Origin of the sequence: Microlunatus speluncae (assembly GCF_009299835.1) — a bacterium.
Lineage (GTDB): Bacteria > Actinomycetota > Actinomycetes > Propionibacteriales > Propionibacteriaceae > Microlunatus > Microlunatus speluncae.
In genome coordinates this window covers 112,717-227,757 of record NZ_VKCZ01000003.1, presented here as the reverse complement: position 1 = coordinate 227,757, position 115,041 = coordinate 112,717, and the positions used below count along the sequence as shown (strand labels likewise).

Below are 115,041 nucleotides of genomic sequence, written 5' to 3'. Positions count from 1 at the left end.
ATCTCCATCGATCGGTTCCACCAAGCCCACCTGGAACTCCATTCCATGTCAATACCCACATCTCACCCACCGAGTTGTCAGAACTGAGGAGCCCCCGGGCACAACTCAGTTCTGACAACTCGGGGCTTGCGCACTTCCTGGGTGTCGCTTAGTGTCTCGTTAATCGTTTAACATTCCTGTTTACCACCCGCGTTCACCAGCCAGCCAGTCGAAGGGGATCGGATGACCTCGGTGCTCGAACGGGCCACCCGGCCTGCGTCTCCCCGCTCGGCTCCGCGCCGGCTGACCCTCCGGGCCCGGCTGTATCGCGACCGGCAGATGCTGCTGCTGATGATCCCGGGCGTGGCGTTCCTGGTGCTGTTCTTCTACGTCCCGATCCTCGGCAACGTGATCGCGTTCCAGGACTATCAGCCCTATCTCGGCATCCGGCAGAGCGACTGGGTCGGGCTGCAGAACTTCGCCGACCTCTACCTCAACCCGGACTTCTGGAACGCCCTGCGCAACACCCTGGTGCTGGCCGGATTCCAGCTGGTCTTCTTCTTCCCGGTGCCGCTGCTGCTGGCCATCCTGGTCGACTCCTTGATCAGCAACCGGATCCGGCGGGCCTTCCAGAGCATCGTCTACCTGCCGCACTTCTTCTCCTGGGTGCTGGTGATCGCCCTGTTCCAGCAGTCGCTCGGCGGCGCCGGCCTGCTCAACAACCTGCTCCGCGGCTGGGGCCTGGAGCCGTGGGCGATCATGACCAACCCGGAGACCTTCCCCTGGCTGATCACGCTGCAGCTGATCTGGAAGGACGCCGGCTGGGCCATGATCATCTTCCTGGCCGCGCTGGCCAACGTCGACGTCAACCTGTACGAGGCCGCCGCCTCCGACGGAGCCGGGCGCTGGCGCCGGATGTGGCACGTCACCCTGCCCGCGCTGCGAACGGTGATCATCCTGCTGTTGATCCTGCGGATCGGCGACATCCTCACCGTCGGGTTCGAGCAGTTCATCCTGCAACGCGACTCGGTCGGGGCGGGCGCCGCGGAAGTGCTGGACACCTTCACCTACTACGCCGGGGTGATCGGCGGCGACTGGAGTGCCGGCACCGCCGCCGGACTGGCCAAGGGTGTGGTCGGCGCGCTGTTGATCTGGGCCGCCAACGCGATCGCGCACCGCTTCGGCGAGGCCGGGATCTTCCAGAAGAAGGGAAGCTTCTGATGGCCCGGCACAGCACGGAACGCCCCGTATGGAAGGAAAAGCCGTCCCCGTTCTACCAGAGCATCAAGGGGATCGTCATCGTCGGGATCAGCCTGACGATCTTGATCCCGTTGCTGGTGGTGGTCTCCACCTCGCTGGCCGATGACCGGCAGGTGATCGAGGCCGGCGGTTATGTGCTCTGGCCGACCTCGCCGACCCTGAAGTCGTACCAGATCCTGTTCGGCGGCGGCCTGGTGTTCCGGGCGATCGCGGTCAGCATCCTGGTCACTCTCGGCGGCACCGCGATCGCCCTGTTCACCACGATCACGCTGGCCTACGCGACCAGCCGGCCGGTGTTGTTCGGCCGGCCGGTACTGCTGATGGTGCTGTTCACGCTGCTGTTCGCGCCCGGCCTGATCCCGATGTATCTGATGGTCCGGCAGCTCGGCCTGCTCGACTCGCTCTGGTCGTTGATCCTGCCCGGCGCGCTGAGCGCGTTCAACTTCGTCGTGATGCGCTCGTTCTTCATGAACATCCCGGCCGAGTTGATCGAGTCGGCCCGGATCGACGGCGCCTCGGACATCACCATCCTGCGCCGGATCGTGCTGCCGCTGTCCAAGGCGGTGGTCGCGGTGGTCGGCCTGTTCTACGCCGTCGGCTTCTGGAACGCCTTCTTCAACGCGCTGCTCTACATCAACGACTCCGAGAAGTGGCCGATCCAGGTGATCTTGCGGACGTACGTCCTCCAGGGCACCTCGCTGACCGCCGATCAGCTCGGCGTGCAACAACTCCCACCGCCGCAGTCGCTGCAGATGGCGATCGTGATGGTCGCGCTGGTCCCGATCATCTGCGTCTATCCGTTCCTGCAACGGCACTTCACCAAGGGCGTCATCACCGGCGCCATCAAGGGCTGAAACCCCACGAGAGAAGGGCATTGCCATGTCAGCTGTTCCTCCCGCCGCGCTCAGCCGGCGCGGCTTCCTCGGGGTCGCCGGCGTCGCCGCGCTGACCGCGACCGCGGCCTGTGGTCCGGCCGGCGGCACCGACACCGGCGGAGCCGCCGCGTCGGCCGAGGTGAAACTGCCGACCTACCAGGAGTTCACCGGCGTCAAGCCCGACCATCCCGGCAACGAGGACGGACTGCAGCCGGTCTATCTGACGATGCCGAAGGAGTTCGTCGCCAGCACCGAGGCGGCGCCGCTGAAGGCCAAGGTCTCCGGGCTGACCGAAACCTTCAGCACGCCACCGCCGCCGATGGGATCGAACCCGTTCTGGCAGCGGCTGAACGCCAAGCTGGGCGGCGACCTGGAGTTGATCATCGGCACCGATCCGGGCTATCCGGAGAAGTTCGCCACCATCCTGGCCAGCGACGACCTGCCCGACGTCATGTGGCTGCCGCCCAACCAGGGCATCCCCAACGTCGGGCCGATGCTGGAGGCCAAGTTCGCCGACCTCACTCCGTACCTCTCCGGCGATGCGGTGCTCGACTACCCCAACCTCGCTGCGCTCAAGCCGGCCTCGTGGCGGACCGCGGTGGTGGGCGGCAAGATCTGGGGCGCGCCGATTCCCAGCACCCCGTTCGGCCAGGTCATGATCGGCAACCCGAAGGCGTGGGACCAGGTCGGCGGCTTGCAGTGCAAGACCGCCGACGAGTTCTTCGAGAAGGCCGAGGAGCTGACCCGGCCGAATGAGAAGAAGTACGCGCTGGAGCCGGCCTACATCAACATGCTGCACATGTTCGGCGAGTGGTTCGGCGCGCCCAACGGGTGGCGGGTCAACGCCGACCGGACGCTGACCGGGATCTATGAGACCGACGAATACCAGGCCGCGGTCGAGTTCGCGGCCAAGGTGTTCGCCGCCGGCTGCTTCTACCCGGACGCCAATCTGCCGGACGGCCGGCCGAAGGTGGCTCAGGGCCAGATCTCCGCGTTCGTGTCGGTCGGCCCGACCGGGATCGGCGAGCTGCGTGACTTCGATCAGACCATGCAGGGCGAGGCGCTGATCCCGTTCGGCTGGGACGGCCAGGCGAAGCCGATCTACGACATGGGCTACGGCACCGTCGGCTTCACCCCGTTCAAGAAGGCCGACGAGGGCCGGCTGCGCGAGCTGCTGTCCTTGATCAACTACCTGTCCGCGCCGTTCGGCACCGCCGAGTACGTGCAGAAGAACTTCGGCGAGGCGGAGCAGGACTTCACCCTGGACGGCAACGGGAATCCGACCCTGACCACGGCCGGGCAGACCAACGTCCCCGGGCTGGTCAGCGCCCTGTGCATCATGGCCAACCCGGAGACGGTGATCTACAACCCGGAGCACACCGAGGACTCGGAGAAGATCTACGCGGCCGAGAAGACGCTGCTGACGTACGCCATGCGCAACCCGACCTCGGGCACCTATTCCGACACCTCGTCGAAGGTGAACACCAAGATCGTCCAGCAGATCCGGGACAAGGTGGTGGACATCATCACCGGCCGGGCCACGATGGCCGACTATCCGGCGGCGCTGAAGCGGTGGCAGGAGGGCGGCGGGCACAAGATCCGGGATGAATACCAGGCGGTGCTGCCGAAGGACGTACCGGTGACAGAATGATCAGCTACGACCCGGAGGAGGACACGGTATGGCTGCGCCGACGGCACGCGCGGGTCGGGCGACGCTGCGCATGGTCGCCGAGGAGGCCGGTGTCTCCACCGCCACCGTGTCCTACGTCGTCTCCGGGCGCGCCGGCCGCGCGTCCGGAGTCTCGACCGAGACGGCGCGCCGGGTCCGGGAGGCGGCCGACCGGCTGGGCTACCGGCCCAATCCGGCGGCGCGGTCGATGCGGACCGGCAAGACCGGGGTCGTGCTGCTGTCGCTGACCATGCTGTCCGATCCCTGGTCGCAGGCCGTCGCCGAGGCGGTCAACCGGGCGCTGTCGCCGCACGGGATGACGACGCTGATCATGGCCGACAGCGACTGGCATCCGGTGCTGCTCAGTCAGCCGTGTGACGTGGCGTTCCTCGATGCCGTGCCCGACTCGCCGAAGGAGCAGGAGCGGCTCGCCGACCTGGTCGACCGCGGCCATCGGCTGGTGATCTTCAACGAGCAGCTCGATCCGGGTGGCTTCGACGTGATCAGATCGACCGCGATGCCGGCCAGCCGGCTCGCTGTTGATCATCTGCTGCAGCGGCACTCCAAGATCGGCTGTCTGACCGCGTCGACGCGGCGCGGCAAGGCCTACCGCTACCACGCCTACACTTCCGCGCTCACCGCCGCCGGTTTGCCGCTGCGCAAGGACTATGTCGAGGTCTATCCGCGGGACGCGGTCGGCGCCTACGCGGCCGCGATGCGGCTGCTCACCCTGCCGGACCGGCCGACCGCGATCTTCGCCACCACCGATTTCGCCGCGATCGGCGCGATCCATGCGGCCCAACGGTTGCGGCTGCGGGTGCCGGAGGACGTCGCCGTCGCCGGCGTCGGCAACACGCTGGAGAGCGAACAGATGGATCCGGCCCTGACCACCGTCGGGCCGACCGACTTCTTCGACCGGCTGGCGGAGATCATCCGTGCCCGGGCGGTCGGCGAGGACGCCTCGCCGGGCCGATTGCACGAGTTCCCCTGGACGTTGTTCGCCAGGGATTCCACCTGACAAGAGGAGTGGGGACAACATGTCTCTCAAGATCGGTGTCGTCGGATTCGGCCAGCGGGCCGGGCTGTGGCGGCACGCCCACCGGCCGGACGACGGCATCGAGGTGACCGTCGTCTGCGACACCAGCGAACGTGGCCGCAGCGACGCCGCGGCCACCCTGCCCGAAGCCACGGTCACCGCCGACCTCGAGGTCCTGTTGGGATCCGGGATCGACGCGGTCCTGGTGACGACCCCCGATCATCAGCATCGCGCGGTGGCCGTGCCGGCCCTGGAAGCCGGCATCGCCGTCTTCTGCGAGAAGCCGATGGCGACCACGCTGGACGACTGCGACGCCATCCTGCGCGCCGGTCACGAGAACAAGACCCGGCTCTATCTCGGCCACAACATGCGGCACATGCCGGCGATCACCCAGCTGCGCGAGCTGATCACCGACGGCCGGATCGGCGAGGTGAAGACGATCTGGTGCCGGCACTTCGTCAGCCACGGCGGCGACTACTACTTCAAGGACTGGCACGCCGACCGGCGCAACTCGACCGGATTGCTGCTGCAGAAGGGCGCCCACGATCTTGACGTGATCCACTGGCTGGCCGGCGGCTACAGCACCGCCGTGTCCGCGATGGGGGCACTCGCCGTCTACGGCGACATCACCGACCGGCGGGACCGGACCGGCGAGCGGATGGGTGAGTGGTTCAGCCTGGACAACTGGCCGCCGACCTCGCTGACCGGGCTCAACCCGGTGGTCGACGTCGAGGACATCTCGATGATGCAGCTGCGGCTGGACAACGGCGTGCTCGCCTCGTACCAGCAGTGCCACTTCACCCCCGACTACTGGCGCAACTACACCGTGATCGGGACCGAGGGCCGGATCGAGAACTTCGGCGACGGCCCCGGCGACAAGATCGGGTTGTGGAACCGACGGCACATGGGGTACGCGGAGCCGGACGAGACCACGATCATCGCCGGTGGCATCGGCGGGCACGGTGGTGCGGACACCCTGATGATCGCCGAATTCCTCCGCTTCGCCGCCGAGGGCGGCCCGACCCGCACCTCCCCGATCGCCGCCCGCCAAGCCGTAGCCGCCGCCCTCCTCGCCACCGACTCCATCCGCGGCGACAACTCCTGCCTCCCCATCCCCGCCCTCGACCCGGACCTGATCCAGTACTACGAAGACGGCCAGGCCTGATCCCGCCGGTCCGCTCCCTGAGCGCGATCGTTCCGTTCCCTGAGCGCGATCGTTCCGTTCCCTGAGCGCGATCGTTCCGTTCCCTGAGCGCGATTCTTCCGTTCCCTGAGCCTGTCGAAGCATGTCCTGAGCCTGTCGAAGGGGGCAGGCCAGTCCGTGCCGTCCTCCCGGAGGGGGCTTCGGGATCACAATCCCCTCGACGCCCCGGCGAGGTGCAGGACCGGTCGAGAAGGACTACCGGCGGCACCGGCCATCGCCGGAACCGGCGCCCGGCCGCGAGCTGGTCTGGTTTGCCCCCTTCGACAGGCTCAGGACATGCTTCGACAGGCTCAGGGAACGGACAAGATCACGTACCCAGCAGCCGCCGGATCGCTTCGTACTGGGCCCGGGCCAAAGACTCCAGGTCGGCAACGTCCGGCTGAGTCAGGCTCCACTCATCCATGGCCCGCAGCACGGCGAAGACCAGCCGGCGTTGCAGGGCGGATGGAAGATCATCGCGGACCGCTCCGCTGTCGCGGCCGACCAGGAGGGCGGCGTCGATCCAGCCCTCGACGGCGGACCAGGTCGCGCTGGTGACCTGCTCGTCGGCGGCACCCGGCCCGTAGAGCATCCGGCCCAGCGCCACCAGGGCCTGATCTTCCCCGGCCGCCTCAAGCAGCCGGGCGAAGATCGCATCGACCCCGGGCCAAAAGGCGTCCCCGGACAGCTCCTCGGGCGCCGGGATCCGAATCCGCTCGACCAGCTCGGCGGCAAGATCACGAACGACCCGATCGAACAACTCCTGCTTCGACGCGATCACGTGGTAGAAGGAGCTCTTGCTCAGCCCGCAGCGCTTGATGATCACGTTCAGCGAGGCGCGGTCGTAGCCGGCGCCGGCGAACTCCTCCGCCGCGACCCGGATCAGTCGCCGACGACGCTCCGGCGCCATCCGGTCGAGCGCGTTCTCTGCCACGAGCACGCAGCCTAGTCGCCGAACGCGCTCTGGACCACCCGGTCCAGTTCCGTGCTACAGTCGGAGTGGACCAGGTGGTCCACAATCGTCGGAAGGACTCATCGTGCTCAGCACCGTGCCCGTCGAGCAGCAGTACGAGCGGATCGGCGACGGTCCGCGGATCCTCGTCGTCGGCGCCGGGATCGCCGGGATCACGGCGGCGCAGTTGCTGCGCCGCTCCGGGCTGAGGCCGGTCCTGATCGAGCGCGGCCACGACCGTGGCCATCCGGGCTACATGCTGGCGCTGATGCCGATGGTGGACCCGGTCCTGGACGAGCTCGCGGTCCGCGAGCCCTACCGCGCCGCGAGCGTGCCGCTCAACCGGTACGGGCTGTTCGGCCACACCGGCCGGCGGATCCGGACCGACTCGATGGCCTCGATCCTGGACCAGTACGGGGACTACCGCGGGATCGGGCGCGGCGAGCTGATCGAGGTGCTCAGCGGCGACGACTGCGGGGTCACCTCGAAGACCACCGTCACGGGGCTGACCGAGACCGCCGAGGCGGTGACCGTCACCCTCGCCGCCGCCGCCGGCACGGCCGAGTTGGAGTTCGACCTGGTGATCATCTGCGACGGCATCCACTCCGCCACCCGCGAGCTCGTACTGCCGGCGGATCGGGTCGGCACGGTCGACACCGGCTGGGCGGGCTGGGTGATCTGGCTGCCGGCCGATCAAGATCAAGATCTCGGCGATGAGCTCTGGGGCGCCGGCTTCTTCCTCGGCGCCTATCCGGTGGCCGGCCGGATCGGCGCCATCGTCGGCGGGCCGACCGCGGACCTGGCGGTCGGGCCGCCGGCGTTCGTCGCCGGGATCCGCCGGAAGCTCCGTCGGGTCAGTCCGCGGCTGGATCGGGTCCTCGACGCGCTGGCGACCGACCCGGATCCGTACTACTGGCCGCTCACCGACTGCCGCGCGGACCGTTGGACGACCGGGCGGACCGTGCTGCTCGGCGACGCCGGCGCCGGCTTCCTGCCGACGGCCGGGATCGGCGCCGGGATGGCGATGGAGTCGGCCTGGGTGCTGGCTCGGATGATCACCCGCGGCACGGACGTCCCGCTGCCCGACCTGCTTGCCGCGTACGAGCGCGCCCAGCGGACCCGGGTCGAGGCGGCCCAGGACAACTCCCGCGCCCTGGCCCGAATGATGTTCCGACGCAGCCGACTGCTGGCGGCGGTCCGCGACGTGGCAGCCCGGCTGCTCAGCGTGCAGGCCGTGCTCGGCCCGATTCAGCGGCTGCTCGCCGACGCACCGGACCCCGACCGAGTGCTGGACAACCTCTCGGCGACCGTCCGGCATCGGTGATCGACCCCGCCCAGCCGGACCGGGCCGCGTCAGACCTCGAGCGAAACCTGCAGCCAGTCCGCGAGGTCGGCGAGTTCGCGGTTGACCTTGGTGATCATGATCTTGCTGAACGGCACGTCCTGGTGGATCGCGTCCACCCGCAGCACGTCGTGCTCGCGGTCGGTGGTGGCGTCGATCTTGCCGACGAGCCGATCCCCGTACAAGATCGGCATCGCCCAGTAGCCCCACCGCCGCTTCGCCGCCGGCTTGTACATCTCCAGCTGGTAGTCGAATTCGAAGATCTCGGCCATCCGTTTGCGGTCGAAGACCAGCCGGTCCAGCGGTGACAGGATGGCCGCGCGGCCGGTGAACGTGCCGCCGAGGTAGTTCGGGTCGACCCGCCACTCCCCCTTCACGCCCTCGATCACGGCCGGCTCTCCGGCCGCTCCGACATCGTTGGGCTCGAACGGACACTCCGCTGCCCGACCGCGCGCGATTCCGAGCGCCTTCAGCCGCCGCTCGTCCCGGATCCGGTACGCCTCCGCCTGCGGCACGGGGTCGTCGTCCGGATAGATCCGTTCCGCGAGGTCCCACAGCCGATCGCGGCCCCGTCGCCCGGCAGCCGCCACCTCACCGCGGACCACCAGCAACTCGAGCATCGTCGCGAGGTTGCGGTTGTTGTTCCAGCCCGACGACCGCCACGGAACCTCGCAGGTGTCCGGCAGCTCGCGCTGCGTCAACGGACCGTCTCGTCGCAGCTCGGCCAGTAGGTCTCGCCGGAAACTTTCGTTGGCGCGCACCCACTCCGCCTCCGGTCGGCCCTCGGCCTCGCCCGCCCACTCGGCCATCTCGGCGCGATAGAGGGCGAGGTCCTCGGCCGGCCGCAGCATTCCGCGCAGGTCGATCAACGACTGGTGATCAACAGCCTCGGCGACCGCGTGGCGGGAGCAGGACCACCCCAATCGGCTCCACGCCACCAGCCCGGCACTGGGCGCCACCGCGGCGGTCAGGTCGTTCTGAAGCAGCGTCAGGTGTCGCACCGTCTCAGCCAGATCACTGGGCCGGCTGCTGTCGAGCAGTTGCGCGCGAACCGCCACCCGACGCGCCTCCCGCCGAGACAACTGGTGGATGGGCACGGTCACAGGTCACGCCCGCTCGGTGTCGTCGGCTTCGGAGAGTAACAGCTCGGCGACCAGCCCCAACTGATCGGCGAACCTGCCGATGAACTCGGGCGATTCGGCCGTTTCGCCGGTCAGGCCGCGTACCAGCTGAGGGTAGACCGCCGGGGCGTTGGCGGCGGAGAGGAAGATCAACATCAGCATCATCGGATCGAACCGGGAGTCCAGCCGGCCCGCGGCGTGCGCCTCCTTGATCAACTCGGCGTTCTGCCGCAGCCGCCGGTCGCGTTCCTCGCTGTCGACGTCACCGTCCGTGCCGGTGTACGCCAGCCCTTCCCAGGCCAGCAGCCGGGCGGACTGACCGTGGCTGGCTCCGGCGATCGCGTACTGCCGGACCTGCTCGGGCAGGTTGTCGATCACCTGCAGCTCGGCGCTCTCGTACTCCCACCAGAGCTCGCCGACGGCCCGGTAGAGACCGTCCTTGCCGCCGAAGTAGTACGAGATCAGCTGCTTGTTGACGCCGGCCCGCTCGGCGATGTCACCGACCCGGGCACCGGCATATCCCTTGGCCGCGAACTCCGCCAGCCCGGCGTCCAGGATCTGCTGCCGGGTCCGTTCCGGATCGCGTTGCCGCTCGTCGGGTCCGGGAGTGCGCCGCGCCATGGATCGCACTCTACCGCCCGGAGAACATAGTCATCCGATTGGTTGACAGTGTCATCTGTGTGGCTGATTATGGATCCATGAACGACCTCCGCCTCAATCACCCGCGCCGCTGGATCGCCCTGGTTCCCCTGCTCGTCGTCGTGTTCATGGACATGGTCGACAGCCAGATCGTGGCCGTCGCCCTGCCGTCCATCCGCGCCACCACCGGCGCCTCCGGATCGGCCTTGGAATGGATCGCCGCCGGCTACACGCTGACCTTCGCACTGCTGTTGATCACCGGCGGCCGGCTCGGTGATCGGTACGGCCGCAAGTCGCTGCTGCTGGTCGGGATCGCCGGCTTCACCCTCACCTCGCTGCTCGCCGGTCTGGCCCCGACGGTCGAGGTGTTGATCATCGCCCGGCTGGCCCAGGGCGCCTGCGCCGGCCTGATGGTGCCACAGGTGTTGGCCTACGTGCAGACCGAGTTCCCGCCCGAGGAGCGGGGCAAGGCGTTCGGGCTGTACGGGATCACCTTCCCGATCGGCGGCCTGGCCGGCCCGCTGCTCGGCGGACTGCTCACCGGCGCCGATCTGTTCGGCCTCGGCTGGCGGCCGATCTTCCTGGTCAACCTGCCGGTCGGCGTCCTGGCCATGATCATGATCGCCGCGCTGATGCCGCGCCGGAACGCATCGACCGCCGCCGTCAGAGTCGACGCCGTCGGCACGCTGCTGGCCGGCGCGGTTGTGCTCAGTCTGCTGGTTCCGCTGATCCAGGGGATGCCGTCGGGCTGGCCGTGGTGGTCGGTGCTGCTGCTGATCGCTTTCGTACCACTGCTGTTGATCTTCCTCGCCCATCAGCGGCACCGGCCGCGAGCCGGCCGCGAGCCGCTGCTCGACCTCGGCCTGCTCCGGCGACCCGGCTTCGGCCCCGGCCTGCTGGTGGCCTGGCTGTTCCTGGCCGGAATGGCTGTGTTCTTCGTCCTCACCCTGCACCTGCAGGAGGTGCTTCGATTCTCCCCGATGATCACCGCGGTGACCTTCCTGCCGGCCACCCTCGGCATCATCGCCGGGAACGGCCTGGCCCTGTCGGTCGGCGCGAAAGCCGGCCGCGGTCTGGTCGCCCTCGGCCTGCTGGCCAGCTTCACCGGAATCGCCGGCATCGCCCTCACGGTCTTCCTGGCCGCCGAATCGCTCCAGCTCTGGCAACTGCTCCCGTCCGCGGTGATCTTCGGACTCGGACTCGGCCTGACGATGGGCAAGCTCGTCGCCGTAGCCCTGCAGGAGGTCCCGGCCGAATCAGCCGGCAGTGCCTCCGGCGTGATCAACACCGTCTTCCAACTCGGCTCCGCCACCGGCATCGCCCTGATCGGCTCGGTCTACTTCGACCGCCTCCACGCCGGCCTCCCCTCCGCCACCGCCGTTGCCCTAGCCCTCGCCGCCGCCCTGGCCCTCGTCCTCATCGCCCTCTTAGCCACCCGCCACCTCCCCACGCCGCCCCCTGCGGCACCAAACCCCCACCGAGCCCCAGTCAGTGCGACCCAGTAGCCAACACGCTTGTTCCCTTCCCTGAGTCTGTCGAAGGGCCAGCCAGGCCCGTGCTCCTCTCCCGGGGCGGTCGGCCGGAATGACGCGTCCAGGACGGTCGGAGCGGTCAGCGGGAAGAACGGCCAGCCACCGGTCTGGGCCGGGGTGTCGGTGCCCTCCTGTCGCAGATCTGACAATCGTTGGCCGGATTGCCCATTTCGGCCCGATTTCGCGAACCATTGTCAGATCTGCGACATCGGTCCACCGTCAGGCCGACCCGGGGGGCGCCGACTGGCCGGCCCTTCGGCAGGCTCAGGGAGTTGCCCTCACCTGGGGCTTCGGCCGTCCGGACAAGACGCGCCAAGGGCGGGCGGGGTGGAGCGGTCGGCCGGGTATCGCGGCCGACGACCGGTTGTGCGCCGGGTTTTCGATTGCACTCTTCGAGTGGACGCTTTGGCCGCGGATCTGTGCCTGGAAGCTGGCCGAACAGTCCACTCGACGCACGCCGGCGGGAGATCTCGAACCTCTCTTGAGCCCAGCGGAGCTCGGCGGTGGATCCCGACCCAACCCGACGCGCGTTGGTCGCGTCGCGGCAACCGGCTTCCGGTCCGGCAGCCGTCGAGTGTGACCCTTTCCACCCGGGTTCGCAGGTCTCAGGTGGAAATGGTCACGCTCGACGCCACACGGGCTCCGCTCGGCAGACCCACCGCGGCAGCAACCCCAGAGATCAAGAAGTCCAAGCCCGCCAAAGGCTGGCGTACTCCCCATCAGCGGCCACGAGTTGATCATGACTGCCCAACTCCGCGATCCGCCCGTCGATCACCACGGCGATCCGATCGGCGTCGTGCGCCGTGTGCAACCGGTGCGCGATGGCGACGACGGCGCGGCCCTGCAACAGGGCGGCCATGGATCCCTCCAGATGACGCGCCGTGTGCGGATCGATCAGCGAGGTGGCCTCGTCCAGGACCAGGGTGTGCGGGTCGGCGACGACCAGCCGGGCCAGGGCGATCTGCTGCGCCTGGGCCGGGGTGAGGGCCAGTCGGCCGGAGCCGATCATGGTGTCCAGGCCCTCGGGCAGCCGTTCCACCCAGTCCCAGGCGTCGACGGTGCGCAGGGCCTGGATCACCACGTCGTCGCCCGATTCTTCCCGGGCCAGCACGATGTTGTCCCGGATGGTGCCGACGAAGACGTGGTGTTCCTGGGTCACCAGGGCCACCTCGGTCCGCAGCACTGGCAAGGGCAGCGAGGTCAGCTCGACGCCGCCGACGCTGACCGAGCCCGTCCGCGGACCGTTGATCCCGGAGAGCAGCCGGCCGAGGGTCGACTTGCCCGAGCCGCTTGGCCCGACGATGGCGAGCCGTTCGCCCGGCTCGAGCTTCAGGTCCACACCGTGCAGCACGTCGTGATCGGCCCGGTAGGCGAAGCGGAGATCCCGGCCGACGATCTGCGTGTCGGTCGGCCGTGCCTCGCCCGGCTCCCGGTCCTGCGGCACCGCCGCGATGCCGAGCAGCCGGGTGGTCGAGGCGATGCCGACCTGCAGCCGGTCCAGGTTGCGGATCAGCCGGCTCAGCGGATCGGTCACCTGCTGGATGTACAGCGTCGCCGCCGTGATCTGGCCCAGGGTGACCCAGCCGTTGACGTAGCCGTAGCCGCCGAGCAGCAGGGTCAGCACCAGCGGCACCTGATAGCCGGTGTCCATCCCGACGAACAGCAGGTTGCGCAGCGCCATCGTGTAGCGCTCGGCCTGGCCCGAGGCCGCCATGTCGTCGTCGCTGATCACGTTCCGGGACCGCTGCAGCCCGAGGGCCTCGACGGTCCGGGCGCCCTCGACGGTCTCGGTCAGGGTCGTGTTGATGTCGGAGTACGTGCCGCCCTCGGTGATGTAGCCCTTCGGTGCCCGCTTCAGATAGCGACGGACGAAGAAGATCAACAGCGCACCGGTGAAGATCAACGGCAGCGACAGCCAGATCGAGTTGAGCAGCATCGCGACGATGGTCAGCAGCGCGGTGATCGAGGCGATCACGGCCTCCGGCACACCCTGCCGCACGCTGTTGCTCATCGCGCCGACGTCGCGGGTGACCCGGGTGACCAGGTCACCCGAGCTGGCCCCCTCGACCCGGCCCAGCGGCAGCCGCAGCACGGTCTGCACAACGTATTCCCGGGCCGAGGACAGCACGTCCTGACCGAACAGGGTCGCCGACGCCCGGGCCAGGAAGGTCATTCCGGCCTGGATGATCACGACTCCGGCCACCGCAAGCGCGAGGCCGTTCAGGGTGGCCACCAGCGTGCCGGTGGCGCTGGCCGCGTCGATCAACGACCCGAGGATGCGCGGTACCAGCAGCCCGGCCACCGCGGCCAGACCGTTGAGCACCAGCATCAGCGTGATCATGCCGCGACGGGTCTTGAACAGGTCGACCAGGAAGCCGGTCACCTGCTTGTTCTCCGCCACCGGCAGCCCGCGCTCGGGGTTGCGGGAAGCCTCGAAGACCTGCCGCGCGCGCTCCTCCCGGAGCAGGTGACGCGCCTTCCAGTGGCGCAGCCGCTGCACCGGCTTGGCCCGCTCGGGCGGGATCAGCGCGGCCGGCACCCGCGGTTCGTGGGCGTGCTCGCGCCAGGTCTCCGCCGATCCCTCCAAGGGGGTGATCAGCTGAGTCATCCCGGTTCCTCCATGCTTCGCACGACCACCCGGCGGTAGTCGGCGTTGTGCTGTAACAGTTCTTCGTGCGTTCCCGCGGCTGCCGTCTCGCCGCCGTGCAACAGGACCACCCGGTCCGCGTAGTGCAACAGCAGCGGCGAGGCCGACATGACGATCGTGGTCCGGCCGCGCCGGTGCTCGGCCAGCCGGGCGGCGATCATGGCTTCGGTGTGCGCGTCGACCGCCGAGGTCGGCTCGACCAAGATCAACACCTCCGGGTCGGCGGCGACCGCCCGGGCCAACACCACCCGCTGCCGCTGACCGCCGGACAGGCCGCGGCCGCGCTCGTCGATCCGGCCCTGCCAGCCGCCCGGCATGGCGTCGAAGACGTCCTCCGCGGCGGCCGTGTGCATCGCCCGCTCGGCCTCGGTCCGGCTCAGCCGGCCGAGCGGATCGATGGCCGTCTGCAGAGTGCCGGCGAAGACCTGGCTGGTCGTGTCCGAGACCATGATCATCCGGCGCACTTCGGCGATGTCCACCGCGGCCAGGTCGACGCCGCCGACGGTGACGCCCCAGTCCCGGCTGGCCACCTCATGATCACGGGCGGCCTGCCGGGCCCGCGCCTCCTTCTGCTTGGTGCGCGCCGCCTTGGCCTCCTTGCCCTTGATCGACTCGTCGATGTCCAGGCCGACCTGCTCGACGTCGGCGGGCAGATAGCGGCCGAGCCGATCGGCCAGGGCCGCCGTCTCGTCCGGCACCGCCGACACCACCAGGGTCAGCTCGCCGGGATGGGCGACGAAGCCGGACTCGCGATCCGCAATCTCGGAGCGCGCCGGCAGCGTGCCCGCCCCCTCGGCACCCCACGGCGGCCGCTGCTCCAGCACGGCGACCGCCTTGCGGGCCGAGACCAGACAGCGCACCCAGGTCTGGGCCAACTCGAAGAACGTCTGCACCGGGAACATCATGAACACGGCATAGCCGAAGAAGCTGATCAAGGAACCGACCGTCAGCTGGCCGGCCGCGACCTGCTGGGCGCCGAGCCAGGTCAGCGTGACCAGCAGCAGCCCGGAGAACAGCACGGCGGTCGCGTCGACCAACGAGCCCCAGGTGCCGGAGGCGACGCCGGCCTTGCGGGCCACCTGCGACTGATCGGCGTAGTTCTGCGCGAACGTACGCTCTCCGCCGATGCCGCGCAGGATCCGCAGCCCGGCGACGATGTCGGTGGCCAGCGAGGTCAACTCGGACAGCCGGCTCCGCTCCACGGCCTGCCGCCGTTCCAGCGGCTTCAGCAGCGGCAGGGCCGCCGCCACCAGCACCGGCGCCGCGATCAACACGACGATGCCGAGCTGGAACGAGGTCGACAGCACCAGCCCCGCCACCACCAGGTAGGCGATCAATGCGCCGGCGGCCCGGGTCAGCACCTCACACAGCGCGCCGAACATGTCGGAGTCGCCGGACGACACCGACAGCACCTCACCGGCCGGCACCCGGCGCAGCTGGACGTGGCCCATCTGCGTCGTCTTCCGGTTGACCAGCTTCATCGACCCGTACATCGCGATCAGCCACTGGCTGACGATCATCGTGTGCCGCAGGATGCCGAAGCCGATGCCGACACAGATCGTGGCGAGCAGCAGCAGCGACCAGAACCAGACCTGGCCCATGTCCCGTACGATCACGCCGCGGTCGATCACCTGACCGATCAGGTACGGCCCGACGGCCCCCGGGATGAACTCGACCACCGCCACCAGCGAGGCGATGATCAAACTCGGCCCCTGCTGCGCCAGCAGCCAGCCGAGGAAGCGGCGCGGCGAGGAGGTGTCGGGTTCGCTCCAGGCGCGCTTGGACGCGGTATCCGGGCGCGCCGAATACTCGGGAACCGAGGGTGGGAATTTGAACATAGCCAGACCACGATATGGCGTTCCCCCGACAATGCCGAACGGTTTTTGACCGGGGTACGGAGCGGCCCGGGACGCGCCGCGACACTAGTATCGAGTCATGACCGATCAGCAGCAGCCGCAGCAGAATCCGAACGAGCCGCAGGGCGTCGCGGGGACCACCGAGGACGGCCGGGTCTATGTGGTGACGCCGACGGCGATGGCGATCGAGGGAGCGCCGGAGGAGAAGTCCGGCGACGGCGACGAGCAGGCCGTTTCGGTGACCGACATGGTCTCGCAGCCGGACAAGGTGATGCGGATCGGCAACATGATCCGGCAGCTGCTGGAAGAGGTGAAGGCGGCGCCCCTGGACGAGGCGAGCCGGCAGCGGTTGAAGCAGATCCATCAGGCGTCGATCAAGGAACTCGAGGACGGCCTGTCGGCCGATCTGGTGGCGGAGCTGGAGCGGATCTCGCTGCCGTTCACCGAGGATTCACCCAGTGATTCGGAGCTGCGGATCGCGCAGGCGCAGTTGGTGGGCTGGCTGGAGGGCCTCTTCCACGGCATCCAGACCGCGCTGTTCGCCCAGCAGATGGCCGCCCGGGCGCAGCTGGAACAGATGCGCCGCGCTCTGCCGCCCGGCGCGACCCCGGCTCCGGGTGGGCCACAGGTGCCGGGCCGCTCCGACGGCATGTACCTGTAACACCGGACGGGATCATCCGTAGAACTTTCTCCGGAACCGAGGGAACCCGACCCGACATCGCGTCGTCTCATGCGAGGCCGAATGAGCTTCGAGACCTCCTGGAGACACGATGTCGATCCACCCCAGCACCACCACCAACACCGCGCATTCCTATGAGCGCATGTCCTGCCTCGATCAGCCCGAGGTGTTCCAGGACCCGTTGCTGGAGGAGCCGCCCTCGACCGCCGCGCCGGCCGCCGTCCGGCGCCGGTATGCAGTGCTGGAGTCCAAGGCGCAGGAGGCCTGCCACGGGTGCCCGCTGCTGACCGACTGCCTCTACCGCGCGGTCGTCGAGCACAACGTCTCCGGCATCGCCGGCGGCACCACCGAGCGACAGCGGACCGAGATCCGCAAGCGGCTGCGCTGGTCGGTGCAGGCCGAGGACTTCGACACCCTCGCCGGGGTGACCGGCCGGCATCGCCAGGTCGATCATGACGAGGTCGTACGACTCCGGCACGCCAACCCGCACGAGAGCCTGGAGACCCTGGCCCAGCGACTCGGCTGCTCGCTGTCCACGGTGAAGCGGCATCTGCGCCGGGCCCGGACCGAGCCGCGCCGGCCGAAGAAGGCGCCGTCGGTGCCGACCGTGTCCGCCGTCCTCGCCGCCTACGCGGCGGTGATCAACCGGCTCCGCGCGGCCGCCTGAAGGTGATCAACGCGGGCTGATCCGTGCCACCACCTGAGGACCTGAGAACACCCACCCGGGCACTGACCGGGTGGGTGTTCCGCGTCCCGGCCGAATTACCAAAGGTCCACTACGGTGGGGTTCCAGCGGGAGCGGAGGGAAACCATGACCGAGTTGAATCGTGCGGAGTTCGCCCAGGTCTTCCAGGACTTCCTGGAGTCGATGACGGCCGAGGCCGGCGGCGGCACGGACCGGCTGTCCGCGCTGGGCGAGCGGATCCAAGATCATCTCGGGGTGCCGATCCGCGAGGTCGACCCGATCGCCGAAGAGTTCCCGGACCAGTTCACCATCGACGTGGACCGCGCGATCACCACGCTGATCGAGCGGCACGACGGGAGCCGGATCGGGGTCTTCGGACCGCACCGTGATCACGTCGGCAGCTTCCTCGACATGCTGCTCGGCCGGATGTTCCGCTTCGAGCCCGGGCCGGTCAACCACGTCCGTAAGCCCATCGGGCCGGACACCGACCGCCGCATCGTCGGGTTCGGAATCGCCCTGCTCCGCTATGACGGGGTGCCGCTGGCCGCCCTGCAGCAGGCGACCAGTCCGCGACACGGCCGGGACCAGTATCGGGTCGAGGTGCTGGCCGCCGATCAGGACGTGGCCGATCGCTTCCTGACCGAGGTGCGGGAGTTGATCACCACCGACAGCGTGTTCAGCGGCCAGGTGTTGTCCTTCCACCGGGACCACTTCGACCGGTTCGGGTCCGGGTCGCCGCTGACCTTCCTGCGCCGCCCCGCCGTACCGACCGACGAGGTGATCCTGCCCGCCGGGGTGCTGGATCGGATCGTCGGCCACGTCGTCGGCATCGGCCGGGAGGCCGGCCCGCTGGCCGAGGCCGGGCACCACCTCAAGCGGGGCGTCCTGCTGTACGGGCCGCCGGGCACCGGCAAGACCCACGTCGTCCGGCACCTGCTGACCATCACGCCGGGGACGACGGCGGTGCTGCTGTCCGGGCAGACCCTCGAGCAGATCTCGGTGGCCACGCGGCTGGCCCGGTCCAGCCAACCCGCGATCATCGTGCTGGAGGACTGCGACCTGGTCGCCGAGCATCGCGGCGGCGATTCCAACGCGGCCCTGTTCGAGACGCTGGAGGCGCTGGACGGGATCGCCGGCGACGCCGACATCGCGTTCGTGATGACCACCAACCGGCCGGACCTGCTGGAGCGGGCCCTGGTCGAGCGGCCGGGCCGGGTCGACCTCGCGGTCAAGATCGACAAGCCCGGCACCGATGATCGACTGCGGCTGCTCCGGCTGTACGGCGCCCGGCACGACTTCTCCGACGCCGCCCTGGCCGAGGCCGCCGAACGGACCGACGGCGCCACCGCCTCGTTCGCCAAGGAACTCGTCCGCCGGGCCGCGCTCCGAGCCGAGGGCACGGTCGCCCAAGATCAACATTTGACGGCCGCGCTGGCCGATCTGCTGTCCGACACCGAGAAGCTGACCCGGACCCTGCTCGGCCACGGCTGAGCTTCTGGTCTCGTCGGGACGCTCGCAGATTCGTTCCCTGAGCTTGTCGAAGGGCGGACCAGATCAGGCTTCTCCAAGAGGCCCAAGATCATCCGACCTGCCCTTCGACAGGCTCAGGGAACGAACACGCGCCCGGACTTAACTGAACATTAACCTTCATGTAGATCTCCTCCGAGCCGGAGATCTGTAGTCTCCTTGTCCGGTGACAAACCTTGATCCTTGACAGATGGTGATTCTGGCGCGACGCTAACAGTGCGCATTAACGTTCATGCATGGTTTGCCCACCTCCTCGACGCGTCAACGGTTGCCGCGGCTCACACCCACGAGAGGCTCGGCCATGATTCACCCCACCTCCCACCTCGATCGATCGCGCCCGCCGGCCCTGTCCCGCCGGGCGGCGCTGGGCCTGCTCGGCGGAGCCGGTGCCGTCCTCGCCGGCTGCCGGATCCAGACCGCTCCGCCCGAGACCACCGGCAACGCGCCGGCCCTGGAACTGCCCGAGTCGAAGGCCACGCTGCCCACCGAGGACGTCACCTTCCGCTGGCTCGACGGCGGCGGGAACCGGCAACTCTTCCTCGACCCGCTGTTCGCGGCGTACGGCGCCAAGCACGCCAACATCACGGTCCAGTACGACGCGACCAACATGGACACCGTCAACGAGACGATCCCGCTGGGCGTGCGCAACGGCACCGCACCGGATGTCTTCGGCATCGGCAACAAGATCGAACACCGGACCGCGATCGAGGACGGCTGGTGTCAACCGATCGAGGGCCTGGTGCCGGATTTCGAAGCCTGGAAGGCGAACTTCCCCGAGGACGCGTTCGTACCGAATGTGCATGTCTTCGACGGCAAGATCTACAGCTTCCCGCTGAACGGCAGCGGCGAACTCACCGAGATGTTGATCTACGGCACCGAACTGCTGGACAAGGCGGGGCTCGATCCGACCAGGGATCTGGCCACCTGGGACCAGTTCCGGACGGCGGCGAAGAAGATCACCGAGACCGGCGACGGTGACTACTTCGGGCTGATGTGCAGCCGGACCCCGGTCAAGATCATCGAAGGTCTGCTGGCCACCACCGGCTGGCGCGGCGGGCTGGACTGCCGGACCGGCGAATACACCTACACCGCGGCCGAGGTGAACGACGCGATCGACCTGCTGCTGGCGATCAACGCCGACGGCAGCATCTGGCCCGACTTCGCCGGCATCAGCGCCGCCGACGCCCGGGGCCGGATGCCCAACAACGTGGCCGGGCTGCAGGTCGACGGCCCCTACTCGATCGCTGAGTGGGAGCAGGCCGAGTGGAGCTTCGACTTCTCGCTGATGCCGACGCGCGAGGCCGGCGCGAAGTACACCGACGCCTACAGCTACGGCGGCGGTGGCAACGTCTTCGTCTTCGCCAAGGCCGCCCATCCCGAGATCGCCGGCGATCTGTTCTCCTACCTGGGCAGCCTGGACGGGCAGACCCAGATGGTGCTGCAGTCCCGGGGCGCCTTGCTGCCCAGCCTGCCCGAGGCGCAGGTGAAGGCCGAACAGGCCGGCAGCGAGCTGAATCCGCACTTCGCCAAGGTCCGCGACCTGTCCTCAGCGATCATGCGGGTCGAGCCGGTGCCGGTGGTCCGCAACGGCGACGTCAGCAAGGTCGCGCCGAAGCCGGTCTCGCCCAACTTCGCCGACCTGCTCGGCGGCATGCTCACCGGCCAGGTCAAGGACATCAAGAAGGCGCTGGTGACCCTGAACGACGGCCTCAACTCCGCCCTGGACACCGCGATCGCCGAGGCCCGAGGCAAGGGCGCCGACGTCTCCCGGGACGACTACGTCTTCGCCAACTGGGATCCGGCCGTGGACTACACCCAGGCCGACTACGACGCCCTGTGAGTGATGCTGTGAGTACGGTCCCCACAGCGCCCACCCGACCGGCGGCCCGTGGTCGCCGGTCCTGGCGGGCTTCGACGATCCGCTGGTGCTACCTGTTCATGATCCCGGCGGCCATCCTGGCCGTGCTGTTCACCTTCTATCCGATGGTGATGTCGTGGTGGTATTCGTTGCTGGACTGGTCCGGGTTCACCGCCGACGCGGAGTTCATCGGGCTGGAGAACTACTGGCGGCTGATCCACGACCCGCAGTTCTGGTCGGCGTTCGGCCGGTCGATGCTGTTCGTCCTGGTCGGCACGCCGGTCCGGGTCGTCCTCGCGTTGATCATCGCGATCGTGCTCAATGATCAACTGCTCAAGCTGGCCCCGGTCTTCCGCACCTTCTTCTTCATCCCGGTGATCACCACCTCGGCCGTGATCGGGGTGGTGATGAGCTTCATGCTCGGCTCCTATCAGGGTCCGGTCAATCAGGTGCTGGGGGCGCTCGGCCTGGTCGACCAGCCGATCAAGTTCCTGTCCGATCCCGATGTGGCGTTGTGGTCGGTGATCGGGGTCCAGATCTGGAAGGCCACCGGGCACACCATGATCTACTGGCTGGCCGCCCTGCAGACCGTCCCGGTCAGCTACTACGAGGCGGCCCGGGTCGACGGCGCCGGGCCGCTCCGGCTGGCCCGGCACATCACCTGGCCGATCCTGATGCCGTTCGCGATCGTGATCATCATCCTGACCGCGCAGAGCGACCTGCACGCCTTCGCCCTGGTCCAGTCGATGACCGAGGGCGGACCGTACTTCAGCACCCAGGTGATCGAGGTCTTCATCTATCAGACCGCCTTCGCCGCGGGCAGCAGCGAGAGCGGCAACGCCGGCGTGACCCAGCTCGGCTACGCCTCGGCCGCCGGCTGCTTCTTCGGCACCATCACCTTGATCATCGCCGTCGGTCAGGCCTGGGCGATCCGCAAGGTCAACCAGGTCCGCGGCCAACTGCGCGAGGCGGGTGACGAATGACCGCCACCCTGACAACCAGCCCGCCGGCCGCTGTATCCGACGGCCCCCGCCCGAAGCTCCGGCGGCATCGGCGTCGGACGACGATCCGGATCACACTGCTGTCGGTGATCTTGTTGCCACTCTGCCTGGTCTGGATCTATCCGTTCATCTGGATGGTCTCGGCCTCGGTGAAGAGCAACAAGGAGATCTTCGCCGGGCTCAACCTGTTCCCGGAGATCGTCCGGCTGGACAACTATGTGCGGGCCTGGGAGCAGGCCAACATCGGCCGCTACTTCTTCAACTCGGTCTTCATCACCGTGTTCTCGATCATCATCGCGGTCTCGACGACGGCGCTGATCGGGTACGTGCTGGGCCGGTATCGCTTCCCCGGCAAGAAGATCACTATCGGCCTGTTCGCCGCGGCGGTGTTCCTGCCCGAGGGTTACACGATCATCCCGATCTTCGACCTGATCTCCAACCTGGGCCTCAGCGGCAGCCTGTGGGGCGTCACCCTGGCCGAGGCCGGAGGGGCGCACGTGGTGGCCACGCTGCTGTTCGCCGGGTACTTCCGCCAATTGCCGGGTGAGCTGGAGGAGGCAGCCCGGATCGACGGCGCCGGCTTCTTCCGGATCTTCTTCTCGATCTATCTGCCGCTGGCCAAACCGGTGATCGCGACGGCGATCATCCTGCAGTTCATGCACTCCTGGAACTCGTTCCTGCTGCCCCTGGTGCTGACCCTGTCCCGGCCCGAGTTGCGGACGCTGGCGGTCGGCGTCTACTCCTTTCGCGGCGAATACCTCAACGACTGGTCCGGGATGGCGGCCGCGTCGACCATCGCGCTGATCCCGATCATCGCGGTCTTCCTGTTCCTGCAGCGCTACTTCGTCGAGAGCATCGCCGGGGCGGTGAAGAGCTGATGGTCAACGTCGTGTTGTTCATGAGCGATGAGCACAACCCGAAGTACTCCTCGACCTACGGCCACCCGTTCGTCGCGACGCCGAACCTTGATCGACTGGCCGCCCAGGGCACGGTGTACGAGAGCGCCTACTGCCCGTCACCGCTGTGTGTCCCGTCCCGCTCGGCGTTCATGACCGGGCGCTGGGTGCACGAGATCCAGCGCTACAACAACTGCAAGATCATCGAGGGCCGCTTTCCGACCTACGGCGGCGTGCTGGCCGAGCAGGGTGTCCACACCGTCTACCTCGGCAGCGCCGCCAACCTGTACCGCGATCCGCACGCGCTCGGGTTCTCCGAACTGCGGCTGGTCAACGTCACCCGACGATCCCTCAATCCGGCATCGATCCGCGGCCCGGTGTCGCGACCCGCAGCCCCGCGCACGACGGCCGAATCGGGCCCTCGGCCCGACCGCTTCGCCGAGGACGTCGGCTTCGTCGATCACGCCGTGGACTGGCTCACCGGCACGGCGCCCGGGCTGGGTCGACCCTGGACGATCACGGTCAACGTGCACCCGCCCCATCCGCCCTACACCGCCGATCCGGCCGGCTGGAGCCGCTATCGCGATCATGGAGATCTGCCCCACCACGGCGCCGATCATCCCGCCGCCCAGCATCCGTACACCCAAGACCTGCGCGACCACGGCGGCCGGGACTATCCGGACCAGTTGGTCCGTGAACTCCGGGTCGGCTACTACGCCGCCGTGAGCTATGTCGACGCCGAGCTCGGCCGGGTGATCGACGCGGTCGAGCGGGCCGGGCTGGCCGACGACACGGTGATCATGTACACGACCGATCATGGCGAGATGCTCGGCCGGTACGGGCTCTGGGGCAAGTGCAGCCTGGCCGAGGACTCGGTCCGGATCCCGATCGTCGCAGCCGGCCCGGGCTTCGCCGCCGGCGCCCGGGTCCGAACCCCGGTCACCCTGCTCGACCTGCAATCCTCCCTGTTCCACGCGGTCGGGGCCGATCGACCGGCGGGCTGGCGCGGCTCGCCCCTGCAGCTGGTGGCTCCCGATGATCATGAACGGGTTGCCTTCGCCGAGTATCACGGGCCCGGCGTCCGGGGCGGCGGCTTCCTGATCCGCCGCGGCCGATGGAAGCTCCTGCATCACTGCGCCGCACCGCATCAGCTCTTCGACCTGGCCGCCGATCCGGACGAGCTGCACGACCTCTGGGACACCCGGCCGGACATCGTCGACGAGCTGGAGGCAGAGCTGCACGCGATCTGTGATCCGGTCGTGGTCGACCGGGATGCAGAACAGTTCCAACGCCGGCAGCACGCCACGATCGACTCGTTGCGCGCGTCGCTTCCGGCGGACACTCGTGAGGTCGCCTGGAGCTGAGCGGCCCTCCTAGGATCGACCTAGACAGCCGGAAGGGAGTCTGCATGGCGAGCACCTCGTCCGATTCGCGGCGGCGAACCCTCGCCGATGTCGCCCGCGCCGTCGGGCTGTCGGTCAACACCGTCTCGCGAGCACTCAACGACCTGTCCGGCGTCAGCGAGGCGACCCGGGTCCGGATCAAGGCCGAGGCCGACCGGCTCGGCTACCGGCCCAACGTGCACGCCCGCTCCCTGGTCCTCGGGTCCCGGCGAACCATCGGACTGGTGATCACCAACGTCTCCAATCCGTTCTACGCCGACCTGATCAGCGAGATCGAATCGCACGCCGCCGACGCCGGCTTCACCCTGATGTTGCTGCTCAGCGACGAATCCGAGGGGCGCGAGGTGGAGGCGGCCGAGACCGCCGCCAAGTCCGGCGTCGACGGGGTGATCGTCGTCCCGGTCCAGGGCCGGCACAACCCGTGGGTCTCCCTGGCCAAGGCCGGGATCCCGGTTGTGGTGGTCAATCGCGAGCTGGCCGGCTTCGACGCCGACTTCGTCAGCACCGACAACGAGGCGGGTGCGTACGCGGCGACCAGTCACGTGATCGAGCGCGGCGCCACCAGCGTGGTGCTGATCGAGGAGGACCTGGCGATCTCGACCATCGCCAACCGCACCGCCGGGTTCCGGCGGGCGCTGGATGATCATGGACTGACCTTCGACGACCGCAGCGTCGTCACCGTGCCGACCCGGCGCAGCTCGCGCGCCGCCCTGCCCTGGCAGGCCGACGATTCGTACCGGCTCGCCGCCGACCTCCTCGACCGCGGCCACCGGCCCGACGCATTCTTCGTCGGCAACGACTACTTCGCCCTCGGCCTCTACCGAGCCCTCGCCGAACACGACCTGACCGTCCCGGACGACGTCCTGGTGGTCGGCTTCGGCGACTACCCGTTCTCAGCCTTCCTCGCCCCCTCCCTGTCCACCGTCCGGCTGCCGTCCCGCCAGGTCGCCGGCGCGGCGATCGAACGCCTGCTCGCCCGGCTCGACGGCAGCGCCCCGGAATCTCGACTCTCCTCCTACATCCAACCCGAGCTGGTCAGCCGCGGCTCCACCAAGCGCTAGTCCCCGCCGCCCCTCCGACCGGAACCACCGACCCCACTCCGGGACGGACGTTTCTCTACCTGTGGCGACTTCCGCACCCCGAGCCGGCCCCGCACTGGGCAATTCTCTACCTGTGGCGACTTCCGAACCCCGAGCCGGCCCCGCACTGGGCCATTTCTCTACCTGTGGCGACTTCCGAACCACCGATCGAACCTTCCGGAGTCTCAGCCTGGCGTGCGAGATCCGGTTGGCCGATCGCCGAGTTCGGGTGCCGTTCCGTGAGTGTTGCCGAAGGTTTCAAGAAGCACCAAAGGAGGACGGGTTCGGCGTCGGTTGCGTCCGGCTGCCAGCTTCTGTCGGGCGGCGTCGAGTGGGACGTTAGCGACGCGGCTCCGATTTCACGTCGCTACCGTCACTCTCGACGGTCCAACGCGACTCCGGGACCCCCAACCAGCTCTCGGCCCGTGCTTTTCTCGACCGGTGGCGATGTTCGCTCGCCCAACCCTGCCCCGGCCGGTGCGTTTCTCACCCGGGGTCGACTTCCGCTCGCCCAAAACTGCCCGGGCGGTGTGCTTCTCACCCGGGGTCGACTTCCGCGCCGCCACCTCGCCCACGCCAGGATCGTTTCTCTACCCGTGGCGACTTCCACGCCCCCGAACTAGCGGGAGGCGAGCCGGTCGAGTTCGGGCAGCAGCTCGGTCATCGCGGCAATGATCACGTCGGCATCCTGGAGCCGGTCCGCGGGAGTGACGCCGGCGTAGCCGATCACGGTCATCCCGGCCGCCTTGCCCGCGGCGACACCGTACGGGCTGTCCTCGATCACCACGCACCGGTCCGGAGCGGAGCCGGACTGCTCGGCCGCGTAGAGAAACAGATCCGGGAACGGCTTGCCGCGGGTCACGTCGTCGGCGCTGAAGATGCGGCCGGCGAAGCGGTCGTACAGGCCGACGGTCTTCAGCGTGCGCTCGATCCGCGGGTGCGATCCGCTGGAGGCGACGCAGGTCGGCAGGTCGATCCGGTCCAGCGCGTCGGCGACGCCGGGCACCGCGGTCAGCTCGGTCTCGATCCGGGCGAACAACCGCTCGTGATACTGATCTTCGAAGTCCGCGGGCAGCGGACGGCCCAGCTGCGGCTCGACCAGGTCGCGGACGTGCTGCAGGGTGCCGCCGAGATAGGTGTTGACGCTGTCCTGGAAAGTGGTCGGCCAGCCGTAGCCGGTGAGCAGGTCGGCCAACACCTGGTTGGCGATCGGCTCGCTGTCCACCAGGACGCCGTCGTTGTCGAAGATCACCAATTCGAAGCGGGCCACGACCCCAGTACTGATCAAGGAGGATCAGCCGAACCAGCGGTCCAGTTCGAGCACGGTGCCACCGTCGCCGAACCGCTCGGTGACCTGATCGGCGGCGTTGCGTACCTCTTCCGGCGCGTCGCCCAGCGCGACCCCGCGGCCGGCCCAGGAGAGCATCTCGATGTCGTTGCGGCCGTCACCGAGCGCGAGCACCCGATCGACCGGTACACCGAGCTCGGTGGCGACGTCGGCCAGGGCGGTCGCCTTGTTCACGCCGACCGGGGCGATGTCGATCCAGGCGCTCCAGCCCACGTAGTAGGTGATCCCGTGCATGCCGAGGTGCTGGGCCAGCGCCACGAACTCCTCGTCCGACCGGTTCGGCTCGCGCAGGATCACCCGCGTCACCGGTCGGGCTGACAGCTCGTCGGCCGACTCGATGATCATCTCTCCGGTCAGGTCGCCCTCCGGGAAGTGGCCGGTCACCCGGTAGCCGCGGCCGATCTCCTCCACCGCGATCAAGGTCGTCGGTGCGAACTCGCGTACCTTCTTGATCACCTCGGCCGGGTCGAAGGTCACCGTCTTGACGATCTCCTCCGGCGGATAGCGCACCACCACCGCGCCGTTGGACAGCACAGCCGGGCCCGGCGGCAACTCCAGGTAGTCGAACACGTCCCGGGTGCCGTGCCAGGATCGGCCGGTGGCCAGCACCACCGGCACGCCGGCCTTGACCACCCGGCGCACCGCGTCCCGGACCGAGTCGGGCATCCGGCCGTCATGATCGACAACGGTGCCGTCGATGTCCAGCGCGACCAGCTCCGGCTTCCAGTCGGCGGGTGGCCGACGCCGATCGCGCCGCAACAGCGACGAAAGGAACCCGGATCTCATCAGCCTCGGACCGGGGTGAATGCGGTCCGGCCGCCAAGATAGGGCTGCAGGGCCGCCGGGATCCGCACCGAACCGTCGGCCTGCTGATGGTTCTCCAAGATCATGATGATCACCCGGGTCATCGCGCAGAGCGTGCCGTTCAAGGTGGCGACCGGCCCGGTGCCGTCCGGGAACCGGGCCCGGATGTTGAGCCGGCGCGCCTGGAACTGGGTGCAGTTCGAGGTCGAGGTGATCTCCCGATAGCGCTCCTGGCTCGGCACCCAGGCGTAGCAGTCGTACTTCCGCGACGCGCTCAGCCCGAGATCACCGGCGGCCAGCTCCAGCACCTGGTACGGGATCTCCAGCGACTCGATGAACTCCCGCTCCCACTGCAGCATCCGCTGATGCTCGGCGTCGGCGTCGGCCGGATCGCAGAAGCTGAACATCTCGATCTTGTCGAACCAGTGCACCCGGAAGATGCCGCGGGTGTCCTTGCCGTGCGAGCCGGCCTCACGACGGAAGCTCGGGCTGTAACCGGCGTAGCGCAGCGGCAGCTTCTCTGCGTCCAGGATCTCGTCGGCGTGGTACGCCGCCAACGGCACCTCCGACGTGCCGACCAGGTAGAGGTCGTCGGCCTCCAGCCGATAGACGTCCTGCGCCGCCTGGCCGAGGAACCCGGTGCCCTCCATCGCCTCCGGCTTGACCAGCGACGGCGGAATGACCAGCGTGAAGCCGTTCCTGATCGCCGAGGCGACGGCGTGGTTGACCAGGGCCAGCTCCAGCTCGGCACCCTGCCCGGTCAGGTAGTAGAACCGCGAACCCGACACCTTGGCGCCGCGCTCCAGGTCGATCGCGCCGAGCAGCTGGCCGAGCTCGACGTGGTCGCGCGGTTGGAAACCTTCGGCGGCGAAATCGCGCGGGGTGCCGTGGGTCTCCAGCACGACGTAGTCGTCCTCGCCGCCCGCCGGCACGCCGTCGGCGACCAGATTGCCGAACTGGGCCATCAGCCCGCGGAACCGCGCCTCGGCCTCGCCGGCCTCGGCGTCGGTCTTCTTGACGCCGTCGGCGAGCTCCTTGGTGCGGGCCAGCAGCCGGGCCTTCTCGTCGCCGCTGGCCTTCGGGATCTGCTTGCCGAGGTCCTTCTGCTCGGCCCGCAGGCCCTCGAACTCGGCGATCGCCGCGCGCCGCTCCTCGTCCGCCCGGACCGCCTCGTCGACCAGAGACTCGGACTCGCCTCGAGCGCGTTGCGAGGTTCGAATCCGGTCCGGGTCTTGACGTAGCAGTCTGGGATCAAGCATGCGGCCAGCCTATCGGGGCGCCCCAGGGAGAAGCAGCCCGTTTACTGCCGCGTCGCCGAAGGCTCCCACTCGGCTCGCCGAGACGTCACTTGTGCACCGACACGCCGCAGAACCGCGTGCACAAGTGACGTGTCGGCGGGTTGTTGAGCGGGGTGTAAGGATGGGGCCACCATGGTGCGCCGGCCGCCTTCCATCTCCTCGATCGCGATCACCGCGAGCATCCTCGCGGCGTTCGTGCTCTGGACGCTGCTGGTCCGGTTCTGGCCGCCGATCGCCGCCTTCGACCTGCACATCGCGGCGCCGCGACTGTCCCTCGGCTCACCGGCCGCCCAGATCGGTTCGGCCATCGCGGTGCTGACCTGGCCCGGGGTGCCGTACGCCATCCTGCTCGGGATCGCGGTCTGGGCGCTGCGCCGCCGACTCCGGCAACTGGCCCTGGCCCTGGCGCTGACCGTCCTGCTGGCCTGGGGCGGCGCGTCACTGCTCAAGCTGTGGCTGGCCCGGCCGCGTCCGGTCGACGCGTTGCCGCTGATCACCACCGCCGGGATGTCCTATCCCTCCGGCCACACCGTCGCGATCGTCGCGTTCTCGGTCGGGATCGGGGCGACGCTGATGGTGACTCGGGAGCATCTGGCGACCAAGTTCAGCTGGCTGCTCGGCGGCGCCGCCGTCGTGATCATCGTCGGTGTGGACCGCTGGCTGCTGTCCGCCCATTTCTTCTCCGACATCATCGGCGGCGCCCTGTTCGGCGGGCTCGCGGCGCGGCTGGCACTGATGATCGCCGGGGTCGCGATCCCGGCGCCGCACGATCTGGTGACCGAGATGGTACGGATCCGGCGTCCCACGGAGCTGGAGCGGCCGCGGCGCTGCGCGGTAATCTACAACCCGGCCAAGGTGACCAACTGGGAGGTGTTCCGGCGCCGGGTGGAGTACGAGCTGATCCAGCGCGGCTGGCGGGACACGCTGTGGCTGGAGACCACCCGGGCCGACCCTGGCCGGGAGCAGACCGCCCGGGCGGTGGCCGAAGGGGTCGACCTGGTGATCGGCGCCGGCGGCGACGGCACGATCCGGGTGATCTGTGCCGGCCTGGCCAACTCCGGCATCCCGTTCGGGCTGATCCCGGCCGGCACCGGCAACCTGCTGGCCAAGAACGTCGGGATCCCGTTGGACGAGGACGAGGCGCTGAAGCTCGCCCTGGACGGCGTGGACCGGCCGCTCGACCTGGTCCGGCTGACCATCGACGACACCGTCGTTGATCATTTCGCGGTGATGGCCGGCATCGGCATCGACGCGGTGATCTTGGAACAGACCAACGCTGACCTGAAGAAGGCGGTCGGTTCCGCCGCCTACTTCGTGTCGGCGGCCCGGAACGCCAATCATGCCGCTCTGCACGCGACGATCCAGGTTGATGATCAACCGCCGTTCAAGCGCCGGGCGCACGTGCTGGTGGTCGGCAATGTCGGCTTCCTGCAGGCGAACATCCCGCTGATCCCGGATGCCGAACCCGATGACGGCCTGTTGGATGTCTTGATCGCCTCGCCGCGGGGGGTCATCGATTGGGTGAAGCTGACCACCCGGGTGCTCACCCGGCAGCGCCGTACCGATGATCAACTCGATCGGATCACCGGCCGCAAGGTCACCATCACGGTCGAGGAGCGGGACCGCTATCAGCTGGACGGCGACACCGAGGGTGAATGCAACCGGCTGACCGCCGAGGTGCTGCCCGGGGCACTGATCCTGCGCTCCCACCGCCATCGGCTGCGGCCGGTGATCCTCGCCGCCGAGGACACCGAGGTCGAGCCGGCCGATCCGGTCAGCGTGCGGTGATCGATCTCAGCCCGACGTCGATCGCGGCGACCACGGCCTTGGGCGCGTCGTTCGGGACATCGCAGAAGAACATGACGTGCCGGCCCGAGTCGGCCAGCTTGATCACCACGATGGTGATCCTGCTCGCCGTCGTCGGCAGCTTGGGCACCCGGAAGCCGATCGTCCCGCTGATCATGATCGCCTGATCGGGCGGGTTCGTCACGCCGGGCAAGGGCTTCGTGGTGAACGTCGGGTCGATCAACGGGATGCCCTCGTAGCCGGCAGCGGTCAGATTGTCGAGCATCCGCTCGCCTGTCCGCGACAGATCCCCGGCGACCACGAGCTGATCCGGGATCACCCCGAAGCCGGTGTCGGCGAGCCAGTCCTGGGCGCCGACGATGTTGTGATGCACGATCACCGAGCAGGTGAACCCGTCCTGCACCCCGCTGCGCGTACCCATCGCGGTTTCCGGGCAGTGCAGCGGCTCGGCCGGAACCTTCATCCGGACCCGGCCGGCGAGATACTCCCCGCTGGTGGTGTCGAACAGTGCGATCACCGGCTGTTCCTTCTTCGGCGGTGGATCGATCGCAGGACCGGCCGGCAGTCGATCCTCGGTCAGCGATACCGACACGCCGAGCAGAATGACCGCCAAGATCACCGCACCGATCGTGATCGCCACCGCCGACGGCAACCGGATCGCCGGTTGATCATGGTCCGGGACGACGGACGGTTCCGCGCCGGCCGGGCTCGGCCGGGCCGGGGCCGGCGCGCCCGGGTCAGCACTCAGCCAGCGGGTCCAGGCGCTGCCGTCCCACCAGCGGAAGGTCTCGCTCCTGCCACTGGGGTCGGCATACCACCCCGCCCGGTCGGTCACAGCAGGTAAGGATAGAAGACGAGTGACCCGGCGGGTCGCAGTCAGCGCGCCGTCAAGGTCTCGAACACGGCCTTGCTGGCGGCGACGATCTCCCTGGGCGCGTCGTTCGGATAGTCGACGTAGAACACCACGTGCTTGCCGGAATCCTTGAGCTTGATCACGACGAACTCGAGGTTGCCCGACGTCGAGGGGAGATTCGGCACCCGGTAGCCGAAGGTGCCGGTGACCTTCATCGCCTCGTCCGGCGGGTTCGTGATGCCGGTCAGCGGCTCGGCCTTGAACTTCGGGTTGAGCAGCTTGACGCCCTCGTAGCCGTTGGTGCCGAGCTGGTTCAGGACCTTCTGGCAGGTGGCCTTCAGATCGTCCGGCACGACCATCGTGTCCGGCAGCACGCCGAAGCCGGTGTCGGCCATCCAGGAATACTTCGGCCGATAATCCTCGTGCACGGCGAAGTCGCAGCGGAAGCCGTCCGGGGCTCCGCTGCGCAGCGTGGTCGCATAGTCGGAACAGTCGTACGGTGCGCCCGGGAGCTTCATCTTGACAGTGCCGGCGACATAACCCGGGACGGTCTGGTCGTAGAGCGCGACGACCGGCTGGTCCTTCTTGGCCGGCGGGTCGATCGCCGGGCCGGCCGGCAGTTGATCCTCGGTCAGCGACACCGACACCCCGAGCAGGATGATCGCCAGGGCCACCGCGACGATCGTGATGCCGATGGCCAGCGGCAACCGGATCGCGGGCTGATCCTGGTCCGGCTCGGCGACGAACACGTCACCGCGGGCCGGATCCGACGGGCCCGGCTGGTCCGGGGTCGGCGCGTCCTCATCCTCGCTCAGCCAGCGGGTCCAGGCAGCGCCGTCCCACCAGCGATAGGTCTCGTTCCTGCCACTGGGGTCGGCATACCATCCTGGCCGGTCGGTCACAGCAGCCAAGGATAGAAGACGACGGGTCGGGTCACGTCCGGTGCTCGTACCGACTCAGTGCTGATCGAGCCGGCGCAGCCAGTCGGCGGCCTCACGGTAGGCCTCGTTCGAGGTGCCGCCGCGGACCACCGGCTGCACTCCGTCGGCCCGCACATAGCTGCCGAGGAAGACGACCCGGGCGGAGATCCGGTGCAACCCCATCAGTGCCTCGGCCATCCGGAGATCGTCGATGTGGCCCTCGGCGTCGACCGAGAAGCAGTAGTCGCCGAGGCTCTTCTTGGTCGGCCGCGACTCGATCCGGCACAGGTTGACGCCGCGGCTGGCGAACTGCTCCAGCAGCTCCAGCAGCGCGCCCGGATGATCATGACGCATGAACAGCACCATGGTGGTCTTGTCGGCCCCGGTCGGTGCCCCGATCGGGCCGGGCCGGGTGACCAGGACGAATCGGGTGACCGCGTCGGGGTTGTCGCCGATGCCGTCGGAGACCGCTGTCAGGCCGTTCAACTCGCCGGCCACGCGGGCGCAGATCGCCGCGTCATAAGGCGAATCGGGCCGGGCCACCTCGGCCGCGGCCGCCGCGGTCGAACCGTCCTCGGTCAGCTCGGCCGACGGCAGTTCGCGGGCCAGCCAGTTGCGGCACTGGGCGGCGGCATGCGGATGGGTGATCACCCGGCGGATCGCGCCGAGCTCGGTGCCGGGGCGCGCGAACAGCGTGAACTGGACCGGCAGCAACACCTCGCGGGTGATCACCAGCGGATCGCCGTAGCAGAGGTTGTCCAGGGTGGCACTGACGCCGCCCTCGACGGAGTTCTCGATCGGCACCAGTGCGGCGTCGACCTCGCCGGTCCGGACCGCGTCCAGAGTGCTCGGCACCGTCGGGTACGGGATCGGCTCGACGCCGGTCGGCGGCAGGGTCAGCAATGCCTGATGCGTGAACGTCCCCCGCGGGCCGAAATACCCCCGGGCGCCGGTACGCAACTCGGCCGGGGCGGGCAGTGCTGACACGCCCACACCCTATCCCTGCCGACTTGTCAGAACTGAGGATGGCTCCGGCCGGCACGGGTTCTGACAACTCGGGTTTGACAGCTTCGATACCCTGGGTATCGAGATGGAGGTGGGTCACTGTGGGCGAGACGGGACGGGGCCGGCCGCCGCGGGGTGAGGTGCGGGCCCGGGTGCTGCAGCACGCGGCCGAGGCGTTCCTGCGGTACGGCTACGGCGGGGTGAAGGTGGTCGACATCGCGGCGGCCGCGGGCTTCACCAAGGGCGCCGTGTATTCCAACTTCGGCGGCAAGCCGGGCCTGTTCAGTGCGGTCTGGGCGGAGCGGTTCGAGACGATCGCCGGCTTCGCGCTGGGGCGCTCCGAGCTGATCCGGTCCGGGCGGCCGCGATCGGAGATCCTGCGCGAGGTCGCCCGGGAGCTGGCCGCCGAGTTGACCGCCGCGCCGGGCTGGGCCACCGCGCTGGGCGAGTTCCGGCTGCTGGCCGTACGCGATCCCGAGGTCGCGCGGTCCTATGCCGAACTCTCCGCCCGACAATTGGCCGGCCTGACCGAGCAACTCCGCGACCACGCCGCCGCGATCGGGCTGCCGGCCGGCTTCGACCACGCCACCGCCGCCCACCTGATCCTGACCTCGGTCACCGGTCTCGCCCTGGAGCACGCGGCCGCGCCCGAGGTCACCGACCGCGAGCGGGTCGAGCGATGCCTGGGCGAACTACTGATCGGAGTGCTGCGATGACCGAACCGACGCCGAACGAAGCGGGGGACGACCGGACCGAAGGGAGCCAGGGGGCCGGTCAGGCCCCACCGACCCGGCGGCCCCACCAAGACCACCAAGACCACCAAGACCACCAAGACCACCAAGACCACCAAGACCGGAACGACCCCCACCTCTCCGCCGACCCGTCACATCTGCTGCGACACGCCGCAGAAACGGCCGCGGAACTGACGGGTCGGCGGGGTTTGGGGGGACATCCGGTGGCGGGGGTGGCGGCGGCTGACTTTGTCGAGGCGCGGCTGTTGTCGCTGGCGACGCGGGAGGGGGTGGTGTTCGGCGACCTCGAGTTCACGGTGCCGCGGGGCGGGCTGGGCGTGATCACCGGGCCGTCCGGGTCGGGGCGTTCGGCGCTGCTGCTGACGTTGGCCGGCCGGATGCCGGGCTGGACCGGGGCGCTCCGGGTCGGCGGTCATGATGCGGCGCGGGAGTCGCGGGCGGTGCGGCGGATCTCGGCGGTGGCGCGGATCGGCTCGATGATCGATCTCGAGCCGCGGCACACCGTCGGGGAGGCGATCACCGAGCGGGCGCTGATCGACGGGATGTCGCCGCGGGCGGCCGGCCAGACCGTGCACCGGGCGGCGCGCGAGTTGGAGCTCCGGCTGGCCGACGACACGCTGGTCGAGCGGCTGCCGGCCGTCGACCGGACCATCCTCGCCGTGTTACTGGCGACCGTCCGACCGGCCGAGCTGGTGATCATCGACGACGTCGACCGCGGCCTGGACGCGGGGCAGCAGGCCCGGGTCTGGTCCGTGCTGGACGCGCTCACCGCGGACCACACCACCGTGCTGGCGAGCACCGTGCACCCCGAGACCGTGCCGGACGCGGCCCGGTTGATCACTCTTGACCCCGTCCCGTCCAGCTGAGGAGCGAGATGCCGTTTCCGATCGCCGGGCTGGCCCGGCTCGAGTTGCGCCGGTTCCGGGGCCCGGTGCCCAAGATCGCGTTGATCTTCGTGTTGATCGTGCCGCTGCTCTACGGCGCGATCTACCTGACCGCCAATTGGGACCCGTACGGCCGGCTCGATCACCTGCCGGTGGCGCTGGTCAACAACGACCGCCCGGTGACGTACGAACACGAGAAGATCACCGCCGGCGACGACTTCATCGCCAGCCTGCACGACAAGGCGACCTTCGACTTCCACGACGTCGATGAGGCCGAGGCCGACCGCGGCCTGCGCGAAGGCGACTACTACCTGGCGGTGGTCGTGCCCGCGGACTTCTCGGCGAATCTGATCAGCGGCTCCGGCGACGATCCGCGCCGGGCCAAGATCATGTTGCGCCGCAACGACGCGAACGGCTTCGTCATCGGCAGCATCACCAACAGCGCCCAGAACACCATCGCCCGGTCGATCGACGAGTCGGCGGTCGCCAGCTATTTCGATGCCGTGTTCGCCAACCTGTCCAAGATCAAGTCGAGCTTGAACCAGGCCGCGGACGGCTCCGGTCGGCTCGCCGACGGTGCGAAGTCGGCCGGCTCCGGCGCCGGCAAGCTGGAACGCGGCGCGGCGGACGCCGAGGACGGCAGCGGACAGCTGAGCACCGGGGCCGGCACCCTCGCCGACGGGCTGAAGTCGGCCGAGAAGGGTTCCGCCGACCTCGACTCCGGCCTGGACCAGCTGGAGCTGGGCTCAGCCGACCTGGCCGACGGCGCCGGCCAGGTGGCCGACGGGACCCAGCAGCTCAACGACAAGCTGCTGCCGATTCTGGACGCGATGCAGCGGGTGCTGGCTCAGGTGCAGCGTGACGCCAAGGCCGCGGCCGAGCCGCTGGACGAACTCGCGGCCGGACTGGCCGGCCGGGAGAAGTCGATCAGTTCCGACCTAGACCAGGCCGGGGCAGCCCTTGATCAACTACGGCAGGATCATCCGGAACTGGCGCAGGACAAGAGTTTCCGCACCGCGACCGAACGACTCGAGCAGGCCGGGGCCAGGACCGAGCAGCTGGCCGGCCGGGTCACCGACGGGGCCGAGAAGATCGCCGCGATCGATCGCCGGGTGGCCGAGGACAGCACCGCCGGCGAGGAGATCACCACCGCCCGGTCCGATCTGATCAAGCTCAACGACGGCGCGCACCAGGTCGAGGACGGAGCCCACGACCTGAACCGTGGCCTGGTCCGGGCCAACTCCGGTGCCCACGCGCTGGCCGGCGGGATCGCCGACGCCAGGGCCGGCGCGGACCGGCTGGCCACCGGAGCCGGCGACCTGCACACCGGGCTGACCACCCTGCACGGCGGCCTGACCGACCTGACCGGTGGGCTCGGCGAGCTGCAGACCGGTGCCGGCAAGCTCCATGATCAACTCCAGCAGGGCGCGGATCGGATCCCGGCTCATTCGCAGAGCCAGCAGGACGAGGCGGTGCAGGTGCTGTCGTCACCGGCCGACGTGACCATGCAGGTGGACAATCCCGCCGTCTACTACGGCCGCGGCCTGGCGCCGATGTTTTTCGCCATCGCCCTGTGGGTGTTCGGCATCTCGGTCTTCCTGGTGGTCCGGCCGATCACCGCCCGCGCCCTGGCCGGCCGCGGCAGTGCGCTGCGGCATGCGCTGGCCGGCTGGCTGCCGATCGGCACCATCGCCGTCGCCGGCGGCTGGCTGATGGTCGCCGTCGTCTGGCTCGCCCTCGGGCTGGATCCGGTGCGGCCGCTGCCGTTCCTCGGCGTGGTCACACTGGCGGCGATCTGCTTCTCCGCCATCGCCCACCTGCTCCGGACCGCGCTCGGCACGCCCGGCTCCTCGCTGCTGCTGGTCTGGCTGATCCTGCAACTCACCTCGGCCGGCGGCACCTATCCGGCGCCGATCCTGCCCGGGTTCTTCGCCGCGATCGCGCCGTTCATGCCGATGACGTACCTGATCGACGCGTTCCGGATCACCATCTCCGGCGGCGAGGCGGCGCACCTGATCCGGGACATGATCATTCTGGCGGGGGTGGCGGCGGCGGCGCTGGCGCTGTGTGCGCTGACGGTGCTGCGGCGGCAGCGGTTCTCGATGCGGGATCTGCATCCACCGCTGGTTTCTCCCTGACCGCCTTGGCTTCGGCCCGCGCTGCTCTGGCGCGGGCCGCTCGGGCCCGGGCCCCCTTGGTGGAGAACCGGTCCAGCCATGGCAACACGTCCGGCCGGGCCCGCTTGATCGCCCAGAGGATGATCGCGACCAAGATCGCCAACTGGATCACCGGGGAGACGTTCTCCCGGATCCTGGTGGCGACGAAGTCGAGCTCCGGCCCCATCGGCAGATCCCGGCCCGGCACGAAGGCGAGCGACAGCGGCACCCCGCGCAAGATCATCAACAGGTCGAGCTTGCTCGGCGCCAGCACCGCCAGCGGCATCCAGGCGATCAGGTCGTACCAGGACAGGGTGTAGGTCGAGGTCGCCAGCCAGCCGACGGCCAGCAGCACCGCGGTGCGCAGGGCCACGGTCAGCGGATCGGTGCGCGGGTCGATGGAGCGCGGCAGCCCGGGCGCCGCGGTCCACGGGAGCACCCGGGACAGCAGCCAGACGACCACGATCATCAGCCCGATGCAGATCAGGTTCAGCGCCACCTTGCCGACGCCGGGCGGCAGCGGGAACAGACCCATCAGGCGGAACAGCAGATCCGGCCAGGAGCCGACCGAGACGTAGGTGGTGTTGTTCAGCACGCGGATCAGCGCCGTCGGCCCCCACAGCCCGTAGAACAGGGCCATCGGAAGCACCGCGCCCAGGCAGAGCAGGATCGCCTTCTTCGGCTCCTTCCGGTACGCCCACAGCATGGCCAGCCCCCACAGCCCGATGCTGAGCTTGGCGCAGCCGGCCAGCCCGATCCCGATCCCGGCGCCGAGCGGGCTCTTCCGCATCAGCATCAGGCCGCCGACAGCGAACATCACCGACATCGCCTCGTTGTGGCCGCTGGCCACGATCGCCCAGATCAGCAGCGGGTTCGCCACCGTGAGCAGCGCCACCCGGGCCTGCCGGGTCCGGTCGCCGCGGGCCATGATGATCAAGGCCGCGCCGGCCAGCAGGAACGGGACGACGACGAAGACCTGCAGCCAGAACACGATGTCGTGCATGTTTTCGCCGCCGAGCACGTTGGCGGCCCACTGGGTCCAGGTGGTGATCGGGCCGTAGACGCTGGGCACGTCCCACCACGGCGGCTCGATCTGGGTCAGCACCGGGTCGTAGACGGTCCGGAAGATCTCCGCCGGGGTGGTGTCGTACGGATTGCGGCCGATGACCTGAAGCCGGCCGTACGCGGCGTACATCAGGATGTCGGCCGACGTCATCGGCGGCACCAGGATCGTCGCCAGGCTCAGCCCGGCACCCAGGCCGAAGATCTTGCGATGATCGGGACGCCAGCCGCGGGACAGCGCCCGCAGACCGATGGCCAGTCCGATCCCGCCGATGATGATCACCGCCCAGATCATCGACGACACCAGCCACTCGTTCGGCTTGCTCGCGCCCTCGGGCAGATAGTACGGCGGCAGCAGCAGGCTCCCCCGGGTGCCGAGGGTCAGCGTCACGGCGGACGGGCCGAGGAAGCCGGTGATCAAGGTCAGCACGGTCGCGCCGATGATCATCGCCAGCGCGATCCGCGGATCGCGATGCCAGCCCTCGGGGACGTAGGGGTGCGGGCCGGCCGGCTTCGGCTTGACCGACCCGGGTGCAGTGGTCATCGTTTGAACCGCTTCAGTATTCCTTGGATCCCGCCGGATTCCTTGAACTCGTTGAGGCCGGCCTGGACCAGACCGCGAGCGGCCAGCGCCCGGGTCACCTCGGCCAGCTGGACCGCCCGGTCGAACCGTCCGGTCAGATCGGGAGCGGACTGCCGCCGCGGCCGGTCGATCTCCAGTTCACGGATCTCCAGCCCGGCCCGCTGCACGTCGATCAGCATGCTGACCGCGCCGCCCCAACCGGCCGCCAACGGGCTGGCCAGCTCGAACGCGCGCCGGTTCAGGCAGCGTTCGAGGGCCAGCGGGGCGCGCGGCGACCAACCGGTGAGCTCGTTGATGCCGCGGATGGCCGCCGTGTCGACCACCCCGGTGTCGGCCGCATCGGCCGGCGGCACGGCGATCGTCAGGGCGGCGTCGCCGGACCGGACCGGGGCCAGCAGTGGGGCGTAGTCGGCGACCCGTTCGGCGGCGGCCGCCGACAGCAGCAACAGCGCCGTGGCCTCGGTCCGCCGGTCCCGCTGCTCCAGGATGCCGAGCGCGTTGACCGCGGATTCGACCGACGCGGCCCAGCCGCGGCTCCGCTGGTGGTTGACCACGATCGCGCCCGCCGCCGCGGCGTACTTCCCCGTCTCGTCGGCGCTGCCGTCGTCGCAGACGATCACCGGATCGACTCCGGGCAGCGCAGCCGCGGCCTGGACGCTGTCGGCCACCTGCCGTTGCGCGTCCTTGGCCCAGATCACGCACGCGATCGGCGTTCGGCCGGAATTCACAGGGCAAGGTTAGTGGGTTCGACCGCAGCCTTCCGCATCCGTTTCCCGGGACTGGAACAGAGATGCGCGTACGCTCGGTCGCTATGGTCGACTCCATTGATCAGGCCCGGCCCGCCGAGGTCGGCGTACGGTCCGAGGTCGGCCGGCTGCGGACCGTGCTGTTGCACCGCCCCGGGCCCGAGCTGCGCCGGCTCACTCCGCGCAACAACGACGCACTGCTCTTCGACGGGATCCCCTGGGTCAGCCGGGCCCGGGACGAGCACGACGCGTTCGCCGCGGCGTTGCGCGACCGCGGGGTCGAGGTGCTCTATCTGGAGCAGTTGCTGATCGAGACGCTGGCCGATCCGACCGCGGCCGGCGGCGCCATCGACGGGGTGCTGACCGACCTGCGGCTCGGTGATCGACTCCGCCGGCAGCTCCGTGATCAACTGTCCCGGATCGGCGCCGAGGAGCTGGCAGGGGTGCTGATCGCCGGGTTGCGCAACGACGAGGTGCGCTCCGCCGGGCTGGTCACGTCGCTGCTGGCGGCCGAGGACTTCCTCGTCGACCCGCTGCCGAATCTGTTGTTCACCAGGGATTCCGGCGTCTGGGTCGGCGATCGGGTGGCGATCACCTCACTGGCCATGCCGGCTCGGCGGCGGGAGACCCAGCTGACCGAGCTGATCTACGCCTTCCATCCGCGGTTCCAGTCGGCGCAACGGCTGCACGGCTGGCAGCGGGAGCACCTGGAGGGCGGTGACGTGCTGGCGCTGGGACCGGGCGTGCTGGCGGTCGGCGTCGGAGAGCGGACCACACCGGCGGGCGCCGAGCGGTTCGCCCGGACCGTTTTCGATCATGGACTGGCCGAGCAACTGCTGGTCGTACCGATCGATCAGAACCGCGCGACCATGCATCTGGACACGATCTGCACCATGGTCGATCGCGATGCGGTGGTGATGTATCCCAACATCGCCGACCGACTGACGGCGATCCCGGTCCGCCCGGGCGACGACCGGGAGTTGATCATCGGCGACCGGACCCCGTTCCTCGACGCCGCGGCCACCGCCCTGGGCATCGACCGGCTCCGGGTGATCGCCACCGGCCTCGACCCGGTGATCGCGGAACGGGAACAGTGGGACGACGGCAACAACACCCTGGCGATCGAGCCCCGCGTCGCCGTCGCGTACGAACGCAACGTCGAGACCAATGCCCGGCTGGAGGCGGCCGGCGTCGAGGTGATCACCCTCGCCGGCTCCGAACTCGGCTCCGGCCGCGGCGGCCCCCGCTGCATGTCCTGCCCGATCCTGCGCGACTGAGCCCCAGGAAGGTGGGTGAAGCTCCGGATCCGGCGGTACGGAGTCAGGCGCGGGACGGGGCGTTGACGTGGCCCCAGACCCGGTCCGGGTAGTCGGTGGTGAGGCCCTGGACGCCCAGCGACAGGGCGAAGTCGATGTCGGCCGGCTCGTTCAGGGTCCAGGGGTGGACCTCGTGGCCGTTGTCGCGGGCGCGGGCGACGAAGTCGGGGTCGGCCTTCAGCATGGCGATGTCGGGGCCGAACGCCTCGATCCCGTCCGGCAGCTTGCCGGTCTCGTACTCGCCGAAGTCGAACTGCTGCAGGTAGGTCCGCTCCAGCTCGGGCAGCAACTGGCCGGCCTTGATCAACGCCTCCATCGAGAAGCTGATGATCCGCACCGGTGAGCCGGCCCGGTCCCAGCCGTGCTCGGCGAGCATCGCGGCCACCCGGTCCTCGGTGTCCAGGCCGCGCGGGTTCGGATGCTTGGTCTCGATCGCCAGCGTGACGTCGACGTCGCGCTGCCGCGCGTCCCGGACCATGATCAGCAACTCGGCGAGCGTGATCAGCGTGCGCTGCTCGTCGGTCGGGTTCGGCGTCTGGCGCGAACCGAAGTCGATGGCCTTCAACTCGGCCACCGTGAAGTCGAAGGCGACCCCGGTGGTCGTGCTGGTGCGATCGATCCGGCTGTCGTGCAGGCAGATCAACTGGTCATCGGCGCTGAACTGGACGTCACATTCCAGTCCCAGCCGGAGCCCGGTTTCGGCGGCCCAGTCGATGGCTGCCCGGAAGGCGGCGATGGTCATTTCGGGCTGGTGACCGGAGAATCCACGGTGGGCGAAGATGTGGTGGGTCTGCGGCCTCGGCGCATTCACGGCAATCAGTGTGGCATACCGGCCTAAAGGGGTCAGCCCTGCCCGGTCGGAGTTGGACGAACTGTCATGCCGCCGCCCCATGGATCAGCCCCAGGAGTCACCGCAGGGCCACCGAGGCCGCCTCGACGATCGCCTCGCTGACTCGGTCCAGGGCCGGCGAGGGCAGCCGCCAGCGCTGCCAGAACAGCACGACGTCGACGTACGCACCGGGCTCCGGCGTGATCACCGAGCCGGCGGCCAGCAGGGCGCGGGCGTCATGCTCCGGCAACAGGCCCCAACCCATCCCCAGCGCGACGGCGCGGGCGAACTCGGCCGACGACGGCACGCAATGACGCGGCGGCCGCAGCCGGCGCCGGCTGCGGCGACGGAGATAGCGGTCCTGCAGATCGTCCTTGTGGTCGAACGCCAGCACGGGCGCCCGGGCCAGGTGCTCGACCGTCAGCCCGTCCGGCAGCCAGCGCTCGGCGTAGGCCGGCGCGGCGACCAGGAGGTAGCGCATCCGACCGAGCCGGCGGACGCTGCAGCCCTGCACCGGCTCGGCGACCGCGGTCACGGCGGCCATCGCGCTGCCGGCGCGGAGCAACTCGACCGAGTGCTGCTCGTCCTCCCGGTGGATGTCGAACCGGAGCCCGTGCTCGGTCGCCAGCCCGGCCAGCGGCGGTAGCGCCCAGGTGGCCAGCGAGTCGGCGTTGATCACGATCGGGATCTCGCTGGTGCTCGCCGAGTCGGCGCCGGCCGTCTCCCCCAGCTCGGCCGCGGCCTCCTCCGCCAGCAGCGTCGTCTGCCGCGCCAGCCGGGCCAGGATGCGGCCGGACTCGGTCGGCTGCACCGGCTTGGTGCGCTGCAGCAGCACCCGGCCGGCCCCGATCTCGAGGGCCTTGATCCGTTGGCTCACCGCCGACGGCGTCACCTGCAGCCGACGGGCGGCGGCGTCGAACGTGCCCTCCTCCAGCACCGCAAGGAAGGTGGCCAACTGATCGAGTTGGAACGGCATCATGCAACATTAGCAATGCTGATGATTGTTCAGAATCTTTAGCTGGTACGAGAGCGGGCCGGCACCTACCTTGGCCGGATGCAGACACTGGTCGCCGGATTCGGCATGGGCCTGTCGCTGATCGTCGCGATCGGCGCCCAGAACTCCTACCTGCTGCGGCAGGCGATCCGGCGTGACCGGGCCGCCGCCGTCGCCGGGATCTGCATCGTGTCCGACCTGGTGTTGATCTTGCTCGGGATCGGCGGCATCGGCATCCTCGTGCAGCAGGCGCCGGTGATCATCGACGTCATGCGCTGGTGCGGCGCCGCCTTCCTGATCGGCTACGGGGTGCTGGCGGCGCGGCGGGCGATCGGGGCGGAGCAGCAACTCGACACCGGCACCGGCCCGGCACCGGCGGGCCGGGTGATCATCACCGCGCTGGCCCTGACCTGGCTCAACCCGCACGTCTACCTGGACACCGTCCTGCTGCTCGGCACCGTGGCCAACACCCATGGGCCGGACGACCGGTGGGTCTTCGGGGCCGGAGCGATCCTGGCCAGTTGCTGCTGGTTCCTGACCCTGGCCCTGGCCGGCCGACTGCTCCGCCCCGCCTTCGCCCGGCCGCTGACCTGGCGGATCCTGGACGGCACCTTCGCCGTGATCATGTTCGGCCTCGGTGCGTCCTTGATCATCTCCGCGATCGCTCCGCAGCACTGACTCCGGTTGGCGATGGGACGCCGCGTTTCGTTCCCCGAGCTTGTCGAAGCATGTCCTGAGCCTGTCGAAGGGGGCCGGCCGGACCGCGCTGTATCTCGGTCTCGGCCTGACGGCCGGGAAAGACGCATCAAAGGGGCGGGCGGGTCCTTGCGGCCCGTCCGGATCGCGGCCGAGTCGACCCTGGTCGAGAAACGCACGGCGAGCGGGCCCCGGGCAGGTGCGTAAGCCGACCCCGGTCGAGAAACGCACACCAACGCGCCCCGAGCACGTGCGAAAGCCGACCCCGGTCGAGAAACGCACACCAGCAGGCCCCCGGGCACGTGCGAAGGTGCCGGTCCCGGCGGCCATCGACGGCGGGCTTCGCGAAGGACTCGGGCTGGCCCTTCGACAGGCTCAGGGAACGGACCGAGCACTCCGACCGTCGCCCGGCGGCGAACCCCGCCCGTACTTGGCGCGCCTCTTGCGGACGTCAGGCCCGCAACCGGCGTCGGGCCGCGGTGTGGCCGGTCTTCGACAGGCTGAGGGGACGAATGAGTCAGCGGGTGAGGGGGTGGCCGGCGCCGACCCAGCCGTGGACGCCGCCGGCGAGGTTGACCGCCTGACGGCCCTGGGCGGCGAGGAACATGGCGGCCTGGGCGGAGCGGGCGCCGACGGCGCAGACGCAGACCACCTTGTCCGGCACCTCGTCGAGCCGGGCGATCAGCTGGTCCAGCGGCAGCAGGACGGAGCCGTCGATCCGGCCGCCGGCCCACTCCCCGTCGGTCCGCACGTCCAGCAGGGTCCAGCCGTCCCGGACGTGTTGGTCCACCTGGTCGGGGCCGATCTCGATCAGTTCCGCGTTCGTACTCACCGAGCCATGATCGCGCGATCCCCGGCCGCGAGCCAACCGGAACTTGATCATGGACCGGAGCGCGGCGAGACCGGCCATCTACTTCAACAGCTTGGACAGGCGGCGGTCGGCGAGCTTCTTGCCGCCGGTCTGGCAGGTCGGGCAATACTGCAGTGAGGAGTCGTGGAAGGAGACTTCGGCGATGGTGTCGCCGCAGACCGGGCAGGTCTCGCCCTTGCGACCGTGCACCCGCAACCCGGCCTTCTTCTCACCCTTCAGATCCTTCGCGGCCAGGCCCTCGGCCCGCTCCATCGCGCCGGCCAACTCGGTCTTGATCGCGCCGAAGAGCCGTGCCTGCTCCTCGTCGGTGAGGGTGTTCGCGCCCTTGAACGGGCTCAGCTTCGCGGCGTGCAGGATCTCGTCGGAGTAGGCGTTGCCGATCCCGGCGATGATCTTCTGGTCCCGCAACACGCCCTTCAGCTGGGACCGGCCGGCCTCCTTGAGCAGCGCGTCGAACGCGGCCGCATCGAAGTCGTCGGACAGCGGATCCGGACCGAGGCCGGCGACGTGCGGGATGCTGCTCGGGTCGGCGGTGACGTAGACGGCAAGCTTGCGCTGGGTGCCGGCCTCGGTCAGCTCGAAGCCGGAGCCGTCATCCAGCCGGAGTCGCAGCGACAGCGGATTCTTGACGCTCGGCCGGACCGGCTTCTGCGGCACCTCGTCCTTCCAGCGCAGCCAGCCCGCACGGGCCAGGTGAAACACCAGATGCAGCCCCTGCGCGGACAGGTCGATGAACTTGCCGTGCCGCTCGGCCGCCTCGATCTCGAGACCGTGCAGGGCGGTCAGCGGCGGATCGTACGTCTTCAGGGCGCTGAACGCGACCAGATCGACCTGGGCGATCACCCGGCCGATGCACACCGGCCGCAGGAACCGCACCAGGGACTCGACCTCCGGCATCTCGGGCATGGGCCCATTATTCGGCAGATCTCCGACAACCGGGAGGATCGCGGGCGTACGAGAGCCGGTGACGCGGGGTCAGACGAGCTGGAAGCGGTGCTCGGCCCAGCCGGCGACCTGCTGGACCCGCTCGGTCGGCAGGCCACCCATCCGGGACAGAGCCAGGCCGTCCCCGCCGAACATCCGCTCCACCCGGGGATCCTCCAGCACCGAGGCCATGTCGGTCAGCTGGATCCGGACCGGAACGATCCGCCGGTCACCGTCCGCCTCCTCGACGACCACCCGGTCGACGTCGGCCCAGGGGATCAGCAGCCGCGACCCGGCCTCGCCGAGCACCACCCCGGACCGGGCCAGCGCGACCGGGATGGTCCGGCCCCGGATGCCCAGCCAGACGATGCCGACCAGCGCCAACAGGAGCACCGCCGCCATCATCCACACCGCACCGGCGAACACCGGCTGGCTCGACTGCAGCATCAGCGCGCCGTACACACAGGTGCCAGTCCCGGCGATGGCCGCGATCGCGAAGATCGCCAGCAGCAGGTCGAAAGCCTCGACCCGGCCGGACCAGAACCGGTTCAACCGTATTGTCTTCCGTTCGTCCCGCACCGGGGGAAGGTTAGTCCGTTGCCGGGTCTTGGTGTCGGAGGGTGGCGTCGAGCGGCCCGGTGCGCCATTCCGGTGGGTCGAGCCGGAGCGCGACCGCGAGCCGCTCCAGATAGCCGAACCGGTCGATCTCGACGACGCCGAGGGTGGCCAGATGATCGGTCCGCCACTGCGCGTCGAGCAGCCGGCCCGCGCCACCGGCGGAGCGGAGCACCGCGACCAACCCGACCAGCGCCGCCTTGGACGCGTCCCGGCCGATCTCCTCGTCGTGAAACATCGACTCGCCCGCAAAGAGGCCACCGACGCTGATCCCGTAGAGGCCGCCGGCCAGCCGGCCGTCGGCGGTCCAGGCCTCCACCGAATGCACCAGGCCGGCCCGGTGCAGCTCGGTGTAGACGGTACGGATCTCGCGGTTGATCCAGGCGCCCTCCCGGCTCGGGTCGGCGCAGCGATCGAGGACCTCCTCGAAGGCGGTGTCGAGCCGGAGCTCGTACCGCTTGATCGTTTTGCGCAGCGACCGGCTGACCCGCAGCCCGTCCAGCGGCAGCACCCCGCGCTGCAGCGGGGAGAACCAGCCCATGGTGCCGCGGCCGATCGGCATCGGGAACACCCCGGACCGGTACGCCGCGACGACCAGCCCGGCATCGAAGCCGCGGGAATACCCGATCAGGTCGTCGACCGGCCAATCCGCCGGCGGACCGAACGGCGACGGCTGCATCCCCCGATTGTGCCGGTCGGCGGTCCGGGCCGCCCGTCCGGCCGGGGCCCGGCCCGGGTTCTGCCGGAGTTGTGGTCGCCGTTCGAGACGTACGCTTGTCATATTTCGTCGGCTCTGGAGGTCGCATGCCGTCAGCACAGGAGTTCGGTCGGAACCTCGCGCGCACGCTCGAGCCGATTCGGACCCAGGGCCCGCAGGCCGCCGGCGGCGTGCTGCGCCGAGTGGTCGAGGTCGCGATCGACGGCGTCAGCAAGCTGCCCAGCGCCAAGCAGGCGGCGGCCCGGCAGCTGACCAAGTGCGCCGGCTATGCCGACGACGCGGTCGAGTCGGTGATCGAGTCGCACATCCTGCTCGGCTCCGCGCAGGGTTTCGTCACCAACCTCGGTGGGCTCGCGACGCTGCCGATCGCGTTGCCGGCCAACCTGACCGGGATCGCCGTGGTCCAGGTCCGGATGGTTGCCGCCATCGCTCACCTGCGCGGCTACGACCTGGACGACCCACGGGTCCGGACCGCGCTGGTGATGTGCCTGCTCGGCGGCGAGCAGGTGGCCAAGCGGATCGCCACCGGCAAGTTCCCCACGTCGCCGCTGGCGGTCGCGACGGCCCCCGTCTTCGATCCTGAGCTGGACGCGGCCGTCGCCCAGGCCGTGGTCAGCGGGCTGCTGGCGAATGTCGGCGGCCGCAACCTGGCCCTGCTGGTCACCAAGCGGATCCCGCTGATCGGTGGCGGCGTCGGCGCCGTGATGGACGGTATGTCCACCCACCAGATCGGCAAGTACGCCAAGACCGAGCTGGTTCGCCGCCGAGCCATCCGCGCCTGACGACAACGGGGAACTTCCGGCCGGGACTACCCGGCGAGAATTTCCCCGATCTGCGCGAAGTCGGGTGGACAGACCGGGCACCGGGTCGGCAGCGCCGGCCAGCCGCGGCGGATCAGCACCTCCACGACCTGGGCGGCGACCGCACACGGCTCCTGGGAGACATCGGTCCAGCCGTAGCGCAGCGTGACCCGGCCGTCGATCAGGGCGGCGTTGTCCCGCCGGAAGTCTCGGAACCGGTCCTGACCGTCATGGCCGAGGTGCCCGTCCAGCTCCACGATCAGCCCGAACTCCTCATACCCGACATCGTTGCGGGCGGACCTCGCGCGGCGCACCTGTCGCCGTCCCCGGGGCAGGCCGTGGGCCCGCTCGACATCGCGGAGGTAGCGCACCTCGAGCGGCGACTCCGTCCCGGAGCGGGCATCGGTCAGCAGCTCCGAGACCAGGGCGCGTAACGGCATCCGGGACCGACGCAGCAAGGCCTCACGGAGCCGGGTCGCCGACGTCCGGTGGCGCTGAACAGCCGCAGTGATCCAGTGCAGCGCGGCCCGCTCATCGGTGCAGAGGTCGAGCACCGTGTCTTCGACCGTCGTCCGCGGCAGCAGGCCTGGTGACCGGGCCGAACGGACGCCGTCCCGCTCCCGGCAAAACGCCCAGGGCGGCCGGTCCCGCAACCGACGACCGTGCGGGATCAAGATCATGATCTCGGTCGGCGGATCATCGGTCAGATCATGCAGATGGGCTGCTGCTGCTCCGCCGACCCGGGCACCGCGACCCGCGTAGAGGATGCCGGCCCAGGCCCACGCGGTCCACGGCGGATCAAGATCATGGACGAACGCCAACGACGGCCCGATCCGGCGCCACACCCCCAGGTCGACGAGCCGAGCCACACTGTGTCGGCCCAGACCGAGCTCGGCCGCCTGACCGAGCGTGATCACTCCGTCCTGGGCCGCGGCCAGCTGCCGCAGTTGCGGCGATGGATCGATTCGGTCTTTCACGTCCCAGGAGTCTGTGCGGATGCCGGCCCATCATTCAGTCGCTGCGAAATCTGTGGACAGTGCGATTGCTGTGGCGCTGCCTGTGGAAATCACCGGGTGGAAGTGTGGGTCGGTACGGTGCTGGGCATGGGCGAGGAGCGGGCGATCCGGATTGTCGACGGGGTCGTGCGGCGGCCGGCGAAGCCGTGGACGGCGACGGTGCAGGGGCTGCTGGCGCACCTGCACCGAACCGGACTGCCGGTGCCCGAGCCGCTCGGGTTCGACGATGATCATGAGTTTGTCCGGCTGGTCGAAGGCGAAGCCGGGGCGGAGGACTGGCCGCATGGGATCGGGCTCGCCGGAGTGCGATCAGCGGGATCGCTGCTCCGGGCCGTCCATGACGCCACGGCCGGTTGGCGGGCTCCGGCGGCCGCGGTGTGGTCGGTGCCGCATGCCGGCGGCGGGGTGATCTGCCACGGCGACCCGAAGCCGGCCAATCTGGCCTGGCGCGACGGGTCGGCGGTCGGGCTGTTCGACTGGGACGGTGCCCGTCCCGGAGACCGGATCAGCGACGTGGCGTACGCCCTGATCTGGTTCACCCCCTTCGAGTCGGACCCGGACGCCCTGCGTCTGCGCGGGCTGAGCATCGCGGCGGAGGATCGCCGGGCCCGGATCGCGGCGCTGCTGGACGGGTACGGCTGGACCGGGCCGTTCGACGTGATCGAGGAGGTCCTGCGCCGGCGGGAGCAGGCGATCGACGAGGTGGAGTGGCTCGGTGAGCGGGGGCACGAGCCGCCGGCGAGCTGGGTGGCCGACAACTGGCCGACCCGGTGGCGGGCCGGCCTGGGCGCAATGCGCGCACTCGCGGCCGAGGTCGAGGGCTGGGAGCGGGGAAATCCCGGCCGGGTCTGACCGGCGAGATGTTCCCCGGACGCCGATGCCGCGGAGCTAGGGTGAGGGCGCGGCTGGACAAGGGAACCCGGTGTGAGTCCGGGACTGCCCCGCAGCGGTATCAGGGAACGAACGCCGTCACCAAGCACTGGGCCGAAGGGTCTGGGAAGCGACGGCCGGTAGGTGGGCCTAGCGGCTCGCGCCCTCGAGTCCGAAGACCTGCCAGTCGTCCGCCCGGCGCCCGCCGGTCGGAGGTGACGATCTCGGAGGAAGGTCGTGCCGGAAGATCTTCCGGTGCTGCCCACCATCCGGATTCGAGGCTCGCGAAGGAGAGTCTGGCAATGACTTCGATCGCTACGGTCCACGGTTATCCGCGGCAGGGCCGGCGGCGCGAACTGAAGCGCGCCATCGAGGGTTACTGGAAGGGCAGGAGCGATGCGGCGACGCTGTCGGAGACGGCGGCGACCCTGCGACGGGAGCGACTGGAGCGGCTCCGTGACGCCGGCCTCGGCGAGGTGCCGGTCGGCGACTTCTCCCTCTACGACCACGTGCTGGACACGGCCTGGATGGTCGGCGCGATCCCGCCCCGGCACGCGGCGGCGGTGCCCGACATCAGCACCGAGGCCGGCCGGCTCGACCGCTACTTCGCCATGGCCCGCGGCGACGACCGGGTGCAGCCGCTGGAGATGACCAAGTGGTTCGACACCAACTACCACTACCTGGTGCCGGAGCTGTCCGCCGAGACCGAGTTCGCGCTGGACCCGACCAAGATCATCCAGGAGTTGACCGAAGCCCGCGAGCTCGGACTGGCGGCTCGGCCGGTGCTGGTCGGTCCGGTCACCTTCCTGCTGCTGTCGAAGTCCGCCGATGATCACGACTTCGAGCCGATCAGCCTGCTGGATCGGCTGTTGCCGTTGTACGTGGAGCTGCTCGGCCGGCTCGCCGAGGCCGGGGCGGAGTGGGTGCAGCTGGACGAGCCGGTGCTGGTCACCGATCTCGAGCCGGCGCAGCTGGAGTTGATCAAGGCCACCTATCAGAGCCTGGCCGAGGTCGAGCACCGGCCCAAGATCATCATCGGGTCCTACTTCGACCGGCTGGGCGATGCCGCCGCCGTGCTCGCCTCCTCGCCGGTCGAGGGACTGGCTGTCGATCTGGTCGGGGCCGGAGCGGCCAGCCTGGATGATCTTGCCGGTCAGCCGGGGCTGGCCGACAAGCGGCTGATCGCCGGCGTGGTCAGCGGTCGCAACGTCTGGCGGACCGACCTGGCCGCGGCGCTCGGCACGCTGGGCACGCTGCTCGGGCTGGTCGACCGGCTCGACGTGGCCGCGTCGTCGTCGCTGCTGCACGTGCCGATCGACGTCACCGACGAGCCGGATCTGAACCCGGAGATCGCGTCCTGGTTCGCCTTCGCCGATCAGAAGCTGGAGGAGCTGTCGATCCTGGCCCGGGCCCTGCGCGACGGCCGGGATTCGGTCGCCGGTGAGCTGGCGATCAACGCGACCCGGCTGGCGTCACGGAAGGAGTCTCCGATCGTTCATGATCAAGCGGTCCGCGACCGGTTGGCGACGATCACCGATGATCAACTGCGCCGCCGCTCGGCGTACTCCGATCGGGCCGCAGCGCAGCATGATCGACTCAAGTTGCCGGCATTCCCGACCACGACGATCGGTTCCTTCCCGCAGACCAACACCCTGCGCCAGGCGCGGGCCGACCTGCGGACCAAGAAGATCGACGCGAGCGCGTACGACGTCGCGATGCGGGACGAGATCGCCCGGGTGATCGAACTGCAGACCGAGCTCGGGGTGGACGTGCTGGTGCACGGCGAGCCGGAGCGCAACGACATGGTGCAGTATTTCGCCGACCAGCTGTCCGGGTTCATCAGCACCCGCAACGGCTGGGTCCAGTCCTACGGCACCCGCTGCGTCCGGCCGCCGATCATCGCCGGCGACGTCTCCCGGCCGAAGCCGATGACCGTCGACTGGGCCGCGTACGCCCAGGGCCTGACCGACCGGCCGGTCAAGGGCATGCTGACCGGCCCGGTGACCATGCTCGCCTGGTCGTTCGTCCGCGATGATCAACCGGAGGGCGACACCGCCCGACAGGTCGCGCTGGCGCTGCGGGACGAGGTGACCGATCTGGAGGCCGCCGGGATCGGCGTGATCCAGGTGGACGAGCCGGCCCTGCGGGAGACCCTGCCGCTGCGCCGGGCCGACCGGCCCGCCTACCTGGATTGGGCGGTCGCCGCGTTCCAGCTGAGCACCACCGGGGTGGTCGACGGGACCCAGATCCACACCCACATGTGTTACGCGGAGTTCGGCGACATCATCGACGCGATCATCGCGATGGACGCCGACGTGATCAGCCTGGAGGCGGCCCGGTCGCGGATGGAGGTCGTCGGCGAGCTGACCGCGGCCGGTTATCCGCGCGAGGTCGGGCCGGGCGTCTGGGACATCCACTCGCCCCGGGTCCCGCCGACCGAGGAGATCACTGCCGCGCTCCGGCTGGCCGGCAAGACCTTGCCGCCGGAACGCCTGTGGGCCAACCCCGACTGCGGCCTGAAGACCCGCGGTTACGCCGAGGTCGAGCAGTCCCTGCGCAACCTGGTCACCGCCGCCAAGGAGGTCCGCACCGACCTCACCCCCGCCTAGGACCCACCTTTCGCCGACTTGTCAGAACTGAGTTGTGCCATAGGGCTCCTCAGTTCTGACAAGTCGGTCAGGGACGGGGGGACGACGGTGGGGGTCGGGCGTTTGGCGACGATGCCGTCGCCGTGCGGGATGCCGCGGATGCCCTTGCCCAGCCAAGGGGCGAGATGGGTGACGGCCCAGTCGAACTCGCCGCTGAGCTGCTCCCGCCGGGACCGGGTCGACGGCTCCGGCGGCAGTGGGTCGGCCCAGGAGTCGTCCATGCCGGAGATGCCGAGCCGCCAGGCCAGGCCGCGGGCGACGCGTTCGTGGCCGAGGGCGTTGCCGTGCAGTCGGTCCTCGTACCAGAGCCGCGGATCGCCGGCCATCGGGTACGTCTGCAGGTCGAGCACCAGCACGCCGTAGCGCGCCGCCTCGGCCCGGACCAGGTCGTTCAGCCGAAACATCCGGTCCCGCAGCCGCCGCCCGAACGGGTTGATCGCGGCCGGGTCCGGCATGGTGAAGGTCAGCACGGTGATGTCGTTGCCGCGGGCCTCCCCGTACATCGCGGCCAGGTCGGCGGCCAGTTCGTCGTAGTCGCAGCCGAAGGCGATCACGTCGTTGACGCCGCCGAAGATGGTCATCAGGTCCGGCTTCAGGGCCAGTGCGTCGTCGAACTGGGTGTTCCGGATCTCGTTCAGCCGCAGGCCCCGGACCGCCAGGTTGGCGTACTCCAGGGGTTCCGGCTGGCCGTCGGCGAGGTGCTGGGCCAGCCGGTCGGCCCAGCCGCGATACCCGCCGTTGCCGTCGGGATCCTCCAGGCCTTCGGTCGCGGAGTCGCCGATGGCGACGTACCGCCGGAAACTCCGCCCACTCCGTTCGACGCTCGCCACGTCTGGATTCTGCCGTACCCCGACAAGGGGTCGCGGTCAGGCAGCCAGGTCGACGTGGCTTCGGCTGTGCGCCTTCGCCCGGCCCGACCGGGCCGACATGTCGAACATGGTGGGCACGATTGCCAGCACGCCGACGATGACGATGCCGATGACCGCCAGCACCGTAATGAGAATCTGTGTCGCATCCATGAATCAAGGATCGCTCGGTGCACCGAATCCGCCATCGGTCGCCGGTCGGCAGTCTGGCCGGCCCGATGACGGCGCTGGTCGTGCTCCGAATCGGACCCCGGTGATAGGGGTCAGGCCGGGGTGCGGCGGCACTATCGGGCAGCTCAGCAGAGGCTCAACCGCCAGTTTTGCGCAGACCTTGAGTCGGTCTTGAGGGATCCTGGCGCACCCGCAGAGGCTGGCCAGGCATGCTTCATCTCGTTGGGGGGCAGTTGGACTCGATGCTCAGCCTGGGGAGGGGCATCGGCCACAGACCAATTCGCCGGCACTCAGGGGGGTCGACGAATGCGCAGGGCCGGTGGGTTTCGTACCCACCGGCCCTTCGGTTTTCCTGACTTCTCCGATTAAAGCAGAGGCGGACGACCGCGCTCGAATCCTCCGTCCGCTCCGTGAACCGCCGGGGATGCGCCCGCCCGCATCCCCTCCGGCTGTCGGGAGCACGGACTACTTGGCGTTGAACTCATCCCGGAACGCGACCCATTCGCGCACCCGGGTCAGGTCGTAGTCGACCCGGCCGTCGGTGGTGACGGTGATCAGCCGGACGCCGACGTCGGCCAGCGCCTGGCCCTGATCGTCCGGGCTGCCGTTGGCCCCGGCGGAACGCTCGATCTCACCCGGATCCCGGCCGATCTTGGCGCACCAGTCGTCCAGCACCCCGTTCTTGTGCTTGAGCGTCTCGGCGTCGCCGAAGCCGTGCCAGATGGTCGCGTGCTCGGCCGTGTAGCGCAGCGTCTTCTTCTCGCCGCCACCGCCGATCAGCACCGGGATGTCGCGGGTCGGCGCCGGATTGAGCTTCGACCAGCGGGACTTGATCCGGGGCAGCGCCTGCTCCAGGTCGGCGAGCCGGTGGCCGGCGGTGCCGAACTCGTAGCCGTACTCGTCGTAGTCGCGCTCGAACCAGCCGGCGCCGATGCCGAGGATCAGCCGACCGCCGCTGATGTGATCGACGGTCCGCGCCATGTCGGCCAACAGCTCGGGGTTGCGGTACGAATTGCAGCTGACCAGCGCGCCGAGCTCGACCCGGCTGGTCTGCTCGGCCCAGGCGCCGAGCATGGTCCAGCACTCGTAGTGCAGACCGTCCGGCTCGCCGGACAACGGGAAGAAGTGGTCCCAGTTGAAGATCACGTCGACGCCGGCCTCCTCGGCGGCCGCGGCGGCCTCACGCAGCTGGGCGTAGTCGGCGTGCTGCGGCTGCAGCTGGACACCGACCCGGAACGGACGATTCGCGTACGGGGCATCAGTCATGGGTCTCACCCTAGGAGGGGTTGATCCGACCCAGGTCTCCGCGTCCCATTCGTTCGTACGCGGGACTCGGGCGACAACTACACTCGCAGCGCCATGTCACGCAGGCCGGGAGGGAGCCATGCCGGGACCACAATCACTACGCCGCAGCCGAGGTCGCGGACGGCCGGAGCCGGGCCGGATCGACGCCAACTGGGCGCCGCCGCTGTGGGGTGTGCTGGTGGCCGCGGGTGGCGTGATCGCGGCGATGGGCATCAGGGAGATCTCCAACATCATCGGCCCGGTCTTCCTGGTGCTGACCCTGGTGATCACCGTGCATCCGTTCCGGGTCTGGCTGCGCAAGCACGGCGTGCCGGCCTGGCTGGCCAGCACGATCGCCCTGTTCACGATCTACGGCATCCTGATCGTCATCCTCGGCTCGATCGCCCTGTCGATCACCCAGCTGGCCACCACCTTGCCCAAGTACGGTGAGGCGTTCATCCGCCTCTACAACATCGTGCTGGACACGCTGGCCGGCTTCGGCGTCGGCACCGAGCAGTTCCAGTCCTTCCTGGACAGCTTCGATCCCAGCTCGCTGACCGGGGTGGCCCAGTCGCTGCTCAGCGGCATCACCAACTGGCTGTCGCTCGGCGCCCTGATGGTCACCGTGGTGGTCTTCCTCGCCTTCGACGCGTCGGGGATCGCCCCGCGGATGGAGATGATCAAGAAAGCCCGGCCCCGGGTCGCCGAGGCGCTGCAGACCTTCGCCCGCAACGTCCGCAAGTATTGGATCGTGACGTCGCTGTTCGGCTTCATCGTGTCCGTCTTCGACGTGATCGCGTTGTCGATCATCGGCGTGCCGCTGGCTGTCACCTGGGGCGTGTTCGCCTTCGTCACCAACTACATCCCCAACGTCGGGTTCATCGTCGGCATGATTCCGCCGGCCCTGCTCGCCCTGCTCAGCGGCGGCGACAACGGACTCCGGGACATGCTCGCGGTGATCATCGCGTTCTGCGTGATCAACTTCGTGATCCAGACGCTGATCCAGCCGAAGTTCACCGGTGACGCCGTCGGCATCACCCCGACGGTCGCCTTCCTGTCGTTGATCTTCTGGTCCTTCATCCTCGGCGGCCTCGGCGCGCTGCTGGCGGTGCCGGCGACGCTGTTCGTCAAGGCGATCCTGATCGACCAGTCCGACCGGACCCGATGGTTCGGGGCGCTGATCAGTGCCACCCCGGACGAACCGGATGCCGACCGCCCGGTGTTCGGGCTGCGGCGGAAGATCAAACCGGCCCGGTCCTAGGCATCAGTCGATCGTGCACACGGCGCGCTCGGCCATGGCGGCGAGCGCCTCGGCGATCTTGGCCGGTGACAGACCGCGACCGGTGTGCAGCAGGTCGAAGCAGTCGAAGCTGGTGAAGACGAAGAGCTGATCGGTGGCCGCCCGGCGGGTCAGGCCCGGCCGGAGTTGGCCCTGCTCGTCGAGCCGCTTGGCCAGATAGCGCATGCCGCCGAGCCGGCCCTCCTCGAGCCGCCCGGCGGCCCCGGCGAAGGCCTCGGGATCGAGGTGCGCGCTCGAGTAGAGCGCCCGGAGGATGTCGCGCTCGGCAGCATAGGCGGCCGAGCTGGCCCGGAACGATCCGCGCAGGTGCTCGCGCGCGTCCGGATGGTGTACGGCCTCGCCGATCTCCAGGAACCCCGCGCGCTGGAAGACGTGCCGGGCCAGCGCGTCGAACAGGCCGGCCCGGGACTCGAACACCAGATAGATGGTCGACCGCGCCACGCCCGCGTCGCGGGCGACCTGATCGATGCTGATCTTGGCAGCCGGTGCCGCACGGAGCCTCTCGTACATCGCCACGATGATCCGTTGCTTGGTCAACTCGGCCGCGGCGGCCCGGGTCCTCAGCTTGTCCTGCGACTGGCTCATGGCGGCAGATCCTATTGATCAGTTGACATCGCGTCCAGTCATCGGACACTATGTCCGATGACACTACACAGTGTCCGATTAGACTACATAGTGTCCGATTAGACAGGACGTCCGGCCGGTCGAGCCGGACGGAGCACAAGGAGGAATCGATGACTGAACGTGAGAGTTCCGGCGTGCCGGTGGTCATCTGCGGCGCCGGGCCGGCCGGCCTGGTGGCGGCGATCGAGCTGGCCCGGGCGGGGATCGAGGTGACGCTGGTCGAGCGTCGGCCGGACACCCTGGCCCTGCCGCGTGCGACGGCGATCAGCACCCGCACGATGGAGATCCTGAGGTCCTGGGGTCTCGAGCCGCAGGTGCGCCGGGTGGCGATGGACGTGGTCGCCCGCGGTTGGATCGCCGCCTCGTTCGGAGCGATGCCGGGCCAGGAGTTGCAGGAGGGCTTCCCCACGGCCGCCGAGGCGGCGGCGGTGAGCCCGACCGGTCCGGCGTTCGCCCCCCAGGATGATCTCGAGCGGATCCTGGTCGCGCGACTGCGCGAATTCCCGCAGGCCCGGGTCGAGTTCGGCGTCGAGCTGACCGACCTGACGCAGGACGGCGACGGAGTCACGGTCCAGCTCCGGGACGTGGCGACCTCGACGACCCGGACCCTGCGGGCCGGCTATCTGATCGGGGCCGATGGCGCCGCGAGCACCGTCCGGTCCTTGCTCGGCATCACGCTGGAGGGGCCGGACAACCTGGTCGTCCACTCCGCGACCCAGTTCCGAGCACCGCTGTGGGATCTCGTGGGCGACCGCCGGTACGCCATGTACGTGATCATGAACCCGGAGGCGGGCGGCGTGCTGGTGCCCAGCGGGCAGGGCGATCGCTGGGTCTACGGCCGGGAGACCCGGCCCGGCGAACCGGCGGCGGAGACCGACGAGCAGCTGACCCGGCTGATCCGGATCGCGACCGGGGTGCCGGACCTCGAGCCGCGGATCGAGCGCACCGGACGGTTCACCTTCGCCGCCCAGGTCGCCGACCGCTATCGCGTCGGCCGCGGTTTCGTGGTCGGCGACGCGGCCCACCGGATCACCCCGCGCGGCGGCACCGGCATGAACACCGCCATCCACGACGGCTACGACCTCGGCTGGAAGCTGGCCTGGGTGCTGTCCGGCTGGGCCGGCCCCGAGTTGCTGGACAGCTACCAGGCCGAACGCCGGCCGGTCGGCGCGCGCAACGCCGCCCGGTCGGCGCAGCGGGACAGCTCCGGCACGCTCGAGGAGGCGTTGGCCGCCGATCTGGGCGGGCGGATCCCGCACGCCTGGGTGAGCGGCGAGCCGGCCGTCTCCACGCTCGATCTGCTCGGGCCCGGGCTCACGGTGCTCGCCGCGGACCCGGCCGCCGAGTGGCTCGGCTCCGGACCGGTCGGTCCGTTGCCGATCACCGCCCGGGTCCTGGATCGCGGCACCGCAACGGCCCTCGGGCTCGCACCCGGGGAGGCTCTGGTGGTCCGGCCCGACGGCAAGATCATCGGCCGCATCGATCCCGGCACGGCCGAGCCCGCGGCAGTGCTGCGAGCGCTGGTGATCACCTTCGCCGGTCGCGGCGCTCCGCTGGCCGACGCCCGGGCCGTCCTGGTGTAGCCATGATCGACTCCGGCACCGGGCCCATCAGTGGCCCGGGCTGGAGTAGTGCCGCAGTTGCCGGTGGAAGAAGATCACGGCCAGCACGTAGAGGATCAGACCGACCGCCGGTGACGCCGCCGCCAGCCAGATCGGCACGAACAGTTCGTCGGTCCGGCCGAGCAGGATCGCCGCCGGGAAGAACGCCGCGTAGGCCAGCGGCAGCAGGAAGGTCAGCAGATAGGCCACGGCCCGCGGGAAGACGCTCAGTGGGTACGGGCCGAAGGTGACGAACACCTGGTCGGCCACCCGCAGCAGCGGACCGCTGACCAGCAGCCGGAACGACAGCGAGGCGATCACCAGCATCACCGCCGACTCCAGGAACGCGCTGCCGATCACCGCGATGATCAGGTATGTGATCAGGCCGGGCGTCCAGGCCACCGGCGCGGCCACCGCGGTGATCACCAGCACGACCAACCCGAACACCAGATCACCGAACGCGGTCACCGTGAACCGCCGGGACAGCAACTGGACCAGCGGATTGACCGGCCGGAGCAGATAGCGGTCGAACTCGCCCTCGCGGACCACGGTGTCGGTGGCCCAGAGCTGGCCGGACAGGAATCCGTGCAGGGCATGGCCCATCGCCCGGATCCCGTACACGAAGGCCACCTCGACCAGGCCCCAGCCGCCGATGCCGCCGAAGGCGAAGATGATCACCCCGACGAAGGCCAGCGATACCGCCTCGTAGAAGATCGCGCCGATCGAGGTCAGGACGAAGTCGGCCCGATACTGCAGCGCCGAGGTCAGCCCGATCCGCAGCAGCACCGCGTACTGCCGCAGGGTGGACGGCGGTCGCGGGGCAGCAAGATCATCCACCCTGCACCACCACCCGGTGCCGGGCCCGGGACCAGACCCAGGCGGCCAGAACGCCGAGCACGACCAACCACAGCGCCTGCACGGCGAGCGCGATCCCGAGCCCGCCCGGCGGCCGGCCGAAGTAGATCGCGACCGGGGTGTAGGTCGCGGCCTGGAACGGCAGCACGGCGGCAATCGTCTGCAGCCAGCCCGGCATGAACCACAGCGGCAGCACCGAGCCGGAGAGGAAGGTGCGAACGACCGCGAACGCCATCTGGATGCCGCCGACCTCGAGCGTCCAGAACGAGGTCAGCCCCATCAACAGCGTGATCAACTGGGAGACGCCGAACGCCAGCACCAGGCTGACCGCGAACCCCAGCGCGGCGGCGGGATCGGCCGGCGCGGCCAGGCCGCCGATCAGCAGGCCGGCGCCGAGGCCGACCGCGACGGTGGGCAGCGCGGCAATCACGTAGCCGGCCTGGACGGCGAGGTTCTGGGTCAGCAGGCCGATCGGGCGGGTCAGGTCGATGCCGATCAGGCCGTCCCGGACCCGGGCCTGGATCGACTGCCCGGGCCAGACATCGAGCACCGAGGCCACGGTGATGCCGAGCACGGCGTAACCCACGGCGGTCCGGACGTCGGCCCCGGCGACCGGGTCGGTGCGGCCGGCATAGATCGCTCGCCAGACGACGGCGTACAGCACCACTTGGATCGCCACGACGACCAGCGACACCAGCATCGACCCGCGATACGCCCAGGGTGTCAGACAGCCGATCCGGACCTGGCTGAGCACCGCGCGAACCGTACCGGGTGCGGTCATTCCGGCCCTTCCGGCAGACCCCGCTCGATGTAGATCCGCGCGATCACGGCCTCGAGCCGCGGTTCGACGACCGACAGGTCCACCACGTCATGGGCCGCGGTCACCGCCGCGATCACCTGCGGAGCCGCTCGGACCCGGTCCGATCGGAACCGCAGCCGGACCACCGGGCCGTCCCGCGCCACCTGCTCCGCCTCGGCCACGGTGACGTCGGACGGCTCGGCCAGCGTGACCACGAGCTCGCGGTACGGCGCGTAGCGGGCCATCAGCTCGGCCAGGCCGCCGTCGTAGAGCACCCGGCCGTGATCGATCAGTACGATCCGGCGGCACAGTCGCTCGACGTCCTCAAGATCATGAGTGGTCAGCAGGACGGTGGTGCCGCGTGCGATGTTGGCGTGCGCGACGAACTCGCGGATCCGTTGTTTGGCGACGACATCGAGCCCGACCGTCGGCTCGTCCAGGAACAGCAGCCGTGGCTGGTAGAGCATCGCGGCAGCAAGATCACCGCGCATCCGCTGGCCGAGCGAGAGCTGCCGCACCGGGGCGTCGAGGAACTCCTTCATCTCCAGCAACTCGACCAGCTCGGCCTGTCGATGATCACCGTCGGCCGGCGGCACGCCGTACAGGTCGCGGACCGCGCGGAACGATTCGCGCAGTGGCAGGTCCCACCACAGCTGACTGCGCTGGCCGAACACGACGCCGATGGTGGCCGCGTTGGCCTTCCGCTCCCGCGACGGGTCGCGGCCGGCGACCGATACCGCACCGGCGGTGGGGGTGAGGATGCCGGTCAGCATCTTGATCGTGGTCGACTTGCCGGCCCCGTTCGGGCCGAGGAAGCCGATCAGCTCCCCGCTCTCGATGCCGAACGACACGTCGTTCACGGCTCGGATCACGTCGTGATCGCGCCCCAGGAACGTGCGGATCGCGCTGAATCGGCCCGGCACCCGCTTGACGCGGCGGAACTCCTTGACCAGTCCCTCGACCCGGACCAGCGGACCCTCGGCGGACGCCACCGACTCACAGTGTCAAACCGGACCCCTCGGAGCAACGCTATTTTCCGCCGGGCGCCGAAGGCCCGCAGCCGATCAGTCGAAGAGGCCGAGCCGATGGGCCCAGGCAGCAGCTTCGAGTCGAGTGGTGACCGCCAGTTTGCCCAGGATGTTGGAGACATGGACCCCGGCGGTCTTGGTCGAGATGAAGAGCCGCTCCCCGATCTGGCGGTTGCTGTGACCGGCCGCGACCAGTTCCAGCACCTCGAGCTCGCGCGGCGTGAGCCCAGCCGGGCTGGCTCGCTTGCGATCGTCGTCCAGGCCCAGTCGGCCGCGCCGGGAGAGGCCGAGGGCGCGCTCGCGGAGCGGCGTCGCGCCGAGTTCACCGGCGATCGCCGCCGCCTCCGTCAGCGATCCGGTCGCCGCCGGTCGGTCCTGTCGGGTCAGCGCCGAGCCGGCGGCGCGGAGCAGGGTCTCGGCCAGCGCATACGGCTGACCGACCTGTCGCCAGGCCTCGATCGCAGCCGGCCAACCGTCGGGATCCGTTTCGGCCTCGACGCTGAGCCGGTGAGCCGTTTGCAGCCGGCCGACCGAAGGCAACGGGACGGATCGGAGCCGTTGCAGCAGCGGGCCGTCGGCGAGGGCGCGGACCCCGATCAGGATCAGCGGCCACCCGTAGCGTGGGCTCTCCCGCAGATCATGATCATCGAGGACGTGCCGCAAGATCAGCTCGACCGCCGGCACCTCGCCCCGGACCTCGGCGAGGCGGCAGTCCAGCAGATCCGGTTCGAGGCAGGACTCGACGCCTCGGGTCTGCTCGTGCAGGGTGGCGCGGGCCTGCCGGGCCCCGCTCTCGGCCGCCTCGAACTCGCCGCGACGGAGCTCGACGGTCGCCTGGATGACCTGCAGATAGGCCTGGTAGAGCGGCGGCGGATTCAGCGCCATGGCCTCCCGGTACACCTCGGTCGACTCGGGGTAGCGGCCGAGCGAGAGCAGCGACTCGGCGAGGTTGGGGGCCAGCAGGGTGCCGCGGGTCCGGGCCAGGCCGAGCTCGCGGGCCACCGTGATGCCGTCCCGGGCGACCTGCTCGGCGCGCTCGTGTTCACCGGCCGCCTCCAGCGCGTCCGACTCGGTGACGGTGACCAGCAACCGCAGGTCGTCGGCCCGCGCGGCCTCGGCCGCCCGGCCGGCCCGGTCGAAGAGCTCGACGGCTTTCGGCAGCTCACCGGCCAGGGCGGCCAGCGCTGCCAAGGTGGTCAGGGCAGCGGCCTGAACCGCGGGCTCGCCAGTGGCCTCGCCGATCGTCAACGCCTCGGTGGCCGACTCCGACGCCGCGGTCAGCCGGCGGCGGTGGCGCTGCGCCGTGGCCAGGGCAGCGAGGACCCGGCCGCGGGCGATGCTCGGAGTTGCCGGCAACCGGTCGCGCGCGGCCAGCAGATCCGGCAACTGGTCTCGGCCGGTTCGGTCGCCCAGCTCGGCCCGGAGCAGCAGCAGGTGGGCGGCGCACTCGTCGTCGCCCTGGGCCGCGGTGTCGGCCTGACCCGTGTCGTCGGCCAGGGCTGCGGTCGCCAGGTCGAAGCCGGCCGCCAACTCACCGGCGTTCAGGGCCGCCTCGATCGCCAACCGCTGCACCTCGGATCGGTCGGCCGGGAGCGAGTCGGGGCGATGGTCCCAGAGCTGCAGCAGCCGATCGCGCATCCGGTACTCCTCCGCGTACGCGAACGCGTGCCGGGCGCTGTCGGCTGCCTGCCAGGCGGCTGCGGCGGCCCGGCCGAGCTCACCGGCCGCGAACCAGTAGCGCGCGAGCTCGGCCTGGGCCCGCTCCCCGGCGACCAGGCGCGGGTCGGCGCTCACCGCCTCGGCGCAGCGCCGGTTCAGCCGGGCCCGCTCGCTCGGCAGCAGGGCGTCCTGGACCGCCTCGCGGATCAGGTCGCGCCGGAACGCGTACCCGTCGTCGACCACCTCGAGCCAGCGCCCCCGGAGCAGCGGCCGCAGCGCGGCTTCGACGGCCAGGTCGTCCAGCTCGACCAGGCCGGCCAGCAGCCGGTGGTGCACCGGGGCGGCGGCGACCGCGGCCGCTCGCACGATCCGGCGGCTCGGCTCCGGCAGCCGTTCCACATCGGCGAGCAGCAGGTCGCGCAACGACCCGGCCGTCTCGTCGCCCCCGGCCACCAAGGCCTCGACGAACAGCGGGTTTCCCTCGCTGCGCTGGAAGATCCGGTCCGCGGCTGCCGATCCCGGCTGCAGCGCGGCGACCTGTTCGGCGACCTCGTCCCTGGTCAGCCCGGTCAGCGCCAGCTGTCGTACGCCCTCGGTCCGGGTCAGCACCGGTCGCAGCGGATGGGCGGCATCGATCTCGTCCGGGCGGAAGGTGCCGAGCACCAGGACGCCGGGCCGGCTGAGGTTTCGGGCCAGGAAATCGAGCAGGTCACCGGTTGATCGGTCGGCCCAGTGCAGATCCTCCAGAACGAGGACGACCGGTTGTCGTTCGGCGCTGCCTTCGAGGAGCAGCAGCACCTCTTCGAAGAGCCTGGCCCGGCCCAGCTCGCGGTCCGGATCGGCGTCGTCGGCACCGAGCTCCGGCAACAGCCGGGCGAGCCCGCGCCGGCCGCCGCCCGGAACCATCGCCGCGATCGCCGGCCCGCCGAGGGCTCGGATCAGCCGCCGCAGGGCCGTCACGAACGCCCCGAACGGCAGCCCGTCCGGGCCCAGGTCGGTGCAGCCGCCCTCGATCACCCGGGCGGAGGCGCCGAGCCCGCTCGTGAAGTCGCGCACCAGTCGCGTCTTGCCCAGTCCCGCCTCGCCGCCGACCAGGACGACCCCGGCAGCGGATCTGGTGTCGTCCCAGGCGGCCAGCAGGGCGGATCGCTCCCGGTCGCGACCCACCAGCGTGGGGCTCATCAGCCGACTGATCACCGCACCGATGATGGCACGCCGACGAGCCCCCGGCGGGCACCAATCTGAACACCCGGTGGACCAGATCTAGGTCAACTGACCAATGCCGCGGGCCGGCCGACCGGCCAGGCTGAGGACACACCCACCGAGGAGGAATCAGCATGAAGATCCGGACCCACATCTCCGTCAGTCTTGACGGCTACATCACCACCCCCGAAGGGCTGCCGACCATCCTGACCGCGCCCGACTTCGAGAGCGGGATCTCGCACGGGGCGCCGGAGTTCATCGCGACCTGCGGCGCGGTGCTGATGGGCCGGTCGACGTTTCTGCCGGCCGTCGGATCGTCGCACTGGCCCTGGCCCAACCTGAAGGTCTTCGTGCTGACCAGTCAGCCCCTGCCGGAAGGCACGCCGGACCATGTCGTGAGCTCCGGCGATCCGGCGGCGCTGCTGGAGCTGATGCGGAACGCCGACTTCGAGGGCGATGTCCATCTGGTCGGCGGTCAGCAGACGATCCAGGCCTTCCGCGAGCTCGGCGCGGTGGACGAATTCGGCCTGGTGGTGATGCCGGTCCTTCTCGGCGACGGGCTGCGGCTGACTCCGGAGAAGAGCGCCGCCAAGCCGCTCCAGTTGATCTCCACCAGGACCTTTCCCGACGGCTCCGTCGAGCACACGTACACCCCGTAGAGTCCGAACGCACCAAGATCATCCCCTGGAACGAGTACGACGTCGCCGGCCATGACGCCGCGCACCAGGTCCCCGAGTTCTTGATCAAGGACATCCGGCGCTTCTTCGCGGCGCTGCGCCCGGTCCTTGAGGCACCCGACACGCGGGCCCTGGCCGGCGGCACGCCGCGAGGCCGCATCACGGGACCCGGGGCTGCAACGATCAAGGGTGACTTATCGCTTGGTGACCAGCGACCCGGATCCGACGACCGTACGAGGACTCACGCTGTTGCTGACCCTGCCCGAGGGCGACTGTGTCGTCGCCGCCGACGGTGGGCCGGTCCTCAGCACCGGCGAGGTCGCGGCCGGTGAGCACTGGCTGCTCGACACGGCGCGGCGGGTGGCGCTGCAGACCCACGGGTTCCGGATCCAGGGAATGCGTACGGTCGCCGTCGCCGAGCTCGGTCCGGCGGATCCGGGCACCGGGCTGCAGGTGTACGGCTTCGCCACCGGCGGACCGGACGGTGGCGGCTGGACCGACCGCGAGGTCCCGCTGGAGCGACTCCCGGCGGACCGGTTGGCCGCTCGGCTGGCGGCATCGGGCGACGCCGCCGCTGCCCGCTTCGTCGTCGATGCCGCCGAGGCGCGGCGGGCCCGGACCGACGAGCACGCCGCCGCCGACAATCTGCGCTGGCAGGCGGCCTACCTGCGGGCCGAGACACCCTGGGGACAGTCCGGCAACAGCGGCACCTACGAGGACTGGGAGCGCAGCCGGCGACCGGTCGCCGCGGCGATCGAGCGCAGCGGCACCTTTCTCGACGTCGGCTGCGCCAACGGCTACCTGATGGAGTGTGTGCAGGCCTGGTGCGCGGAGCGCGGGCTCACCGTCGACCCGTACGGGATGGAGCTCGGGCCCGAGCTCGTCGCGCTGGCACGACAGCGGCTGCCGCGCTGGGCCGACCGGCTCTGGGTCGGCAACATGCAGACCTGGGCCCCGCCGGACGGACTCCGCTTCGACGCCCTGCAGGTGCGCCCCGATGCCGTCCTGCTGGAGCGGCGCGCGGAGCTGCTCGCCCACCTCCGCGACCAGGTCCTGGTCGCCGGCGGCCGGCTGATCGTCACCATGGCCGAGTCCGGCCCCTACGGCACCGCAGCCGCCCTACTGGAACACTCCGGCTTCACCGTCGCCGGCGCCCACGGCCACGTGGCCTGGGCCGATAGCTGATCCGGGCCGCACTGTCAGTCCCGTGATGTGTCCTGAGCCTGCCCGGTTGCGGCTGGTCAGCTAGGGTCGCTTCGGATTTCCGGGCAGGGACAGTGAGGGGCTGAGGGTGCAGGGTTCGGTTGTGTCGATCGAGGAGCGGATCGCCGAGGAGCTCGGGGTCGCGGTGGGCCAGGTGCGGGCGGCGGTGGCGTTGCTCGACGAGGGGTCGACGGTGCCGTTCATCGCCCGGTATCGCAAGGAGGTCACCGGCGGGCTGGATGACGCCCAGCTGCGCACCCTGGAGGAGCGGCTGCGCTATCTGCGCGAGCTGGACGAGCGGCGACAGACGATCCTGGAGTCGATCGAGGCGCAGGGCAAGCTGGACGACGAGCTGCGGGCCCGGATCCTGGCCGCCGACACCAAGGCGCGGCTGGAGGATCTCTACCTGCCGTACAAGCAGAAGCGGCGGACCAAGGCCATGATCGCCCGCGAGGCCGGGCTGGAGCCGCTGGCTGACGCGTTGATCAACGACCCGACCCTCGACCCGGTCGCGACCGCCGAGGCGTACGTGGATCAGGCCAAGGAGGTGGCCGACACCAAGGCGGCGCTGGACGGGGCCAGGGCGATCCTGGTCGAGCGGTTCGCCGACGACGGCGACCTGATCGGTGAGTTGCGAGAACTGTTCTGGCGGAACGGGCGGCTGATCTCCGCCGTCCGCGAGGGCAAGGAGACGTCGGGCGCGAAGTTCTCCGACTACTTCGACTTCGCCGAGTCGTTCACCACGCTGCCGTCGCACCGGATCCTCGCCCTCTATCGCGGCGAGGCCGAGGACGCGCTGATCGTCAGCGTGGCGGCCGACGAGAAACCCGATGATCAAGGACCGAGCCGTTACGAGGGCATCATCGCGCGCCGGTTCGGCGTTTCTGATCAAGGCCGGGCGGCCGACAGCTGGTTGATCGGGGTGGTCCGCTGGTCCTGGCGGACCAAGATCATGATCACCCTCGGCATCGACATGCGGATGCGGCTGCGGCAGCACGCCGAGGAAGAAGCGGTCCGGGTCTTCGCCACCAACGTGAAGGACCTGCTGCTGGCCGCGCCGGCCGGCACCCGGGCCACCCTCGGCCTCGATCCGGGCTTCCGGACCGGGGTCAAGGTCGCCGTGGTGGACCGGACCGGCAAGGTCGTCGCCACCGACGTGATCTATCCGCACGTGCCGAAACAGCAGTGGGACCAGTCGATCGCGACCCTGGCCGCGCTGGCCAAGGCGCATCAGGTCGAGCTGATCGCGATCGGCAACGGCACCGCCTCCCGGGAGACCGAGAAGCTGGCCGCCGAGTTGATCAAGAAGCACCCGGAGCTGGAGCTGACCAAGGCGGTCGTGTCCGAGGCCGGGGCGTCGGTCTATTCGGCGTCGGCGTTCGCGTCGCAGGAGCTGCCGGACATGGACGTGTCCCTGCGCGGCGCGGTGTCGATCGCCCGCCGGCTGCAGGATCCGCTGGCCGAGCTGGTCAAGATCGATCCGAAGTCGATCGGTGTCGGTCAGTATCAGCATGATCTTGGTGAGCTGGCCCTGTCCCGGTCACTGGACGCCGTGGTCGAGGACTGTGTGAACGCGGTCGGTGTCGACCTCAACACCGCTTCGGTGCCGCTGCTGACCCGGGTCTCCGGGATCACCTCGGGGCTGGCCGAGAACATCGCGATCCATCGTGATCAGAACGGCCCGTTCCGGTCCCGGGAGGGGTTGCTGAAGGTGGCCCGGCTCGGGCCGAAGGCGTACGAGCAGGCGGCGGGGTTCCTCCGGATCTCCGGCGGCGACGATCCGCTGGACTCCTCCGGCGTGCACCCGGAGTCCTATCCGGTGGTGCGGCGGATCCTGTCCGCGACCGGCACCGAGCTGAAGACCCTGATCGGCAACGCCTCGGCGCTGCGCACGGTCAAGCCGGCGGACTTCACCGACGACCGGTTCGGGTTGCCCACGGTGACCGACATCCTGTCCGAGCTGGAGAAGCCGGGGCGCGATCCGCGACCGGCGTTCCAGACCGCGACCTTCGCCGACGGCGTCGAGAAGCTGGCGGACCTGCGCCCGGGAATGATCTTGGAAGGTCAGGTGACCAACGTCGCCGCCTTCGGCGCGTTCATCGACATCGGCGTGCACCAGGACGGGCTGGCCCACGTGTCGGCGCTGTCCAAGAACTTCGTCTCCGATCCGCGCGACGTGGTGAAGTCGGGCGACCTGGTCAAGGTGAAGGTGCTCGACGTCGACCTGGCCCGGAAGCGGATCTCGCTCACCCTGCGGCTGGACGATGATCATGAAGCCAAGCCGGGCGAGCGCCGCAAGGACAACGGCACCGAGCGTGGTGGCCGGCCCGGATCCGGCAAGGGTTCGGACGGCAAGGGTGCTGACGGCAAGGGAGCTGGGGGCAAGGGCTCCGGCGGCAAGCGGCCGGGTGGTGATCGCTCCGGCGGTCGCGGTGACCGGTCGAAGCAGCGCCGCACCGAAGCGAAGGCGCCGGAGGGCGCGTTGGCCGACGCGTTCCGGCGGGCCGGCTACACCGGGCGCTGAGCGCCCGGCGGCAGGTAGGCGGCGAGCCGCTGGTAGGGGTTGACCGGCTCGCCGACCGACCGGCCGTAGACGTGCAGGTGGACGTGCGGCGTCTCCTGCCGCGCGGCCACGCCGTCGTTGGCGAAGCCGCTCAGCCCGGTCGATCCCGAGCCGAGCCGGAACTGGCGCAGCGACTCGACCAGCCGGGCCGACAGTGAGGTCACCTCGTCCGGCTCCAGGTCGCGCAGGCTGGCGACGTGCCGGACCGGCAGCACCAGCACGTGCGGGTCGATCAACACCCGGCGTGGCCGGATCACCCGGACCCCGCCGCCGCGCCAGCGCTCCTGGTCGGTGAGCACCGACCCGGCGCACCCGTCGCAGAGCTCGCCGGGTGGTGGCTCGACGATCACCGTCGCCGGCGGGTCGGCCAGCAGCGGCCGCAACCGGTCACCGAGCTTGGGGTCGGGGGCCGGCGGTCGACGACGGGAACGCTGCAAGGTCATCGCGCGCACCGGGCTGATCATCTCCCCGGCCCGGCGACCGAAGATGTGCACGGCACAGCCGGCGTCGGCGATCGAGTCGGGCTCACCGATGGCGTCGTGGTCGGGCTGCCAGTTCACCGCGAAGGTGATCATGAACCCGGCCGACCCGAACTCGGCCTGCAGCGCCGCGGTGGCCGCCCGGTAGGCCTCGATCATGTCGCGGCCGACGTCGGGCGTGAGCACGGCATCCTGCCGGCCCGGCCGATAGAGGGCGAGGTGTGCGTCGATCACCCGGGTTGCGGGTATGACGATGCGCCAGCTTCCCCGTCCCCCGATGATCTCCGCACGCACCCCTCAAACCTAGTGAGCCGCGGTGGGTCCGTCGAACGTGGGTGTCACCCTGTGGTCACGACCGGCGCCGGTGCCGCCCTCGGGGTCAGCCGGGAACGAAGTCGCGGAGGTGCCGGGCCAGGACGGCGGGCTGGTCCTGCTGGATCAGCGTGAAGCTGTCGGCGACCTCGACCAGGCGCCCCTGCGGCAGCAGTTCGGCGAGCCGGCGGCCGTGCTCGGGCGGCATCATGGCGTCCTCCGGCGCCCACACCACCAGGGCAGGCCGGTCGAATCCGGCCAGGCCGGCGCTCCAGTCACGGTTGCCATCCAGCGGGACGCTGATCACGTACTTGCGCAGGTCACGGCGGATCGCCGGCTCGCCGAGCCGCTCCAGCCAGCCCCGCAGCACCGGGTCGGGCACCGCATATTTGGCCATGGCGCCGATCGACCGAGCCCGTACGGCCGCGGACCGGGACAGCAGGGCCAGCAGGCCGAGCCCGCCGGGGATCCGGGACAGCCGGCCGAGCATCCGCCCGGGCGGGCCGGGCGGAAAGTTGTCGAACGCCTCGCAGGCGGCCAGCACCAGCCGGCCGACCCGGTCGGCCCGGCCGCGTTCGACGATCAGCTGGGCGCCGCCCCAGTCGTTGACGACCAGGGTGACGTCGGTCAGCCCGAGCCGCTCCAGGAACTCGGCGACCAGGTCGGCCAGCGCGCCGATGCTCAGATCCGCGTCGGGGCGCATCGGCCGCCGGTGGGCGCCGAACGGCAGCGTGGGCACGACGCAGCGGTAGTCCGGCTCCAGCTCGGCGACCAGCTTGCGCCACACCGTCCCGTCCATCAGCGGGCCGTGCAGCAACACCAGGCACGGGCCGGTGCCGCCGGTGTCGGAATAGTCGATGGTCCCCGCCGCCAGTTCGATCTCAGCCATTCCCCGATCCTCGGCCGCCCCGCTGCTCACCCACCAGCCCACTCACTGCCCACCCTCCGCCCACCCCACGCCGAGTTGTCAGAACTGAGTAGCCCCATGGCACAACTCAGTTCTGACAACTCGGTGCGGGTGGGCGGGTCAGGGGGTGCGGAGGGCGCGGCGGACCTCGCCGACGGAGGGATTGACCAGGCGGTGCTCGCCGACCACGACGGTCGGCACGGTCTCGTCGCCGCCGGTGATCTCCCGGACCCGGGCGGCGGCCGCCGGATCCTGCCAGATGTTGATCTTGTTCACGCCGATCCCGGCCCGGTCCAGGCGAAATTCGAGCGCCCTACAGAACGGACAGCCGGGTCGCCAGTAGAAGTCGACCAGCGGCGCAGCGTCGGCATTGGATTTGCGAAAGATCGGCACAGTACGACCCTGCGCGCGCCGAGGGCGTCGGTCAAGACGGTATCGATACTGTCGGAACTCTGGAGGAGGACAGTTGGGTACGAGCGCTGATCCCAGCCCGTCGCCGAGCCGGCTCGCGTCGCGGATCGACAGCTCGCGCCGACGCCGGTTCGTGGGTCGGACGGCGGAGGTGGAGCTGTTCGAGTCCGCCCTGGCCGTGCCCGCCGAGAGTTTCAGCGTGCTCTTCGTCTACGGGCCCGGCGGGATCGGCAAGTCCAGCCTGCTCGACGCGTACGCCGACGCCGCGATCCGGGCGGGCCGGCAGCCGCTCCGGCTGGACGGCTACGCCGTGTCACCGCCGACGCCCGACGGGCTCCGGGCCGCGCTGGCCGACGCCCTGGGTGGCTCCCCGGACGGTTTCGCCGAGCGGCTCGGTGACGGCAGCGACTGGGTGCTGCTGATCGACACGTTCGAGTTGCTCGCCCCGCTCGAGACCTGGCTGCGCAGCCGGTTCCTGCCGCAACTACCGGCCGACCTGCTGATCGTCGTCGCCGGTCGCCGAGCGCCGTCGGCCGAGTGGCTGGCCGATCCGGGCTGGCGGGATCTGCTCCGGGTGATCTCGCTGCGCGGGCTGCCGCCGGACGGCACCCGGCGCTATCTGGAGATCGAGCAGGTGCCGGCCGAGCTGCAACAGCAGGTGATCCGGCTGACCCACGGGCACCCGCTGGCGCTGTCCCTGGTGGTCGACGCGATCCGGCGGGGCGGCGCAACGGCCGCGCTGCCGGCCAGCCTGGCCGAGGATCCCGATCTGGTCCGGGCCCTGCTCAACCGGCTGATCGATGCGGCACCGAGCCGGCTGCACCTGGCCGCGCTGCAGGTCTGCGGACATGCCCGGCATGTCACCGAGGCGATGCTGCGGGCCGTGCTGCCCGAGCTTGACGAGGGTGAATCGGCCGCATCGGCGGCGGAGCTGTTCACCTGGCTGCGCGGACTGACCTTCGTCGACGAGGTGGCGGCCGGGCTGCGCAGCCACGACCTGGCCCGGGACGTCCTCGACGCCGACCTGCGCTGGCGGGATCCGGAGCAGTACGGCGTCCTGCACCGGCGGATCCGGGCCTATCTGGTCGACCGGCTGCAGACCCGGGAGATCACCCCGGCCGACCGGCGCTCGGCGATGACCGACCTGCTGTTCCTGGTCCGGAACCATCCTGTCGCCGGCGCGCACTGGGACTGGGGCGCGCTCGGTCGCGGCTACACCGACCCGGTCACCGAGGCGGACCGGGCCGGCCTGATCGAGCTGACCGAGCGGCAGCAGGGCCCGGAGCAGGCCGGTTGGGTGGCGCACTGGCTGCGCCGGCAGCCGGAGTCGTTCCTGCTGTTCCGCGACGCCGACGCGACCCTGCTCGGCTTCGCCGGCTACCTGTCCCTCGACCGGGCGGATCCGGCCGACCGGGACGCCGATCCCGGGACCCGGGCGATGTGGGCGTACGCCGAGCAGTACGGGCCGCCCCGGCCCGGCGAACTGGTCAAGGCCTGGCGGTTCCTGGTCGACCGGGTGACCACCGACGAACGGCAGCTGCAGGCCGCCGGGACGATGCTCGGCGCCTTCCATGCCCAGGACATCCTGCTCCGGCCCCGGACCGCCTGGGACTTCATCGGCACCTACACCGATGTCGAGTTCTGGCGGTCGTTCCTCGGCCACATGGACTTCCGGCACCTGCCCGAGGCCGACTACCGGATCGGGACCACGGACTACGCCGTCTTCGGGCACGACTGGCGGCGGGTCGGGATCGCCGAGTGGATCGACCTGACCGCGGCCCGCGAGCTGGGCGAACCGGTCACCGAGCCGCACCGCCGCGGCGCCGACCTGGTGCTGTCGCACGAAGAGTTCGCCACCGCGGTCCGGGACGCGCTGCGCCGGCTGAGCCGGCCGGCCGAGCTGGCCGAGAACCCGTTGACCGGCTCGGCGCTGGTCCGGCAGGCGACCGGGACGGACCAGCCGGCCGAGGCCGCCCTGGCGGCGCTGGTCCGGGCCGCCATCGACGAGCTGGCCGCCGATCCGCGCTCCGAACCGCTGCATCGGGTCCTGAACCGCACCTTCGTCCGGCCGGCCCCGACCCAGGAGAAGGCGGCCGAGCTGCTCGATCTGCCGTTCAGCACCTACCGCCGGCACCGCGACCGCGCCGTGGACGCCGTCGTGGCCCGGCTCTGGCAGCGCGAACTGGACGGTGGCGGCGAGTAGGAGCAGCGGCCGGGCAGTGACTGGGCAGCGACCGGTCTGGCGACTGAGCAGTCGGCCGGGTGATCGTCGGACCTCCAGACCAGGAGGTTGATCATGATCGGACGACACGCGGTGGTGCTCGGGGCGGGCTTCGCCGGACTGCTGGCCGCGCGGGTGCTGGCCGGAGCGTACGAGCGGGTGACGTTGATCGAGCGGGATCCGTTCGAGCCGGTGGAATCGGACGGGGACGGCGCCGCCGGGCCGCGCCGCGGACTGCCGCAGGCCCACCACGCGCACACACTGCTCAGCCGCGGCCTGGTCGAGTTGGAGCGGCTGTTTCCCGGGCTCTCGGCCGACCTGGCCGTCGACGGCGCGGTCGTCGCGGATCCGGGCTCCGACCTGACCCTGATCCTCGGCGGGCACCGGCTGGCCCGCGCCCCGCTGGGCCGGTCCACGCTGCAGGTCACCCGGAGCCGGCTCGATGATCATCTTCGCGGCCGGGTGGTCGGGCTGCCGGGGATCGAGTTGATCACCGGCCGGGACGTGGTCGGCCTCACCCCGACTACGATCGGCCGGCGCTGTGCCGGGGTCCGGGTGGTCGGTCGCGCGCCCGGCAGCCCGGTCGAGACCGTGCCGGCCGACCTGGTCGTCGACGCGACCGGCCGCGGCTCGCGGCTGGACCGTTGGCTCGCCGCCGAGTGGCGGACCACGATCCCGGCGGACCGGCTCGCCGTCGACGTCCGCTACGCCAGCCGGAGCAGCCGGCTGCCGGACGCCCTGCCCAGCGGTGCTCTCGGCGCCCTGATCGCCCCGACCGCCGAGTGTCCGTACGGCCTGGCCCTGCTCGCCGTCGAGGGCGGCCGACATCTGGTCACCACGGTCGGTGTCGGCGGCCACCGGCCGGCCCGGGACGAGACCGGACTGCGCGAGCTGATCCGGCGGATCGCGCCGGCAGACCTCGCCGCGGCGCTGCTCGCCGGCCGGCCGGCCGGGCCGATCAAGGGCTACCGGATCCCCGCGGTCCGGCGGCTGCATTACGCACGCGCGCAGCGACTGCCGACCGGAGTGATCGCGATCGGCGACGCCCTGTGCGGGCTCAACCCGGTCTACGCCCAGGGCTTGACCGTGGCCGCCCTGCACGCCGTCGCCCTGGCCGGCGCGCTCGCCGGCGATCCGGAAACCCTGGCCGGTCGCTACTTCCGCGCCGCCGCCGCCGTGACCGAGGCACCCTGGGCGATGGCGGTCGGCAGTGACCTCGCCCAGCCGTACCTGCGGGCCGAGCGCACCCTCGGCAGCCGGCTGACGGGGGCCCTGGTCGGCCGGATCCAGCGCGTCGCCGCCGCTGATCCGGAGGTGGCCCGCCGCTTCGTCCGGGTGATGGCCCTCCTCGATCCCCCATCCGAGCTGACCCGCCCAACTCTCCTCCGCCGACTCCTCCGCACCCCCACCGAGTTGTCAGAACTGAGAAGCCCCGGGGCACAACTCAGTTCTGACAAGTCGGCGGAGGTGGGGGTGGTGCGGCGGTGAGAGGGTGGGGGGATGGCGGAGTTGAACGGCGCGCCGGCGACGGCCGCGGAACTCGAGGCGCTGGCCTTGATCAACTACGGGCACTTCACCACGATGCTGGTCGACGACGGCCGGGTCCGCGGTCTGGCCGATCACCTCGATCGGCTGATCGGCGACGCCCGCCGGGTGTTCGACGCCGAGCTCGACCGGGACCGCCTCCGCGGCCATCTGCGATCGGCGATCGGCGATCGGTCCGGATCGTTCCTGGTCCGGATCACCGCGTACGACCCGGCCGCCGACCTGCTCCATCCCGACGGCGAGCCGAGCATCCTGATCACCACCCGGCCCGCCGCGCCGACGTCGCCGCCGCCGCCGCCGCTGCGACTGCGAACGATCACCGGTCGCCGCGACCCGGCCATGATCAAACACGTCGGCCTCTTCGGCGTGCTCTGGAGCCGCCGCCAGGCACGCCGCGACGGTTACGACGATGCGCTGCTGGTCGGCGCCGACGAGTTGATCACCGAGGGCCCGACCTGGAACATCGGCTTCGTCGACCATGATCACGTCCTCTGGCCCGAGGCCGCCGTACTGCCCGGAATCACCCAACGACTCCTGCAGCCGCTCGATCCCGGAGCGGATCGTCGGCCCGTGTTCCGATCCGACCTGAGTCGCCTGACCGCGGCGTTCGCCACCAGCAGCGGCTTCGGCGTCCGGCCGATCGCCGCCATCGACGGCCACGACTTTCCCGTTGATCATCCGCTGCTGGGCCGGCTCGCCCGGGCCTACCGGGACCTGCCCGGTGAGGCGCCCTGAGCTTCGGCTGATCTCGCCCTTCGACAGGCTCAGGGAACGGAACACCCAAACGTCCCCATCAGTGAGCGACCCGGAGCGGATGACCCGCCCGAGGGGCGCGCCGATGATCACGGTTGGGTGTCAACTCCGGTGGTGGAGTCGGGGGAAAGGAAACAGCCGGATCTTCGGTCTGAAGATCCGGCTGTCCCTGCTGTGCGCGAGGGGGGATTTGAACCCCCACGTCCTTTCGGACACTGGCACCTGAAGCCAGCGCGTCTGCCGTTCCGCCACTCGCGCGAGCCCACCCAACGAGGGTGTGAACGCCGAGAAAGGCTAGCACGGATGACCGTGGATTCCCGCATCGGTTCACCGGCCCCGCGCGGGGCGCCGAGGCACGGACCGGCGTGGAGGTGGTCCGGCCACTCCCGCTCGACGGATACCATCGTGCTTGCATCCGCACCCGAGGCGACGCAGGCTGGTCGCTCGCAGCAGGATGCACGGCCAGAACACCTATCGGTTGGCGCCCGCGGGCCACCGATGTCGTCGGCGAGACCGAAAGGAGGACGGGTGGGAATCTTTCAGCGCTTCGAGAAGAAGGTCGAAGGTGCGGTGAACGGTGTGTTCGCGCGCGCCTTCAAGGGCGATGTCCAGCCCGTCGAGATCGCCGCCCGACTGCTCCGGGAGCTCGATGCCGAGGCCAAGCTGATGTCCCGGGACAAGCGGCTGGTGCCCAACGAGTTCGTGGTCGGCCTGTCCCAGCACGATCACGACAAGCTGGCCCCGTACAGCAAGACGCTGTCCGCGGAGCTGTCCACCGAGCTGAAGACCCACGCCCGGGATATGGGGTACGAGTTCAACGGCCCGATCCGGATCCACCTGGAGCTGGACGAACATCTCCCGGTCGGCCGGTTCACGGTGGCCTCCGAAGCCGTGTCCGGTGCCGGTGGCGACACCCCGGCGACCACGACCGCGATCAACCGCGCCCAACTGGTGCTCGAGGTGAACGGCATGCGCCATCCCCTGCAACCGCCCGGCTTGATCATCGGCCGCGGCAGCGAGGCCGACCTGCGGATCAACGATCCCGGGATCTCGCGCCGGCACGCGGAGATCCGGGTCACCGGGCAGGGGGCCGCGATCAGGGTGGAGATCGTCGACCTCGGCTCGACCAACGGCATCGTGGTCGACGGCCGACGGGTGCGGCAGGCCCACCTGAGCGATGGTTCACGGATCGAGGTCGGCCAGACCCGGATGCTGGTGCATGCACCCGCCGGGCGTTGAGGATGGCGATGTCTGAAATAGCCGTCACCATTCTCAAGGTGCTGTTCTTGGCGCTACTGTGGCTCTTCATTCTTTCGGCGGTCTCGGTCATCCGCAGCGATCTGTTCGGCCGGCCGGTGCCGAATCCCGAGGCAGGGCGGCGGCAGGAACTCGATCAGCCCGCTCCGCCGAAGAAGCGCAGGAAGGCGAAGGGGTCCCCTCGAGTGTTGTCGATCAGCGCTGGCGCGCAGTCCGGTCAACAGGCGAGCCTGGCCGGCGGCGTGGTGATGATCGGTCGCGGGGCCGACTGTCAGCTGATCTTGGACGATGACTATGTCTCGACCCGGCACGCGCGGGTGGTCGCCACCGCCGACGGGTATTACGTGGAGGATCTGGGTTCGACCAATGGCACGTACGTCAACGGCCAGCGGATCACCGCGCCGACGACGGTCACGCTGGCCGACGGGATCCGGATCGGCAAGACACCGATGAAGCTGGAGCCGTGATCGCGCAATGACGGATGAGTCAGCGGACTCCACTGCCGAGTCCGCCCGTCGGGCCAAGACGCCCACCGACGGCGCCGAGTCCGATCGGCCGACCGAAACGATCATGCTGCCCGAGCTCGCCGCCGAGGAGACCGAGCCGGTCGAGGCGACACCGCCGGCGGGCGCCCTCGGGCTGCGGTTCGTCGCCCACTCCGAGATCGGCCTGATCCGGAAGAACAACCAGGATTCGGGGTACGCCAGCCCGCGACTGCTGCTGGTCGCCGACGGCATGGGCGGTGCCGCCGCCGGTGATCTCGCCTCCGCCATCGCGGTCGACGCGGTGCGCCACGTGGACACCGAGATCGAGTCGGCGTCCCAGCTGGCCGAGCTCGCCGCCGCGATCCGCAAGGCCAACGACCGGATCTCCGACTTCGTCGCCGACGACTTCGCCCTGGAGGGCATGGGCACCACGGTCACCGGCGCTCTGTTCGACGGTCAGACCCTCGCTCTGGCGCACATCGGTGACAGCCGGGCCTACCTCTTCCGCGACGGCGAGCTGGAACGGCTGACCCATGATCACAGCTGGGTGCAGTCGCTGGTCGACGAGGGCAAGATCAGCGAGGAGGAGGCGGCCGTCCACCCGCACCGATCCCTGCTGGTGAAGGTGTTGAACGGCCAACCCGCGGCCGATCCCGACCTGACCACGGTCCCGCTGCAGCTCGGTGACCGGCTGCTGTTCTGCAGCGACGGCCTGTGCGGGTTGGTCGAAGATGATCAGATCGCGGCCGCGATGGCCGAGGCCGATCTCACCGCCGGGATGGATCGGATGGTCGGCGAGGCGCTGGCCGAGGGCGGCATCGACAACATCACGGTGATCTTCGCCGAGGTGGTCGACTCCGACCCGACCGATCAGGTGATGATCTTGGGCGCGGCGGACGAGCGGGAGATCCCGGCCGTGCCGCCGCGGCCGGATCGGGCCGACCGCGACTTCGGCGACGAGGACGACCTGGACGATCCGGCGACGGCCGGGGCCGAGGCGGCGGACGACGGCGACGACGAGGCGCGGTACGCGCCGCAGGCGCCGGGCCGGGCCCGGCTGCTGCGGCCGGTGCTCGGCCTGCTGGTGCTGGCCGTGATCATCGCCGGCGCGGTCTGGGCCGGTTACGCCTGGACCCGGACCCAGTTCTTCGTCGGCGCCTCCGATGATCAGGTGGCGATCTTCCAGGGCTTGCCCGATCCGATGCCGGGGCTGTCACTGTCCGATGTGTACGAGGTGCAGCCACTGGCCCTGTCCGCGCTGCCGTCGGCGTACCAGGAGCAGGTCCGGGCCACCATCGAGGTGGCCGACCTGAAGGCGGCCCGGGAGACCGTGGCCCGGCTGACCGAGGCGGCCACCAAGGGCGGCAACGGGGAGCCCGGTCCGTCCGCGACCCCGCCGCCCTCATCGTCTCCGCCGCCCTCGTCCGCTCCGCCGGCGTCACCGCCACCGGCGTCCAAGACGCCGTGTGTGCCGGCATCCAAGTCGCCGAAGCCGCCGGGCCCGACATGTTGACGGCCGCACCGTCCGCCCGCTCCGGAGGAGCCGGCCGATGAGCGCGGCGGCACCGGCACTGACCGTCGTTCCGCGGAAGCGCCGGGGCGTCGAACTGTTGTTGATCATCCTCGCGTTGGCCATCGGGATCGGCGCCTATGCGATGGTCGACTACAACATCAACGGCAACCTCGGCGATTTCCTGATCATCCACGCCGCCACGCTGACCGCGCTCGGCCTGGCCGCGCACATCGTCGTCCGCTGGCGGCTGCCGTACGCGGACCCGGTGATCCTGCCCTGCGGCCTGCTCTTGAACGGTCTCGGGCTGGCGATGATCCACCGGATCGACCTGGCCAACGACCCGCCGATCTTCGGCGCCCGGACGCAGCTGATCTGGACCGCGATCGGGATCCTGCTGTTCATCCTCTGTGCGGCGATCATCCGTGATCACCGGCCGCTGCAGGGATTCACGTACACGCTGTTCCTGGTCGGCCTGGTGCTGTTGCTGCTGCCGCTGGTGCCCGGGCTCGGCCGCGAGGTCTACGGCGCGCAGATCTGGATCGGCATCGGGCCGTACTCGTTCCAGCCGGCCGAGGCGGCGAAGGTCCTGCTGTCGCTCGCCTTCGCCTCCTATCTGGTGGAGAAGCGGGACGTGCTCGCCCTCGCCGGCTGGCGGTTCGCCGGCATCGACCTGCCCCGACCGCGCGACATGGGCCCGATCTTGCTGATGTGGTTGGTCAGCCTGGCGATCCTGGTCTTCCAGCGCGACCTCGGCACCTCGTTGTTGTTCTTCGGCCTGTTCGTGATGATGTTGTACGTCTCGACCGAGCGGGCCGGCTGGCCGGTGCTGGGCACGCTGCTGTTCGGTGTCGGGGCCTGGCTCGGCTTCCTCAACTTCAACCACGTCAAGATCAGGGTGAACGCCTGGCTCGATCCTTTCTCCAACTTCGACCAGAACTATCAGGTGATCGTCGCCCAGTTCGGGATGGCCTGGGGCGGGCTGCTCGGCACCGGCCTGGGACTGGGCCGGCCGGGCCTGGTCCCGCTGGCCCGGAGCGACTTCGTCGCCGCGGCGGTGGGCGAGGAGCTCGGGCTGACCGGTCTGATGGCGGTGATCATGATCTACGGGCTGATCGTGGCCCGGGGCCTGCGCACCGCGCTGCAGTGCCGGGAGCCGTTCGGCAAGCTGCTCGCGGCCGGCCTGTCGTTCGCGTTCGCGCTGCAGGTGTTCACGATCATCGGCGGGGTGACCCGGCTGGTCCCGCTGACCGGACTGACCACACCGTTCATGTCCCAGGGCGGCTCGTCGATGATCTGCAACTGGATCGTGCTCGGCCTGCTGGTGATCATCTCCCATCAGGTCCGCAAGCCCGTGCCCACCATCGCCGACCGGGGCGGCGATGAGGAGACCACTCAACTGTTGCCCCTGGTGCCGTCTGGTGGATTGCGATGAACAAACCCATCCGTCGAGTCGCGTTCGTGACCATGATCATGTTCGCGCTGTTGCTGGCCAACGGCTCGTACTCCGCCATGTTTCGGACCCAGGAGTTGAACGCCGACCCGCAGAACCGGCGGGCCCGCGACGCGGAGTTCGCCCAGGACCGTGGCCCGATCGTGGCCGGCGACGCGGACAAGACCGTGCTGGCCGGCACCGAGGAGATCCAGGACCGGTTCAAATACCTGCGCGGCTATCCCGGCGGTGAGCTGTACGCGCCGATCACCGGCTACTACTCCTATGATCATGCCCGGACCGGACTGGAGAACAGCTACAACACGGAGCTGGCCGGGACCGACGACTCCCTCTTCGTCCGCCGGCTGATCGACATGATCACCAACCGGACCCCACGCGGGGCGACCGTGGAGACGACGATCCTGCCCGAGGTGCAGGAGGCGGCCGCCGAGGCCCTCGGCAACCAGAAGGGCGCCGTGGTCGCCCTGGATCCGAAGACCGGCGCGGTGCTCGGCCTGGTGACCAGCCCCACCTTCGACCCGAACAAGATCGCCAGTCACGACGTCGGCGATGCGGACAAGGCCTATCAGGAGCTGGCCGAGGACAAGGACCGGCCGCTGTCCAACCGGGCGGCCCGGGAGATCTATCCGCCCGGCTCGACGTTCAAGCTGGTCACCGCCGCCGCCGCGCTGGAGGCCGGGCTGAAGCCGGACAGCAAGGTCGCCTCGCCGGAGAAGCTGCGGCTCCCCGGCACCCAGACCGACCTCGGCAACGACTCCGACTGCGGCGCCACCCAATCCACCATCAGCCGGGCGCTCGAAGTCTCCTGCAACACCGCCTTCGCCAACCTCGGGTTGCAGCTCGGCCAGGACAAGCTCCGCGCGCAGGCCCAGAAGTTCGGCTTCAACCAGCGGCACCTGTCCGACCTCGGCGCGGCCGCGAGCCAGTTCCCGGACGATCTGAACGGCGCCGAGCTGGCGCTGAGCTCGATCGGCCAGTTCGACGTGGCGGCCAGCCCGCTGCAGATGGCGATGGTCACCGCCGCGATCGCCAACGACGGCGTGCTGATGGATCCGTACCTGGTCGGCATGGTGCGCGGGCCGGACCTGCAGCCGATCAGCACTCACCGGCCGACCGAACTGGGCGCGGCGATGACCCCGGAGAACGCCCGGCTGCTCAAGCAGATGATGGTCGGCGTCGTCGAGGACGGCACCGGCGGCAACGCCGAGATCGACGGCTTCACCGTCGGCGGCAAGACCGGCACGGCGCAGTCGGATCCGAAGCGGAAGCCGTTCGCCTGGTTCACCTCGTTCGCCGAGAAGGACGGCGAGCAGGTGGCGGTCGCGGTGATGATCGAGGACGCCGACATCGAACGGAACGACATCAGCGGCGGTCGGCTGGCGGCGCCGATCGCCAAGAAGGTGATGGAGGCGGCACTGCGATGACCATGCTCGCGCGGCACACCGCCACGAACGAAGACCTGGCCCACGAAGACGGAGTGCGGGTTAGCACTCGGGCCGCCGGTACCCCAGAATGGCACGGGGTCGAGAAAGGAATGCGATGACAGGCGACCAAGGGATGGTCGGCGGGCGCTACCAGCTGGAGGGTTTGCTGGGGCGGGGCGGCATGGCGGAGGTTTGGCGCGCCATGGACACCCGACTCGGCCGTCCGGTGGCGGTGAAGCAACTGCGGGCTGACCTGGCCACCGATCCGACATTCCAAGCCCGGTTCCGGCGGGAGGCCCAGTCGGCCGCCGGCCTGAACCATCCGACCATCGTTGCCGTGTACGACACCGGCGAGGAACCGGATCAGCACACCGGCGTCTCGGTGCCGTACATCGTGATGGAGCTGGTCGAGGGTCAGACCCTGCGCGACGTGCTCCGGGACGGCCGCAAGATCCTGCCCGAGCGGGCGCTGGAACTGACCCAGGGCGTGCTCGACGCGCTGAGCTACAGCCACAAGGCCGGCATCATCCACCGCGACATCAAGCCCGCGAACGTGATGCTGACCCGCACCGGCCAGATCAAGGTGATGGACTTCGGCATCGCCCGTGCGGTCGCCGACACCTCGGCCACGATGACCCAGACCGCCGCCGTGATCGGCACCGCCCAGTATCTGTCGCCGGAGCAGGCCCGCGGCGAGACCGTTGACGCCCGCAGCGACATCTACTCGGCCGGCTGCCTGCTGTTCGAGCTGCTGGTCGGCCGGCCCCCGTTCGTCGGTGAGTCGCCGGTCAGCGTCGCGTACCAGCACGTCCGCGAGATGCCGATGGCGCCGAGCGACCTCGATCCGGTGATCACCCCGGACATCGACGCGATCACCCTGAAGGCGCTGGCCAAGAGCCCGGACGACCGCTACCAGTCGGCGCGGGAGATGTGGCGGGACATGGCCCGGGTGTTGTCGGGGCAGCAGGCGACCGCGATGGTGCCGCCGATCCCGGCGGACGACAACGGCGCCACCCGGGTGGTGCCCTCGGTGCCGGTGGTGCCGGCGACGCAGCCCGAGCCCGATCCGCTGGACGACGACTTCGACGACGAGGACGAGGAGCCCAAGAACCGAGCGGGCCTGATCGTCTTCATCGTCGGCCTGGCCGTGCTGCTGGTCGCCGGGGTGGCCTTCGCGCTCTACAGCTTCAGCAACCCGGGCGGCAACCCGGGAGCGAACCAGTCTCCGTCGTTCACGCCGACGCCGCAGGTGCCGAAGGTGAAGGTGCCCCGGGTGCTCGGCTTCACGAAGGAGGCCGCGGAGAGCATGCTGACCAACGAGAATCTCAAGGTGGACGTCAAGGAGGTCGCCGGCAAGAGCGACGGCACGCTCAACACGGTCACCAAGCAGACCCCGGACGACGGCGAAGAGATCGACGAGGGGTCGACGGTCACGATCGAGATCAACGTCGGACCGAAGCAGGTGCAGATCCCGGACAACCTGGTCGGCAAGGACCGCGAGGATGCCCAGAAGGCGCTGGAGAAGCTCAAGTTCGATGTCGAGGTCGAGGAAGCCACCGACGAGCCCGACGACGCCAAGGCCGGCGAGGTGCTCGACGTGAGCCCGAAGGAGGGCTCGACCCATGACCTCGGCACCACGGTGACGCTGACCGTCGCCACCGGCGAGTCCGAGGTGCCCGACCTGGTCGGCCGGACCGTGGAGAGCGCCGAGCAGGCGGCGGAGGACCGGGGGTTCAAGATCAAGGTCGAGAACCGCGAGACCACGGACGCCCCGCCGGACACCATCGTCGATCAGGATCCGAAGGCCGAGACCATGCTCCCCCGCGGCGAGACCATCACGGTCTACAAGGCGGTCACGCCGGAGCAATCGTCGCCGCCGCCGTCCTCACCGGACCCGTCGGGCTCGAGTTCCACGCCGCCGAGCAACTCCCAGTCGCCGGGGGACATCGACGCCGACGCGGATTCCGACTCCGACTCCGACGGCTGACCGCCGTTTCCTGAGCCTGTCGAAGGACCAGGGCGATCAACGGGCCTGCCCTTCGACGGGCTCAGGGAGCGTCGACCAGAAGGTGACCGATCCGGCTTGGTCAGCGGACGCCGCGGGGGCGGAACTGGATGCTGATCCGGGGGCCGACCGGGCGGGCGGTCTTCGGGATGGCGTGCTCCCAGGTGCGCTGGCAACTGCCACCCATCACGATCAGGTCGCCGGGGGCCAGGCTCTTCTTGATCGTCACGCCGCCGCCACGCGGCCGGAGCAGCAGCGAGCGGGCCGAGCCGACCGACAAGATCGCGACCATCGTGTCCTCGTTCTTGCCGCGGCCGATCGTGTCGCCGTGCCAGGCCACCGAATCCCGCCCGTCCCGGTAGAGGCAGAGGCCCGCGGTGCGGAACGATTCGCCCAGCTCGGCCGCATAGTGGGCGGACAGGGCGTCCCGCGCCTCGGTCAGCACCGGGTGCGGCAGCGGAGTCTGCTCGTCGTAGAAGCAGAGCAGCCGGGGCACGTCGACCACCCGGTCATACATCTGCCGGCGCTCCGCGTACCACGGAACGTCTTCGACCAGCGCCTGATAGAGCAGGTCGGCACCGCTCAGCCAGCCCGGCAGCACGTCGACCCAGGCGCCGCGACCGAGCTCCTCGCGGGTGATCGTCTCGTGCAGCGGCGCCAGCCCGATCGTCCCCAGGTCGAACAGGGAACCCTGCAGGGCCGGCTCGAGGGTAGGAATTGCCGTCATGCCCCCAGCATAGCTACTATTCGTCTTTATGTTCGATAATTACGGTTACGGCGTGCCGAGCCACTCCCGGGCCGCGGCGACCAGGGTCGAGACCCCGACCTCCAGCGTCGGCTCGATCAGCGGCGCGAAGAACGGCGAGTGGTTGGACGGCAGGTCCTCCGGCATCCGGCCGGTGCTCAGCGCGTCGCCGAACAGCGCCGGATCCGACCCGCCGAGGAACCAGTAGACCAGCGGCACCCCGGCGGCGGTGGCGAGCACGCCGACGTCCTCGCTGCCCGAGACGATGCCCGGATCGACCACTCGGTCCGGGCCCACCGCGGCCCGCAGCGCGGCGGCGGTCCGGGCGGTTGCCGCCGGGTCGTTCACGGTCACCGGGAACCGCTCCTCGTGTGTGATCTCGGGCGGCTTCGGCGCGTTGGCGGCGGCCGCCTCGGCGGTGACGATCCGTTCGATCGCGGCGAGCACCTTGGTCCGGACGGCCTCGTCGAAGGTCCGGACGGTGAGCCCGAGTCGGGCGTCGGGCGGGATGATGTTGTTCTTGGTGCCGGCATGAAGCTGGCCGACGGTGACTACCGCGGCGTCGGCCGGGGCCACCTCCCGCGCGACGATGCCCTGCAACCGGACCGTCGTCGAGGCCGCCAGATAGACCGGGTCGACGGTCGTCTCCGGCCGGGAGCCGTGGCCGCCGGTGCCGTGCAACACGATCGTCAGCGAGTCCGCACCGGCCATCGCCGGCCCCGGGCGCAACCCGACGAAGCCGGCCGGGAACGGCGCGACGTGCTGACCCAGCACCACGTCGGGCCGCGGCACCCGATCGAACAGCCCGTCGGCGACCATCGTCTCGGCGCCGCCGCCCCACTCCTCGGCCGGCTGGAACAGGACGACGAGCGTGCCCGACCAGGCGGTGCGGTCGGCGGTCAACCGTTCGGTCGCGCCGAGCAGGCAGGTGACGTGGACGTCGTGCCCGCAGGCGTGCATCACCGGCACCTCGTGGCCCTCGTGATCGGTGCCGCGGGCCGTGCTGGCGTACGGCAATCCGGTCTGCTCCTCGACCGGCAGCCCGTCCATATCCGCGCGCAGCAGGACGGTCGGGCCGGCGCCGTTCTCCAGCACGCCGACCACGCCGGTGCCACCGATGCCGGACGTGACCGCGAGGCCGAGTCGATCAAGCGCCGCGGCGACGATGCCCGCGGTGCGATGCTCCTGGAAGGACAGCTCGGGGTTCGCGTGCAGGTCGCGATAGACCGCCGCAAGATCGATGATCATAAGGCAGCGTACGACGGCGGACGGCTGCAAGGATGTGCCGATGACGTACGAGTTCGACGACGACCCGAGCCGGCTGGATGTCGACGCCATCTGGTCGTTCCTGTCCACCGACGCCTACTGGGGCCGGTGGCGGAGCCGGGACGATCTGGAGCGGCAGCTGGCGAGCGCCTGGCGGGTGATCGGCGGTTACAGCGACAAGACCGGCGAGCAGGTCGCCTTCGCCCGCGCCGTCTCGGACGGGGTCTCCGACGCCTACCTCGCCGACGTGTACGTGCTGCCCGAACACCGCGGCCTCGGCCTCGGCCGCCGCCTGATCTCGACCATGATCGACAACGGCCCCGGCGCCGCCTTCCGCTGGACCCTCTTCACCGCCGACGCCCACGAGCTCTACCGTTCCTACGGCTTCGCCGAGCCCGACCACACCTTCATGACCCGCCCGCCCCGCCGCGCCTGAGCCCCGGTCGGTTCATGAAGCTGCCCGGGTTTCAGGCCCCGGCGGACATCAGCGGGGCGAGGCCGACCGCGCGGGCCGGGGCGTCGGCGTCACCGCAGACCGCGAGCCAGTTGGCCAGCAACTGGTAGCCGCCCTCGGTCAGCACCGACTCGGGATGGAACTGCACCGCCTCGACCGGCAGCGACCGGTGCCGGGCGGCCATGATCACGCCCTCGTCCGTGCGCGCCGTCACCTCCAGCACCTCGGGCAGCGTCTCGGGCATGATCGCCAGCGAGTGGTAGCGGGTCGCGGTGAACGGCGACGGCAACCCGGCCAGCACGCCGTCCCCGGCATGCACCACCCGGGACGTCTTGCCGTGCAGAAGTTCCGGGGCCCGGTCGACCACGCCGCCGTACGCGACGCCGATCGCCTGCAAGCCGAGGCAGACGCCGAAGATCGGCAGCCGGCCGGCGTACTCGGTGACCAGTCGCACGCAGACGCCGGCCGACTCCGGGGTGCCGGGGCCGGGCGACAGCAGGATGCCCGCGAATCCGTCGACGAAGTCGGGATCGTCGAACCGTCGGTCGTCGTTGCGCCAGACCTCGACCTCGGCTCCGATCTGGGCCAGATACTGCACCAGGTTGTAGACGAAGGAGTCGTAGTTGTCGACGACGAGGATCTTCACGGGCACCGGACCATTGTTCCTCATCGGCCCGGGATCGTGCCGGTCGGTCAGCGGTTTCCCGGGGTCTCGCTCGGACCGCCGGCGAGGGAGCGGGCGTGCCGCAACTCCATCGAGCCGTGGTAGGCCGGGAACTGAGCGTCGGCCTCGAAGCCGGTCTGATAGACCATGCCGTACGCGTCGACGTAGCGCTGGAAGACCGTGACGAACTCCGAGGTCGCCAGGCCGGACTCGAGCCGGCCGCGGTCGCCGATGGCCTTGATCACGTACGGCGGCGCGTACGGAATGCCGTGCAGCACCACCGTGTTGCCGACGCACTTGACCCCGGTCGTCGAGATCACCCGCTGGCCCTGGATCGTCATCGCCTCCGCCCCGGACTGCCAGAGCAGGTTCACGATCGCCTGGATGTCCTGCTGGTGCACGACGAGCAGATCGCCGTCGACACCCTCGGCCGCCACGCTCTCCGGGGCGTCGTCCAGGGTGACCGAGACCGCCGGGCCGTGCACGGCGCTGATCCCGGCGGCGTCGGACTGCCGGTCGAGCTCGGCGGTGCGCTCCGGGTCGACCCCGGTCTCCTCCTCGGTCAGCCGGTCGACCTCGCGGCGCAGATCGGTGACCTGGTGCGCCAGGTCGGTGTTGTGTCGGGACTGGGACTGGACCAGGCTGACCAGGTCGGTGTTGCGGCCCGGGCGGAGATCGGTGCCGCGGGCGTTCAGGGCGCCGATGACCACCATCAGCCCGGCCAGCAGGCAGAGCACGGTGGTTGCGGTCCGGCCGAGCAGCCGGCCGGGACCGGTGATCTGCTGCCGGGTCTGGGCGCGGTGCAGCACCCGAGTCACCCGCCGGAGCACCTCGCCCAGGGACCGTCGCACCGCCATGGTCCGACCATAATCGGTGCCGCCGTCAGGCCGAGAATGGCGCGGGCCCATTGCACTGACTACCCTGGGCGGCAACGAGCGAGGAGTACGCGTGCCCGAGTCCAAAACCCGGAAGACCGCTGTGGAGAAGAAGCGGCAGAAGAAGTCTCCGGAAGACAAGCCCAAACCGACGCCGACCAAGCGGATCAAGGCACCCAGCAGCCGGCGCTGGGTCCCGCCGACCTTCATCACGGTCGGCCTGCTGGGAGTCGCCTGGCTGATCGTCTACTACGTGGCCGGGCAGAACATCCCGATCATGTCCGAGCTCGGCAACTGGAACATCCTGATCGGCATGGGTGGCCTCGCCGGCGCCTTCATCATCGCCACCCTCTGGAAGTAATCACACCGGTGTGATTCTCCACAGTTGGGGGTAACTCTGTGGACAACACCGGGGCAGCTTCGGCGGGCGGGTAGTCCCGGGCCACCTGGGTTCGGTTGTCGGCCGAACCTGCGAGAATATCCTCGATGCGAAATCCGGCTTCCGAATCCAGGGGTCTACGGCGCTTCTTCACCGCCCAGGACCGGGAGATCTTCGCGCTCGCCATTCCCGCCTTCGCCACCCTGCTCTCCGAGCCGTTGCTGCTGCTCGCCGACACCGCCATCGTCGGCCACCTCGGCACCACCCAGTTGGCCGGGCTCGGCCTGGCCGCGAACGTGCTCGCCTTCATCATCGGGCTGTGCGTGTTCCTGGCCTACGGCACCACCAGCACGGTGGCCCGGCGGCTCGGCGCGGGGGACCGGACCGGAGCCCTGACCGGCGGGCTGGACGGCATGGTGCTGGCCGTCCTGCTCGGGATCGTCCTCTGTGTGCTGCTGCAGTTGATCATGCCCGCGGTGCTGGGCATCTATCGGGCCGATCCGGAGGTGACCGCCGCGGCGACGGCCTATCTGCGGGTCGCCGCGCTGGGTCTGCCGTCGGTGCTGTTGGTGCTGGCCAGCACCGGCGTGCTGCGCGGGCTGCACGACACCCGGACCCCGCTGTACGTCGTGATCGCCACCAACCTGGTCAACATCGGGCTGAACTTCCTTCTGGTGTACGGGGCCGGGCTGGGCATCGCCGGCTCCGCCCTCGGCACCCTGATCGCCCAGACCGGGGCCGCCGTGATCCTGGCCATCGTGGTGGTCCGCGGCGCGCGGCGTGATCATGCTCGGCTCCGGTTCCGGCCGCGCGGCATCCTGTCGGCGGCCCGGACCGGGATCTGGCTGGTCGCCCGGACCGCGGCGCTGCAGGCCGGCTACACGATCACCACCATGGTCGCGGCCACCGGCGGTGCCGTCGCGCTGGCCGCGCATCAGGTCGTCGGCTCGCTGTGGACCCTGCTGGCCTTTGCCCTGGACGCGATCGCGATCGCGGCGCAGGCGATCATCGGCAGCTACCTCGGCGCCGGCCAGATCGAGCGCGGCCGCTCGGCGATGCGCCGGATGATCATCTGGGGCGTGGTCTGCGGCGTGGTGTTCGGGGTGGCCGTGCTGCTCGCCCGGCCGCTCTACGTCGGACTGTTCACCCCCGATGCCGCGGTGATCGACCTGATCGCCGGCGTGTTGATCGTCGTCGTGGTCATCACGCCGATCGCCGGCGTCGTCTACGTACTGGACGGGATCCTGATCGGTGCCGGCGACGGCCGCTATCTCGCGCTGGCCGGGGTGATCGCCCTGCTGGCGTACGCGCCGCTGGCGATCATCGTCGGGCTCAACCAGGCCGGCCTGATCTGGCTCTGGATCGCCTGGACCGGCTACATGATCGCCCGGATGATCACCCTGCTGCTCCGCGCCCGCGGCACCGCCTGGCTCCGCACCGGCGCCACCGTCTGACCACCCTCCTGCCGACTTGTCAGAACTGAGTAGCCCTCTGGCACAACTCAGTTCTGACAACTCGGCTCAGTAGCGGGCGGCGGCGAGGTCATCGGTGACGATGGCGTCGACGGTGGCCTCCGCGGAGAGGTCGGTGGTGTCGAGCCAGAGGCCGCGGCGGGGCGTCACGTCGACCGATTCGGCCTGGAAGGCGCGGACGGCATCGACCAGATCCATCCCCGGCTGCTGCCAGGCGCGGTAGGTCCGGCCGCCGCTGCGGGCCAGCTCGCGTTCGGCGATCGTCTCGGCCTCGGCGTTGAGCACGACCAGATGCCGCTGCACCGGCTCGGACTCGGCGACCCGCTCCATCCAGACCGTCACGTCGTCGCCGAACACGTTGTCGTTCAGCACGAAGTCGAACCCGTGGTCCGTGTAGAGCCGGGCCAGCTCGGCCCCCGCCCGATAGCGCAACCGCACCTGCCGCTCCGCCTCCGGCCGCGACTCGGGCGTCCAGTCGACATTGCCGACCTCGACCATCCGATAGAGCACATCGCCGTCGAAGGAGACACTCGGCGCCCTGAGCCGCCGCGCCAGCAGCCGGCCGATCGTCGACTTCCCCACCGCCTGGGGTCCGGTGATCAACACGACCTTACGCATGCATCCTCTTCCGTCGGCGCGGCTGCGGCCGGCGGCTGCCCGGCTCGACCGCGACACAGTGTCACCGACCTGTCGACCCGGCACAACGCATTTGATCCCGGACCGTACGTTTCTCGACCAGGGTCGACTTCCACACACCAACCGGCCTCCCCTCCGCGCGTTACTCGACCACGGTCGACTTCCACACACCAACCGCCCTCCCCTCCGCGCATTTCTCGACCACGGTCGACTTCCACACACCAACCGCCCTCCCCTCCGCGCATTTCTCGACCACGGTCGACTTCCACACACCAACCGGCCTCCCCTCCGCGCATTTCTCGACCACGGTCGACTTCCCCACGCCAACCGCCCTTTCCTCCGCGCGTTTCTCGACCATGGTCGACTTCCACACACTGACCCGGCCGGGGCGCCGCGCATTTCCCTACCTGTGGCGACTTCCGCACACCACCCGCCACCCTGCCGTGCATTTCTCTACCTGTGGCGACTTCCGCACCCGATGCAGCCCTCGCCTGCCAAGTCCGGCGAGCTCCCCCGGGTAGCCGGGGCGATCACCCGCGGGGGTGAGGCCCGGGACCGGTGACCCGCGGGATGGTCGTCATGTCACCAGTCGAAAGGGATCACCATGATCAACGATCTGCGGCACCGTGAGCCGGAACGGACGGCCGGGCGGCCGGCGCTGGACCGGCCGCTGTTCCTCGGGACGGGAGTGCTCAGTCTGCTGTTCGCGGTCGTCGCGGCGGTCTGGCTGATTGCGCCGGGGACGAATCCGTTCGCCGACAGCCGCCCCGGGTTCAATCCCGGACAGTCTATGGTCAACCAGCTCGGCGGTCCGGTCTTCACCGCGGCGATCTTGCTGGGCGCGGGCTTGCTCGGCGTCGCCGTCGCCACCCTGCTGTTGCGCCGCGGCCGCTCCGGTCCGCCACCCGCGCCGGTGATCATCTTCGGGCTCGGGCTGGCCGCGGTGATCGGCTTCGGCCTGCTCAGCGAGTCGGCGATCATGACCGCCGGCTATCTGATGGCCCTGGTCGTCGTCGTCGGCGCGGTCACCCTGGCGGTGCAGTTGATCAGGAAGTATCGAGTCGGCCGCTGGGTCGCCATCGGCGTGGCCGCGGTGATCGTGTTGATCTTCGTCACCGGGGTGCTGCCGGCGCAGGCCCTGCTCGTGTTGGCGGACCGGTTGTCCGGGCTGACCGGACAGGTCGGAGTGATCACGCTCGTGCTGGGCCTGGCCGCCATGGCCCTGCTCTGGTTGTTGGTGGCGGCGCGGGTCGCGCAGCAGCACCGGCTGCTCGACCGGCCGGGTCGGTGGGTGCGGCGGCATCGCACGGTGATCACGATCTTGGCCGCGCTCGGCCCGCTGCCGTACTGCCTGGTCCGGCTGACCTGGCTGACGCCGTGGCCGTACGGGATGGACCCGGCAACCCTGCCGGCCGACATCCGGATCTGGGGACTGTTGCTCTCCTCGGGCGGCTGGGCCGGGCTGGTGCTGACGATCGGCCTGATCCGACCCTGGGGCGAGATCTTCCCGCGCTGGGTCCCGTTCCTGGCCGGCCGCCGAGTGCCGATCTGGTTCGCGGCCGCACCGGGATCGTTCATCGCCGCCGTGCTGTGCGTCTCGGCGATCCCGATGATCCGCTCCTTTGCCGAGGGCGGGATCGAGGGCGGGCTGATCAGCATGGTGATCTTCCCGTTCTGGTTCTGGGGGCCGATGCTCAGCCTCGCGGTCTGGGGCTACGTGCTACATCGCCGGTCCGCCGCCGTCGCGGTCAGCTGACCCCGTGCTCGGCCAGGTCGTCGCGGATCCGACGCTGTTGCAGGTTGGCCGCCACCGTCGTGGCCAGGGCCAGCGTCGCCATGATGAAGATCAACCAGTTCGGTGCCCACCAGCCGAAGGCGAACGCGAAGATCAACGACAGCACGCCGGCGATCCCGACCAGCAGCGCGACCTGGCGCAGCGAGCGGGCATAGCGGCTGATCAGGTCGGCCGGATAGCGATTACCGGCGTGCTTGATCACGACCCGCCGCGCGTGCTCGGCCTCGAGCCCGGCGAACAGGTTGAACACGGCGAACATGAAGAACCAGCGCGATCCGAGCAGTTCCGGCGCCAGGCTGAGCACGGCGAACATCCCGGCCTGGGCCAGGAAGACGAAGGCCAGGCTGGCGGTGGCGAAGATCTCCACCCGACGGAGGTACAGCCGGGAGCCGAACGACACCGCCAGATACTCCAGCACCGTCGCCGCGACGCCGGTCAACCACATCGCCAGCTTGGCCGGAAACAACCAGGTGGCGAACGGTCCCTCGATCAGCGACGGCAGTGCCGTCGCGCCGACCCCGAGCGACAGCCCGGCGATCACGGTCAGCAGCATCCGGTAGTCCTCCGACCCGGAGCCGTCGGGTTCCTTCGCCATGGCGGCAACGTACCAACGGCGAGGGGTGCTCGTGGCCGGTTTCGGGCTCGACAGGTCGAGGCGACCCGGCCTGCCCTTCGACAGGCTCAGGGGGCGAACGAGCAGCACCGTGCTCCGACGGCTTGTCCCGTTCCCTGAGCTTGGTCGTTGGGCAGGACCCGAAATCCCTCAACCCCGGTCCGCGGTTCCCACATCGAGGCCGTGACGATCAACGGGGAAACCGGTGCCGCGAGTACCCGGCAAGATCATCCCCACTCCTGCCGCCGATCCCGGCCTGCTCCTCGACAGGCTCACCCGGGTGGCAGTTTGTCTCCGATCAGCGCGAGGTTTTGGATGGCGGCCAGGCCGTACTGGGCGGTGCCGTTGGTGGAGATCATCGCGGCCTCGTCGATCGGCTGCAGCACGGTGGGACCGTCGATCCGGTGGGTGCCGAAGGTCTCGTCCGTGATCCGCTCCGACGTCAGGAAGGCGGTCCAGGCGTCGGCGGCGAGTTGATCATCGACCAGCCGGTGCGCGGCGTAGGCGAGCAGCCGGCTGTGACCCTGCACCAGGCCCTGCCGCGGGAACTCCTCCCCGGTTTCGGCCCGCTGCACCTCGGGCGGAGCCAGGAACAGGCGGCAATACTGCAGCCAGGCGTCGGTGAAGCCGCCGAGGTCGAGGTCGAAGCGGTCGGCCAGGGCGATCAGTTCGCTGCAGATCTCGACCAGGCCGAAGACGGCGTTCAGGTGCGAGATCTGGATCCGTACGGTCTCGGTGTCGAACCGGCCCCGATTGAGGTCGTAGCGGAGTTCGCCGGTGAGGAAGCCGTTGGCCAGGCTACCGACGTCGCGGGCCGTGGCCAGCAGCTTGTCCCGGGCGGCGGTGTCGTCGGCCCGTTCCCAGGCGGTCAGCCAGGTCGCGGCGAACGCACCGAAGTCGAGCCCGACCATCACCGAGAGCGCCTCGGGATTGCCGGGCCGGTAGCCGTCGGTGCGCACCTTGCGATGTGAGTCCAAGATCATCAATCGCTGATCGCTGTTGATCAACTCGGCCATCAGGTCACCGACCCGGTCATCGGCGGTCAGGTAGTAGTAGAACCGCCGATACAGCGGATTGCTGATCCGGTGCTGCTTGGCGCTGCAGCCCCAGTGCTGCACGTTGTGCCGCGAGCCGAGTCCCTGCCACTTCCCGGCGTGATAGACGTCGACCTCGCCGGTGTGCCGGGTCATCGCCTCGGCGAACCGGAAGATGTCGGCCCGGCCGGTGCGCAGATAGGAGTACCAGAGCCACAGGTCGGTCGACAGTTCGGAGTTGTCCCACGCGAAGCCGCCGACGTCGTAGCGCCAGACGTGGCGATCCGCGTCGTAACTGTGCATCACGTCGCCGTAGTTCCAGAATCCGTACCAGCGCCGTTGCTCCCGCTGCCCGGCGTAGAAGTCGAACAGGAAGTCCAGCCGGTCCTCGATCGCCACCCGCTCCGGCGTCGAGCGGTCGACCGGGGCCCAGTCGCCGAAGACACCGGCGCCGTGCACGTGCTTCGGGCTGGTGGCCAGCAGCGGCGGCCGCTGGCTCACCGCCGAGTCGCGGGCCAGGGTCGCCGCGTCCGGTGTCGTGGCGTAGGCCCAGAGGGTCAACTCGGAGGTGCGGGCGATGCCGTACGGGGTGCCGAAGCCGGGCTCGTGATCTTCGTAGGTGATCTCCATCGCCGACAGTTGATCTTCGTGGCTGTCCAGGCCAAGCCCGTCGTGATAGAAGCGGAGATCCATCACCGGCGCCTCCGGCGAGTGCAACCAGACGGTCACCTGACCGGTGTCGGTGGTCGCATGCCGCACGTCGAGCTGGGTCGGAAAGGACTGCCAGAAGTCGCGCAACGCGACGCCGAACCCGCCGCCGATCCCACCCAGATAGGCGAAGCCGTCCGATCGGGTGCCGGTGGAGATGCCGATCCAGCCGTGCCCGGCCTTGGTCCGCTTGCGCAGGGTGAAGCCGTCGGAACTGACCTGGCTGAGCGTGAAGTCGCCCCAGGCCGGGATCAGCTCGAGCCGGCTGGAGGCCTCCGGATCCCAGGTGTCGAGGGCAGGGGTCGGCCGGCCCGCGTGCTGCGCTGCCCGCACCTCCGCCCCCGGATCCCGGCGCAGCCCGGTCAATCCGCGCACCGCCTCGGTCAGGAACCCGCCGTCCTCCCCGGCGATCCGGACGTGGCGATCATGCAGCGGGTCCCGCAGGTCGACGTCGAACCGCAGCCCGAGACCGGCCAGGAACTCGATCTGCTCGTCACCGTTCCAGATCAGGGTGTGCAGCAGCCGGACGGCGTGGGAGCCGGCGTAGCAGTAGAGCCGGACCACGAACGGCAGCCAATCGTCATGATCACCGGCACGGTCGGCCCGGTGTCGCCCCTCGAGCTTGATCACGACTCGCCGCGTCCCGGCCCGCTCGACCTCCGCTGAGGTGACGTGACCGGAGAACGGGATCCGCCGGAGCTCGGTCTCGTCGCTCTCGCCCGGCGTCGTCTGCAGCAGGCTGATCAGGCGGCCGCCGGAGGCGATCCGGGTCGTGCCGTGGCGCAGCTCGGCGATCAGGGCCGAGCCCGCGGTGTTGATCACCACGGTGGCGACGCCGGTGTCGACGGTGATCGTCTCCGGCGTCTCGGTCACGGTGATGCCCGGGATCGGCTCGGCCGGCTCGCCGACCTCCAGCCGGTACGACTCCGACGGAGTCTCCAGGGCACCGACCGCGTGCCCGGTCCACTTGATCGATCCGTCCGGCCAGCGCGCCGTGGTCCAGCTGTCCAGCGGCACTCGATCGGTGCCGTCGGTCATGATCACCTGATCGGAGGAGTGCAGCAGGCCCGGAGCCCAGGGCACGCCCCACGTACTGCCGGGTATCGCGGGCGGCGTGTCTTCCAACCAGTGCAGGGCGGGCGACGAATGGTTCTCGGTGGTGCCGGACACCTGGGTCTCCTTGATCGTGGGTTCAGTTGTGGTTGTTCGATCGAGCTCAGCCAGTGAGCGGCCGGACGGTGAAGTTGCGGTAGCGGGCCACCAGAGGCGCCATCTGGCGGAGGCCGAACCGGCCGCAGCCGTAGGGGCCGCCGTTCAGCGTGCCGTCGTCGGACCAGCGCAGCACCGGCAGCTCGTTGATCGAGAAGGCGACGTCCGGCCCGTCCTTGATCAACGTCAGCCGGTAGAAGCCGGCGGCGTCCTCGGCCGGCGGCAGCGGGTCGGCGGCCTGGGCGACCAGGTGGAAGCCCGGGCTCTTCCGCACGTTGCAGGTGCGGAACGCCCGCTCGTCCGCCCACTTGTGCCGGAAGTACGACAGGTGCAGGGCCCGGACCGCACCGGAGTGGTACTGCGGATAGTGGCCGTCCCGGGCGGGCAGCCCCGGATCGAACAGGTCGCGGCCGTCGGTGCCGGTGGCGGCGAAGAAGATCATCGCCAGACCGGGCTCGCGAACCGGCGCGAACTCCCACTCGATCACCACTCGGTCGGGCAGCACGGCTGGGCACCACAGGGTCCAGTGACCATGATCGTCAGAGTCGGGGGCCGCGCTGGCCAAGATCACCGACTCACCGTCGTCGGTGATCGACACCGGCCCCTCGGCGATCCAGTCGGTCAGTTCGGCCGCGGTACGCGCCTCGACCCGTACCAACGGAGAGCGACTCCAGGGCCCTTCGACAGGCTCAGGGCACGTGCCGAGAGGTGTCACCCCTTCACCGAACCGATCAACATCCCCTTGGCGAAGTGCTTCTGCAGGAACGGGTAGAACAGCAGGATCGGCAGGGTCGCGACCACGATCACCGCGAACTTCACCCCCTGGGCGGGCGGCACGTAGGTGGGATCGGTGCTCGCCTCGGAGCCGGTCAGGCTGCTGGACACGGTGACCTGGCGGAGGAACATCTGCAGCGGCCACTTGTCCGGATCGGTCAGGTAGAGCAGCGGCGACATGAAGTCGTTCCAGATGCCGACCGCGTAGAACAGCGCGAAGGTGGCCAGCACCGGCTTGCACAACGGCAGCAGGATCCGCCACAGCACCCCGATCTCGGTCGCGCCGTCGACCCGCGCTGCCTCTTCCAGCTCGACCGGCAACTCCTGGAAGAAGTTCTTGATGATGATCAGACTGAACGGATTGATCGCCAGCGGGAGCACCAGCGACCAGTAGCTGTCCAGCAGCCCGAGCTCCTTGACCACCAGGAAGGTGGGGATCATGCCGCCGGAGAACACCATCGCGAACAGCACGACGTTGATCAACAGATTGCGGCCGGGCAGGCCGCGTTTGGCCAGCGGATAGGCCATGGTGAAGGTGAAGAACAGCTGGATCAGAGTGCCGCCGGCGGTGACGCAGATCGTGACGATCAAGCTGCGCAGGAAGGCGCCGGTGGAGAAGATGTACGCGTACGACTCGAAGGTCACCTGGTTGGGCCAGAGGAAGAACGGCCGGCTGGCCAGCTCCGACTCGGTGGCGAAGGAACCGGCCAGGACGAACAGCAACGGCAGCAGCGCGATCACCCCGATCGCCCCGAGGAAGATCAGGTTCGCGACGTCGAAGACCCGGCCGGCCCTGGTGTTGTGGAACTTCATCGGCCGCCCCCTCAGAACAATCCGGTCTGGTTGAAGCGCTTGGCCAGCCAGTTGGCCCCGAAGATCAACGCGACGCCGACGACCGCCTTGAACAGGCCGACCGCCGTGCTGTAGCTGTAGGCGCCCTGGGTGATGCCGACGAAGTAGACGTAGGTGTCGAACACGTCGGCGACGGACCGGTTGAGCGCGTTGGACATCAGGTAGATCTGCTCGAATCCGGTGTTCAGCACCTGGCCGATCTGCAGGATCAGCATCACCATCACCGTCGACATGATCGACGGCAGCGTGATGTGCCAGGCCCGGCGGAACCGCCCCGCCCCGTCGATGGTCGCGGCCTCGTACTGTTCCGTGTCGACCGTTGCCAGGGCCGCCAGGAAGATGATCGTGCCCCAGCCGCTGTTCTTCCACAGCTCCTGCAGCACGATGATCGGCCGGAACCACCCCGGATCGGCGAGGAAGTCGACCTGGCTGCCGAGCACCCCGTTGATCAGATGGAACAGCGGTCCGGCGTCCAACGCGAACAGCAGATAGGTCAGAGACGCGACGATCGTCCAGGACAGGAAATGCGGGATGTAGACCAGCGTCTGCACCGCCCGCTTGTAGATCGAGATCCGGACCTCGTTCAACAGCAGCGCGATGATGATCGGCACCGGGAAGGCGATCAAGAGGTTGAGTGCGGCCAAGATCAGCGTGTTCACCAGCAGCCGGCCGAAGTCGGGATTGCTGAAGAAGTCGGTGAAGTTGCGGCTGCCGACCCACTCGCTGCCGTTGATCCCGAGGAACGGCACGTAGTCCTTGAAGGCGATCACCGCGCCGTACATCGGGGTGTAACGGAAGATCAGGAAGTACGCGACGCCGGGGATCAGCAGCAGGTAGAGATACCGGAACTGGATCAACCGGGTCAGCGCACTGCGCCGCCGCGGACCCCGCTCCCGGCCATCCGGTCGGGAACGGGTCGCGACGACATCCTGCACCTGCACCATGCCGCGAGTTACTTGTTCTCGTTGTAGAGCGCGTTGGTCTCGTCGATGATCTGAGTGCCACCGCTGCTCTGCCAGAGCTTGATCGCCTCCCGAAGGCCCTGCTCATCGATCTGGCCGGCGATGTACTTGATCCGGGCGTCGGCGATGATGTTGTCCAGTTGGGCGCCCTTGCTCACGTACGTGTCGGAGACGTACGGTGCGGCCGGGTTGTAGACCGCACTCTTCAGATCCTCTTTCCAGATCGCCAATCGCTTGTCCAGCAGGGATTGCTGAGCTTCGCTCGGCTGCTTCTGTTCGTAGACCCGCGGCCCGTTCACGTTCATCCGGAGCTGCACGTAGGTCTTGGTCGCCCGCAGGATCAGATCGTTCTCCGGCGTCTCGGCGGCCGGCACGGCGTAGCCGTCCTCGACGGTGAAGCTCTGGCCCTCGATGCCGTTGGACATGGCCACCTCGGCCTCGCGGCTGTTCAGCTTGTCCAGGACGCCGAGGATCTCCTTCAGCTGCTCCTCGGTCCGTACCCGCGCCTTGGGAATCGCGACGAAGCCGGCATAGCCCTGGGTCGGGTAGGCATGCAGAGTGCCGTCCGGACCGGTCAGCTGGCCGGTGACGTCGACGTAGGAGTCGAGATCCTTGGCGTCCTTCTCGGCGAACAGATCGAGGATCTGATTGCCGCGGTCGAGGACGTCGATGATGATCCCCGCCTTGCCGTTGTAGAACGGCTGGTTCCAGGTGGTCGAATCCATCGTCGCGAAGTCGGCGTTCATCAAGCCCTCCGACGCCAGCTTCCGGACGAAGGTGTCGGCCTGGATGAACTCCTCGGTCATGAAGCTCGGGATCAGCTTCCCGTCCCGCTCGGTCCACTTGTTGCCGGCGCCGAACCAGGTCTCCAGCACGTCGTACGGGCTGTCGGTGCCGATCGCGCCGGGCCACTTCGGGATCAGCAGGCCGGTGGTGTCGGCCTTGCCGTTGCCGTCCGGATCCTGCTCGGTGAACGCCTTGGCCAGCGCGTAGAGATCATCGGTGGTCTTCGGCGGCTCGAGGCCGAGCTTGTCCAGCCAGTCCTTGCGGATGATCACGCCGTGCCGGATCGGATCCCGGCCGCGGTAGATGCCGAAGATCTTCCCGTTGACGCTGGACGCCAGCTGCACGTCCGGGTTGTCCGAGACCAGGTTGGGATAGTCCTTGAGCTTGTCGGTCAGGTCCCAGAAGGCACCCGCCTGGGCGTTCTTGATGAAGCCCGCCGTCTTGACCTTGAAGATCATCAGGTCCGGTACGTCGTCGCCGGCGAGGGTGATGTTGGTCCGGTCCTCGTAGGAGGAATCGGGCGCCCAGTTGACCTGGAGCTTCTTGCCCATGATCACTTCCAGGCGTTTGTGCACCGGGTTTTCGGCCGGCGGCGCCTCCGGCACCAGCAGCGGCGCCATGATGGTCACCGTGTCCGAGCTGCCGCCCGCCTCCGGGCCGCCACAGGCGGCCAGCCCGCCGGCCAGGACGGCCGCCAGCAGGCCCGCGACGATCTTGGAACGACGCATGACTTCTCCTTCGAATGTCTTGCCGGCCTCCCGGGCCGGGTCGTGCGAATGCTCAGTGCTGGACGCTGTCCGCACCTGCTCGGGCCGCGACGCGATCGTCGTTCGCGGCGAAGAATCGCTGGCAGAGATAGGAATCAACGGTGATCCACAAACCGAAGCTGATGAAGATCAACAGCCCCGGGATCAGGTAGCTGGCGAAGCCGACGGCGAGCAGGATGAAGATCAGCAGGATCGACCCGGGCAGGTTGACCAGGACGAACTTGGACGCGACCGGAAGATAGCCGCGCAGAGGCAGGTCGTAGTGCGCGTACAACGGGGGCAGCACGGCCACGATCGCGGCGTACCCGGCGGCGGCACAGCCGACCAGGACCGTCATCGGCGCATTGCCGGTGTCGCCGGCGAATCGCCAGTTCCAGGCGAGCAGCAGGCCGACCGCGATCAGCGGCAGGCCGAGCGCGTTGCCCGGCACGAAGGCACGTCGGTAGGCCGCCCAGGCCGACCGGAGCACCGCAACGTCCTCGCCGCGGTGATGCCGGCGGCTGATCGTCGCCGCGGCAAGGGTCGCCGGGCCGACACCGAAGACCACACCGCCGAGCAGCGCGAGCAGGATCCAGACCGCGTTGACCTTCGCGATCCAGAGCACCTCCTCGCAGGCCCGGACAGCCTTCGTGGCCATCGTTGCCATGGACGTGCCTCCGTGTGAGACGTTTCAATTCCCCGAAACAGAAAGTCGGAAAACGCTTCCTGATTGTCCCTAACTTTCGCACCGTTTCGCCACCGGTGCAAGCTTTCCGCACCACGAAACCGCTCCCCGCGGTACACCCTCCGGGTCACACCGGGCCGGCACCGGAAAGCAGCCGCGTCAGTTGCAGTCATCCGCGGCAGATGCAACTGCCGCGGATGACTGGAACTGACGCGTTTGGTGGAATGGCCTCGGCCATCGGGAGGCCGGGAGTTACTCGCAGGCGACCCCGTCGCCGTCGCGATCGAGATGAGAGTCGTATCCGGGGTCGCCGGCATACAGCGGGGTGACTCCGGCGGCCCGGGCGGCCGAACAATTGCGGTAGTAGACGGACTGATCGGGATCGTCTTCGTCCTCGGCAGCGTCCTCGTCGCCGGCTGAGCCGTCATCGTAGATCTCCGGCTCTTCGGTGACCGTCACGGTCACCCGTGGCTTCGGTGCCGCCGAGACCGTACGCGTCGACTTGATCGTCTTGGTGACTTCGATCGTCGCGGGCGGCTCCGTCACGGTCGCAGTCGCCGACGCAGTCGCCAGGGTCGTCTTCTCCATGGTGACGGTCGTCGTCGGCGCCGGCCCCGGCACGGCGGCCAGCGGTCCGGTGCTGGGTCTGCGGAAACATGATCATCATCCCAAGCAGGCGGCGGCCGCCATTCCGGTGTCGGTGGCGTCGGCCAACCGGGCGGTGGATTGAAGCGCGCAGCAGTCACAAGTCCCCAACTCAGACGTTGCCGTGTAGTCCGCCGGAAGAGTTCCGCAGCGGCTTCGATCAGTGTGCGCCCGGCCGGCGCAGGCGGTTGTCGATCATGGAAAGCGTGACCGACTCGTGATCGACGCCGACGTCAGAGGTCGCCGCTGCGGATGAGCTCGGCCAAGGTTTGCGAGCAGCGGAGGAAGGCCTTGCGGTCGGCTAGCGGGAGGGCCGTCAGCAGCTGTTCCTCGGCCTGCTGGATCTCGGTCTGGGCTCGGTCGCGGGTGCGGCGGCCCTTGGTGGTGATCGCGACCAGGCGGACCCGGCGGTCGTCGGGATCGGGGTTGCGGGTGATCATGCCGCGGTCCTGCAGTTCGTCCAGGTCGGCGATGATCCGGGTCTTGTCGGCGCCGATCATCTCGGCCAGGGCGGCCTGGGTCCGTACCGGCTCGTCACCGAGCGCCAGCAGCACCACGTAGCCCCACATGCTCAGGCCGGCGGCGTCGAGGATCGGTTGCTCCAGCGCCATCAGCCGACGACCGATGGGGACCAGCATGGCCGCGAGGTCGGGCCGCGAACTCTTTGCCATGTTCTGACGATACCGCTGGACAGATGATATGCGACTGCATATGATCTATTCATGCCTACCGATACTTCGATTGTCCAGCACCATGCGACCGCGTCCCGACAGATCATCGACATCGCCCGCCAGGCCACTCCGGAGCAGCTGAACCGGTCGACGCCCTGTGGGGATTGGGATCTGCGCCAGCTGTTCGATCATCTGACCACCGAGAATCTCGGCTTTGCCGCCGCCGCGCAGGGGCACGGTTCGGATCCCGATGTCTGGGTCGGTGACCTGGAACGCGCTGACCCGGTGGCCGACTACGTCCGCGCCACCGAGGCGCTGGTCGTGACCTTCGCCGAGCCCGACGTGCTCGATCGATCGTTCGCACTGCCCGTGCTGACCAAGGACCGGGAGTTCGCCGGCTCGCAGGCGGTCATGATGCACCTGGTCGACACTGTCGTCCACGCGTGGGATCTGGCCCGGGCCCTTGACCTGCCCATCACGTTCGACGCCGAGATCACCCAACCGGTGCTGGCGATGTCGGAGCAGATCCCGGACGATGAGTCCCGGACCGGCCCCGGCGCCTTCTTCGGACCGGCCGTGGCCCAGCCCGCCGACGGGACCGAGCTGGACCGGATCGTCGCCCTGCTGGGCCGCTCCCCCACCTGGCCCAACTGAACCCGAGCGGGTCTGACAGGCTGGGCCGGTGACCCGGTTGATCTCCGTCATCGGCAGCCCCGGCGTCGGCAAGTCCACGCTGTCCCGGGCACTGGTCGAGCGGTACGCGACGGACGGGTTCGTTGTTGATCACTTCGCCGAGGAGCAGATTCTCACCCGACCTGCCTTCGCAGACGTTGCGGCGGAGTTCGACGGCGGCGCCGGATCGGTCCGGCCCGAGACTCTGGTCGAGGCGACCCGGGGCTACCTGCGGCAGGCCGAGCGTGACGGCGTCGACTTGTTGATCACCGACGCCCTGCTCCCGTTCATCCCGTCGCTCTGGGCCTGGGGACACGACGAGGACGAGATCACCGAGATCGTGCTGGAGCTGGCTCGGGCCGCCCAGCCGACCGAGGTGATCATCATCGTGTTGATCGACGATCCGCTGACCACGCTGCTCCGGGCCGCCGAACGGGAGAGCCCCGAATGGCTCGCCTGGTACATCGGCAAGCTGCACGCTGCCCCCGGCACGACTCACGTCGTCGATCTGGAGACCGCCGCCGAACACCTTCGGCAGGAGGTGGAGCTGACCCGCCGAGTGCTCCGTCGGTCCGGCTGGCCGGTGATCGAGCTCGACGCCGCCGATCGAAGTCCCGCCGACCTGGCCTCGATCGCCCACGCCCGACTCGCTGAAACCTGACCTCCCGCCGACTTGTCAGAACTGAGTTGTGCCAGAGGGCTACTCAGTTCTGACAACTCGGGGTGCGGGGTGCGTAGCATGCTGCTGTGATGCCCGATGACGAGCGACTCACCGCCCGGGAGTTCCGGCAGGCCACGGGAGTTGAGGACTGGCGGGTGCTGGCGGACGGCGCGGAGGCCTGGTTCGACACCTCCTCCCACACCGCGGGCGCGGCCCTGATCCATCGGATCATCGAGTTGACCGGGGCCGAGGAGCGCCGGCCCGAGTTGGATCTGCGGGCCACCGGAGTGCGGGTACGCATCGGCGCCGGTGATCCGGACGGCTTGGTGCCCGCCGACCTCGACACGGCGCGCGTGATCTCGGCCGCGGCTCGGGATCTCGCGTTGACGGCCGACCCGTCGGCGCTGCAATCGTTCCGGGTCGCGTTCGCGGCGCAGGATCCGGAGCCGATTCTGACCTTCTGGCGGGACGTGCTCGGCTACCGGCCCGACGGCGCCGACGGGTTGGTGGACCCGCTGCGGCGGGACCCGGCAGTCTGTTGCCGGCAGGTGGACGAGCCCCGGCCGCTGCGCAATCGGTTCCATCTCGATGTGGCCCGGCCGCATCCGATCGTGCTCGACACGTTGGCGACGATCAAGGCGGCCGGAGCCCGGGAGGCGTTCGTCGGCGACTACTACGGCACGATCGCCGATGCCGACGGCAACGAGGTCGACCTCATCCCGCTGGCTCCGGGCGGTGATCGACTGAGCGGCGAGCAGCTGGGTGGCGACGGATCGGATTGGGGTCCCGAGACGGCCGACTGGCGGATCCTGTTCGGCGCGATGATCTTCTATCCGGTCGCGGCGCCGCTGCGGGCCGCCGAACTGGCCGGCACCGTGGCCCGGATCGCCGACGGCGCGGGCCTGCCGCTGCTGATCGATCTGCGGCCCGACGGAGTCATGATCGACACCGCCAAGGACCAGTGGGAGGACGTACGCTTCGCCGAGCTGGCTCCGAAGGTGCAGGCAGCGGCTCGCGGCATGTCACTGACCGCGGATCAGACTCCGCTGCGCTTCGTCCAGGTCGGCATCGACGCCGTCGACGTGCCGGTGGTCCGGGCCTTCTGGTGCGCCGCGCTCGGCTACGAGCTCGACCCGCGGCCGTTCGTCACCGATCTCTACGATCCGCGCCGGCTGAATCCGCCGGTCTTCTTCCAGCTGATCACCGAGCCGGCCGAGGAACGGCTCCGGCAACGGAACCGGACCCGGATCGAGCTCAGCCTGCCCGGTGATCAGGTTGCGACGCGGGTCGAGTCGGCCCTGGCCGCCGGTGGACGGGTTCGCGATGAGGAAGCGGTGGACGGACGGTGGTTGATCGCCGACCCGGAGGGCAATGAGGTGTTGATCATCGCTGGGTGACCGGAGCGGCTCGATCCGGTCTGCCCTTCGACAAGCTCAGGGAACGACCGAGCCGACTGCGGTCTCGACAGGCTCAGGGAACGAGCTTGTCAGTTGGCGAGGGTGACGGAGACGGGACCGGAGCCGGTGAGGGTCCAGGCCGTGTCGTCTTCGAAGCCGCCGTTCTTCAGGCCGAGTCCGATGGTCTTCAGGTTGTCGATCTTGTAGTCGAGGACGTCCAGGTGGAAGACCGAGCTGGAGCCGGAGCACAGCCGGTATTCGATCTTGACCGAGCTCTTGCCCTGGACGAAGTCGGTGATGTCGATCGGCCCCTGATGATCGGATCCCTGGAGGTAGAACCAGGGCCAGGCGTCGCCCAGGTCACGGTTCCAGATGTTGACGCCGTCGATCAGCAACTGCTTGTAGTACTTGCCATGGATGCCGGCCACCGGATCGGTATGCCAGAAGTCGATCTCGTAGCGCGGCGAGCCGGCGTCGACCTGCATCACCTGAGCGGCCGAGGCACAGGTGTTCGGCGCCACGGTCACCCCGCGGGGGACGGTGAAGCTCAGCCGGCCGTTGCCGGTCATCGCGCGGTTCGCCGGGCTGATCTCCAGCCCGGGGAAGGAAGGCTCGGCCAGCGGGGTGTGCCCGACGTCGCGGAGTTCGGCGAACCCCTTGCTGATCGCGTTGAAGATCTTGGCCGGGCGGGCCGGTGAGTAGATGTCGATGAGCGAGTGCAGCTGGGTGGCGTTGCGGCTCATCGTCCAGCCGGTGGGCTGCTCGAAGCCGCCGTTGGTGATCGTCAGGCCCTCGCCGGACACGGCGTCGAACCGGGTGTCGTTGGGCGAGAAGGTGACACCCTTCTGGTGGAAGAGCCGGAAGGTGATCTCGGCCGACGTCTTGCCCGCCAGCGCGCTGGTGACATCGACCGTCTGGTCGTGCCACACCTCCTCGGTGTCGGCCGCGAAATCCTGGCTCCAGACGACCTGCCCGTCCACCAGCAACTGCTTGAGCTGGAAGCCGGGATCGCCGCCCTCCTGATAGTCGGTGTGCTTGAAGCTGATCTTCTTCGTTGCCGCGCCGGCGTCGACCTCGACCCGCTGCGTCGCTGCCGTGAACTGACCCGGCGCCGTGGGCACGTTGTTGCTGATCGAGAAGCTCAGGCTGCCCATCCCGCTGTGCGCCCGGTAGTCGGTGCCCGGCTGCTGGGTCAGCGCATCCAACGGCGCGCCGTAGGCCATGACGCCCTGCAGCCGTCCATCCATCAGGTACGGCTCCACGCGGGAGAGCACGTCGGCCACATAGCGCTCGTTCGGATGGACGATGCCGTCGAGGAACCGGCCGAAGTAGCCGAGCAGCACGAGCTCCTGGCCCACCGGCTTGGTCACCGAAAGAACTTGATCAAGACCCGCCTCGACCTGGCTGGAGTCGATCGTCGACCCGTAGACGAAGTAGACGTAGATCACGCCGTCGACCGAGTCCTTGATCCGTTCCATCGAGTGCGGAGTGATCTCGCCCGGATAGAGCGTGACGTACCACTTGAGCTCGGGATTGATCGCGTGCTGCGCGTTCTCGATCTTGGCCAGATACGCATCGGTGAACAGGGCCTGGTTGACCGGGCCGCTGAGGAAGTCGTCGATCGCCCAGGACTTCACGTTCGGGTGCTTGATCGACAACTTCGCGATCTCCTCGCCCCACCGGACGAAGTCCAGTTCGAACGGGCGGGAGCAGCGACCGGCCACGTGCGGCTTGGGGTTGAGGAAGCACTCCGACGGCGGGACCAGGTAGACCATGACGTCGATCCCGGCCGCCTCGGCGGCGGGCGCGAACTCGTTCACCAGGTCGTCCCAGTCGTGCACGCCCTCCCAGATGTCGTAGGTGAACATCGTGACGTTCAGCTGCTTCAGCCGGTCGATCATCGCCGGAGTGTCGACATGCCGGTAGCCGTCGGCCCGCGGCTGCTCCTCGCGGATCGTGGCCGCGACCGTGTTGCCACCGTTCTTGGCGGTGAGGAACACGTCGTCGGGGATGGCGGCAGCGGCCGGAAGGGCACCCAGCCCCGTGATCAGGCCCAGACCGGCGATCAGGCTCAGCACCGCGGAGAGACCCAGCAGACAGCGCGATAGTCGTCGCACGTTGACTCCTATCTTCGGTATATCGAAGATTATCTCGACACCTGGAGCGTAACGCTGTTATGCGCGGCGTGGCAAGGGCCCGGACGCATCGCGATCGAACGATCCCGGGCCGGCGCCTCGGGGTGACCGAGTCAGCCGGCGCGGCGACCCGGTTGGGGAATGGCGTCCAGTAGGCGGCGGGTGTAGTCGTCCTGCGGATGGTTGATCACGTCCCGCGCCTCGCCGGACTCGACCAGCCGCCCCGCACTCAGCACCAGCACCCGGTCGGCCAGCAGGCGCGCGCTGAGCAGGTCGTGGGTGATGTAGAGGATGCCGACTCCCTGATCATCGACCAGGGCCTTCAGCAGGGCCAGGATCTCGGCCCGGATGGACACGTCCAGGCTGGCGATCGGCTCGTCGGCGATGATCAACTTGGGTCGGGAGGCCAGCGCCCGGGCGATCACCACCCGTTGTCGCTGACCGCCGGAGAGCTCGTACGGGAAGCGATTGAGAAATCCCTGGCCCGGAGTCAGGCCGACCGATTCCAGCAGCTCGACGACCCGCTCGGTGATCGCCGCGCCGCGGAGCCGGTCGAAGTTGCGGACCGGTCGGCTGATGTAGTAGCCGACGGTTCGGGCCGGGTTCAGCGCCGCGTACGGATCCTGGAACACGTACTGCACGTCCCGCCGGAACCGGGCCAGCTCCGCGCCGCGCAGCCTGGTCACCGGCTGCTCGCCGGAGTCACCGTGGAAGATCACCGACCCGGCCGTCGGCCGTTCCGCCCCGGTGATCAACTTGGCCAGGGTGCTCTTGCCGCTGCCGCTCGCGCCGACCAGCGCGGTGACCTCGCCCGCTCGCAGCTCGAAGCCGACTCCGTCGACCGCATCGACCGTGGTCGCGCGCAGACCCGTGCGGCGCCGGAATCGCTTGCCCGCGTCCCGGACGTCGATGATCACCCCGGCTCGGCCGTCCGGCCCGGCCGACTCCTGGCCGGGGGCCTCGAAGGTGCGCAGGTAGGACGCCAGCAGGTCGTGGGCGTACGGATGCCGCGGGCCGGCCAACAGCTCCTCCGGGGTGGCCTGCTCCACCATCGCGCCGTCCTGCATGATCATGATCCGGTCGGCAGTCTCCAGCACCGTGCCCAGATCGTGCGAGATGAACAGCACGGTGAAGCCCTGGCTGCGTTGCAGTTCCCGGATGTTGTCCAGGATGGTCCGCTGCACCAGGACGTCCAAGCCGGTGGTCGGCTCGTCCAGCAGGACCAACCGCGGCTCCAGCACGAGGGCCAGGGCCAGGTTGACCCGCTGCCGCATTCCGCCGGACAGCTCGTGCGGGAAGGCCCGGAGGAAGCGTGGGTCGATCTGCACCAGCTCCATCGCCTCGTGCGAACGCTTCCTGATCTTGGTGGAGTCCCAGCGCGTGTGCGCGGCCATCACGTCGTCGAAGGTGCGCTGGACCCGGACCACCGGATTGAGGCAGTTCATGCTGGACTGGAACACCGTGGAGAGATCGCGCCAACGGGTGTCCCGGAGTTGATCATCGTCCAATGCGAGCAGGTCTTGCCCGGCGAATCCGACTGTGCCGGTGATCACCCGGGCCGGCGGCTGCAGCAGCCGGAGCAGGGTCAGCCCGAGGGTCGACTTCCCGGAGCCGGACTCCCCGACCAGACCGACGAACTCACCGTCGCCGAGGTCGAACGAGACATCGTCGACGGCGGTCATCGCCGGGTGCAGCCGGGGCTCGTACCGGACGGTGAGGTCGCGGACCTCCAGCAGGGACTCGGTCATCTCAGCCCTCCCGCAGCTGCGGATTACTCAACAGGTCGACGCCGAAGTTGATGAACGTCAGCGCGGTGATCAACACCGCGAGCGCCAGGCCCGGCACCATCAGCCAGAGCCAGAACCCTTGCACCAAGGCGCCGCTGGCGTTGGCCAACTGGAGCATCTGACCCCAACTGACCGAGATCGGATCACCGAAGCCGAGGAAGGAGAGCCCGGCCTCGGCCGCGATCGCGCCGGAGGCGGCGCCGATGAAGCCGGAGACCACCAGCGAGGTCATGTTGGGCATGATCTCGGCGAAGACGATCCGCAGCGGCCGGTCGCCGGAGTAGCGCGCGGCGGTGACGAACTCGCGGCTGCGCAGGCTGATGATCTGCGCCCGCTTCGCCCGGGCGGCGCCGGCCCAGCTGGTGATCCCGATGACGAAGACCATCAGGCCGAGGCCGCGCACCTCGCTGTAGGCGATGATCACCATCATCAGCGGCAGCACCGGGACGACCAGGGCCAGGTTGGTGAAGAACGACAGCACGTTGTCCACCACGGTGCCCTCGGCGTAGCCGGAGATCAGGCCGATCACCACGGCGACCACGGTCGCGAAGGCGCCGCCGAGCAGCCCGACCAGCAGCGACAACCGGGTTCCGTAGATGAACTGGGAGAAGATGTCGTAGCCCTGCGAGGTGGTGCCCATCGGATGGGTCGGCCCGGGCGCCAGCAGCGGCGCGAACGATCCGTCCTGCGGATCGTACGGGGCGATCAGCGGCGCCGCGATCGCCATCAGCACGAACAGTCCGACCCCGACCAGGCCGATCCGCGCCTTGCCGCTGGACCAGATGATCTGCCACCAGCGCGGCGGTCGTGCCGGGGCCGGGCGGTCGTCGGGTTGGGGCGAGGTGGCCGGCGCGTCGACCGGCCGGGCGCCGGCACCGAGTGCGGAGGATTCCGGAGTGGTCATCTCAGGCCGCCTTTCGGGCGCGCGGATCGAGCACGCCGTAGAGCAGATCGGCGGCGAGGTTGGCGATCAGCACCGCCATGATCATGAAGAGCAGCACCGCCTGCATCAACGGGAAGTCCCGGTTGGCCGTGGCCTCGGCCAGCAGCCGGCCCATGCCGGGGTAGTCGTACAGGTCCTCGATCAACACCGAGCCTCCGATCAGTGCGCCGAGGGAGATCGCGAAGCTGGTGATGCTCGGCAACAGGGCGTTGCGGGCTCCGTAGGACAGCGCGACGGTGCGATCGGAGAGCCCCTGCGCCTGGGCCAGCCGGATGTAGTCCTCGCCCAGGGTCTGCACCATGGTGTTGCGCATCCCGAGGATGAAGCCGATCGGGGCGGTGATCAACAAGGTCAGCGCCGGCAGGAAGGCATGGGCGATCACATCGGCCACGAACAACGGGTTCCAGCCCGGCGAGGTGTAGCCGCCGTACCCGCCGGCGGTCGGGAACCAGCCGAGCTGGTAGGCGAAGAGCAGCAAGATCAACAACCCGATCCAGAACGACTGCAGGTTGCCGACGAAGGTCGACCCGATGGACACGATCGAGTCGAATGCACTGTTCCGGCGCCACGCGGCGAAGGCGCCGAGCAGGACACCGACCACGAAGGCGATGATCTGGGTGACGCCGATCAGGCCGATCGTCCAGGGCAGCGCGTTGCCGATCACCTCGACCACCGGGAACGGATAGTAGGTGAACGAGACGCCGAGATGGCCCTGGGCCAGCTCAGTCAGATAGTGCCAGTACTGGGTCCACAGGTTTCCCTCCGGAGATCCCAGCATCGCCCGCACCGCGGTGACCTGATTCTGATCAAGCTCCATGTTGCCGGTCTTGCTGGTCAGCCGACGGACCATCACCTCGGCCGGATCACCCGGCTGCATCCGGGGGATCAGGAAGTTGAGCGTGATCGCCGCCCACACCGTCAGGAGGAAGTAGCCGATCTTGCTGAGGTAGTACTTCATCAGCCGACGGCCCGGTCACTGCTTCGCTTTGAGGTGGGTCAGCACGAAGAGCGGCGCGTCGACGGGATAGGGCTCGGCCTCGGTCGGCCAGCCGGTGATGTCGGCGTTGCGGTAGACGAGGCGGGACGGAGCGTAGTTCATCGCGATCACCGGGAACTCGGTCATGAAGATGTCGACCAGGGCGTCGGAGCCCTTCTTGATCTCGGCCGGGTCGGTCGTCGCCTCCATCGCGGCGACGATCTTGTCGACCTCGTCGCTGCGGAAGCGGGAGACGTTGTTCTTGAACGTCTTCCCGTCCGAGATCTGGTTGGAGACCAGCCGGGTGCCCCACTCCCGGGAGCGGATGCAGCCGCCGCCGATGTATTCGAGCACGAAGTCGAAGTCGCCGGACTTCTTCTGTTCGTCCACCGCGTTCGGATCGGTGGTGACCGTCTTGACCCCGATCCCGATCGCCTGCCAGTTGCGGACGACCGTGTCGACGATCGCCAGGTAGTCGACCCAGCCGGCCTGGACGCTGAACACGAGCTTCAACGGCTTGCCCGAAGGGTCGGTCCGTTTCCCGTCCGGCCCCTTGCGGTAGCCGGCCTCGTCCAGCAACTGCTCGGCCCGGGCCGGATCGAAGGGAATGGTGCCGCCGGACTCCTGATACTGGGCCGGCAGCTCGGCCGCCTGCATCGGCAGCTTGAGCATGGTCTGGCTGGCCGGCTTCATCACCCCGTAGGTCGCCTTGAGGGTGGCCTCGTCCCGATTGATCGCGTACGCCAGCGCCTCCCGGAACACCGGATCGTTCATCGGCGCCCGCTCGTTGTTCGGGGCGACGACGGTGGTCCCGGCCGGCGAGTAGAAGAAGTCGGTGACGCCCTCCTGTCGTACCGACACGGCCGGATTGGGAATGTCGCCGGTGAACCAGTCGAGCTCACCGGACCGCAGCTTCAGGGCGGCGGTGTTCGGGTCCTGGAACACGCCCTCCAACACCAGCTTGTTGACCTTGATCAACTCCGCCTGCCAGTAGTCCGGGTTGCGGACAAGGGTCAGCCGGCGGCCGTTGTAGGAGTCGACCACGAACGGGCCGGTGCCCACCGGCTTGTCGTCGACATACTTGGTGACGTCGCCGACCGAACCGTAGAGATGCTTCGGCAGGATCTTCATCTCGTAGACGATGCCGTCCAGCTTGTTCGGTGCCGGGGCGTCGAAGGTGATCACCACCGAGTTGCCCTCGGCCGCCACCGCCGTCGCCGCACCACCCAGGGCATCGGTCCAGATCCCGGCGGTGTCGGCGGCCGGATACTTCTTCGCCGCCTGGATGGTGAACACCACGTCCTCCACCGTCAACGGCTTGCCGTCGCTCCACTTCACGCCTTCCCGGAGCTGGAGCACCAGGGTCTGCGGATCGCGCCACTCGTAGCCGGTGGCCAGCCAGGGCATCATCTCGCAGGTGTAGCTGTTTCTGATCATCAACGGCTCGTAGAGCCAGGTCCGGGTCAGCGCCGAGGGCGAGAAGGGGTTGTACGTGACCAGCCCCTGCACCTTGCCGTCGCTCTCCGCCGGCAAGATCAACTGGTCGATCATCGCGGTCTCCGCGGCCGGCGCCTGCTCCTTGCCGATGTTGGCACAGCCGGCGCCGATCACCAGCAGGACGGCGGCGATGGTGGCGAGTATCTTTTTCATGATCGTTTTCTCTTCCCCGTTGGGACGGCTCCGCAGGACTCGCGGATGATCGCTTCGGTGGGCAGGATGCGGGGCTGCTGCGGCGCCGCGCCCTCGGCCCGGGCCTGCAACAGTTCGGCGGCCGCCCGGCCCATCTCGCGCACCGGTTGCCGGACCGTGGTCAACCCGGGCACCACGTAGCGAGCGGCGGAGACGTCGTCCCAGCCGACGACGGCCAGCTGATCCGGCAGCACGACACCGCGACGACGCAGGCCGTCCATGATCGCCAACGCCAGCTCGTCGTTGGCGCAGACCAGGCCGTCGATGGTGGCCAGCCGGCGGTGGATCCGGTCCACCACCGACGCACCGCCCTCCTCGGTCTGCGGCACCCGCAGCGTCGCCTTGCGGGGCCTGAGGCCGGCCTCCCGATGTGCCTCGACGAAGCCCCGGTAGCGATCGCGGACGTCGGTCGAGCCGTCCGGGTCGCCGACGTAGATCAACTTTGTCCGGCCGAGGGAGATCAGGTGTCGGGTGATCGCCGCTCCGCTGCCCGCGTTCTCGCTGCCGACGAGATCGCAGCCGGGGATCGGATCGCGACCGACCGCGACCACCGGCAGCCGCGCGCCGAGCTCGGCCAGTGACTGGGCCGGGGCGCTGAAGTGCGCCACCAGGACACCGTCCACCCGGCCGCGCAGCTCCGCCAGATCCTGCAGCGGATCCTTCCGCGGGCCGGCGACCATCAGCAGCACGCTCTGCCCGTAACCGGTCGCCGCCTCCTCGAAACCCATGATCAACTCGGAGTAGTACGGCCCGGTCAGGGCGCCGATCACCAGCGCGTACGCGTGATGCCGGCGGCTGGCCAGGCTGCGGGCCGAGTTCTGCGGCACGTAGTTGAGGTCGCGGACCGCCGCCAACACCTTGTCCCGCGCGGTGTCGGAGACCGGGCTCTGCCCGCTGAGCACCCGGGACACGGTGGCAATGGAGACGCCGGCCTGCTCGGCCACCGAATAGATCGTGACCGGTCCGGAGGCCGCCGGTGGATGGTCCATTGCTTCACCACCTCACTGTGGCCGTCGTCACTGTAAGCGCTTACAAGGTAACCCGGAGCCGCTGCCCCTGGCAACCCCGTCTCCCGTTTGTTCGTTCCCTGAGCTTGTCGAAGGGCAAGCCCGTTGTCGCTGTTCGCCGGTGCACTACGGGATCTTCGAGCCTGCCCTTCGACAGGCTCAGGGAACGATGAAGCGCGTCAGCTGGTGGTCAGCCAGGGCCCGATCGGATGGCGGGGCAGGCCGGAGCGCGGGTCGTCGAGGATGGCTCGGGTTTGTGCCGCGTACTCCCGGCTCGCCCGCCATCCTTGCTCCGGCGGCTGCAGGCCTTCGGCCAGTTTCGGCGTCAACGCGTCCAGGGCGTCATGCAGCGACGTGATCACCGCCGCGCCGTAGCGATCACGCCAGGACCCTTCGACCGCGGCCACCCGGTCGGTGAAGGCGACCTGCTCGGCCAGACCGTCCGGGGTCAGGGTGACGGCCTTGCCCCGTCCCACCGCGACCGGTCCGCTGGTGATCAGCCCGGCCCGGGTCAGCGCACCGAGCGCCGGCGTCACCGGTCGGCCGGTGATGCCGGTCCGTCGCGGTAGCTCCCCGATCGGGGTCGGGTCGGCGCTCAGCGCGGGCAGGAAGTTGGCGGCGATCCGCATCGGCACCGGCGAATCCGCGTCGACCTCGCTCGCGAAGGCCTGCAGCACGGCCGCCAGCCGGTCGGGCAGCGACTCCGCGCGGGACTCGATGATCATCGCCAGCGACGTGTCGAGGTCTGTCATCGCGGCCGGGCCGAACCGTTCGGCCCACCGATCCCCCATCGAGGCGATGACCGACGGCCAGAGATCCCTGGCCCGGCGGCCGACCGGGGTCGGGATGAGCACCGAACCGGGCCGCAGCCGGCGGCCGCTGCCGTAGCCGTCCTGGCGCGGGCGCCGAGGCTGCGTGTCGGCGTCCAGCCGCACCTCGACATACCCCCAGCGCTCGATGCCACCGATCGCCGGAAACAGCTCCCGTCGCGGCCGGCCGGTCTGCTCGAGCAGCACCGCAATCGGCGTCCTCTCGTCGGCGACCGGCCGGATCAGCGGCCAGAACTCAACCGGCAGCTTGAAGCCGGCGAAACCGGATCGGCGCAGCCGCAGCTCGAACTCGTTGTCCAGCTCGATCCGGTACGCGATCAGGGCCTGCGCCAGCAGCGTCGGCAGGGCCTGGTCGGTGGTCACCCGCTCATCGTAGAAGCCGGCACCGACACCCTGGCCGGGAACGACAACGGTCCCGGGCACCCTGTGCGGGGCCCGGGACCGGAGGTGTTGTCGTACGGTCAGCCGGCGACGACCGTGACCGGCAGGTGCGCGGTCACCGCCTCGTGCAGCTTGACCCCGACGGTGTGGCTGCCGAGATTCTTGATCGGCTTGGCGATGTCGATCGACCGCTTGTCCAGCGAGGGACCACCGGACTTCTTGATCGCACCGACCAGGTCGGCCGCCGTGATCGCGCCGAACAGCTTGCCGGTGTCGCCGGCCTTCCGCTCGAGCTGGACCGTCAGGCCCTCGATCTGGGAGCGGACCTCCTGGGCGTGGTCGAGGCCACGGATCTCCCGGGCGTCCCGGCTCCGCTTGATCCCCTCGATCTGCTTCTCGCCACCCTTGGTCCAACGGATCGCGAAGTGACGCGGGATCAGGAAGTTGCGGCCGTAGCCGTCCTTCACGTCGACGATGTCACCGGCGATGCCGAGGTTGTCCACGGCGGCGGTCAGAATGAGCTTCATGATTGGTCAGCCTTTCCGACTCAACGCGCCGTCGAGGCGTACGGCAGCAGGGCCACCTCGCGGGCGTTCTTGATCGCGATCGCCACCATGCGCTGCTCCTGGACACTGAGTCCGGTCACCCGCCGGGCGCGGATCTTGCCACGCTCGGAGATGAACTTGCGCAGGGTGTTGACGTCCTTGTAGTCGATGTTCTGGCCGGCCTTCAGCGGGTTCGACTTCTTCTTCGGCTTGCGCTGAACAGGCGGTGTGTTGGCCATTGTGGTGCTCTCCTTCTCTGAGCCCGGCCCGGGCCTGTCTCCCCGGCCGGAATGTGCCTATGGATGGATGGTGCTGGTGATCAGACGGGTCTGATCAGAACGAGCGGATCAGAACGGGGGCTCGTCACCCTGCGGAGTCGACCACGGGTCGGCCCCACCGGACTGGTTGTTGTTGCCGCCGCCCCGCGCTCCGGCCGGCGCGCCGGACGCCCACGGATCCTCGCCGCCGCCGGTGTTGCCACCGCCGCCGCCGTAACCCCCGCCACCGCCGCCGCCCTGGCGACCTCCGCCGCCCTGGCCGCTCGGGTTCCGGGTGATCTTGGCCGATGCGTACCGCAGGGCCGGGCCGATCTCGTCCACGTCGATCTCGAAGACGGTGCGCCGCTCACCCTCGCGGGTCTCGTAACTCCGTGACTTCAGCCGGCCCTGGACGATGACCCGCATGCCCTTCTGCAGCGACTCGGCGACGTTTTCCGCGGCCTGCCGCCAGACAGCGCAGTTGAGGAACATCGCCTCGCCGTCTTTCCAATCGCCGGTCTGCCGGTCGAAGGTGCGCGGGGTCGACGCGACGGTGAAGTTGGCCACCGCCGCACCCGAGGGGGTGAAGCGAAGTTCCGGGTCGGCGGTGAGGTTGCCGACGAGCGTGATCTGGGTTTCGCCTGCCATCGTTGGTCTCCGTCAAGCTAGTGCGGTCTGCGGTAGGTCACCAGGGTGCCAGCATCGACTGACATCGACACCCCGGTGGCCGCAAATCTGTGGACAAGTCCCCCGCGCCACGGCCCTCGTGTGAAACGGGGCCGTCAGTGCAGTTCGGGTCGGATGACCTTCGTCCGCATGATCGACTCGTTGATCGAGAACTGACGGCTCAGTTCCTTCACATCGTCCGGGGCAGCGGTCACGTCGATCACCGCGTAGATCCCCTCGGACTTCTTCCGGATCTCGTACGCCAGCCGACGACGACCCCAGACGTCCAGGTTCTCGACGCTGCCGCCACCGTTCGTGATGATCTTCAGGTACTGCTCGAGCGTCGACTGGACGGACCGCTCTTCGGTGTCAGGGTCGAGAATGACCATGATTTCGTACTTACGCATGCGCGAACTCCACCTCCTCTGGTCTCTGCGGCCACGGGACGTCCCCGTGGCAGGAGGGCGAATGCTGTCGGCCCAGGTGGGCCGACGTCGCAGAATACCCGGCCGCCCCCAGCCGGCGCCAATCGTGACCCGGCCGGTCAGGCCGGCTCGGCGTCCAGGAAGGTGGTGACGGCGTCCAACACCATGGCGGTCCGGGACAGGCCGTTGAAATGGGTCGTGCCGGGGAAGACGACGAGCTGGGACGGCGGCACGCCGGTGAAGTCGCCGTTCACGTCGCCGCCGCGCAGTTGCTGGAACCGGACCACGTGCTCCAGCTTGACCGCGTCGCAGTCGCCGAAGGTGAGCAGCGTCGGCGCGGTGATGGAGCGGATGTCGTCCTCGCTCCAGCC

General features: G+C 69.5%; 103 protein-coding genes, 1 tRNA gene and 1 riboswitch (1 of these 105 only partly in view). Of the genes, 46 read left to right on the top strand and 58 right to left on the bottom strand.

From position 1 onward, the window contains the following. Positions 1–222 precede the first annotated feature (222 nt). Genes FNH24_RS04550 through FNH24_RS04530 form a run of 5 tightly spaced genes read left to right on the top strand, consistent with a single transcriptional unit; the run spans position 223 to position 5,984 of the window. Positions 223–1,200, top strand: coding sequence for an ABC transporter permease (locus FNH24_RS04550; RefSeq protein WP_152360958.1), 978 nt, complete (start codon positions 223–225; stop codon positions 1,198–1,200). Then, a complete protein-coding gene (locus tag FNH24_RS04545) occupies positions 1,200–2,093 on the top strand; it encodes a carbohydrate ABC transporter permease (protein WP_152360957.1) in 894 nt (297 codons plus the stop codon). The genes FNH24_RS04550 and FNH24_RS04545 overlap by 1 nt, the downstream gene beginning before the upstream one ends. 25 nt (positions 2,094–2,118) lie before the next feature. Beyond that, the gene (locus tag FNH24_RS04540) at positions 2,119–3,765 is read left to right on the top strand and encodes a type 2 periplasmic-binding domain-containing protein (protein WP_152360956.1); all 1,647 of its coding nucleotides are present in this window, start codon (positions 2,119–2,121) and stop codon (positions 3,763–3,765) included. A 28-nt stretch (positions 3,766–3,793) separates the two neighbouring features. Further along, positions 3,794–4,801, top strand: coding sequence for a LacI family DNA-binding transcriptional regulator (locus FNH24_RS04535; protein WP_152360955.1), 1,008 nt, complete (start codon positions 3,794–3,796; stop codon positions 4,799–4,801). A gap of 19 nt (positions 4,802–4,820) precedes the next feature. Then, complete coding sequence (locus FNH24_RS04530; RefSeq protein ID WP_152360954.1) at positions 4,821–5,984, top strand: Gfo/Idh/MocA family protein; 1,164 nt, start codon at positions 4,821–4,823, stop codon at positions 5,982–5,984. 346 nt (positions 5,985–6,330) lie between these two features. Here the strand turns inward: FNH24_RS04530 and FNH24_RS04525 are convergent, their stop codons facing one another. Continuing rightward, the gene (locus FNH24_RS04525; protein ID WP_217428038.1) at positions 6,331–6,936 is read right to left on the bottom strand and encodes a TetR/AcrR family transcriptional regulator; all 606 of its coding nucleotides are present in this window, start codon (positions 6,934–6,936) and stop codon (positions 6,331–6,333) included. 103 nt (positions 6,937–7,039) lie between these two features. On the opposite strand from FNH24_RS04525, the gene FNH24_RS04520 reads away from it, so the two are divergent. Beyond that, positions 7,040–8,278, top strand: coding sequence for an FAD-dependent oxidoreductase (locus FNH24_RS04520; protein WP_217428037.1), 1,239 nt, complete (start codon positions 7,040–7,042; stop codon positions 8,276–8,278). A gap of 29 nt (positions 8,279–8,307) precedes the next feature. Here the strand turns inward: FNH24_RS04520 and FNH24_RS04515 are convergent, their stop codons facing one another. Both FNH24_RS04515 and FNH24_RS04510 read right to left on the bottom strand, forming a co-directional pair. Next, the gene (locus FNH24_RS04515) at positions 8,308–9,354 is read right to left on the bottom strand and encodes a DNA glycosylase AlkZ-like family protein (RefSeq protein WP_246186747.1); all 1,047 of its coding nucleotides are present in this window, start codon (positions 9,352–9,354) and stop codon (positions 8,308–8,310) included. 48 nt (positions 9,355–9,402) lie between these two features. Beyond that, positions 9,403–10,038 carry a TetR/AcrR family transcriptional regulator gene (locus FNH24_RS04510; protein WP_152360951.1) on the bottom strand — a complete coding sequence of 212 codons (636 nt, stop codon included), beginning with the start codon at positions 10,036–10,038 and terminating at the stop codon, positions 9,403–9,405. A 77-nt stretch (positions 10,039–10,115) separates the two neighbouring features. On the opposite strand from FNH24_RS04510, the gene FNH24_RS04505 reads away from it, so the two are divergent. Next, complete coding sequence (locus FNH24_RS04505) at positions 10,116–11,561, top strand: MFS transporter (protein WP_152360950.1); 1,446 nt, start codon at positions 10,116–10,118, stop codon at positions 11,559–11,561. A gap of 706 nt (positions 11,562–12,267) precedes the next feature. Here the strand turns inward: FNH24_RS04505 and FNH24_RS04500 are convergent. Next, positions 12,268–14,196, bottom strand: coding sequence for an ABC transporter ATP-binding protein (locus FNH24_RS04500; protein ID WP_152360949.1), 1,929 nt, complete (start codon positions 14,194–14,196; stop codon positions 12,268–12,270). Continuing rightward, complete coding sequence (locus FNH24_RS04495; protein WP_152360948.1) at positions 14,193–16,073, bottom strand: ABC transporter transmembrane domain-containing protein; 1,881 nt, start codon at positions 16,071–16,073, stop codon at positions 14,193–14,195. The genes FNH24_RS04500 and FNH24_RS04495 overlap by 4 nt, the downstream gene beginning before the upstream one ends. Positions 16,074–16,170: 97 nt before the next feature. Here FNH24_RS04495 and FNH24_RS04490 point away from each other — a divergent pair, with 97 nt between their 5' ends. The 8 genes from FNH24_RS04490 to FNH24_RS04455 all read left to right on the top strand — a co-directional run bounded on the left by FNH24_RS04490 (position 16,171) and on the right by FNH24_RS04455 (position 25,201). After that, the gene (locus FNH24_RS04490) at positions 16,171–16,752 is read left to right on the top strand and encodes a bacterial proteasome activator family protein (protein WP_281350994.1); all 582 of its coding nucleotides are present in this window, start codon (positions 16,171–16,173) and stop codon (positions 16,750–16,752) included. 109 nt (positions 16,753–16,861) lie between these two features. Beyond that, positions 16,862–17,437 (top strand): WhiB family transcriptional regulator, encoded by a 576-nt coding sequence (locus FNH24_RS04485; RefSeq protein WP_246186746.1) that lies wholly within the window; start codon positions 16,862–16,864, stop codon positions 17,435–17,437. 144 nt (positions 17,438–17,581) lie between these two features. Beyond that, positions 17,582–18,946, top strand: coding sequence for an ATP-binding protein (locus tag FNH24_RS04480; RefSeq protein ID WP_152360947.1), 1,365 nt, complete (start codon positions 17,582–17,584; stop codon positions 18,944–18,946). Positions 18,947–19,283: 337 nt separating this feature from the next. Next, the gene (locus tag FNH24_RS04475) at positions 19,284–20,822 is read left to right on the top strand and encodes an ABC transporter substrate-binding protein (protein ID WP_161605991.1); all 1,539 of its coding nucleotides are present in this window, start codon (positions 19,284–19,286) and stop codon (positions 20,820–20,822) included. An 8-nt stretch (positions 20,823–20,830) separates the two neighbouring features. Continuing rightward, positions 20,831–21,823 carry a carbohydrate ABC transporter permease gene (locus FNH24_RS04470; protein WP_152360945.1) on the top strand — a complete coding sequence of 331 codons (993 nt, stop codon included), beginning with the start codon at positions 20,831–20,833 and terminating at the stop codon, positions 21,821–21,823. A gap of 104 nt (positions 21,824–21,927) precedes the next feature. Continuing rightward, positions 21,928–22,719: a carbohydrate ABC transporter permease gene (locus FNH24_RS04465; RefSeq protein ID WP_246186745.1), complete on the top strand. Its 792-nt coding sequence runs from the start codon at positions 21,928–21,930 to the stop codon at positions 22,717–22,719. Then, the gene (locus FNH24_RS04460) at positions 22,719–24,101 is read left to right on the top strand and encodes a sulfatase-like hydrolase/transferase (RefSeq protein ID WP_152360943.1); all 1,383 of its coding nucleotides are present in this window, start codon (positions 22,719–22,721) and stop codon (positions 24,099–24,101) included. The genes FNH24_RS04465 and FNH24_RS04460 overlap by 1 nt, the downstream gene beginning before the upstream one ends. A 44-nt stretch (positions 24,102–24,145) precedes the next feature. Then, positions 24,146–25,201, top strand: coding sequence for a LacI family DNA-binding transcriptional regulator (locus FNH24_RS04455; protein WP_152360942.1), 1,056 nt, complete (start codon positions 24,146–24,148; stop codon positions 25,199–25,201). 637 nt (positions 25,202–25,838) lie between these two features. Here FNH24_RS04455 and FNH24_RS04450 read toward each other — a convergent pair. Genes FNH24_RS04450 through serS form a run of 3 tightly spaced genes read right to left on the bottom strand, consistent with a single transcriptional unit; the run spans position 25,839 to position 28,630 of the window. Beyond that, on the bottom strand, positions 25,839–26,489 hold the full coding sequence (locus tag FNH24_RS04450) for an HAD family hydrolase (RefSeq protein WP_152360941.1): 651 nt from the start codon (positions 26,487–26,489) through the stop codon (positions 25,839–25,841). Between the two features lie 24 nt (positions 26,490–26,513). After that, positions 26,514–27,353, bottom strand: a complete 840-nt coding sequence (locus FNH24_RS04445) for an HAD family hydrolase (RefSeq protein ID WP_152360940.1) — start codon at positions 27,351–27,353, stop codon at positions 26,514–26,516. Continuing rightward, a complete protein-coding gene (gene serS, locus FNH24_RS04440; protein WP_152360939.1) occupies positions 27,353–28,630 on the bottom strand; it encodes a serine--tRNA ligase in 1,278 nt (425 codons plus the stop codon). The genes FNH24_RS04445 and serS overlap by 1 nt, the downstream gene beginning before the upstream one ends. Before the next feature lie 171 nt (positions 28,631–28,801). Between serS and FNH24_RS04435 the strand changes: the two genes are divergently transcribed. Next, the gene (locus FNH24_RS04435) at positions 28,802–30,457 is read left to right on the top strand and encodes a bifunctional phosphatase PAP2/diacylglycerol kinase family protein (protein WP_152360938.1); all 1,656 of its coding nucleotides are present in this window, start codon (positions 28,802–28,804) and stop codon (positions 30,455–30,457) included. Here the strand turns inward: FNH24_RS04435 and FNH24_RS31350 are convergent. Genes FNH24_RS31350 through pheA form a run of 3 tightly spaced genes read right to left on the bottom strand, consistent with a single transcriptional unit; the run spans position 30,444 to position 33,235 of the window. Then, positions 30,444–31,310, bottom strand: coding sequence for a DUF2510 domain-containing protein (locus FNH24_RS31350; RefSeq protein ID WP_161605990.1), 867 nt, complete (start codon positions 31,308–31,310; stop codon positions 30,444–30,446). The two genes, FNH24_RS04435 and FNH24_RS31350, sit on opposite strands and share 14 nt — an antisense overlap. Positions 31,311–31,351: 41 nt before the next feature. After that, positions 31,352–32,230: a DUF2510 domain-containing protein gene (locus tag FNH24_RS04425; protein WP_152360936.1), complete on the bottom strand. Its 879-nt coding sequence runs from the start codon at positions 32,228–32,230 to the stop codon at positions 31,352–31,354. A gap of 54 nt (positions 32,231–32,284) precedes the next feature. Beyond that, on the bottom strand, positions 32,285–33,235 hold the full coding sequence (pheA, locus tag FNH24_RS04420) for a prephenate dehydratase (protein WP_246186744.1): 951 nt from the start codon (positions 33,233–33,235) through the stop codon (positions 32,285–32,287). A gap of 119 nt (positions 33,236–33,354) precedes the next feature. Between pheA and FNH24_RS04415 the strand changes: the two genes are divergently transcribed. The 3 genes from FNH24_RS04415 to FNH24_RS04405 all read left to right on the top strand — a co-directional run bounded on the left by FNH24_RS04415 (position 33,355) and on the right by FNH24_RS04405 (position 37,027). Next, positions 33,355–33,969 (top strand): TetR/AcrR family transcriptional regulator, encoded by a 615-nt coding sequence (locus FNH24_RS04415; protein ID WP_161605989.1) that lies wholly within the window; start codon positions 33,355–33,357, stop codon positions 33,967–33,969. A 248-nt stretch (positions 33,970–34,217) separates the two neighbouring features. Further along, on the top strand, positions 34,218–34,871 hold the full coding sequence (locus FNH24_RS04410) for an ATP-binding cassette domain-containing protein (RefSeq protein WP_161605988.1): 654 nt from the start codon (positions 34,218–34,220) through the stop codon (positions 34,869–34,871). Positions 34,872–34,879: 8 nt separating this feature from the next. After that, complete coding sequence (locus tag FNH24_RS04405) at positions 34,880–37,027, top strand: YhgE/Pip family protein (protein WP_152360933.1); 2,148 nt, start codon at positions 34,880–34,882, stop codon at positions 37,025–37,027. Here FNH24_RS04405 and mptB read toward each other — a convergent pair. After that, entirely contained in the window at positions 36,918–38,651 is a 1,734-nt protein-coding gene (gene mptB / locus FNH24_RS04400) for a polyprenol phosphomannose-dependent alpha 1,6 mannosyltransferase MptB (RefSeq protein WP_152360932.1), read from the bottom strand. The genes FNH24_RS04405 and mptB overlap by 110 nt on opposite strands. Then, positions 38,648–39,418, bottom strand: coding sequence for a glycosyltransferase family 2 protein (locus FNH24_RS04395; RefSeq protein WP_152360931.1), 771 nt, complete (start codon positions 39,416–39,418; stop codon positions 38,648–38,650). Before FNH24_RS04395 ends, mptB begins: the two co-directional genes overlap by 4 nt. A gap of 83 nt (positions 39,419–39,501) precedes the next feature. Between FNH24_RS04395 and FNH24_RS04390 the strand changes: the two genes are divergently transcribed. Further along, complete coding sequence (locus tag FNH24_RS04390) at positions 39,502–40,713, top strand: arginine deiminase (RefSeq protein ID WP_152360930.1); 1,212 nt, start codon at positions 39,502–39,504, stop codon at positions 40,711–40,713. 43 nt (positions 40,714–40,756) lie between these two features. Here the strand turns inward: FNH24_RS04390 and FNH24_RS04385 are convergent, their stop codons facing one another. Both FNH24_RS04385 and FNH24_RS04380 read right to left on the bottom strand, forming a co-directional pair. Continuing rightward, positions 40,757–41,563: a glycerophosphodiester phosphodiesterase gene (locus FNH24_RS04385; RefSeq protein WP_161605987.1), complete on the bottom strand. Its 807-nt coding sequence runs from the start codon at positions 41,561–41,563 to the stop codon at positions 40,757–40,759. Between the two features lie 97 nt (positions 41,564–41,660). Continuing rightward, complete coding sequence (locus FNH24_RS04380; protein WP_246186743.1) at positions 41,661–42,560, bottom strand: LysR family transcriptional regulator ArgP; 900 nt, start codon at positions 42,558–42,560, stop codon at positions 41,661–41,663. A gap of 75 nt (positions 42,561–42,635) precedes the next feature. On the opposite strand from FNH24_RS04380, the gene FNH24_RS04375 reads away from it, so the two are divergent. Beyond that, positions 42,636–43,253 carry a LysE/ArgO family amino acid transporter gene (locus tag FNH24_RS04375; protein ID WP_152360928.1) on the top strand — a complete coding sequence of 206 codons (618 nt, stop codon included), beginning with the start codon at positions 42,636–42,638 and terminating at the stop codon, positions 43,251–43,253. 535 nt (positions 43,254–43,788) lie between these two features. Here the strand turns inward: FNH24_RS04375 and FNH24_RS04370 are convergent. From FNH24_RS04370 to aat, 4 genes are all read right to left on the bottom strand, one after another. Beyond that, positions 43,789–44,103: a rhodanese-like domain-containing protein gene (locus FNH24_RS04370; protein WP_217428035.1), complete on the bottom strand. Its 315-nt coding sequence runs from the start codon at positions 44,101–44,103 to the stop codon at positions 43,789–43,791. A gap of 78 nt (positions 44,104–44,181) precedes the next feature. Continuing rightward, positions 44,182–45,048, bottom strand: coding sequence for a DNA-formamidopyrimidine glycosylase family protein (locus FNH24_RS04365; RefSeq protein ID WP_152360927.1), 867 nt, complete (start codon positions 45,046–45,048; stop codon positions 44,182–44,184). Positions 45,049–45,117: 69 nt separating this feature from the next. Beyond that, positions 45,118–45,645, bottom strand: coding sequence for a hypothetical protein (locus tag FNH24_RS04360; protein ID WP_152360926.1), 528 nt, complete (start codon positions 45,643–45,645; stop codon positions 45,118–45,120). A 10-nt stretch (positions 45,646–45,655) separates the two neighbouring features. Beyond that, a complete protein-coding gene (gene aat / locus FNH24_RS04355; RefSeq protein WP_152360925.1) occupies positions 45,656–46,360 on the bottom strand; it encodes a leucyl/phenylalanyl-tRNA--protein transferase in 705 nt (234 codons plus the stop codon). 125 nt (positions 46,361–46,485) lie between these two features. Here aat and FNH24_RS04350 point away from each other — a divergent pair, with 125 nt between their 5' ends. Beyond that, the gene (locus FNH24_RS04350; protein WP_152360924.1) at positions 46,486–47,181 is read left to right on the top strand and encodes an EcsC family protein; all 696 of its coding nucleotides are present in this window, start codon (positions 46,486–46,488) and stop codon (positions 47,179–47,181) included. Positions 47,182–47,207: 26 nt separating this feature from the next. Here FNH24_RS04350 and FNH24_RS04345 read toward each other — a convergent pair whose 3' ends face one another. Further along, positions 47,208–48,176 (bottom strand): type IV toxin-antitoxin system AbiEi family antitoxin domain-containing protein, encoded by a 969-nt coding sequence (locus FNH24_RS04345; RefSeq protein ID WP_152360923.1) that lies wholly within the window; start codon positions 48,174–48,176, stop codon positions 47,208–47,210. Positions 48,177–48,302: 126 nt separating this feature from the next. Between FNH24_RS04345 and FNH24_RS04340 the strand changes: the two genes are divergently transcribed. After that, positions 48,303–49,067: a phosphotransferase gene (locus tag FNH24_RS04340; RefSeq protein WP_152360922.1), complete on the top strand. Its 765-nt coding sequence runs from the start codon at positions 48,303–48,305 to the stop codon at positions 49,065–49,067. Between the two features lie 60 nt (positions 49,068–49,127). Then, positions 49,128–49,267: riboswitch (cobalamin riboswitch) on the top strand. Positions 49,268–49,387: 120 nt separating this feature from the next. Next, positions 49,388–51,694: a 5-methyltetrahydropteroyltriglutamate--homocysteine S-methyltransferase gene (gene metE, locus FNH24_RS04335; RefSeq protein WP_152360921.1), complete on the top strand. Its 2,307-nt coding sequence runs from the start codon at positions 49,388–49,390 to the stop codon at positions 51,692–51,694. On the opposite strand, the gene FNH24_RS04330 is transcribed toward metE, so the two are convergent. From FNH24_RS04330 to FNH24_RS04325, 3 genes are all read right to left on the bottom strand, one after another. Continuing rightward, complete coding sequence (locus FNH24_RS04330; RefSeq protein ID WP_152360920.1) at positions 51,691–52,563, bottom strand: SGNH/GDSL hydrolase family protein; 873 nt, start codon at positions 52,561–52,563, stop codon at positions 51,691–51,693. The two genes, metE and FNH24_RS04330, sit on opposite strands and share 4 nt — an antisense overlap. Before the next feature lie 36 nt (positions 52,564–52,599). Continuing rightward, the gene (locus FNH24_RS31345; RefSeq protein WP_161605986.1) at positions 52,600–52,752 is read right to left on the bottom strand and encodes a hypothetical protein; all 153 of its coding nucleotides are present in this window, start codon (positions 52,750–52,752) and stop codon (positions 52,600–52,602) included. 483 nt (positions 52,753–53,235) lie between these two features. Further along, a complete protein-coding gene (locus FNH24_RS04325; protein WP_152360919.1) occupies positions 53,236–54,036 on the bottom strand; it encodes an LLM class F420-dependent oxidoreductase in 801 nt (266 codons plus the stop codon). Positions 54,037–54,154: 118 nt separating this feature from the next. Here FNH24_RS04325 and FNH24_RS04320 point away from each other — a divergent pair, with 118 nt between their 5' ends. Then, entirely contained in the window at positions 54,155–55,315 is a 1,161-nt protein-coding gene (locus FNH24_RS04320) for an AI-2E family transporter (RefSeq protein WP_161605985.1), read from the top strand. Between the two features lie 3 nt (positions 55,316–55,318). On the opposite strand, the gene FNH24_RS04315 is transcribed toward FNH24_RS04320, so the two are convergent. Beyond that, complete coding sequence (locus FNH24_RS04315; RefSeq protein WP_152360917.1) at positions 55,319–55,939, bottom strand: TetR/AcrR family transcriptional regulator; 621 nt, start codon at positions 55,937–55,939, stop codon at positions 55,319–55,321. 149 nt (positions 55,940–56,088) lie between these two features. Here FNH24_RS04315 and FNH24_RS04310 point away from each other — a divergent pair, with 149 nt between their 5' ends. Next, positions 56,089–57,561: an FAD-dependent monooxygenase gene (locus FNH24_RS04310; RefSeq protein WP_161605984.1), complete on the top strand. Its 1,473-nt coding sequence runs from the start codon at positions 56,089–56,091 to the stop codon at positions 57,559–57,561. Positions 57,562–57,588: 27 nt separating this feature from the next. On the opposite strand, the gene FNH24_RS04305 is transcribed toward FNH24_RS04310, so the two are convergent. The 4 genes from FNH24_RS04305 to FNH24_RS32410 form a co-directional block, all read right to left on the bottom strand. Continuing rightward, entirely contained in the window at positions 57,589–58,416 is an 828-nt protein-coding gene (locus FNH24_RS04305) for an ABC transporter permease (protein ID WP_152360915.1), read from the bottom strand. Then, the gene (locus FNH24_RS04300; RefSeq protein WP_152360914.1) at positions 58,409–59,215 is read right to left on the bottom strand and encodes an ABC transporter permease; all 807 of its coding nucleotides are present in this window, start codon (positions 59,213–59,215) and stop codon (positions 58,409–58,411) included. Before FNH24_RS04300 ends, FNH24_RS04305 begins: the two co-directional genes overlap by 8 nt. Then, the gene (locus FNH24_RS04295; RefSeq protein WP_152360913.1) at positions 59,212–60,225 is read right to left on the bottom strand and encodes an ABC transporter ATP-binding protein; all 1,014 of its coding nucleotides are present in this window, start codon (positions 60,223–60,225) and stop codon (positions 59,212–59,214) included. The genes FNH24_RS04300 and FNH24_RS04295 overlap by 4 nt, the downstream gene beginning before the upstream one ends. A 72-nt stretch (positions 60,226–60,297) precedes the next feature. Then, positions 60,298–63,117, bottom strand: a complete 2,820-nt coding sequence (locus tag FNH24_RS32410; protein ID WP_152360912.1) for a helix-turn-helix transcriptional regulator — start codon at positions 63,115–63,117, stop codon at positions 60,298–60,300. A gap of 140 nt (positions 63,118–63,257) precedes the next feature. Here FNH24_RS32410 and FNH24_RS04285 point away from each other — a divergent pair, with 140 nt between their 5' ends. The 3 genes from FNH24_RS04285 to FNH24_RS04275 all read left to right on the top strand — a co-directional run bounded on the left by FNH24_RS04285 (position 63,258) and on the right by FNH24_RS04275 (position 67,527). After that, the gene (locus tag FNH24_RS04285; protein WP_152360911.1) at positions 63,258–63,782 is read left to right on the top strand and encodes a dihydrofolate reductase family protein; all 525 of its coding nucleotides are present in this window, start codon (positions 63,258–63,260) and stop codon (positions 63,780–63,782) included. Positions 63,783–63,989: 207 nt separating this feature from the next. After that, positions 63,990–64,985: a class I SAM-dependent methyltransferase gene (locus FNH24_RS04280; protein ID WP_152360910.1), complete on the top strand. Its 996-nt coding sequence runs from the start codon at positions 63,990–63,992 to the stop codon at positions 64,983–64,985. Between the two features lie 106 nt (positions 64,986–65,091). Further along, positions 65,092–67,527 (top strand): Tex family protein, encoded by a 2,436-nt coding sequence (locus FNH24_RS04275; RefSeq protein ID WP_246186742.1) that lies wholly within the window; start codon positions 65,092–65,094, stop codon positions 67,525–67,527. On the opposite strand, the gene FNH24_RS04270 is transcribed toward FNH24_RS04275, so the two are convergent. The 3 genes from FNH24_RS04270 to FNH24_RS04260 form a co-directional block, all read right to left on the bottom strand. Next, positions 67,512–68,279: an HIT family protein gene (locus tag FNH24_RS04270; RefSeq protein ID WP_152360908.1), complete on the bottom strand. Its 768-nt coding sequence runs from the start codon at positions 68,277–68,279 to the stop codon at positions 67,512–67,514. The genes FNH24_RS04275 and FNH24_RS04270 overlap by 16 nt on opposite strands. 145 nt (positions 68,280–68,424) lie before the next feature. After that, complete coding sequence (locus FNH24_RS04265; protein WP_152360907.1) at positions 68,425–69,246, bottom strand: alpha/beta fold hydrolase; 822 nt, start codon at positions 69,244–69,246, stop codon at positions 68,425–68,427. Positions 69,247–69,384: 138 nt separating this feature from the next. After that, positions 69,385–69,657 (bottom strand): glutaredoxin family protein, encoded by a 273-nt coding sequence (locus FNH24_RS04260; RefSeq protein WP_217428034.1) that lies wholly within the window; start codon positions 69,655–69,657, stop codon positions 69,385–69,387. Positions 69,658–69,730: 73 nt separating this feature from the next. Between FNH24_RS04260 and FNH24_RS04255 the strand changes: the two genes are divergently transcribed. From FNH24_RS04255 to FNH24_RS04245, 3 genes are all read left to right on the top strand, one after another. Beyond that, positions 69,731–71,878, top strand: a complete 2,148-nt coding sequence (locus FNH24_RS04255; RefSeq protein WP_161605983.1) for an AAA family ATPase — start codon at positions 69,731–69,733, stop codon at positions 71,876–71,878. 93 nt (positions 71,879–71,971) lie between these two features. Further along, positions 71,972–73,384 carry an NAD(P)/FAD-dependent oxidoreductase gene (locus FNH24_RS04250; RefSeq protein ID WP_152360905.1) on the top strand — a complete coding sequence of 471 codons (1,413 nt, stop codon included), beginning with the start codon at positions 71,972–71,974 and terminating at the stop codon, positions 73,382–73,384. 12 nt (positions 73,385–73,396) lie between these two features. Continuing rightward, positions 73,397–74,176 carry an aminotransferase class IV gene (locus FNH24_RS04245; RefSeq protein ID WP_152360904.1) on the top strand — a complete coding sequence of 260 codons (780 nt, stop codon included), beginning with the start codon at positions 73,397–73,399 and terminating at the stop codon, positions 74,174–74,176. Positions 74,177–74,369: 193 nt separating this feature from the next. On the opposite strand, the gene FNH24_RS04240 is transcribed toward FNH24_RS04245, so the two are convergent. Further along, positions 74,370–74,452, bottom strand: a tRNA-Leu gene (locus FNH24_RS04240). Positions 74,453–74,722: 270 nt separating this feature from the next. Between FNH24_RS04240 and FNH24_RS04235 the strand changes: the two genes are divergently transcribed. From FNH24_RS04235 to pknB, 6 genes are all read left to right on the top strand, one after another. Beyond that, positions 74,723–75,433, top strand: coding sequence for an FHA domain-containing protein (locus FNH24_RS04235; protein ID WP_161605982.1), 711 nt, complete (start codon positions 74,723–74,725; stop codon positions 75,431–75,433). Positions 75,434–75,441: 8 nt separating this feature from the next. Further along, positions 75,442–75,918, top strand: coding sequence for an FHA domain-containing protein FhaB/FipA (locus FNH24_RS04230; RefSeq protein WP_152360902.1), 477 nt, complete (start codon positions 75,442–75,444; stop codon positions 75,916–75,918). Between the two features lie 7 nt (positions 75,919–75,925). After that, a complete protein-coding gene (locus tag FNH24_RS04225) occupies positions 75,926–77,449 on the top strand; it encodes a PP2C family protein-serine/threonine phosphatase (protein ID WP_152360901.1) in 1,524 nt (507 codons plus the stop codon). A 37-nt stretch (positions 77,450–77,486) separates the two neighbouring features. Then, positions 77,487–78,881 carry an FtsW/RodA/SpoVE family cell cycle protein gene (locus FNH24_RS04220; protein ID WP_152360900.1) on the top strand — a complete coding sequence of 465 codons (1,395 nt, stop codon included), beginning with the start codon at positions 77,487–77,489 and terminating at the stop codon, positions 78,879–78,881. Continuing rightward, complete coding sequence (locus FNH24_RS04215) at positions 78,878–80,323, top strand: peptidoglycan D,D-transpeptidase FtsI family protein (protein WP_152360899.1); 1,446 nt, start codon at positions 78,878–78,880, stop codon at positions 80,321–80,323. The genes FNH24_RS04220 and FNH24_RS04215 overlap by 4 nt, the downstream gene beginning before the upstream one ends. A gap of 115 nt (positions 80,324–80,438) precedes the next feature. Continuing rightward, a complete protein-coding gene (pknB, locus tag FNH24_RS04210; protein WP_217428033.1) occupies positions 80,439–82,310 on the top strand; it encodes a Stk1 family PASTA domain-containing Ser/Thr kinase in 1,872 nt (623 codons plus the stop codon). Between the two features lie 100 nt (positions 82,311–82,410). Here the strand turns inward: pknB and FNH24_RS04205 are convergent, their stop codons facing one another. Further along, entirely contained in the window at positions 82,411–83,055 is a 645-nt protein-coding gene (locus FNH24_RS04205; RefSeq protein ID WP_152360898.1) for an alpha-ketoglutarate-dependent dioxygenase AlkB, read from the bottom strand. A 45-nt stretch (positions 83,056–83,100) separates the two neighbouring features. Then, complete coding sequence (locus tag FNH24_RS04200) at positions 83,101–84,321, bottom strand: amidohydrolase (protein WP_152360897.1); 1,221 nt, start codon at positions 84,319–84,321, stop codon at positions 83,101–83,103. Positions 84,322–84,361: 40 nt separating this feature from the next. Here FNH24_RS04200 and FNH24_RS04195 point away from each other — a divergent pair, with 40 nt between their 5' ends. Next, positions 84,362–84,775 carry a GNAT family N-acetyltransferase gene (locus FNH24_RS04195; RefSeq protein WP_152360896.1) on the top strand — a complete coding sequence of 138 codons (414 nt, stop codon included), beginning with the start codon at positions 84,362–84,364 and terminating at the stop codon, positions 84,773–84,775. 31 nt (positions 84,776–84,806) lie between these two features. Here FNH24_RS04195 and FNH24_RS04190 read toward each other — a convergent pair whose 3' ends face one another. Next, positions 84,807–85,445, bottom strand: coding sequence for an aminodeoxychorismate/anthranilate synthase component II (locus FNH24_RS04190; RefSeq protein ID WP_217428032.1), 639 nt, complete (start codon positions 85,443–85,445; stop codon positions 84,807–84,809). Positions 85,446–85,486: 41 nt separating this feature from the next. Further along, positions 85,487–86,314, bottom strand: a complete 828-nt coding sequence (locus FNH24_RS04185) for a DUF881 domain-containing protein (protein ID WP_152360894.1) — start codon at positions 86,312–86,314, stop codon at positions 85,487–85,489. Between the two features lie 91 nt (positions 86,315–86,405). Here FNH24_RS04185 and FNH24_RS04180 point away from each other — a divergent pair, with 91 nt between their 5' ends. Then, positions 86,406–86,693 (top strand): cell division protein CrgA, encoded by a 288-nt coding sequence (locus FNH24_RS04180; RefSeq protein WP_152360893.1) that lies wholly within the window; start codon positions 86,406–86,408, stop codon positions 86,691–86,693. Positions 86,694–86,818: 125 nt separating this feature from the next. Beyond that, positions 86,819–88,165, top strand: a complete 1,347-nt coding sequence (locus FNH24_RS04175) for an MATE family efflux transporter (RefSeq protein WP_152360892.1) — start codon at positions 86,819–86,821, stop codon at positions 88,163–88,165. 66 nt (positions 88,166–88,231) lie between these two features. Here the strand turns inward: FNH24_RS04175 and FNH24_RS04170 are convergent, their stop codons facing one another. Then, a complete protein-coding gene (locus FNH24_RS04170) occupies positions 88,232–88,801 on the bottom strand; it encodes an AAA family ATPase (protein ID WP_152360891.1) in 570 nt (189 codons plus the stop codon). Between the two features lie 622 nt (positions 88,802–89,423). On the opposite strand from FNH24_RS04170, the gene FNH24_RS04165 reads away from it, so the two are divergent. Beyond that, positions 89,424–90,575, top strand: a complete 1,152-nt coding sequence (locus tag FNH24_RS04165; protein ID WP_152360890.1) for a hypothetical protein — start codon at positions 89,424–89,426, stop codon at positions 90,573–90,575. On the opposite strand, the gene FNH24_RS04160 is transcribed toward FNH24_RS04165, so the two are convergent. From FNH24_RS04160 to FNH24_RS04125, 8 genes are all read right to left on the bottom strand, one after another. Next, the gene (locus tag FNH24_RS04160; protein WP_152360889.1) at positions 90,568–91,209 is read right to left on the bottom strand and encodes a hypothetical protein; all 642 of its coding nucleotides are present in this window, start codon (positions 91,207–91,209) and stop codon (positions 90,568–90,570) included. The two genes, FNH24_RS04165 and FNH24_RS04160, sit on opposite strands and share 8 nt — an antisense overlap. 290 nt (positions 91,210–91,499) lie before the next feature. After that, positions 91,500–94,139, bottom strand: coding sequence for an exo-rhamnogalacturonan lyase family protein (locus FNH24_RS04155; protein WP_217428031.1), 2,640 nt, complete (start codon positions 94,137–94,139; stop codon positions 91,500–91,502). Between the two features lie 46 nt (positions 94,140–94,185). Continuing rightward, positions 94,186–94,836, bottom strand: coding sequence for a DUF1961 family protein (locus FNH24_RS04150; protein ID WP_152360888.1), 651 nt, complete (start codon positions 94,834–94,836; stop codon positions 94,186–94,188). A 53-nt stretch (positions 94,837–94,889) separates the two neighbouring features. After that, positions 94,890–95,765 carry a carbohydrate ABC transporter permease gene (locus tag FNH24_RS04145; RefSeq protein WP_152360887.1) on the bottom strand — a complete coding sequence of 292 codons (876 nt, stop codon included), beginning with the start codon at positions 95,763–95,765 and terminating at the stop codon, positions 94,890–94,892. Between the two features lie 11 nt (positions 95,766–95,776). Further along, positions 95,777–96,748, bottom strand: coding sequence for an ABC transporter permease (locus FNH24_RS04140; RefSeq protein ID WP_152360886.1), 972 nt, complete (start codon positions 96,746–96,748; stop codon positions 95,777–95,779). Positions 96,749–96,756: 8 nt separating this feature from the next. Beyond that, complete coding sequence (locus FNH24_RS04135; protein ID WP_152360885.1) at positions 96,757–98,280, bottom strand: extracellular solute-binding protein; 1,524 nt, start codon at positions 98,278–98,280, stop codon at positions 96,757–96,759. 52 nt (positions 98,281–98,332) lie between these two features. Beyond that, on the bottom strand, positions 98,333–98,956 hold the full coding sequence (locus tag FNH24_RS04130; RefSeq protein WP_161605981.1) for a YesL family protein: 624 nt from the start codon (positions 98,954–98,956) through the stop codon (positions 98,333–98,335). A gap of 279 nt (positions 98,957–99,235) precedes the next feature. After that, positions 99,236–99,571, bottom strand: coding sequence for an excalibur calcium-binding domain-containing protein (locus FNH24_RS04125; RefSeq protein ID WP_152360883.1), 336 nt, complete (start codon positions 99,569–99,571; stop codon positions 99,236–99,238). On the opposite strand from FNH24_RS04125, the gene FNH24_RS31340 reads away from it, so the two are divergent. Beyond that, positions 99,570–99,713 carry a hypothetical protein gene (locus tag FNH24_RS31340; protein WP_161605980.1) on the top strand — a complete coding sequence of 48 codons (144 nt, stop codon included), beginning with the start codon at positions 99,570–99,572 and terminating at the stop codon, positions 99,711–99,713. The two genes, FNH24_RS04125 and FNH24_RS31340, sit on opposite strands and share 2 nt — an antisense overlap. A 148-nt stretch (positions 99,714–99,861) precedes the next feature. Here the strand turns inward: FNH24_RS31340 and FNH24_RS04120 are convergent, their stop codons facing one another. Further along, positions 99,862–100,299 (bottom strand): MarR family winged helix-turn-helix transcriptional regulator, encoded by a 438-nt coding sequence (locus FNH24_RS04120; RefSeq protein ID WP_152360882.1) that lies wholly within the window; start codon positions 100,297–100,299, stop codon positions 99,862–99,864. A gap of 51 nt (positions 100,300–100,350) precedes the next feature. Here FNH24_RS04120 and FNH24_RS04115 point away from each other — a divergent pair, with 51 nt between their 5' ends. The 3 genes from FNH24_RS04115 (at position 100,351) to FNH24_RS04105 (ending at position 103,029) form a co-directional block, all read left to right on the top strand. Further along, a complete protein-coding gene (locus FNH24_RS04115; protein ID WP_152360881.1) occupies positions 100,351–100,953 on the top strand; it encodes a TIGR03086 family metal-binding protein in 603 nt (200 codons plus the stop codon). A gap of 28 nt (positions 100,954–100,981) precedes the next feature. Continuing rightward, the gene (locus tag FNH24_RS04110; RefSeq protein ID WP_152360880.1) at positions 100,982–101,632 is read left to right on the top strand and encodes a P-loop NTPase family protein; all 651 of its coding nucleotides are present in this window, start codon (positions 100,982–100,984) and stop codon (positions 101,630–101,632) included. An 89-nt stretch (positions 101,633–101,721) separates the two neighbouring features. Continuing rightward, positions 101,722–103,029, top strand: coding sequence for a VOC family protein (locus FNH24_RS04105; protein ID WP_152360879.1), 1,308 nt, complete (start codon positions 101,722–101,724; stop codon positions 103,027–103,029). Positions 103,030–103,118: 89 nt separating this feature from the next. On the opposite strand, the gene FNH24_RS04100 is transcribed toward FNH24_RS04105, so the two are convergent. From FNH24_RS04100 to FNH24_RS04045, 12 genes are all read right to left on the bottom strand, one after another. Beyond that, positions 103,119–105,146, bottom strand: a complete 2,028-nt coding sequence (locus FNH24_RS04100; protein ID WP_152360878.1) for a hypothetical protein — start codon at positions 105,144–105,146, stop codon at positions 103,119–103,121. A 131-nt stretch (positions 105,147–105,277) separates the two neighbouring features. Continuing rightward, positions 105,278–106,912 (bottom strand): ABC transporter ATP-binding protein, encoded by a 1,635-nt coding sequence (locus FNH24_RS04095; RefSeq protein ID WP_152360877.1) that lies wholly within the window; start codon positions 106,910–106,912, stop codon positions 105,278–105,280. A gap of 1 nt (position 106,913) precedes the next feature. Next, on the bottom strand, positions 106,914–107,855 hold the full coding sequence (locus tag FNH24_RS04090; protein ID WP_152360876.1) for an ABC transporter permease: 942 nt from the start codon (positions 107,853–107,855) through the stop codon (positions 106,914–106,916). Between the two features lies 1 nt (position 107,856). Then, positions 107,857–108,852 carry an ABC transporter permease gene (locus FNH24_RS04085; RefSeq protein WP_152360875.1) on the bottom strand — a complete coding sequence of 332 codons (996 nt, stop codon included), beginning with the start codon at positions 108,850–108,852 and terminating at the stop codon, positions 107,857–107,859. Between the two features lie 15 nt (positions 108,853–108,867). Beyond that, positions 108,868–110,520, bottom strand: a complete 1,653-nt coding sequence (locus FNH24_RS04080) for an ABC transporter substrate-binding protein (RefSeq protein ID WP_152360874.1) — start codon at positions 110,518–110,520, stop codon at positions 108,868–108,870. Next, entirely contained in the window at positions 110,517–111,548 is a 1,032-nt protein-coding gene (locus tag FNH24_RS04075; RefSeq protein WP_152360873.1) for a LacI family DNA-binding transcriptional regulator, read from the bottom strand. The genes FNH24_RS04080 and FNH24_RS04075 overlap by 4 nt, the downstream gene beginning before the upstream one ends. Positions 111,549–111,745: 197 nt before the next feature. After that, the gene (locus tag FNH24_RS04070) at positions 111,746–112,759 is read right to left on the bottom strand and encodes a hypothetical protein (RefSeq protein ID WP_152360872.1); all 1,014 of its coding nucleotides are present in this window, start codon (positions 112,757–112,759) and stop codon (positions 111,746–111,748) included. A 98-nt stretch (positions 112,760–112,857) separates the two neighbouring features. Further along, entirely contained in the window at positions 112,858–113,304 is a 447-nt protein-coding gene (rplI, locus tag FNH24_RS04065) for a 50S ribosomal protein L9 (protein WP_152360871.1), read from the bottom strand. A gap of 20 nt (positions 113,305–113,324) precedes the next feature. Then, positions 113,325–113,561, bottom strand: coding sequence for a 30S ribosomal protein S18 (rpsR, locus tag FNH24_RS04060; protein ID WP_152360870.1), 237 nt, complete (start codon positions 113,559–113,561; stop codon positions 113,325–113,327). 108 nt (positions 113,562–113,669) lie between these two features. Then, positions 113,670–114,227: a single-stranded DNA-binding protein gene (locus FNH24_RS04055; RefSeq protein ID WP_152360869.1), complete on the bottom strand. Its 558-nt coding sequence runs from the start codon at positions 114,225–114,227 to the stop codon at positions 113,670–113,672. A 134-nt stretch (positions 114,228–114,361) separates the two neighbouring features. Continuing rightward, positions 114,362–114,652, bottom strand: coding sequence for a 30S ribosomal protein S6 (gene rpsF / locus FNH24_RS04050; protein ID WP_152360868.1), 291 nt, complete (start codon positions 114,650–114,652; stop codon positions 114,362–114,364). A gap of 137 nt (positions 114,653–114,789) precedes the next feature. After that, a protein-coding gene (locus FNH24_RS04045; protein ID WP_152360867.1) for an alpha/beta fold hydrolase crosses the window boundary here: on the bottom strand, positions 114,790–115,041 show its 3' portion. Its footprint extends 546 nt past the window's final position; the window shows 252 of its 798 coding nt (coding positions 547–798); its start codon lies off the right edge, out of view; it ends in the stop codon at positions 114,790–114,792.

Coding starts and splice junctions, on each gene's coding strand:
- FNH24_RS04550 (WP_152360958.1), top strand. CDS start 223: ATGACCTCGGTGCTCGAACGGGCCACCCGGCCTGCGTCTCCCCGCTCG.
- FNH24_RS04545 (WP_152360957.1), top strand. CDS start 1,200: ATGGCCCGGCACAGCACGGAACGCCCCGTATGGAAGGAAAAGCCGTCC.
- FNH24_RS04540 (WP_152360956.1), top strand. CDS start 2,119: ATGTCAGCTGTTCCTCCCGCCGCGCTCAGCCGGCGCGGCTTCCTCGGG.
- FNH24_RS04535 (WP_152360955.1), top strand. CDS start 3,794: ATGGCTGCGCCGACGGCACGCGCGGGTCGGGCGACGCTGCGCATGGTC.
- FNH24_RS04530 (WP_152360954.1), top strand. CDS start 4,821: ATGTCTCTCAAGATCGGTGTCGTCGGATTCGGCCAGCGGGCCGGGCTG.
- FNH24_RS04510 (WP_152360951.1), bottom strand. CDS start 10,038: ATGGCGCGGCGCACTCCCGGACCCGACGAGCGGCAACGCGATCCGGAA.
- FNH24_RS04505 (WP_152360950.1), top strand. CDS start 10,116: ATGAACGACCTCCGCCTCAATCACCCGCGCCGCTGGATCGCCCTGGTT.
- FNH24_RS04500 (WP_152360949.1), bottom strand. CDS start 14,196: ATGACTCAGCTGATCACCCCCTTGGAGGGATCGGCGGAGACCTGGCGC.
- FNH24_RS04495 (WP_152360948.1), bottom strand. CDS start 16,073: ATGTTCAAATTCCCACCCTCGGTTCCCGAGTATTCGGCGCGCCCGGAT.
- FNH24_RS04490 (WP_281350994.1), top strand. CDS start 16,171: ATGACCGATCAGCAGCAGCCGCAGCAGAATCCGAACGAGCCGCAGGGC.
- FNH24_RS04485 (WP_246186746.1), top strand. CDS start 16,862: ATGTCGATCCACCCCAGCACCACCACCAACACCGCGCATTCCTATGAG.
- FNH24_RS04480 (WP_152360947.1), top strand. CDS start 17,582: ATGACCGAGTTGAATCGTGCGGAGTTCGCCCAGGTCTTCCAGGACTTC.
- FNH24_RS04475 (WP_161605991.1), top strand. CDS start 19,284: ATGATTCACCCCACCTCCCACCTCGATCGATCGCGCCCGCCGGCCCTG.
- FNH24_RS04460 (WP_152360943.1), top strand. CDS start 22,719: ATGGTCAACGTCGTGTTGTTCATGAGCGATGAGCACAACCCGAAGTAC.
- FNH24_RS04455 (WP_152360942.1), top strand. CDS start 24,146: ATGGCGAGCACCTCGTCCGATTCGCGGCGGCGAACCCTCGCCGATGTC.
- FNH24_RS04445 (WP_152360940.1), bottom strand. CDS start 27,353: ATGAGATCCGGGTTCCTTTCGTCGCTGTTGCGGCGCGATCGGCGTCGG.
- serS (WP_152360939.1), bottom strand. CDS start 28,630: ATGCTTGATCCCAGACTGCTACGTCAAGACCCGGACCGGATTCGAACC.
- FNH24_RS04435 (WP_152360938.1), top strand. CDS start 28,802: ATGGTGCGCCGGCCGCCTTCCATCTCCTCGATCGCGATCACCGCGAGC.
- FNH24_RS04405 (WP_152360933.1), top strand. CDS start 34,880: ATGCCGTTTCCGATCGCCGGGCTGGCCCGGCTCGAGTTGCGCCGGTTC.
- mptB (WP_152360932.1), bottom strand. CDS start 38,651: ATGACCACTGCACCCGGGTCGGTCAAGCCGAAGCCGGCCGGCCCGCAC.
- FNH24_RS04390 (WP_152360930.1), top strand. CDS start 39,502: ATGGTCGACTCCATTGATCAGGCCCGGCCCGCCGAGGTCGGCGTACGG.
- FNH24_RS04380 (WP_246186743.1), bottom strand. CDS start 42,560: ATGATGCCGTTCCAACTCGATCAGTTGGCCACCTTCCTTGCGGTGCTG.
- FNH24_RS04375 (WP_152360928.1), top strand. CDS start 42,636: ATGCAGACACTGGTCGCCGGATTCGGCATGGGCCTGTCGCTGATCGTC.
- FNH24_RS04365 (WP_152360927.1), bottom strand. CDS start 45,048: ATGCCCGAGATGCCGGAGGTCGAGTCCCTGGTGCGGTTCCTGCGGCCG.
- aat (WP_152360925.1), bottom strand. CDS start 46,360: ATGCAGCCGTCGCCGTTCGGTCCGCCGGCGGATTGGCCGGTCGACGAC.
- FNH24_RS04350 (WP_152360924.1), top strand. CDS start 46,486: ATGCCGTCAGCACAGGAGTTCGGTCGGAACCTCGCGCGCACGCTCGAG.
- FNH24_RS04340 (WP_152360922.1), top strand. CDS start 48,303: ATGGGCGAGGAGCGGGCGATCCGGATTGTCGACGGGGTCGTGCGGCGG.
- metE (WP_152360921.1), top strand. CDS start 49,388: ATGACTTCGATCGCTACGGTCCACGGTTATCCGCGGCAGGGCCGGCGG.
- FNH24_RS31345 (WP_161605986.1), bottom strand. CDS start 52,752: ATGGATGCGACACAGATTCTCATTACGGTGCTGGCGGTCATCGGCATC.
- FNH24_RS04325 (WP_152360919.1), bottom strand. CDS start 54,036: ATGACTGATGCCCCGTACGCGAATCGTCCGTTCCGGGTCGGTGTCCAG.
- FNH24_RS04320 (WP_161605985.1), top strand. CDS start 54,155: ATGCCGGGACCACAATCACTACGCCGCAGCCGAGGTCGCGGACGGCCG.
- FNH24_RS04315 (WP_152360917.1), bottom strand. CDS start 55,939: ATGAGCCAGTCGCAGGACAAGCTGAGGACCCGGGCCGCCGCGGCCGAG.
- FNH24_RS04310 (WP_161605984.1), top strand. CDS start 56,089: ATGACTGAACGTGAGAGTTCCGGCGTGCCGGTGGTCATCTGCGGCGCC.
- FNH24_RS04300 (WP_152360914.1), bottom strand. CDS start 59,215: ATGACCGCACCCGGTACGGTTCGCGCGGTGCTCAGCCAGGTCCGGATC.
- FNH24_RS04285 (WP_152360911.1), top strand. CDS start 63,258: ATGAAGATCCGGACCCACATCTCCGTCAGTCTTGACGGCTACATCACC.
- FNH24_RS04265 (WP_152360907.1), bottom strand. CDS start 69,246: ATGGCTGAGATCGAACTGGCGGCGGGGACCATCGACTATTCCGACACC.
- FNH24_RS04250 (WP_152360905.1), top strand. CDS start 71,972: ATGATCGGACGACACGCGGTGGTGCTCGGGGCGGGCTTCGCCGGACTG.
- FNH24_RS04245 (WP_152360904.1), top strand. CDS start 73,397: ATGGCGGAGTTGAACGGCGCGCCGGCGACGGCCGCGGAACTCGAGGCG.
- FNH24_RS04230 (WP_152360902.1), top strand. CDS start 75,442: ATGTCTGAAATAGCCGTCACCATTCTCAAGGTGCTGTTCTTGGCGCTA.
- FNH24_RS04225 (WP_152360901.1), top strand. CDS start 75,926: ATGACGGATGAGTCAGCGGACTCCACTGCCGAGTCCGCCCGTCGGGCC.
- FNH24_RS04220 (WP_152360900.1), top strand. CDS start 77,487: ATGAGCGCGGCGGCACCGGCACTGACCGTCGTTCCGCGGAAGCGCCGG.
- FNH24_RS04215 (WP_152360899.1), top strand. CDS start 78,878: ATGAACAAACCCATCCGTCGAGTCGCGTTCGTGACCATGATCATGTTC.
- pknB (WP_217428033.1), top strand. CDS start 80,439: ATGACAGGCGACCAAGGGATGGTCGGCGGGCGCTACCAGCTGGAGGGT.
- FNH24_RS04205 (WP_152360898.1), bottom strand. CDS start 83,055: ATGACGGCAATTCCTACCCTCGAGCCGGCCCTGCAGGGTTCCCTGTTC.
- FNH24_RS04200 (WP_152360897.1), bottom strand. CDS start 84,321: ATGATCATCGATCTTGCGGCGGTCTATCGCGACCTGCACGCGAACCCC.
- FNH24_RS04195 (WP_152360896.1), top strand. CDS start 84,362: ATGACGTACGAGTTCGACGACGACCCGAGCCGGCTGGATGTCGACGCC.
- FNH24_RS04185 (WP_152360894.1), bottom strand. CDS start 86,314: ATGGCGGTGCGACGGTCCCTGGGCGAGGTGCTCCGGCGGGTGACTCGG.
- FNH24_RS04175 (WP_152360892.1), top strand. CDS start 86,819: ATGCGAAATCCGGCTTCCGAATCCAGGGGTCTACGGCGCTTCTTCACC.
- FNH24_RS04170 (WP_152360891.1), bottom strand. CDS start 88,801: ATGCGTAAGGTCGTGTTGATCACCGGACCCCAGGCGGTGGGGAAGTCG.
- FNH24_RS04165 (WP_152360890.1), top strand. CDS start 89,424: ATGATCAACGATCTGCGGCACCGTGAGCCGGAACGGACGGCCGGGCGG.
- FNH24_RS04160 (WP_152360889.1), bottom strand. CDS start 91,209: ATGGCGAAGGAACCCGACGGCTCCGGGTCGGAGGACTACCGGATGCTG.
- FNH24_RS04145 (WP_152360887.1), bottom strand. CDS start 95,765: ATGAAGTTCCACAACACCAGGGCCGGCCGGGTCTTCGACGTCGCGAAC.
- FNH24_RS04140 (WP_152360886.1), bottom strand. CDS start 96,748: ATGGTGCAGGTGCAGGATGTCGTCGCGACCCGTTCCCGACCGGATGGC.
- FNH24_RS04135 (WP_152360885.1), bottom strand. CDS start 98,280: ATGCGTCGTTCCAAGATCGTCGCGGGCCTGCTGGCGGCCGTCCTGGCC.
- FNH24_RS04130 (WP_161605981.1), bottom strand. CDS start 98,956: ATGGCCACGAAGGCTGTCCGGGCCTGCGAGGAGGTGCTCTGGATCGCG.
- FNH24_RS31340 (WP_161605980.1), top strand. CDS start 99,570: ATGGTGACGGTCGTCGTCGGCGCCGGCCCCGGCACGGCGGCCAGCGGT.
- FNH24_RS04125 (WP_152360883.1), bottom strand. CDS start 99,571: ATGGAGAAGACGACCCTGGCGACTGCGTCGGCGACTGCGACCGTGACG.
- FNH24_RS04120 (WP_152360882.1), bottom strand. CDS start 100,299: ATGGCAAAGAGTTCGCGGCCCGACCTCGCGGCCATGCTGGTCCCCATC.
- FNH24_RS04115 (WP_152360881.1), top strand. CDS start 100,351: ATGCCTACCGATACTTCGATTGTCCAGCACCATGCGACCGCGTCCCGA.
- FNH24_RS04105 (WP_152360879.1), top strand. CDS start 101,722: ATGCCCGATGACGAGCGACTCACCGCCCGGGAGTTCCGGCAGGCCACG.
- FNH24_RS04095 (WP_152360877.1), bottom strand. CDS start 106,912: ATGACCGAGTCCCTGCTGGAGGTCCGCGACCTCACCGTCCGGTACGAG.
- FNH24_RS04090 (WP_152360876.1), bottom strand. CDS start 107,855: ATGACCACTCCGGAATCCTCCGCACTCGGTGCCGGCGCCCGGCCGGTC.
- FNH24_RS04085 (WP_152360875.1), bottom strand. CDS start 108,852: ATGAAGTACTACCTCAGCAAGATCGGCTACTTCCTCCTGACGGTGTGG.
- FNH24_RS04080 (WP_152360874.1), bottom strand. CDS start 110,520: ATGAAAAAGATACTCGCCACCATCGCCGCCGTCCTGCTGGTGATCGGC.
- FNH24_RS04075 (WP_152360873.1), bottom strand. CDS start 111,548: ATGGACCATCCACCGGCGGCCTCCGGACCGGTCACGATCTATTCGGTG.
- rplI (WP_152360871.1), bottom strand. CDS start 113,304: ATGAAGCTCATTCTGACCGCCGCCGTGGACAACCTCGGCATCGCCGGT.
- rpsR (WP_152360870.1), bottom strand. CDS start 113,561: ATGGCCAACACACCGCCTGTTCAGCGCAAGCCGAAGAAGAAGTCGAAC.
- FNH24_RS04055 (WP_152360869.1), bottom strand. CDS start 114,227: ATGGCAGGCGAAACCCAGATCACGCTCGTCGGCAACCTCACCGCCGAC.
- rpsF (WP_152360868.1), bottom strand. CDS start 114,652: ATGCGTAAGTACGAAATCATGGTCATTCTCGACCCTGACACCGAAGAG.